This window comes from Vibrio phycocola, from assembly GCF_054404255.1.
Window position 1 is genome coordinate 1 of record NZ_JBTAMQ010000013.1, and the last position, 115,343, is coordinate 115,343.

At 39.9% G+C, this 115,343-nt stretch carries 107 protein-coding genes, 4 tRNA genes, 1 pseudogene and 1 riboswitch (1 of these 113 running past the window's edge); of the genes and pseudogenes, 50 read left to right on the forward strand and 62 right to left on the reverse strand.

Annotated features, from left to right (window positions below):
* Window positions 1–176: 176 nt before the first annotated feature.
* The 4 genes from ACXJY6_RS15825 to ACXJY6_RS15840 all read right to left on the reverse strand — a co-directional run bounded on the left by ACXJY6_RS15825 (window position 177) and on the right by ACXJY6_RS15840 (window position 557).
* A tRNA-Thr gene (locus ACXJY6_RS15825) sits at window positions 177–252 on the reverse strand.
* 11 nt (window positions 253–263) lie between these two features.
* Window positions 264–338, reverse strand: a tRNA-Gly gene (locus tag ACXJY6_RS15830).
* A gap of 33 nt (window positions 339–371) precedes the next feature.
* A tRNA-Tyr gene (locus ACXJY6_RS15835) sits at window positions 372–456 on the reverse strand.
* Between the two features lie 25 nt (window positions 457–481).
* Window positions 482–557: transfer RNA gene (locus tag ACXJY6_RS15840), tRNA-Thr, on the reverse strand.
* 209 nt (window positions 558–766) lie between these two features.
* Here ACXJY6_RS15840 and coaA point away from each other — a divergent pair.
* Window positions 767–1,690 (forward strand): type I pantothenate kinase, encoded by a 924-nt coding sequence (gene coaA, locus ACXJY6_RS15845; RefSeq protein ID WP_456052350.1) that lies wholly within the window; start codon window positions 767–769, stop codon window positions 1,688–1,690.
* A gap of 73 nt (window positions 1,691–1,763) precedes the next feature.
* Here the strand turns inward: coaA and birA are convergent, their stop codons facing one another.
* Both birA and murB read right to left on the reverse strand, forming a co-directional pair.
* A complete protein-coding gene (birA, locus tag ACXJY6_RS15850; protein ID WP_458768921.1) occupies window positions 1,764–2,726 on the reverse strand; it encodes a bifunctional biotin--[acetyl-CoA-carboxylase] ligase/biotin operon repressor BirA in 963 nt (320 codons plus the stop codon).
* Entirely contained in the window at window positions 2,726–3,760 is a 1,035-nt protein-coding gene (gene murB, locus ACXJY6_RS15855) for a UDP-N-acetylmuramate dehydrogenase (protein ID WP_458768922.1), read from the reverse strand. The genes birA and murB overlap by 1 nt, the downstream gene beginning before the upstream one ends.
* 65 nt (window positions 3,761–3,825) lie before the next feature.
* Here murB and ACXJY6_RS15860 point away from each other — a divergent pair, with 65 nt between their 5' ends.
* A complete protein-coding gene (locus ACXJY6_RS15860; RefSeq protein ID WP_456052347.1) occupies window positions 3,826–4,266 on the forward strand; it encodes a GNAT family N-acetyltransferase in 441 nt (146 codons plus the stop codon).
* 85 nt (window positions 4,267–4,351) lie between these two features.
* The gene (gene pssA, locus ACXJY6_RS15865) at window positions 4,352–5,692 is read left to right on the forward strand and encodes a CDP-diacylglycerol--serine O-phosphatidyltransferase (RefSeq protein WP_458768923.1); all 1,341 of its coding nucleotides are present in this window, start codon (window positions 4,352–4,354) and stop codon (window positions 5,690–5,692) included.
* 78 nt (window positions 5,693–5,770) lie between these two features.
* Here the strand turns inward: pssA and fre are convergent, their stop codons facing one another.
* The 6 genes and pseudogenes from fre to trxA all read right to left on the reverse strand — a co-directional run bounded on the left by fre (window position 5,771) and on the right by trxA (window position 11,194).
* Window positions 5,771–6,484, reverse strand: a complete 714-nt coding sequence (gene fre / locus ACXJY6_RS15870; protein WP_458768924.1) for an NAD(P)H-flavin reductase — start codon at window positions 6,482–6,484, stop codon at window positions 5,771–5,773.
* Window positions 6,485–6,499: 15 nt separating this feature from the next.
* Window positions 6,500–6,769: a 2Fe-2S iron-sulfur cluster-binding protein gene (locus tag ACXJY6_RS15875; protein WP_456052344.1), complete on the reverse strand. Its 270-nt coding sequence runs from the start codon at window positions 6,767–6,769 to the stop codon at window positions 6,500–6,502.
* A gap of 11 nt (window positions 6,770–6,780) precedes the next feature.
* Window positions 6,781–8,232: pseudogene (gene ubiD / locus ACXJY6_RS15880) on the reverse strand (4-hydroxy-3-polyprenylbenzoate decarboxylase); the annotation flags it as partial.
* A gap of 84 nt (window positions 8,233–8,316) precedes the next feature.
* Window positions 8,317–9,312, reverse strand: a complete 996-nt coding sequence (locus tag ACXJY6_RS15885; RefSeq protein WP_458768925.1) for a hypothetical protein — start codon at window positions 9,310–9,312, stop codon at window positions 8,317–8,319.
* A 103-nt stretch (window positions 9,313–9,415) separates the two neighbouring features.
* On the reverse strand, window positions 9,416–10,675 hold the full coding sequence (gene rho, locus ACXJY6_RS15890) for a transcription termination factor Rho (RefSeq protein ID WP_456052359.1): 1,260 nt from the start codon (window positions 10,673–10,675) through the stop codon (window positions 9,416–9,418).
* Between the two features lie 192 nt (window positions 10,676–10,867).
* The gene (gene trxA, locus ACXJY6_RS15895) at window positions 10,868–11,194 is read right to left on the reverse strand and encodes a thioredoxin TrxA (RefSeq protein WP_456052336.1); all 327 of its coding nucleotides are present in this window, start codon (window positions 11,192–11,194) and stop codon (window positions 10,868–10,870) included.
* A 111-nt stretch (window positions 11,195–11,305) separates the two neighbouring features.
* Here trxA and rhlB point away from each other — a divergent pair, with 111 nt between their 5' ends.
* Window positions 11,306–12,604 (forward strand): ATP-dependent RNA helicase RhlB, encoded by a 1,299-nt coding sequence (gene rhlB / locus ACXJY6_RS15900; protein WP_456052358.1) that lies wholly within the window; start codon window positions 11,306–11,308, stop codon window positions 12,602–12,604.
* Between the two features lie 36 nt (window positions 12,605–12,640).
* Complete coding sequence (gene gppA, locus ACXJY6_RS15905) at window positions 12,641–14,131, forward strand: guanosine-5'-triphosphate,3'-diphosphate diphosphatase (protein WP_458768926.1); 1,491 nt, start codon at window positions 12,641–12,643, stop codon at window positions 14,129–14,131.
* Between the two features lie 19 nt (window positions 14,132–14,150).
* Here gppA and ACXJY6_RS15910 read toward each other — a convergent pair whose 3' ends face one another.
* Window positions 14,151–17,591, reverse strand: a complete 3,441-nt coding sequence (locus tag ACXJY6_RS15910; RefSeq protein ID WP_458768927.1) for a PAS domain-containing hybrid sensor histidine kinase/response regulator — start codon at window positions 17,589–17,591, stop codon at window positions 14,151–14,153.
* A gap of 151 nt (window positions 17,592–17,742) precedes the next feature.
* Window positions 17,743–18,909 carry a 3-phenylpropionate MFS transporter gene (locus tag ACXJY6_RS15915; protein WP_456052333.1) on the reverse strand — a complete coding sequence of 389 codons (1,167 nt, stop codon included), beginning with the start codon at window positions 18,907–18,909 and terminating at the stop codon, window positions 17,743–17,745.
* A 236-nt stretch (window positions 18,910–19,145) separates the two neighbouring features.
* Here ACXJY6_RS15915 and ACXJY6_RS15920 point away from each other — a divergent pair, with 236 nt between their 5' ends.
* The 10 genes from ACXJY6_RS15920 to trhO all read left to right on the forward strand — a co-directional run bounded on the left by ACXJY6_RS15920 (window position 19,146) and on the right by trhO (window position 30,174).
* Window positions 19,146–20,972 (forward strand): putative nucleotidyltransferase substrate binding domain-containing protein, encoded by a 1,827-nt coding sequence (locus ACXJY6_RS15920; RefSeq protein WP_458768928.1) that lies wholly within the window; start codon window positions 19,146–19,148, stop codon window positions 20,970–20,972.
* A 12-nt stretch (window positions 20,973–20,984) separates the two neighbouring features.
* A complete protein-coding gene (locus tag ACXJY6_RS15925) occupies window positions 20,985–21,608 on the forward strand; it encodes a 3'-5' exonuclease (protein ID WP_458768929.1) in 624 nt (207 codons plus the stop codon).
* Between the two features lie 209 nt (window positions 21,609–21,817).
* Entirely contained in the window at window positions 21,818–23,764 is a 1,947-nt protein-coding gene (acs, locus tag ACXJY6_RS15930; RefSeq protein ID WP_458768930.1) for an acetate--CoA ligase, read from the forward strand.
* Window positions 23,765–24,179: 415 nt separating this feature from the next.
* Window positions 24,180–24,629, forward strand: coding sequence for a type II 3-dehydroquinate dehydratase (gene aroQ, locus ACXJY6_RS15935; RefSeq protein ID WP_456052329.1), 450 nt, complete (start codon window positions 24,180–24,182; stop codon window positions 24,627–24,629).
* A gap of 62 nt (window positions 24,630–24,691) precedes the next feature.
* Entirely contained in the window at window positions 24,692–25,153 is a 462-nt protein-coding gene (gene accB / locus ACXJY6_RS15940; protein WP_458768931.1) for an acetyl-CoA carboxylase biotin carboxyl carrier protein, read from the forward strand.
* A gap of 14 nt (window positions 25,154–25,167) precedes the next feature.
* Window positions 25,168–26,511 (forward strand): acetyl-CoA carboxylase biotin carboxylase subunit, encoded by a 1,344-nt coding sequence (gene accC, locus ACXJY6_RS15945; protein ID WP_456052327.1) that lies wholly within the window; start codon window positions 25,168–25,170, stop codon window positions 26,509–26,511.
* Between the two features lie 140 nt (window positions 26,512–26,651).
* A complete protein-coding gene (gene prmA, locus ACXJY6_RS15950) occupies window positions 26,652–27,536 on the forward strand; it encodes a 50S ribosomal protein L11 methyltransferase (protein WP_458768932.1) in 885 nt (294 codons plus the stop codon).
* Between the two features lie 142 nt (window positions 27,537–27,678).
* Window positions 27,679–28,653 carry a tRNA dihydrouridine synthase DusB gene (dusB, locus tag ACXJY6_RS15955; RefSeq protein WP_456052325.1) on the forward strand — a complete coding sequence of 325 codons (975 nt, stop codon included), beginning with the start codon at window positions 27,679–27,681 and terminating at the stop codon, window positions 28,651–28,653.
* 19 nt (window positions 28,654–28,672) lie between these two features.
* Entirely contained in the window at window positions 28,673–28,969 is a 297-nt protein-coding gene (gene fis, locus ACXJY6_RS15960; protein ID WP_456052324.1) for a DNA-binding transcriptional regulator Fis, read from the forward strand.
* A 209-nt stretch (window positions 28,970–29,178) separates the two neighbouring features.
* Window positions 29,179–30,174: an oxygen-dependent tRNA uridine(34) hydroxylase TrhO gene (trhO, locus tag ACXJY6_RS15965; RefSeq protein ID WP_458768933.1), complete on the forward strand. Its 996-nt coding sequence runs from the start codon at window positions 29,179–29,181 to the stop codon at window positions 30,172–30,174.
* Window positions 30,175–30,313: 139 nt separating this feature from the next.
* Here trhO and ACXJY6_RS15970 read toward each other — a convergent pair whose 3' ends face one another.
* Entirely contained in the window at window positions 30,314–30,793 is a 480-nt protein-coding gene (locus ACXJY6_RS15970) for a porin (RefSeq protein WP_458769020.1), read from the reverse strand.
* A 394-nt stretch (window positions 30,794–31,187) separates the two neighbouring features.
* Here ACXJY6_RS15970 and ACXJY6_RS15975 point away from each other — a divergent pair, with 394 nt between their 5' ends.
* From ACXJY6_RS15975 to purD, 4 genes are all read left to right on the forward strand, one after another.
* A complete protein-coding gene (locus tag ACXJY6_RS15975; protein ID WP_458768934.1) occupies window positions 31,188–32,831 on the forward strand; it encodes a methyl-accepting chemotaxis protein in 1,644 nt (547 codons plus the stop codon).
* Between the two features lie 212 nt (window positions 32,832–33,043).
* Window positions 33,044–34,243, forward strand: coding sequence for a mannose-6-phosphate isomerase, class I (gene manA / locus ACXJY6_RS15980; RefSeq protein ID WP_458768935.1), 1,200 nt, complete (start codon window positions 33,044–33,046; stop codon window positions 34,241–34,243).
* 292 nt (window positions 34,244–34,535) lie between these two features.
* The gene (gene purH / locus ACXJY6_RS15985; protein ID WP_456052295.1) at window positions 34,536–36,125 is read left to right on the forward strand and encodes a bifunctional phosphoribosylaminoimidazolecarboxamide formyltransferase/IMP cyclohydrolase; all 1,590 of its coding nucleotides are present in this window, start codon (window positions 34,536–34,538) and stop codon (window positions 36,123–36,125) included.
* A gap of 128 nt (window positions 36,126–36,253) precedes the next feature.
* On the forward strand, window positions 36,254–37,543 hold the full coding sequence (purD, locus tag ACXJY6_RS15990; RefSeq protein ID WP_458768936.1) for a phosphoribosylamine--glycine ligase: 1,290 nt from the start codon (window positions 36,254–36,256) through the stop codon (window positions 37,541–37,543).
* Between the two features lie 80 nt (window positions 37,544–37,623).
* On the opposite strand, the gene ACXJY6_RS15995 is transcribed toward purD, so the two are convergent.
* The 3 genes from ACXJY6_RS15995 to ACXJY6_RS16005 all read right to left on the reverse strand — a co-directional run bounded on the left by ACXJY6_RS15995 (window position 37,624) and on the right by ACXJY6_RS16005 (window position 39,887).
* Entirely contained in the window at window positions 37,624–38,304 is a 681-nt protein-coding gene (locus tag ACXJY6_RS15995; protein WP_456052293.1) for a DUF1481 domain-containing protein, read from the reverse strand.
* A gap of 48 nt (window positions 38,305–38,352) precedes the next feature.
* Complete coding sequence (locus tag ACXJY6_RS16000) at window positions 38,353–38,625, reverse strand: HU family DNA-binding protein (protein WP_456052292.1); 273 nt, start codon at window positions 38,623–38,625, stop codon at window positions 38,353–38,355.
* Between the two features lie 335 nt (window positions 38,626–38,960).
* Complete coding sequence (locus tag ACXJY6_RS16005) at window positions 38,961–39,887, reverse strand: D-2-hydroxyacid dehydrogenase (protein ID WP_458768937.1); 927 nt, start codon at window positions 39,885–39,887, stop codon at window positions 38,961–38,963.
* Window positions 39,888–40,012: 125 nt separating this feature from the next.
* Here ACXJY6_RS16005 and ACXJY6_RS16010 point away from each other — a divergent pair, with 125 nt between their 5' ends.
* The 6 genes from ACXJY6_RS16010 (at window position 40,013) to cysN (ending at window position 46,717) form a co-directional block, all read left to right on the forward strand.
* Window positions 40,013–40,600, forward strand: coding sequence for a YjaG family protein (locus ACXJY6_RS16010; protein ID WP_456052290.1), 588 nt, complete (start codon window positions 40,013–40,015; stop codon window positions 40,598–40,600).
* Window positions 40,601–40,918: 318 nt separating this feature from the next.
* On the forward strand, window positions 40,919–42,646 hold the full coding sequence (locus ACXJY6_RS16015; RefSeq protein WP_458768938.1) for a sodium:proton antiporter: 1,728 nt from the start codon (window positions 40,919–40,921) through the stop codon (window positions 42,644–42,646).
* 84 nt (window positions 42,647–42,730) lie between these two features.
* Window positions 42,731–43,645, forward strand: coding sequence for a sulfate adenylyltransferase subunit CysD (gene cysD / locus ACXJY6_RS16020; RefSeq protein WP_456052288.1), 915 nt, complete (start codon window positions 42,731–42,733; stop codon window positions 43,643–43,645).
* Window positions 43,645–44,286, forward strand: a complete 642-nt coding sequence (cysC, locus tag ACXJY6_RS16025; RefSeq protein WP_458768939.1) for an adenylyl-sulfate kinase — start codon at window positions 43,645–43,647, stop codon at window positions 44,284–44,286. Before cysD ends, cysC begins: the two co-directional genes overlap by 1 nt.
* Entirely contained in the window at window positions 44,286–45,263 is a 978-nt protein-coding gene (locus tag ACXJY6_RS16030) for a DHH family phosphoesterase (protein ID WP_458768940.1), read from the forward strand. Before cysC ends, ACXJY6_RS16030 begins: the two co-directional genes overlap by 1 nt.
* 44 nt (window positions 45,264–45,307) lie before the next feature.
* Window positions 45,308–46,717 (forward strand): sulfate adenylyltransferase subunit CysN, encoded by a 1,410-nt coding sequence (gene cysN, locus ACXJY6_RS16035; protein WP_458768941.1) that lies wholly within the window; start codon window positions 45,308–45,310, stop codon window positions 46,715–46,717.
* 58 nt (window positions 46,718–46,775) lie between these two features.
* On the opposite strand, the gene ACXJY6_RS16040 is transcribed toward cysN, so the two are convergent.
* The gene (locus ACXJY6_RS16040; protein WP_458768942.1) at window positions 46,776–47,324 is read right to left on the reverse strand and encodes a sugar transferase; all 549 of its coding nucleotides are present in this window, start codon (window positions 47,322–47,324) and stop codon (window positions 46,776–46,778) included.
* A gap of 337 nt (window positions 47,325–47,661) precedes the next feature.
* On the opposite strand from ACXJY6_RS16040, the gene ACXJY6_RS16045 reads away from it, so the two are divergent.
* Window positions 47,662–49,572 (forward strand): polysaccharide biosynthesis protein, encoded by a 1,911-nt coding sequence (locus ACXJY6_RS16045; RefSeq protein WP_458768943.1) that lies wholly within the window; start codon window positions 47,662–47,664, stop codon window positions 49,570–49,572.
* 49 nt (window positions 49,573–49,621) lie between these two features.
* On the opposite strand, the gene ACXJY6_RS16050 is transcribed toward ACXJY6_RS16045, so the two are convergent.
* The 12 genes from ACXJY6_RS16050 to ACXJY6_RS16105 form a co-directional block, all read right to left on the reverse strand.
* On the reverse strand, window positions 49,622–50,536 hold the full coding sequence (locus ACXJY6_RS16050) for an NAD-dependent epimerase/dehydratase family protein (protein ID WP_458768944.1): 915 nt from the start codon (window positions 50,534–50,536) through the stop codon (window positions 49,622–49,624).
* 140 nt (window positions 50,537–50,676) lie between these two features.
* Window positions 50,677–51,420 (reverse strand): glycosyltransferase family 2 protein, encoded by a 744-nt coding sequence (locus tag ACXJY6_RS16055; RefSeq protein WP_458768945.1) that lies wholly within the window; start codon window positions 51,418–51,420, stop codon window positions 50,677–50,679.
* Window positions 51,414–52,151, reverse strand: coding sequence for a glycosyltransferase (locus ACXJY6_RS16060; protein WP_458768946.1), 738 nt, complete (start codon window positions 52,149–52,151; stop codon window positions 51,414–51,416). The genes ACXJY6_RS16055 and ACXJY6_RS16060 overlap by 7 nt, the downstream gene beginning before the upstream one ends.
* 39 nt (window positions 52,152–52,190) lie before the next feature.
* Window positions 52,191–53,402, reverse strand: a complete 1,212-nt coding sequence (locus tag ACXJY6_RS16065) for an O-antigen ligase family protein (protein ID WP_458768947.1) — start codon at window positions 53,400–53,402, stop codon at window positions 52,191–52,193.
* Window positions 53,371–54,147 (reverse strand): glycosyltransferase, encoded by a 777-nt coding sequence (locus ACXJY6_RS16070; protein ID WP_458768948.1) that lies wholly within the window; start codon window positions 54,145–54,147, stop codon window positions 53,371–53,373. The genes ACXJY6_RS16065 and ACXJY6_RS16070 overlap by 32 nt, the downstream gene beginning before the upstream one ends.
* 716 nt (window positions 54,148–54,863) lie before the next feature.
* Window positions 54,864–56,093, reverse strand: a complete 1,230-nt coding sequence (locus ACXJY6_RS16075) for a glycosyltransferase family 4 protein (RefSeq protein WP_458768949.1) — start codon at window positions 56,091–56,093, stop codon at window positions 54,864–54,866.
* Window positions 56,090–57,157 (reverse strand): glycosyltransferase family protein, encoded by a 1,068-nt coding sequence (locus tag ACXJY6_RS16080; protein WP_458768950.1) that lies wholly within the window; start codon window positions 57,155–57,157, stop codon window positions 56,090–56,092. The genes ACXJY6_RS16075 and ACXJY6_RS16080 overlap by 4 nt, the downstream gene beginning before the upstream one ends.
* Window positions 57,157–58,035, reverse strand: coding sequence for an FkbM family methyltransferase (locus ACXJY6_RS16085; protein WP_458768951.1), 879 nt, complete (start codon window positions 58,033–58,035; stop codon window positions 57,157–57,159). Before ACXJY6_RS16085 ends, ACXJY6_RS16080 begins: the two co-directional genes overlap by 1 nt.
* Window positions 58,036–58,046: 11 nt before the next feature.
* Window positions 58,047–59,183 (reverse strand): glycosyltransferase family 4 protein, encoded by a 1,137-nt coding sequence (locus ACXJY6_RS16090; RefSeq protein WP_458768952.1) that lies wholly within the window; start codon window positions 59,181–59,183, stop codon window positions 58,047–58,049.
* 44 nt (window positions 59,184–59,227) lie between these two features.
* On the reverse strand, window positions 59,228–59,869 hold the full coding sequence (locus ACXJY6_RS16095; RefSeq protein ID WP_458768953.1) for a class I SAM-dependent methyltransferase: 642 nt from the start codon (window positions 59,867–59,869) through the stop codon (window positions 59,228–59,230).
* Between the two features lie 47 nt (window positions 59,870–59,916).
* The gene (locus tag ACXJY6_RS16100; protein WP_458768954.1) at window positions 59,917–60,783 is read right to left on the reverse strand and encodes an alpha-1,2-fucosyltransferase; all 867 of its coding nucleotides are present in this window, start codon (window positions 60,781–60,783) and stop codon (window positions 59,917–59,919) included.
* Window positions 60,780–62,108, reverse strand: coding sequence for a flippase (locus ACXJY6_RS16105; RefSeq protein ID WP_458768955.1), 1,329 nt, complete (start codon window positions 62,106–62,108; stop codon window positions 60,780–60,782). Before ACXJY6_RS16105 ends, ACXJY6_RS16100 begins: the two co-directional genes overlap by 4 nt.
* A gap of 400 nt (window positions 62,109–62,508) precedes the next feature.
* Here ACXJY6_RS16105 and rfaD point away from each other — a divergent pair, with 400 nt between their 5' ends.
* The 5 genes from rfaD to ACXJY6_RS16130 all read left to right on the forward strand — a co-directional run bounded on the left by rfaD (window position 62,509) and on the right by ACXJY6_RS16130 (window position 67,922).
* Complete coding sequence (gene rfaD / locus ACXJY6_RS16110; RefSeq protein WP_458768956.1) at window positions 62,509–63,450, forward strand: ADP-glyceromanno-heptose 6-epimerase; 942 nt, start codon at window positions 62,509–62,511, stop codon at window positions 63,448–63,450.
* An 83-nt stretch (window positions 63,451–63,533) separates the two neighbouring features.
* Window positions 63,534–64,700 (forward strand): nucleotide sugar dehydrogenase, encoded by a 1,167-nt coding sequence (locus ACXJY6_RS16115; protein ID WP_458768957.1) that lies wholly within the window; start codon window positions 63,534–63,536, stop codon window positions 64,698–64,700.
* A gap of 81 nt (window positions 64,701–64,781) precedes the next feature.
* Window positions 64,782–65,825, forward strand: coding sequence for a lipopolysaccharide heptosyltransferase II (waaF, locus tag ACXJY6_RS16120; RefSeq protein ID WP_458768958.1), 1,044 nt, complete (start codon window positions 64,782–64,784; stop codon window positions 65,823–65,825).
* 2 nt (window positions 65,826–65,827) lie between these two features.
* Window positions 65,828–66,787, forward strand: a complete 960-nt coding sequence (locus ACXJY6_RS16125) for a stealth family protein (protein WP_458768959.1) — start codon at window positions 65,828–65,830, stop codon at window positions 66,785–66,787.
* 55 nt (window positions 66,788–66,842) lie between these two features.
* On the forward strand, window positions 66,843–67,922 hold the full coding sequence (locus tag ACXJY6_RS16130) for an O-antigen ligase family protein (RefSeq protein ID WP_458768960.1): 1,080 nt from the start codon (window positions 66,843–66,845) through the stop codon (window positions 67,920–67,922).
* Here ACXJY6_RS16130 and waaA read toward each other — a convergent pair.
* From waaA to ACXJY6_RS16145, 3 genes are read right to left on the reverse strand one after another with little or no spacing between them, the layout of a single operon-like run.
* The gene (gene waaA / locus ACXJY6_RS16135; RefSeq protein WP_458769021.1) at window positions 67,905–69,170 is read right to left on the reverse strand and encodes a lipid IV(A) 3-deoxy-D-manno-octulosonic acid transferase; all 1,266 of its coding nucleotides are present in this window, start codon (window positions 69,168–69,170) and stop codon (window positions 67,905–67,907) included. The genes ACXJY6_RS16130 and waaA overlap by 18 nt on opposite strands.
* A 15-nt stretch (window positions 69,171–69,185) precedes the next feature.
* On the reverse strand, window positions 69,186–70,361 hold the full coding sequence (locus ACXJY6_RS16140; RefSeq protein WP_458768961.1) for a glycosyltransferase: 1,176 nt from the start codon (window positions 70,359–70,361) through the stop codon (window positions 69,186–69,188).
* Window positions 70,362–70,382: 21 nt separating this feature from the next.
* On the reverse strand, window positions 70,383–71,105 hold the full coding sequence (locus ACXJY6_RS16145; protein WP_458769022.1) for a 3-deoxy-D-manno-octulosonic acid kinase: 723 nt from the start codon (window positions 71,103–71,105) through the stop codon (window positions 70,383–70,385).
* 126 nt (window positions 71,106–71,231) lie between these two features.
* Between ACXJY6_RS16145 and ACXJY6_RS16150 the strand changes: the two genes are divergently transcribed.
* The 7 genes from ACXJY6_RS16150 (at window position 71,232) to ACXJY6_RS16180 (ending at window position 77,551) form a co-directional block, all read left to right on the forward strand.
* Complete coding sequence (locus ACXJY6_RS16150; protein ID WP_456052267.1) at window positions 71,232–72,284, forward strand: glycosyltransferase family 9 protein; 1,053 nt, start codon at window positions 71,232–71,234, stop codon at window positions 72,282–72,284.
* 73 nt (window positions 72,285–72,357) lie between these two features.
* Window positions 72,358–73,140 (forward strand): glycosyltransferase family 2 protein, encoded by a 783-nt coding sequence (locus tag ACXJY6_RS16155; protein WP_458768962.1) that lies wholly within the window; start codon window positions 72,358–72,360, stop codon window positions 73,138–73,140.
* A gap of 29 nt (window positions 73,141–73,169) precedes the next feature.
* Window positions 73,170–74,198 (forward strand): glycosyltransferase family 4 protein, encoded by a 1,029-nt coding sequence (locus tag ACXJY6_RS16160; RefSeq protein ID WP_458769023.1) that lies wholly within the window; start codon window positions 73,170–73,172, stop codon window positions 74,196–74,198.
* Between the two features lie 4 nt (window positions 74,199–74,202).
* A complete protein-coding gene (gene coaD / locus ACXJY6_RS16165) occupies window positions 74,203–74,682 on the forward strand; it encodes a pantetheine-phosphate adenylyltransferase (RefSeq protein WP_458768963.1) in 480 nt (159 codons plus the stop codon).
* Window positions 74,683–74,716: 34 nt separating this feature from the next.
* Window positions 74,717–75,964: a hypothetical protein gene (locus tag ACXJY6_RS16170; RefSeq protein ID WP_458768964.1), complete on the forward strand. Its 1,248-nt coding sequence runs from the start codon at window positions 74,717–74,719 to the stop codon at window positions 75,962–75,964.
* 7 nt (window positions 75,965–75,971) lie between these two features.
* Window positions 75,972–76,538, forward strand: coding sequence for a YrbL family protein (locus ACXJY6_RS16175; protein ID WP_458768965.1), 567 nt, complete (start codon window positions 75,972–75,974; stop codon window positions 76,536–76,538).
* Window positions 76,539–76,609: 71 nt separating this feature from the next.
* Window positions 76,610–77,551: a glycosyl transferase family 90 gene (locus tag ACXJY6_RS16180; RefSeq protein WP_458768966.1), complete on the forward strand. Its 942-nt coding sequence runs from the start codon at window positions 76,610–76,612 to the stop codon at window positions 77,549–77,551.
* Window positions 77,552–77,554: 3 nt separating this feature from the next.
* Here the strand turns inward: ACXJY6_RS16180 and mutM are convergent, their stop codons facing one another.
* From mutM to radC, 5 genes are all read right to left on the reverse strand, one after another.
* A complete protein-coding gene (gene mutM / locus ACXJY6_RS16185; RefSeq protein WP_458768967.1) occupies window positions 77,555–78,364 on the reverse strand; it encodes a bifunctional DNA-formamidopyrimidine glycosylase/DNA-(apurinic or apyrimidinic site) lyase in 810 nt (269 codons plus the stop codon).
* 39 nt (window positions 78,365–78,403) lie between these two features.
* Window positions 78,404–78,883 (reverse strand): hypothetical protein, encoded by a 480-nt coding sequence (locus ACXJY6_RS16190; protein WP_458768968.1) that lies wholly within the window; start codon window positions 78,881–78,883, stop codon window positions 78,404–78,406.
* Between the two features lie 140 nt (window positions 78,884–79,023).
* Window positions 79,024–79,191, reverse strand: coding sequence for a 50S ribosomal protein L33 (gene rpmG, locus ACXJY6_RS16195; RefSeq protein ID WP_456052259.1), 168 nt, complete (start codon window positions 79,189–79,191; stop codon window positions 79,024–79,026).
* Between the two features lie 14 nt (window positions 79,192–79,205).
* Entirely contained in the window at window positions 79,206–79,442 is a 237-nt protein-coding gene (rpmB, locus tag ACXJY6_RS16200; RefSeq protein ID WP_456052258.1) for a 50S ribosomal protein L28, read from the reverse strand.
* A 289-nt stretch (window positions 79,443–79,731) separates the two neighbouring features.
* On the reverse strand, window positions 79,732–80,412 hold the full coding sequence (gene radC / locus ACXJY6_RS16205; RefSeq protein ID WP_458768969.1) for a RadC family protein: 681 nt from the start codon (window positions 80,410–80,412) through the stop codon (window positions 79,732–79,734).
* Between the two features lie 256 nt (window positions 80,413–80,668).
* On the opposite strand from radC, the gene coaBC reads away from it, so the two are divergent.
* The 4 genes from coaBC to lpxM all read left to right on the forward strand — a co-directional run bounded on the left by coaBC (window position 80,669) and on the right by lpxM (window position 84,544).
* Complete coding sequence (coaBC, locus tag ACXJY6_RS16210) at window positions 80,669–81,877, forward strand: bifunctional phosphopantothenoylcysteine decarboxylase/phosphopantothenate--cysteine ligase CoaBC (RefSeq protein WP_456052256.1); 1,209 nt, start codon at window positions 80,669–80,671, stop codon at window positions 81,875–81,877.
* Window positions 81,878–81,920: 43 nt separating this feature from the next.
* Window positions 81,921–82,511: a nucleoid occlusion factor SlmA gene (gene slmA / locus ACXJY6_RS16215; protein ID WP_456052255.1), complete on the forward strand. Its 591-nt coding sequence runs from the start codon at window positions 81,921–81,923 to the stop codon at window positions 82,509–82,511.
* A gap of 118 nt (window positions 82,512–82,629) precedes the next feature.
* Complete coding sequence (lpxL, locus tag ACXJY6_RS16220; RefSeq protein WP_458768970.1) at window positions 82,630–83,577, forward strand: LpxL/LpxP family Kdo(2)-lipid IV(A) lauroyl/palmitoleoyl acyltransferase; 948 nt, start codon at window positions 82,630–82,632, stop codon at window positions 83,575–83,577.
* A 7-nt stretch (window positions 83,578–83,584) separates the two neighbouring features.
* The gene (gene lpxM, locus ACXJY6_RS16225) at window positions 83,585–84,544 is read left to right on the forward strand and encodes a lauroyl-Kdo(2)-lipid IV(A) myristoyltransferase (RefSeq protein ID WP_458768971.1); all 960 of its coding nucleotides are present in this window, start codon (window positions 83,585–83,587) and stop codon (window positions 84,542–84,544) included.
* Window positions 84,545–84,605: 61 nt separating this feature from the next.
* Here the strand turns inward: lpxM and ACXJY6_RS16230 are convergent, their stop codons facing one another.
* On the reverse strand, window positions 84,606–86,357 hold the full coding sequence (locus ACXJY6_RS16230; protein ID WP_458768972.1) for a TonB-dependent receptor domain-containing protein: 1,752 nt from the start codon (window positions 86,355–86,357) through the stop codon (window positions 84,606–84,608).
* 37 nt (window positions 86,358–86,394) lie between these two features.
* Window positions 86,395–86,613, reverse strand: a riboswitch (cobalamin riboswitch).
* Window positions 86,614–86,792: 179 nt separating this feature from the next.
* Here ACXJY6_RS16230 and trmA point away from each other — a divergent pair.
* A complete protein-coding gene (trmA, locus tag ACXJY6_RS16235) occupies window positions 86,793–87,902 on the forward strand; it encodes a tRNA (uridine(54)-C5)-methyltransferase TrmA (RefSeq protein WP_458768973.1) in 1,110 nt (369 codons plus the stop codon).
* Window positions 87,903–87,972: 70 nt separating this feature from the next.
* Here trmA and ACXJY6_RS16240 read toward each other — a convergent pair whose 3' ends face one another.
* Window positions 87,973–88,338 carry a YijD family membrane protein gene (locus tag ACXJY6_RS16240; protein ID WP_456052250.1) on the reverse strand — a complete coding sequence of 122 codons (366 nt, stop codon included), beginning with the start codon at window positions 88,336–88,338 and terminating at the stop codon, window positions 87,973–87,975.
* A 14-nt stretch (window positions 88,339–88,352) separates the two neighbouring features.
* Window positions 88,353–88,967: an HTH-type transcriptional repressor FabR gene (gene fabR / locus ACXJY6_RS16245; RefSeq protein ID WP_458768974.1), complete on the reverse strand. Its 615-nt coding sequence runs from the start codon at window positions 88,965–88,967 to the stop codon at window positions 88,353–88,355.
* Window positions 88,968–89,225: 258 nt separating this feature from the next.
* Between fabR and sthA the strand changes: the two genes are divergently transcribed.
* Entirely contained in the window at window positions 89,226–90,626 is a 1,401-nt protein-coding gene (gene sthA / locus ACXJY6_RS16250) for a Si-specific NAD(P)(+) transhydrogenase (protein ID WP_456052248.1), read from the forward strand.
* Between the two features lie 67 nt (window positions 90,627–90,693).
* On the opposite strand, the gene ACXJY6_RS16255 is transcribed toward sthA, so the two are convergent.
* The 3 genes from ACXJY6_RS16255 to ACXJY6_RS16265 all read right to left on the reverse strand — a co-directional run bounded on the left by ACXJY6_RS16255 (window position 90,694) and on the right by ACXJY6_RS16265 (window position 92,556).
* The gene (locus ACXJY6_RS16255) at window positions 90,694–91,395 is read right to left on the reverse strand and encodes a glutamine amidotransferase-related protein (protein ID WP_458768975.1); all 702 of its coding nucleotides are present in this window, start codon (window positions 91,393–91,395) and stop codon (window positions 90,694–90,696) included.
* A gap of 91 nt (window positions 91,396–91,486) precedes the next feature.
* On the reverse strand, window positions 91,487–92,116 hold the full coding sequence (lexA, locus tag ACXJY6_RS16260) for a transcriptional repressor LexA (protein WP_456052246.1): 630 nt from the start codon (window positions 92,114–92,116) through the stop codon (window positions 91,487–91,489).
* A gap of 80 nt (window positions 92,117–92,196) precedes the next feature.
* Window positions 92,197–92,556, reverse strand: coding sequence for a diacylglycerol kinase (locus ACXJY6_RS16265; RefSeq protein WP_456052245.1), 360 nt, complete (start codon window positions 92,554–92,556; stop codon window positions 92,197–92,199).
* Between the two features lie 193 nt (window positions 92,557–92,749).
* On the opposite strand from ACXJY6_RS16265, the gene plsB reads away from it, so the two are divergent.
* A complete protein-coding gene (plsB, locus tag ACXJY6_RS16270; RefSeq protein WP_456052244.1) occupies window positions 92,750–95,164 on the forward strand; it encodes a glycerol-3-phosphate 1-O-acyltransferase PlsB in 2,415 nt (804 codons plus the stop codon).
* A 78-nt stretch (window positions 95,165–95,242) separates the two neighbouring features.
* On the opposite strand, the gene ubiA is transcribed toward plsB, so the two are convergent.
* Together ubiA and ACXJY6_RS16280 are read right to left on the reverse strand one after the other, a co-directional pair.
* Window positions 95,243–96,100: a 4-hydroxybenzoate octaprenyltransferase gene (ubiA, locus tag ACXJY6_RS16275; RefSeq protein WP_456052243.1), complete on the reverse strand. Its 858-nt coding sequence runs from the start codon at window positions 96,098–96,100 to the stop codon at window positions 95,243–95,245.
* A gap of 11 nt (window positions 96,101–96,111) precedes the next feature.
* A complete protein-coding gene (locus tag ACXJY6_RS16280; protein WP_456052242.1) occupies window positions 96,112–96,642 on the reverse strand; it encodes a chorismate lyase in 531 nt (176 codons plus the stop codon).
* Window positions 96,643–96,808: 166 nt separating this feature from the next.
* Between ACXJY6_RS16280 and ACXJY6_RS16285 the strand changes: the two genes are divergently transcribed.
* On the forward strand, window positions 96,809–97,231 hold the full coding sequence (locus tag ACXJY6_RS16285; protein ID WP_458768976.1) for a flagellar basal body-associated protein FliL: 423 nt from the start codon (window positions 96,809–96,811) through the stop codon (window positions 97,229–97,231).
* Window positions 97,232–97,250: 19 nt separating this feature from the next.
* Here ACXJY6_RS16285 and glpG read toward each other — a convergent pair whose 3' ends face one another.
* The 6 genes from glpG to ftsY form a co-directional block, all read right to left on the reverse strand.
* Entirely contained in the window at window positions 97,251–98,087 is an 837-nt protein-coding gene (glpG, locus tag ACXJY6_RS16290; RefSeq protein WP_456052240.1) for a rhomboid family intramembrane serine protease GlpG, read from the reverse strand.
* Window positions 98,088–98,108: 21 nt separating this feature from the next.
* Window positions 98,109–98,426: a thiosulfate sulfurtransferase GlpE gene (gene glpE / locus ACXJY6_RS16295; RefSeq protein ID WP_458768977.1), complete on the reverse strand. Its 318-nt coding sequence runs from the start codon at window positions 98,424–98,426 to the stop codon at window positions 98,109–98,111.
* Window positions 98,427–98,806: 380 nt separating this feature from the next.
* Window positions 98,807–99,661 (reverse strand): RNA polymerase sigma factor RpoH, encoded by an 855-nt coding sequence (gene rpoH / locus ACXJY6_RS16300; RefSeq protein ID WP_456052238.1) that lies wholly within the window; start codon window positions 99,659–99,661, stop codon window positions 98,807–98,809.
* Window positions 99,662–99,819: 158 nt separating this feature from the next.
* Window positions 99,820–100,812: a permease-like cell division protein FtsX gene (ftsX, locus tag ACXJY6_RS16305; RefSeq protein ID WP_458768978.1), complete on the reverse strand. Its 993-nt coding sequence runs from the start codon at window positions 100,810–100,812 to the stop codon at window positions 99,820–99,822.
* Window positions 100,802–101,476, reverse strand: a complete 675-nt coding sequence (gene ftsE / locus ACXJY6_RS16310) for a cell division ATP-binding protein FtsE (protein ID WP_456052236.1) — start codon at window positions 101,474–101,476, stop codon at window positions 100,802–100,804. Before ftsE ends, ftsX begins: the two co-directional genes overlap by 11 nt.
* Before the next feature lie 79 nt (window positions 101,477–101,555).
* Window positions 101,556–102,770 (reverse strand): signal recognition particle-docking protein FtsY, encoded by a 1,215-nt coding sequence (ftsY, locus tag ACXJY6_RS16315; RefSeq protein WP_458768979.1) that lies wholly within the window; start codon window positions 102,768–102,770, stop codon window positions 101,556–101,558.
* A 211-nt stretch (window positions 102,771–102,981) separates the two neighbouring features.
* Between ftsY and rsmD the strand changes: the two genes are divergently transcribed.
* Complete coding sequence (gene rsmD, locus ACXJY6_RS16320; protein ID WP_458768980.1) at window positions 102,982–103,575, forward strand: 16S rRNA (guanine(966)-N(2))-methyltransferase RsmD; 594 nt, start codon at window positions 102,982–102,984, stop codon at window positions 103,573–103,575.
* Window positions 103,576–103,642: 67 nt separating this feature from the next.
* On the opposite strand, the gene ACXJY6_RS16325 is transcribed toward rsmD, so the two are convergent.
* The 8 genes from ACXJY6_RS16325 to ACXJY6_RS16360 all read right to left on the reverse strand — a co-directional run bounded on the left by ACXJY6_RS16325 (window position 103,643) and on the right by ACXJY6_RS16360 (window position 111,062).
* On the reverse strand, window positions 103,643–104,500 hold the full coding sequence (locus tag ACXJY6_RS16325) for a polysaccharide lyase family 7 protein (RefSeq protein ID WP_456052233.1): 858 nt from the start codon (window positions 104,498–104,500) through the stop codon (window positions 103,643–103,645).
* A 76-nt stretch (window positions 104,501–104,576) separates the two neighbouring features.
* Window positions 104,577–105,176 carry a lysoplasmalogenase family protein gene (locus tag ACXJY6_RS16330; protein ID WP_456052232.1) on the reverse strand — a complete coding sequence of 200 codons (600 nt, stop codon included), beginning with the start codon at window positions 105,174–105,176 and terminating at the stop codon, window positions 104,577–104,579.
* Window positions 105,177–106,023: 847 nt separating this feature from the next.
* The gene (locus ACXJY6_RS16335) at window positions 106,024–106,395 is read right to left on the reverse strand and encodes a DUF4145 domain-containing protein (protein WP_456052231.1); all 372 of its coding nucleotides are present in this window, start codon (window positions 106,393–106,395) and stop codon (window positions 106,024–106,026) included.
* A 173-nt stretch (window positions 106,396–106,568) separates the two neighbouring features.
* The gene (arsJ, locus tag ACXJY6_RS16340) at window positions 106,569–107,786 is read right to left on the reverse strand and encodes an organoarsenical effux MFS transporter ArsJ (protein WP_458768981.1); all 1,218 of its coding nucleotides are present in this window, start codon (window positions 107,784–107,786) and stop codon (window positions 106,569–106,571) included.
* Between the two features lie 75 nt (window positions 107,787–107,861).
* A complete protein-coding gene (locus ACXJY6_RS16345) occupies window positions 107,862–108,347 on the reverse strand; it encodes a cyclin-dependent kinase inhibitor 3 family protein (protein ID WP_456052229.1) in 486 nt (161 codons plus the stop codon).
* A gap of 12 nt (window positions 108,348–108,359) precedes the next feature.
* The gene (locus ACXJY6_RS16350; RefSeq protein WP_458768982.1) at window positions 108,360–109,361 is read right to left on the reverse strand and encodes an ArsJ-associated glyceraldehyde-3-phosphate dehydrogenase; all 1,002 of its coding nucleotides are present in this window, start codon (window positions 109,359–109,361) and stop codon (window positions 108,360–108,362) included.
* Between the two features lie 32 nt (window positions 109,362–109,393).
* Window positions 109,394–109,729 (reverse strand): metalloregulator ArsR/SmtB family transcription factor, encoded by a 336-nt coding sequence (locus ACXJY6_RS16355; RefSeq protein WP_456052355.1) that lies wholly within the window; start codon window positions 109,727–109,729, stop codon window positions 109,394–109,396.
* Window positions 109,730–109,862: 133 nt separating this feature from the next.
* On the reverse strand, window positions 109,863–111,062 hold the full coding sequence (locus tag ACXJY6_RS16360; protein WP_458768983.1) for an EAL and HDOD domain-containing protein: 1,200 nt from the start codon (window positions 111,060–111,062) through the stop codon (window positions 109,863–109,865).
* Window positions 111,063–111,199: 137 nt separating this feature from the next.
* Here ACXJY6_RS16360 and ACXJY6_RS16365 point away from each other — a divergent pair, with 137 nt between their 5' ends.
* The 3 genes from ACXJY6_RS16365 to ACXJY6_RS16375 all read left to right on the forward strand — a co-directional run bounded on the left by ACXJY6_RS16365 (window position 111,200) and on the right by ACXJY6_RS16375 (window position 113,930).
* On the forward strand, window positions 111,200–112,198 hold the full coding sequence (locus tag ACXJY6_RS16365; RefSeq protein ID WP_456052226.1) for an alpha/beta fold hydrolase: 999 nt from the start codon (window positions 111,200–111,202) through the stop codon (window positions 112,196–112,198).
* 107 nt (window positions 112,199–112,305) lie between these two features.
* Window positions 112,306–113,325, forward strand: coding sequence for a COG3650 family protein (locus tag ACXJY6_RS16370; RefSeq protein ID WP_456052225.1), 1,020 nt, complete (start codon window positions 112,306–112,308; stop codon window positions 113,323–113,325).
* Window positions 113,322–113,930 carry a tRNA-uridine aminocarboxypropyltransferase gene (locus tag ACXJY6_RS16375; protein ID WP_458768984.1) on the forward strand — a complete coding sequence of 203 codons (609 nt, stop codon included), beginning with the start codon at window positions 113,322–113,324 and terminating at the stop codon, window positions 113,928–113,930. Before ACXJY6_RS16370 ends, ACXJY6_RS16375 begins: the two co-directional genes overlap by 4 nt.
* On the opposite strand, the gene ACXJY6_RS16380 is transcribed toward ACXJY6_RS16375, so the two are convergent.
* A protein-coding gene (locus ACXJY6_RS16380) for a bifunctional diguanylate cyclase/phosphodiesterase (RefSeq protein WP_458768985.1) crosses the window boundary here: on the reverse strand, window positions 113,919–115,343 show its 3' portion. The gene runs 1,071 nt beyond the window's last position; only the last 1,425 of its 2,496 coding nucleotides appear in the window; the start codon falls outside the window, past its right edge; the stop codon is at window positions 113,919–113,921. The genes ACXJY6_RS16375 and ACXJY6_RS16380 overlap by 12 nt on opposite strands.

The window sequence follows — 115,343 nt, forward strand, 5'->3', positions numbered from 1 at the left end:
TGTTTTACCGTGGTCAACGTGGCCGATAGTACCAACGTTTACGTGCGGTTTCGTACGTTCAAATTTTTCTTTAGACATAAGTAGTCCCTCAAGGTACGGATTTAAGTGGCTTTGAAGACCACGTAACCAAAGTTATAGTCAATATTAAATTTCTAAAAGGAAATAGAACAGAGATCTGGTGCTGATACCCAGAGTCGAACTGGGGACCTCATCCTTACCAAGGATGCGCTCTACCGCCTGAGCTATATCAGCACTCGAAAGATTGGAGCGGGCAGCGGGAATCGAACCCGCATCATCAGCTTGGAAGGCTGAGGTAATAGCCATTATACGATGCCCGCACTCGTAACTCTGAGAGCTATTTCCTTAAAAAATGGTGGAGGGGGACGGATTCGAACCATCGAAGGCGGAGCCGGCAGATTTACAGTCTGCTCCCTTTGGCCACTCGGGAACCCCTCCAAATTTAGTCACTTTCAAAAGAAAGTGGTGCCGACTACCGGAGTCGAACTGGTGACCTACTGATTACAAGTCAGTTGCTCTACCTACTGAGCTAAGTCGGCACAAGTGGAGCGCATTCTATTGAATGATTTCTTTGCTTGCAAGCCTTTAACTAAAAAAAATTCCTTTTTCCGTCTGTTTTTTTATTCCTATGAATTTTTTGGTTTAATTTTGCCCCTCAAAGCGCAATATATTGCACTAGTCGGTTTGATTTCTTCGCGCCTTAAGGTATTTTGCTACACACTAATATGAGTAGAAACACGAGTCCAACATGAGTCCATACCTATCTTTCAATCGTCAGCAATGGTCAGAGCTAAGAAATTCGGTACCCATGACCTTATCTGAAGCCGATTTACACGAGCTGCAAGGTATTAATGAAAAACTGACAATGCAAGAAGCGGTTGAGATCTACCTTCCGTTAGCTCGACTACTCAATTTATATGTTGCTGCTCGCCAAAATCGTACGACCGTCCTAAATCAGTTTTTAGGTAATAGTGAAACGGCTCCTCCTTATGTTATTGGAATTGCAGGAAGTGTCGCTGTTGGGAAAAGTACAACAGCTCGGCTATTAAGCGCTCTACTTGCTCGCTGGGAAAATCATGCAAAGGTTGAACTGATCACAACTGATGGGTTTCTTTATCCTAATAAAGTACTGATCGAAAAAGACATCATGAGTAAGAAGGGCTTCCCTGAATCTTATGATATCAACCGTTTGGTTCAATTTGTTTCGGATGTAAAAGCTGGCAAGCCAAAAGTAGAAGCACCAATATACTCCCACCTCACCTATGATATTACCGATGAAAAGAAGGTGGTTGATAAACCGGATATCCTAATTATTGAAGGATTGAACGTATTACAAAGTGGTATGGATTATCCACACGATCCTCATCGAGTATTTATTTCTGACTTTCTCGATTTTTCGATCTACGTTGATGCGGAAGATTCACTCATTAAGCAGTGGTATGTCGAACGATTTTTAAAATTTAGAAAAGGCGCTTTCCAACAGCCAGAGTCTTATTTTAATCACTACACAAAAATCGATGAACCTGAAGCTATTTCAATAGCTAAAAACATATGGAATACGATTAATGGAGTAAATCTGGTGCAAAATATTTTACCTACTCGAGAGCGAGCTCGATTAGTTCTGAAGAAAACCGCCAATCATACTGTCGATAACATTATTTTACGCAAGTAAGTCACTTTATAACGCGATCTACAAAGATTATTATCGAGAATGGGAGGGAATGCATTAATTCCCAGCTTTAGCTTCAGTTGTCGCCACGCAACGATATCTCTCCACCAATAAAACTTTCGACACCTTGTTCTGTTTCTAACAACACAGCACCTTGCTCGTTAATGCCGCGACAAATACCAAAGACCTCGTTTGGCCCCATCAACAGCTTAATCGGCCGCTCTAAAAAATTATCAAGCCTATTCCAACGCTCGACAAATTCCTTCATTCCATCGCGTTCGTAATCAGTTAATGCTCGTTGCCACGCTTGGATAAAACAACCAGCAAGCTGGTTCCTATCAACCGACTTACCATCCAATACTGCTGAAAGAGTGGTCCATGGCTGATCGATATCGCTCTCTTCTTGGCGCATCATCAAGTTCATCCCCATTCCAATGACTAAATGAGCCGCTCCACCAGCCTGTCCTGACATCTCCACTAAAATACCGGCTAGTTTTTTATCTTGATAATAGAGATCGTTAGGCCATTTTAGTTTTATGCCTTCAATTCCCAAGGTTTCAAGAGCCTCCACAACCGCTACACCAACGACTAAGCTCAATCCCATCGCCGCAGCCATACCCGCATCAAGACGCCAATACATCGACAGGTATAAGTTAGCGCCAAAAGGAGACAGCCACTGCCGTCCACGACGTCCTCTCCCTTTTGACTGGTATTCAGCAACACAGACTGTGCCACTGTCTAACTCTTCAGATTTATCCAATAGAAATCGATTCGTTGAATCTATGATAGGATGCAACATCACAGGAGAATCACTGTATTCCTGCAATTTCCTTTCCATTAATAAATCGATGGGTTGAGAGAGCTGATAGCCTTTTCCTTGAACACGAAAGACATCAACGCCCCACTCTTGAATGCCTTTAATGTGCTTACTCACGGCAGATCGAGAAATGCCCAACTCAGTTCCTAACGCCTCACCGGAATAAAATGAGCCATCCGATAACATTGCTAACAATGATAACTTTATGTGATGTTCTTTCATCAGGCCAAAACCTCACTCAACTGCGTCTCACCATCTCTGCCAATAAAACGAACTTCATGCTCTAACGTGATGTGATAACGATCGTTAACCTTATCGACGACTTGTTTTGCAAGACTCAAAACATCATCAATAGTTGCACCATCAATATTCGTTAATACCAAGGCTTGTTGCGGATGAACTTGAGCACCACCTATTTTCAGTCCTTTTAGCCCACATTGGTCGATTAGCCAACCTGCTGCGACTTTCATTGATTCCCCTGCTGGATACGCTACTAGATTAGGAAACTGCTGTAGTAAGCTCTGATGGTGTTCATGAGATATTAAAGGGTTCTTAAAGAAACTACCGGCATTACCAATCTCTTTAGGATCGGGTAATTTCTCCATACGAGTCTGGCAGATAATGTCGTACACATCTTGTAATGAACTCTTATTATCAAGAGATTGTAAAGGACCATAACCTAATTTAGGTGACCAAATATGGCTTAGCTTAAGACCAACGGCTGTAATCACCACTTTGGCGTATAACTCATTCTTAAATATTGAATCTCTATAGCCAAACTGACATTCTGCTTGAGTGAGTCGCTGAATGGTCATGGTCTCTAAATCCAGAAACTCTACGTAGTCGCAAATATCATTAAACTCGACGCCATATGCCCCAATATTCTGGATTGGTGCACTACCAGCACAGCCAGGAATCAACGCGAGGTTTTCAAGTCCACACCATTTATTCTCAACGGTCATTTTGACTAAACTAGGCCAGTCTTCTCCTCCCATAACATGAAGAGAAACCGTATTTCCTACTTCTTTAATCTCAATCCCAAGGAGATGATTAATCGCTACGACTCCCGCATAGAATTGAGTAAATAGCACATTGCTGCCCTTTCCCAGAATTAGTTTTGGTAAATGAGACCATTCAGGCTTTGAATACACCTCGATCAACTCTTCGATAGAGGTAATTTCTACAAGCACTTCACAATGTTGCGAAAGGGAAAAGGTATGATACTGTCTTAGGTCGGCGTTAAGTTGTATTTGCATGAGCGTCTTAAAATCTAATAAACTTTAGATATTCTACATCAGATAGTTGGGATTCCTAGTTACTAATGATCAAGTTAGAGTTTGAAACCCTAGACTCGGTAAAATTACCTCTAGTCCAACGCTTTTATAAGCGTCACTACCCAGCAACAAAACCTAAGAAAAACGAACATATTATAATCGCTCGTTCTCTTGGTGAAATTTGCGCTGTGGTGCGTTTTCGCCCAATAGAGCAATATAAGTTGTTAACCGGAATGGTTGTAGATGAGGCATTTCGTGGACAAGGTATTGGTCATCAACTTCTCGAGCATTGCCAACAACAGATCTTGTCTGAGAATGTATACTGTTTTGCATTCACTTGGTTAGAACCCTTTTACCAAGCTCATCACTTTCATTCACTAGACCCTGATCAACTGCCAAATAACCTTAACATTCTGTTTCAACGGTATAAAAGCAGTGGGAAATCGCTTATCCCAATGAGGTATGTTGCGGAATTCTCTCATATTTGACACCCTTTTATAGCCATATCAACGAGAAATTTGCTAGTATCGAGGGCTGCTCCTTTACTAAGATTCTAAGGTTGTACAAAAACAGATGATTGGTCGTAAAAACCCTCTTGAAACCTTGCCAGCGATTGCGTTAGATCCGCAGAATTTTCATGTTCTCCTTTCTGCCAAAGCGTATAAACGTCAGCTTATCGATTTAATTCGCCAAGCAAAATGTCGTATATATCTTGTCGCGTTATATCTCGAAGATGATGAGGCAGGTCGAGAAATCATGACCGAGTTATACGCGGCCAAACAGCGTAACCCTTTGTTAGATATATCTGTCTGCGTAGACTGGCATCGCGCACAACGAGGGCTCATTGGAGCAGAGAAATCGAATGGGAATGCAGAGATGTACCAGCGTTTTGCTGAACAACATGCTGAGAAAATACCCGTTTATGGTATTCCTGTTCGCAACCGAGAAATATTTGGGGTTCTTCACCTTAAAGGCTTTATCATTGATGATTCTGTTATATACAGTGGTGCAAGTCTAAATAATGTGTATCTCCATCATGCTGAACGCTATCGTTTCGATCGCTACCATACTATCGATAATAAAGTTCTCGCTGATTCAATGGTATCGTTGATTCAGCAAAGAATTATTTCCCATAAAGCCGTTTACAATTTGTGCGACCCAACTAGGCCGACGACCAAAGAACTGAAACCGACAATTAAGCGATTTCGAGGTCAATTACGTCGCTCTGAATACTCCTATGAGCCACAAAAAATTTCTGAAGGCCAAGTCGGCATTACACCTCTGGTAGGCGTTGGTAAGCGTCGTAACCGTCTCAATCAACGAATCTATCAATTGATTGGCCAGGCAAAAGAAGAGTTAATCATCTGTACGCCTTACTTCAACTTCCCAGCTCGGATCAGCAATCAGGTGAAACGAGCCCTACGCCGTGGTGTAAAAGTCAGTATTATTGTGGGTGATAAAACAGCGAATGATTTCTATATCCCACCTGATAAACCTTTTAAAACCATTAGTGGTCTTCCTTATTTATATGAGTTAAATCTTCGACGTTTTGCTAAGGCATATGAAGCTCGTATCGCCAGTCGCCAGCTTTCAATTCATCTTTGGAAACATGATAACAATAGTTTTCATTTAAAAGGCATTTGGGTTGATCAACACTATATGCTGCTTACTGGAAATAATTTGAACCCAAGAGCTTGGAAGTTAGACTTAGAAAATGGGCTCTTAATAAATGATAAGCAAGGTCATTTACTCGAAAAGTTCCAACAAGAATTCGACAATATTACTCAACATACTCAATTAATTGGTAGCTATAAGCAGATTGACCCATTTGATAGCTACCCACCTTTAGTATTAAAGCTTTTACGGCGAATAAGGCGAACAAAAACAGACAGTATTTTGAAACAAATTCTTTAATAAGTTGATTTTAAAGATAAAATAATAAAGGAGCCGATGGCTCCTTTATTATTTCTGTAAGCTCAATAATGTGAGACTTTAGATATAAGCAAAAGCATCTGCAAATATTCGTTCGCGCCGTGCTTGCTTCGTTGATGTAAATAAATCACGCGCAGCCCCAGCCATTTCAAATCGACCAGCCAAATAGATATCAAAGCCTTCTAATGAATTGAAATCTTGTACGACTGCTTGTAATACATTCCCAATTTTACCTTGCCACTTTGCATCTGGAGATTCAACAACAGGGATAAAATTAACATTGTCATACTGATTAGCTAAAACGATTAACTCTTCTTTAGCATACAACTGGCAAGAATCTTTCGCACCCCAATAAAGATAAATAGGTCGAACAATATTCTGAGCTAAGCAGTGATCAAGGATAGAACGGACATAACTAAATCCCGTACCACCAGCAATCAGCAATAATGGACTGCCATCATCTTGCTGCAACCATGCATCACCATGAGGAGCATCAATATCAATCGTACTGCCTTGTTCGAGAGCTTGACGCATCGCATCTACAACTTCAATTGCATAAGCGTTATGCTCTGCAGCTCCAATATGTAACTCTAATTCTCCATTAGAGCGACAAGGGCTACTTGCGATTGAAAATGGCCGCTTATCTTTCTCGCCCATTACGACCATTAAATACTGACCGGCCTTAAAATCAATAACGTGCTCGGGTTGCAATAAAATTCTGTACGTATTACATGCCAAAGATTCTATCGATTTTACTTTGGTTTTAATTGTCATATTCTTCCTTCTTACTCACTCATCCAAAGTGAGCACTAAATTACTTTCTGCAAAAGCTTGGCAAGTAAATATCCAGCCTTCTTTCTTTTCTTGTTCAGTCAATAATGGTTCAAGGTGATAACGAACACTTCCTGATACCATTTTACATAGACACATTCCACAAGCGCCTACCCTACATCGATGCGGAAATAGTATATTATTGTTGAGCGCAGCATCGAGTACGGTTTGGTTCGAGTCTACTTCAAATTCTATAGACTCTGGAAGGATCTGAACAGTATAGGTCATAAAATCCCTAATTCGTCCCAGATTTGGTCGATCTTAGCGACAACTTTAGGGTCTTTCTTTATTGGTGTTCCCCAATCTCGTTGAGTTTCACCCTCCCATTTGTTGGTCGCATCCATTCCCATTTTTGACCCTAAACCTACAACAGGGGAAGCAAAATCCAAAGAATCAATTGGAGTATTCTCAATCAATACCGTATCTCTTGCGGGGTCCATCCTGGTTGTCATTGCCCAAATCACATCATTCCAATCTCGAGCATTGACATCATCATCACACACAATAACGAACTTAGTGTACATAAACTGGCGTAAAAACGACCAAACCCCCATCATTACACGCTTAGCATGACCAGGGTATTGCTTTTTCATTGTGACAACAGCCACACGATAAGAGCAGCCTTCTGGTGGTAAATAAAAGTCCACAATTTCAGGAAATTGCTTTTGTAAAATAGGCACAAAAACTTCATTTAAGGCAACGCCTAGTACAGCAGGTTCATCTGGTGGCCGCCCAGTATATGTACTGTGGTAAATAGGATCTTTACGCATCGAAATATGGGTAATGGTAAAGACATGATGACTTTCTACCTCATTAAAGTAGCCGGTATGATCGCCGTAAGGCCCCTCATCGGCGAACTCTGTTGGATCAATATACCCTTCTAATACAATTTCAGCGCTTGCGGGAACTTCTAAGTCATTACTTAATGATTTAACAACTTCAGTTTTACTGCCACGTAAGAGACCAGCAAAAGCATATTCAGATAACGTATCGGGAACGGGAGTTACGGCACCGAGTATTGTCGCGGGATCAGCTCCAAATGCAACCGATACAGGAAAAGGTTCGCCAGGGTTCGTTTCCATCCAATCTCGCAGATCGAGCGCACCACCTCGGTGGGCGAGCCAACGCATAATGATTTTATTTTTCGATAACTTCTGCTGCCGATAGATACCGATATTCTGCCTAGACTTATTCGGTCCTTTTGTGATGGTTAGCCCCCACGTCAATAGTGGCGCGACATCACCAGGCCAACAACTCATCACCGGAATTTTATCTAAATCAACCTCATCCCCTTGCCAAACTACCTCTTGGCATGGGGCTTTACTCAAGCGTTTGGTTGGCATGTTGAGAACTTGTTTAAATACGGGAAGCTTATCAATCGCATCCTTGAAACCCTTTGGTGGTTCCGGCTCTTTCAAATATGCCAACAGTTTTCCAACTTCTCGGAGCTCACTAACCTCTTTTCGCCCCATACCTATCGCAACTCGCTCTGAAGTACCAAACAAGTTCGTAAGTACTGGCATTTCATAGCCAACAGGATTTTCAAACAACAAGGCAGGGCCACCTGCTCGTAAGGTTCTATCACTAATTTCCGTCATCTCGAAAACGGGATCAATAGGATGGGCTATTCGCTTGAGTTGACCAATGCTTTCAAGATGGTTTAAAAACGCTCGTAAATCCTTAAAACTCATAGGGCTTCTAATCGCTGGTAATGGTTAATAAAGTGTATCAAAAAACGACTGAGTACTACGTTATTTTTCTTTTCGATTGTGATTCTAACGGTCAAGTTCTGCTTTCACTTGTTTATATTTAATCTTAGAGCCAACATCGACCAATTCCTGCAACCAAGCTCTATACCCATTAGCGATCAATTGACCCGCAACAAAGTTCGCATCACCCTCTTGGTTTAGTTGTATTAGGAAATAACGACGAACGAAATCTTGCATGGGGAAAGCTTTTGCTAACGCCGATTGGGCCTGTTGCTTAAGTCTCGGATTTCTACTGGCGAGAATAAGTTGCTCGAGTGCAAATACGGTATTCTGTTCACCTAACCGTGCGACTTCTTGCTCAGAGTATAAATCGGCTCGCATCAACCAAAACAATTTATACAAAGATGAGGCGTTACTGGCTTGGGCCAATCCTGCCATTATTTGATTAGAGGGTAACCAGCTGACAACATCAGGTGTGGTGATTTGACTGACTAGGTAATCAATATCTAATGGCTCTAACTGGTCCATGCTTCGAAGTAATAGGTCTTGATGCTTCTCAACAACCTCCAACTCACCAGTTAGCCACAACTCAAGATCCAATTGACGTAGTTGAACACTGGAAACAAATGCTTTGCTATTGCTCTCAAATTGCCACTCTTTTACCAAGCGATGAGCCAAAGAAGGATAGTCAAATGCTGGAGAGAGAAATTCAAATCCATCTCCTTTTTCAATTACATGATATTTTGGCGCAAGTAAACGAAGTGTTGCCACAAGGTTTTCCACATCAATAGAAAGCTGAATTGAGGCATCTTGAAAACGCTGTAATAATAAGAAGCGAATCACTTCTTGTTGAGGATTAGCAAGGCTTTGAATGGAAAAATCGAGAGCTTCAATTTGATTTTGTGTAACGAGCTCCATTAGCTCATCAACTTTTTCACTTAACTCCGGGCGAGCTAACCAACTATCTCGCTCGACAATACTCATTTCTTCTGCATGTGCCAACGACAAGACTGGCAAACGTAAGCAACAAACGAGTATTAACCACAACCATCCATGTCGCATGTTAATCTCCATATAACACCTGATGCTATTGTGTGGCGTGTTGGCACTAGATGCAAATAAAAACGCCACCAAAAATGGTGGCGTTGATTATCAATGTTTCATTTTATTGACGTCGCATCGCATCAAAGAATTCATTATTGGTTTTTGTCATTGCCAATTTATCGATAAGGAACTCCATCGCATCTGTTTCTCCCATAGGGTGAACAATCTTGCGCAGAATCCACATTTTCTGTAGCTCATCACCTTTAGTAAGGAGCTCTTCTCGGCGAGTACCTGAACGATTGAAATCGATAGCAGGGAAAACACGCTTCTCAGCAATCTTACGATTGAGATGAAGCTCCATGTTACCTGTACCTTTAAATTCTTCGTAGATAACTTCGTCCATCTTGGATCCCGTATCAACCAATGCTGTCGCAATGATAGTAAGACTTCCACCTTCTTCAACATTACGAGCTGCACCGAAGAAACGCTTTGGACGATGCAATGCGTTCGCATCAACACCACCGGTTAACACTTTACCAGATGAAGGCACAACGGTGTTATAAGCGCGAGCAAGACGCGTAATTGAATCCAATAAGATCACTACATCTTTTTTGTGCTCAACCAATCGTTTAGCTTTCTCGATGACCATTTCCGCAACCTGAACATGGCGAGATGCTGGTTCATCAAATGTAGAAGCAATCACTTCACCATTAACAAGACGTTGCATTTCGGTCACTTCTTCTGGACGCTCATCAATAAGAAGAACCATAAGAAGACACTCAGGGTGATTGTGAGCAATACTTTGAGCGATGTTTTGTAGCAACATCGTCTTACCTGCTTTTGGTGGAGCAACGATCAAACCACGCTGGCCCTTACCAATTGGCGAAGCTAAATCTAAAACGCGCGCCGTAATATCTTCTGTAGACCCATTCCCACGTTCCATCACCATACGTTCGTTCGCATGAAGAGGCGTTAGGTTTTCAAACAATATCTTATTACGAGCATTGTCTGGGCGGTCATAGTTAACGCTATTCACTTTTAAAAGTGCGAAATAGCGCTCTCCTTCTTTAGGTGGTCGAATTTTACCGCCAATGGAATCACCAGTACGGAGGTTAAAACGACGAATTTGGCTAGGTGAGACATAAATATCATCTGGACCAGCCAAATAGGAACTGTCGGAGCTTCTTAGGAAGCCGAAGCCATCTTGAAGTATTTCTAAAACACCATCGCCAAAGATATCTTCTCCGCTTTTCGCATGAGCCTTAAGGATTGCGAAAATAATATCTTGCTTACGTAAGCGTGCTAGATTATCAAGCCCTAGAGTTTCACTGAGCTGGACAAGCTCAGACACAGGTTTGTTCTTTAATTCTGTTAAATTCATGGTGGTGAGTACTTGTTTAGTCAAAATAGGATCTATTTGCTAGTTAAGGAGATTTGGTCTGATAGGATTGACCAAGAAGTGAAATCTGTTTATTTTACGTGCAATAAATTATCACTAAAAATAAGACTAGTCTAGGTTTTGTTCAATTACAAAATAATAAAACCGCATATTTCTAATATACGGTCTCATTTCTTACAAATTTGCGTCTAAAAACTCTTTTAGTTGCGTTTTTGATAACGCTCCAACCTTAGTTGCCGCAACCGCACCATCTTTGAAAAGAAGTAGCGTTGGAATACCACGAATACCAAATTTAGGTGGGGTTTCCGCATTCTGATCAATATTCAATTTACCGACAGTCAGTTTGCCTTCGTACTCTTCTGCAATTTCATCAAGAATAGGGGCTATCATCTTACAAGGACCGCACCATTCTGCCCAAAAATCGACAAGAACAGGACCTGTAGCTTTGAGCACGTCAGCGTCAAAGCCATCATCAGTTAGCGGCAAAATCTTTTCACTCATCTTCGACTCCAATGTGTTTTCAGACACCAATTTCAAAACAATTGGTATTTACGCCCTCTATTGGAATGTATTTACTTCCTTAATGCAAGTGTAAGCTGATATTCTATGCAAATGAAAAAGACACATATCACAGAGCAAAAGTTCGCCGATTTTGGATTAAACACTAAAATCATTGAAGGATTGAATACTAAAGGGTACGAATTCTGTACTCCAATTCAAGCTTTGGCGTTGCCGGTAGTGCTCTCCGGCCAAGACATAGCAGGCCAGGCCCAAACAGGGACTGGTAAAACTCTCGCGTTTCTTACTGCAACTTTTAATCATTTGCTCTCAACACCTGAAGTTGAAGGTCGCGCAGCAAATCAACCCCGAGCCATTATCATGGCCCCGACTCGTGAACTCGCGATCCAAATCTACAACGATGCGGAACCGTTGATTAAGAGTACGGGAATTAGTGCTGCTCTAGCCTATGGTGGCGAAAGTTACGATAAACAAGTGGCTCGCTTAGAAAATGGTATGGATATTTTGATTGGCACGACCGGTCGAATCATCGATTTCTACAAGCAAGGTGTCTTCAATCTAAACAACATTCAAGCAGTCGTTCTAGATGAAGCAGACCGCATGTTCGATTTAGGCTTTATTAAAGACATTCGCTTTTTATTCCGTCGCATGCCAGCACCGCAAGATCGCCTTAACATGCTTTTCTCTGCAACATTGTCCTATCGAGTACAAGAACTCGCATTTGAACATATGCATAACCCTGAGCATGTTGTTGTAGAAGCGGAACAAAAAACCGGACACCGTATTAAGGAAGAGCTATTTTATCCTTCAAACGAACATAAAATGGCACTACTGCAAACCATTATTGAAGAAGAGTGGCCAGATCGCGCTATCATCTTCGCGAATACCAAACACCGTTGTGAAAAAATCTGGGGTAGTCTTGCCGCTGATGGCCATCGAGTCGGCCTTCTTACTGGAGATGTGCCACAGAAGAAACGTGAACGCATTCTAGACGAATTTACTAAAGGCTTAGTTGATATTCTTGTTGCGACAGATGTGGCAGCACGTGGTCTTCACATTCCACAAGTGACTCACGTCTTCAATTACGATTTACCTGATGATTGTGAAGATTATGTTCACCGTATTGGCCGAACCGGACGTGCTGGTGAAAGTGGAAATTCAATCACATTTGCCTGTGAAGAGTACGCGATCAATTTAACCGGTATCGAAGAGTATATTGAGCATCAAATTCCTGTTTCAGACTATGATCCAACAGCTTTACTTACGGATCTGCCTGCACCGATCAGGTTGTTCTCGAATAAAGGCCCTCGCCGCACCAATACAGGGGGTAATCGTTCGAACAACAATCGCTCTGGAGGTAATAGAAATCGTCGTCCTAACCAAACACGTTAAAATTAAGTATCAGTAATATAGGAATCGTCGTCGTTTATGAGTGATAACGCCTCTACACCGTTTTACGCCGCCATCGATTTAGGATCGAACAGTTTTCATATGCTCGTTGTTCGACATGTCGAAGGAAGCGTACAAACAATGGCTAAAATTAAACGTAAAGTACGACTAGCTGCTGGCTTAGATGCTAAGAATCATCTAAGCCAAGAAGCAATGCAACGTGGATGGGATTGTTTAAGCCTATTTGCGGAACGCCTCCAAGACATTCCAGAGTCACATATTCGGATTGTGGGTACTGCCACACTTCGAGTCGCAAGTAATATTGACGAATTTCTAGAGAAAGCCAATCAAATATTAGGGCATTCGATAGAAGTGATATCAGGCGAAGAAGAAGCAGCAACAATCTATAAAGGTGTCGCTCACACTTCTGGAGGTTTAGGCCAACGCTTGGTTGTCGATATTGGTGGCGCAAGTACAGAACTTGTTATTGGCGAAGGATTTGATGCTAAAGCACTTACCAGTTTAAAAATGGGCTGTGTAACTTGGCTCAATCGCTACTTTCAAGACCATAAACTAAGCCAAAGTAACTTCACTAACGCAATCGATGCGGCCAAAACAGCCCTTGAACCTATTTTGAATCAATATCGTTCTCTTGGGTGGGATATTAGTGTCGGAGCAAGTGGCACCGTACAAGCTTTGCAAGAAATCATGGTGGCGCAAGGAATGGATGAAGTAATCACTCATTCCAAATTACAGCGATTACAAAGTCAGGCAATGTATTTCGATCAACTTGAAGAGTTGGAGATTGAAGGTCTGACATCAGAGCGTGCGTTAGTCTTTCCGAGCGGTTTATCTATTCTAATTGCTATCTTTCAAGTGTTAGACATCGAATCAATGACCCTCGCGGGTGGTGCTCTTCGTGAGGGGTTAGTCTATGAGATGATTGATGATTTAAGGCAAGATGATATCCGCCGACGCACAATAGAAAGCGTACAAACTCGCTATCAAATAGACCGCTTATACGGCAACCAAGTTGCTCAGCTTATATCGACAATGCTGGAGCAATGTGGGGATAACTGGATTAGAGAGTCACAAGCTAAGTTCTTAATTAACACTGTCGCTCAGTTACATGAAATTGGCTTAAGTATCGATTTCAAAACAGCTGGCGAGCACAGTGCTTACTTACTGAAAAACCTCGATTTACCCGGATTTACACAAGCACAGCAATTTCTCATATCCGAGTTATCCAGACGCTATCGAGATACATTAACGCCAATTCCAGATCAACATGCACTTTCAAACAACAGTGCCAAAAGGCTCCTACAACTTTTGCGTCTAGCAATCATATTGAGCCATCGACGCCAAACTCAGGTTGAAGCAGAGTTTACTTTAATCGCAAATGACGACGAACTGACTCTAGTGATTAGCAAAACTTGGTTAATCCAGAATCCTCTCACAAAATCAGAGCTTGAATTGGAAGCCAATCGGCAATCTGATTTGGGGTGGCCACTCATCATACAGATACAGTAAGTTATACGTTTTTTATCAGTTATTTTGTCGCTACTCTATTTAACAAAGCTCGTAACTTAATCGGCTTAACAGGTTTAGCAAGAAAAGAAAAACCGTTTGATTCAATGGCATCTAACATATCATCGGTTCTGTCGGCACTAATAATCACGCCAGAGAAACGACTGCCTAAGCGCAAACGGCATTGCTGCAACACTTCGAGCCCTGTTCGATCATGATCGAGTCGATAGTCAGACAACACCAATGTTGGCTTCCAGTTTTGATCTAAGATTCTGATTGTTTCGACAAGATTCGTTGCACATTTAATCTCGCATCCCCAGCGTGCTAATAGCTCTTCCATTCCACGTAAAATATCCACTTCATTATCAACACAAAGCACTCTAATCTGGCTCAAGTCTGAATTGCTCGGTTTCGTTGCTTCTGCTACTGCTACCAAATCGACTTGTTGGGCTCGCTCTAAGGTAAGAGAAAACACACTGCCGCTATGAAGCCAAGAGCGCATTGCTATTTGGTGCCGTAGAATATGAGCAATCCCCTTCGATATCGCCAACCCTAGCCCCAAGCCTTGATCGGTGGAAATTTGACTACCTTGATTAAATTCTTCAAAAATGTCCTGTTGCTTATCAGGATCAATTCCCATCCCAGTATCCCAAACTTCAATTCTTACCTCATTATTGACTCGCCGGACACCAAGGAGAATCTTGCCTCCATGAGTGTAACGCAACGAGTTGGTTAAGAAGTTCTGAATAATTCGGCGTAATAATTTAGGGTCAGATTTCACTAATAATGACGAACGTACCATTTGAAATGACAAACCTTTTTGTTTAGCCAAAGCACTAAACTCGGCATTCAAGTTTTCTAAGACATCGTTCACCGCAAACGCTCGGATATTTGCCTCAAGCTTACCTGATTCTAAGCGAGAGATATCAAGCAAATCCCCAATCAACTCTTCCCCTGCTCCCAAAGAGCGTTCAATATTCCCAGATAATCGCTTCACTTCGGTATCATCAGCGATTTCAGCCAGTGATGATGAAAACAGTCGTGCAGCATTAAGCGGTTGCATTAGATCATGACTCACAGCAGCAAGAAAACGAGATTTCGACGCCGACTCTCGTTCCGCTCTTTGTGTCTCCGATACAAGTCGACGATTGAGCTTTTCAAGCTGTTGGGTTCGTTTTTGAACACGCTCTTCAAGGGATTCGTTGGCTTCTTTAAGTGCTCGTTCTGCATCACGGAATACGGTGATATCAGTAAAACACATCACAAATCCCCCACCGGGCATTGGGTTTCCTTGCACTTCAATCACTCGTCCATCTGGGCGAATTCGGGACGAAGTATGGCGACTACCCTGTTCGAGATAGTAGATACGTCGCCGAACATGTTCTTCAGGATCGCCCGGCCCGCACAAGCCACCTTGTGCATTATGACGAATGATATCTGCTATGGGCCGACCTACTTGAATTAACCCAGGAGGAAACTCAAACAACTCGAGATAACGCTGGTTCCATGCAACTAAACGTAACTGCTTATCAGTAACCGCAATTCCCTGACCAATATGTTCAATCGCTCCTTGTAATAAACTGCGGCTAAAATCATATAACTCAGACGCTTCATCAACGATAGTAGCAACTTCTTCAAGGTGCATATTTTTCCCTTGAAGAGCGGATGCCAAAACCAATTTTGCTGAAGAAGCGCCAAAAACCCCGGCTAATACACGCTCAGTATGTCGAATTAAGCTTGCTGGGGCTTGTTGATTCGGCATCAACTGAGGTGCTTGCTGAGACCAATACTGACGAAACGCATTTTTCATTCTTGTCCGGCCAACAAAACGCGCCGCCAACATTTCCAATTCTGCAACCGTCACTCGGCTTTGGTAGAGAGAAATATTTTCATTGTCAGGAAAAGGAGTACCAACAAATGCGGCAGCTTGTAGACGCTCCGCTAAACTGGAACGGGTGATACGCGATACAACTAAGTAACAAGCAGTGTTCAGACTGACACTCAGGAGCATTCCCCAATCAGATAGACTTAATCCCCAGTTCTCAATAATATCGGGCGGTGTTAGCACCCATATTAATAAGTTGGTATCCGCCGTTCCTGCTAACATCTGCGCTTGTGTCATTAAGGTAATCAACCAAATAACAAAACCGACCGCCAAACCGACATACACACCTTTTCGGTTTCCTTTTCGCCAGTACATGCCACCAATCAATGCTGGTGAAAACTGCGCAATCGCGGTAAACGACAGAAAGCCGATATCCGATAAAGATTGAATTGAACCCAGTACTTGATAAACACCCCAAGCACCTGCAAGCAGAATGACAATTAAAGCTCGGCGGATAATAAGTAAAGTTTCAGAAAAATGCCGATGACTGCGCTTAAACAGTTTTAAACGCCGCAACAGTAAAGGTACGACTAAGTCATTTGAAACCATAATGGTCAACGCGATAGTTGACACGATAACCATTCCTGTTGCTGCCGACGTACCACCGACAAAAGCAATCAAGGCAACAAGATCGGCACCCACCAAACTCGGAACACTCAATACATAGGTTTCCGCCATATCAGGAGGTAATAAAGCTTGCCCCGCCCACGCAATTGGAAGCACAAATATGCCCATTAAGACGAGATAGAGTGGAAAAATCCAACGTGCCGAATGGAGATCTTGTGCTTTCTCGTTTTCTACAACTAAAGTGTGGAACTGCCGAGGTAAACAGATAATCGCCAGCATTGTAAGAATCAGGTGAATAGTAAGAGTGGCCCACTTTGGCTCTTGATAGGTTGATTTCGCCACTTCAATTAGGTCAATATCTTCCCGACTAAGACTAAGATAAACAATAAACAAACCTACCACTAAAAACGCAACTAATTTGACAATAGATTCAAAGGCCACCGCCATCATCATACCGCGATGATGCTCGGTGTTATCAATGTGCCGGGTACCAAAAAGCATGGTGAAAATGGCAAGAACCACAACGACAACCCAAGAAACATGGTCATTTTGATAACTGAATGCTTCACCAAAATCAGGGGCCATCATATTGATCCCCATTGTCACACCCCGTAATTGAAGTGCGATATACGGCAAAATTCCTAAGACAGCAATTACCGTTGTAACCATGGCTAAGCCTTGAGATTTGCCATAACGCGCAGCGATAAAGTCAGCAATAGAGGTAATATGTTCGCGCTTAGCAATCAGCATTAGCCGAGCTAATAGTCGCCAGCCAAAGACAAAAACGATGATGGGAGCAATATAAATAGGAAGGAAAGACCATGGATTTTTCGCTGCTTGACCTACCGTCCCGTAGAAAGTCCAAGAAGTACAATACACCGCGATCGAAAAACTGTAGATCCATGGACGCCATCGCGCCATCCAATGGGTACGCTTATCACCATACCAAGCGATAAAAAATAACACGCCCAAATAGAAAAGAAGGACGGGAATCACTATCCAAGATTGCATATACCCTTTCCAATTAAAGCTGTGAATAGCAACTCGATTCTTCAATAAACCAAGTTGCCAACAATATTCACAATTATTTAACTAAGAATGAAAATATATAGCAATTTGAACAAGCAAATCTGTGGTTCATGCGATGCTTTGACTAGAATAATCAACTTGTTGCAACTTTAGCTTCATCATTGTCTATTTTGGGTAAACGAATAAAAAGCCCTACAGCACCAAGCGCTGCCATTCCCCAAAATATTTGTCCTCCAAAGTGCGTGTAACCCCAGCCGCTGATGCTTGTCAGTACCGCGACGAAGCCACCTAATGATATTGCATTATAGAGAGACTGAATCGCCACCATCTTGTGGCTTGGCGCCAGTTGAATATATCGTATTGCCGCTAAATGAGCCAAACCAAAGGTAATACTGTGCAGTGCTTGAATCGAAATCATAACCACAAAATTGGTGCTTGCTGCCGTTAACCCCCAGCGAACCACCACCGCCAAACAAGCAATCGTAAACATTGTTTGCAGTGTCCAGCCTTTGAGTAACCGGCGACTTAAAGCAAATACAATGACTTCTGCAATCACTCCAATACTCCACAGGTATCCAATCGTTTCTTCACTGTAACCAGAGGCTTTCCAATAGATTGAGCTAAAACTGTAGTACGCTGCATGACTACCCTGGATCAAAGAGGTCAATAAGATAAACAACAAAATTGGTCGCTCTCGCAAAACTTGATGCAATTTAACGCGAATGGGACGGACATCGAGGCCGCTACTTGGCATCGGGTTTGCCCTACGCAGACTCGCCAACAACAAAACAACGGTACCACCAAGCGCAATCGTGAGAATCATGTCGCTGCCTAAATGAGCAACCGACCACCCAACTAACGTAGAAGACAAAATAAAAGAGACCGACCCCCATAAGCGCGCTTTACCATAATCTAACAAATCGAGTTTGGCGTAATAGTTAGCGACAGCATCAGAAATCGGCGCGATTGGTCCACAACACAAATTAAAAAGAATGGTTCCCGCCGCAATCAAATAAAAGTTATCTCCTCCGACCCATAACGCAAGGAGTGTGGCGACAGCAATCGATGTTATCCACCTCAACGCAGGAATCAGTTGCTCTGCACGACTAAATCGAGGAGTGATCGTCAAATTGGCCAGAAAACGAATGGTAAACCCAAGCCCAAGAATAACTCCGATTTGACTAGAGGAAACTCCTTTGCTTTCCAGCCAAAGTGTCCAAAAAGGCAAATAAGCTCCAAATACAAAGAAAAAGCCAAAAAAATACTGAGATATCCAGCGAAATGGAGAGGTTTGAAACATGATGAAAGCCAACAAGACAGAAAAGACCTCGCTATTATGCCTCGACTGACATAACAACTAAAGCAAAGTCATGGAATTATTATATCTCTGTTTATATTGATATAACTCGCATTATCAACGTCATACATTAAGCCAAATTTTGCTCAAACTCCTCTTTTATTAGACCAAAGTCGTCTGGAGTAAAATATAGAAATTGCCACACTGAAGAGAGTGCAACTTTATCTGGACAATCCGCTATGCCTGATAAATTCAATATGGATTTACCACCGTTCGATCGATTAACAGTCGTCGAGCAAAAGCTCCTACGTTCATCACTCGATGTTGCCTATTACCGCAGTACCGATACTCTATTAAACTGTGGTGAAAACAATCAAATACTGCATATCTTAATTAAAGGTGTGGTGGAGGAACGCAGCGCAGACAACAATGAAATCTTTGCTCACTACGGCAATGAGGACATGTTCGATGTACGTTCCATTTTTAGCGGGCAGGTAAAGCATAAGTATGTCGCCTTAGAAGATACCCTAAGCTATCTACTGCCTAAAGAAACGTTTCTTGAACTCTACAATAAAAACGGAGAATTTGCGGCCTACTTTGATAATAACCTCGCGAAGCGACAAGCACTTATTGAAGCGGCGAAGCAACAACAAAATTTAGCGGAGTTTATCTTAACAAAAGTCGACAATCATATTTTTCATCCGCCGCTGATCATTTCGCCAAATCAGCCTATAAACCTTGTCACCAAAGAACTCAAAGAGAAAAAAATCGATGCCGCTTTGGTGCATCTAGACGAAACAGATCCTCGTTTGCAACAGCACCCTGCTGAACATCCGTATGCTATCGTGACTCGTACCAATTTACTTCATTCCGTTATGCTTGAAGGATATAATCTCGATACCCCCGTCGGTGACGTAGCAACGTTTCCAGTTATGCATGTGAATCATGGTGATTTTCTGTTTAATGCCATGGTGATGATGACCCGACGCCGAGTGAAGCGCTTAATGGTATGTGATGGCAATGAGGCTATTGGCATGCTCGATATGACACAGATTCTCAGTGCATTTTCTACTCATTCTCATGTTCTCAGCTTAAGTATTGCACGAGCAGCCTCGGTAGAAGAACTCGTCATCGCATCGAACCGGCAACGTCAGTTGGTCAACAGTTTAATAACCAATGGCATTCGTACACGCTTTATTATGCAGCTTATTTCCGCTGTAAATGAACAGATTATTGAGAAGGCTTTCTGTCTCGTCATTCCACCTTCTTTGCACGATCAATGTTGCTTAGTTGTATTGGGTTCAGAGGGGCGTGGAGAGCAAATTCTAAAAACCGATCAGGACAATGCTCTCATCCTTCAAGATGGCTTCCAATGGCAGGAAAACCATAGTGAATTAGACGAACTCATTCATACCCTACTCAAACTGGGCTATCCACTCTGTACTGGAAAAGTCATGGTCAATAACCCTCAATGGGTTCGCTCACAAACCGAATGGAAACAGACGCTAAACCGCTGGGCGAATAAAGCCGATGCAGAACGGACGATGAAACTGTCTATTTTCAGTGATGCTCACGCAGTCGCGGGCAATAAGCAACTCCTCAGTCCCGTCAAAGAATATTTGAGTGACATGATGGCTGGAAAAGAATTACTAATTGCAGAATTCACCAAACCAGCTCTTAATTTTTCACTCCCATTAACGCTTTTTGGCAACGTGAAGTCCTCTAAATCTGGTATCGATATAAAACAAGGAGGGATTTTTCCGATTGTTCATGGCGTGCGAGCGCTTAGCCTTGATTACAAAATCTCAGCAACCAACACATTTGAGCGTCTAGAAGCACTAGTTGATGAAAAAGTACTTGAGAAAGAAACCAGTGATAACTTAAGCGAAGCTCTTAAACACTTCTTCAAATTACGGTTGGCCCAACAATTACAACAAAACGATACGGGGAATAATTTAAACCTATCCAAGCTAGATAGAACAGAACGGGACCTATTGCGACATAGCCTACACATCGTTAAGAAATTTAAGCAGTGGCTCGCTTACCATTATCAAATTCGCCAATAAGAGCACACAACAATGAACTGGTTACTTCGCCGCTATTGGCATCACAAACTGAAAGGTTCACCTTATCAATTCTTATTCACTAAGCCGAGTAAGGAAGAGTTTGTCTCACTCGATTGCGAAACGACAAGCCTCGATCCCAAACGAGCCGAATTAGTGTCGATTGCCGCAACGAAAATCATTGGAAATCGAATTATTACCAGTGATCCGTTTGAAGTTCGCCTAAGAGCACCACAGTCTCTAGACTCTCAATCCGTCAGAATTCATAAAATTCGACACAGCGACTTAGCCAATGGTCTAACAGAAAAAGAAGCACTCATAAAACTCATTGATTTTATTGGTAATAGAACGTTAGTTGGATACCACATTCGTTACGATAAAACGATTCTCGATATTGCTTGTCGAAAACAGCTTGGATTTCCCCTACCCAACCGCCTCGTCGAAGTCAGTCAGATCTATCACGATCAGTTAGAGAAGCAGTTGCCAAATGCCTACTTCGACCTTAGCTTAGACGCCATATGCCATCATCTCGACTTACCACAACAGGATAAGCATGATGCACTTCAAGATGCCATTGCTGCCGCACTTATCTATATTCGCCTTACTAATGGTGATCTTCCTCCGTTTATCTCAAAATAACCCATATTTTTTTAATACTGCAGTTCATGGCTTTAACTTCTAAAACAGTCAATTACATCCCATTATTTTGTGTGAATGGAATCACTTATCCGAAAGTCTAATTGAGGAAATGAGGGATTTGGACAAAAGTGATAGCTATTCAATATCCTGATTCGCTCAACACAATAATTAATCTTCAGGAAATTGCCGCTTTCAAAAGGAGAACAGCCATGAGTGACGTTAATATTTATCCGGTAAAAGATAACATTAAAGAGACAACACATGCGGATAACGACACTTACTTATCCATGTACCAGCAGTCGATTACAGATCCTGAAGGTTTTTGGGCAGAGCAAGGTAAAATTGTCAATTGGATTAAACCGTTTACCAAAGTTAAAAGTACCTCATTTGATACGGGGCATGTGGATATTCGTTGGTTTGAAGACGGCACATTGAATGTGTCTGAAAACTGTATTGACCGTCATCTAAAAGAGCGTGGCGATGAAGTTGCTATTATCTGGGAAGGTGACGATCCAAACGACGATAAAACCCTCACTTTTAACCAACTCTATCAAGAAGTTTGTCGTTTCTCTAATGTGCTTAAAGAGCAAGGTGTTCACAAAGGTGATGTCGTCTGTTTGTACATGCCTATGGTTCCAGAAGCAGCTGTTGCAATGTTAGCCTGTACTCGAATTGGTGCAGTACATACGGTGGTATTTGGTGGGTTCTCTCCTGAAGCCTTAGCTGGTCGTATTATTGATTCCAATGCCAAGCTAGTCGTTACCGCAGATGAAGGTGTCCGTGGCGGTCGTCCAGTTCCATTGAAAAAAAATGTCGATGAAGCATTAACTAATCCTGAAACAAGCTCGATTAAAAAAGTGGTGGTTTATCAACGTACAGGTGGTCAAGTTGAGTGGCATTCACACCGCGACGTATGGTGGCACGAAGCTGCAGCGAATGTATCAGACCACTGCCCACCAGAAGAAATGAAAGCAGAAGATCCATTGTTCATTCTTTATACTTCGGGATCAACGGGTAAACCTAAAGGTGTTCTCCACACAACCGGCGGCTATCTCGTCTATGCCGCAATGACCTTTAAATATGTCTTTGATTACCAGCATTCTGATACCTTTTGGTGTACTGCTGACGTTGGTTGGATCACTGGCCACACCTATTTAGTCTACGGTCCACTAGCGAATGGTGCTAAAACCATCTTATTCGAAGGTGTTCCTAATTATCCTTCCACTAGTCGTATGTCTGAAGTGGTCGATAAACATAATGTATCGATCTTATATACCGCCCCAACCGCTATTCGTGCATTGATGGCAAAAGGCGATGAAGCCGTCAAAGGTACGAAACGTACAAGTTTGCGTATTATGGGTTCGGTCGGTGAACCTATCAACCCAGAAGCGTGGGAATGGTATTACCGCACAATTGGTAACGAGAAATCCCCAATCGTTGATACATGGTGGCAGACAGAAACTGGTGGTATCTTGATCACACCACTTCCAGGTGCGACGGATCTTAAACCGGGTTCAGCAAGCCGCCCATTCTTTGGTGTTCAACCGGCTCTTGTCGATAACATGGGGAATATTGTTGAAGGTGCGACCGAAGGCAACTTAGTTATTCTCGATTCATGGCCAGGTCAGATGCGTACCATCTACGGCGATCACGAGCGTTTTGAGCAAACCTACTTCTCTACTTTCCAAGGTATGTACTTTACCAGTGATGGTGCTCGCCGTGACGAAGATGGGTATTACTGGATCACCGGTCGTGTAGATGACGTGCTTAATGTCTCTGGTCACCGAATGGGCACAGCCGAAATTGAATCGGCATTAGTATCATTCGACAAAATTGCCGAAGCCGCTGTCGTTGGTGTTCCACACGACATCAAAGGCCAAGCTATTTATGCTTACATTACGCTCAATGATGGTGTTTATCCAAATGCAGAGTTGCATAAAGAAGTGAAAGATTGGGTAAGAAAAGAAATTGGCCCTATCGCAACACCGGATGTTCTGCACTGGACGGATGCGTTACCTAAAACACGCTCAGGTAAAATTATGCGTCGTATCTTACGTAAAATTGCCACGGGCGATACCAGTAACCTTGGGGACACCTCAACATTGGCAGACCCAAGCGTAGTAGAAAAACTGATTGCAGAAAAAGAAGCGCTCTAATTCGTTTTACCCATGGTTCAACATGTCCTTAGTTCCACATGGTCTTTAGCCACCCTCGCGGTGGCTTTTTTTGTGACATTATGTCAAAAAAGATTGATAGACAGGAACATCGCTGCCACTAATCAGTCATATATTCTAAGATAGATCATAACTAAGCGGCGTTAATCATTTGCTAAGCCTTGTCTGGCTTCATATTGAGTCAAAACACGTAGGCTTACGGTCGCGTAAAATTAGAGTAAAACAACCACTAAACTAGGTGATAAGACCAGTAAATTGCTGCTAAATGTTGCTAATTAGCTATAATCTCCATTAATTCTTTGTTTTGTACATAAAATTTACAAATTTTCCTGTGTGAAACGTTTAAAAATATGGGATTATCTAGAATTCCCTCACGATGATAGAAGATATCGGCAAAATGACTGCAAAATTTCGAATTCTTGTACTTAATGGCCCTAATCTCAACTTGCTCGGCTTACGCGAGCCCGCACATTATGGTTCCAATACCTTAGCTGATATTGTTACCACATTAACAGAGCAAGCAGCTTCGGCTAATGTTGAGTTAGATCATCTTCAATCCAATCGTGAATATGAACTTCTTGAAGCCATCCATAATGCTTACGATAAAGTGGATTTTATCATCATTAACCCAGCGGCTTTTACACACACTAGTGTGGCGCTTCGTGATGCATTGCTCGGGGTCGCGATTCCATTTATTGAAGTTCATCTTTCAAATGTTCATGCCCGTGAAGCCTTCCGTCATCACTCCTACTTGTCTGATAAGGCACAAGGTGTGATTTGTGGGTTAGGCGCACAAGGCTACCAATTCGCACTGTCTGCAGCGATTAATCACTTGCAGAATCAGTAATCAATCACTCTGCAGCTCTTAAATGAGAGTTGTCTTATTCACAAGATAAAAGAGAAAATACAATGGATATTCGTAAAATTAAAAAGCTAATCGAATTAGTTGAAGAATCAGGCATCGCTGAGCTAGAAATTTCCGAAGGCGAAGAGTCAGTAAAAATCAGCCGGTATGGAAATGCTCCTGTCTACTCTCAAGCTCCAGCAATGGCAGCACCATCAGTAGCAGCTCCTGCGGTTAGCGCTCCATCAGCGGCTCCAGTAGCCACAGAAGAAGCAGCTCCAGCGGTTGAGGCCGGACATCAAGTTCTTTCTCCGATGGTCGGAACTTTCTACAGTGCACCAAGCCCTGAATCGAAAGCATTTGTTACTGTTGGCCAAAGCGTCAATGTTGGCGACGCACTATGTATCGTTGAAGCAATGAAAATGATGAACCAAATTGAAGCCGATAAATCAGGTGTTATTAAAGCCATCCTTGTTGAAGATGGCCAACCAGTTGAATTCGACCAACCACTTGTTGTAATCGAATAATCGAGGCGCTCAAAATGCTAGATAAGATAGTTATTGCCAACCGAGGTGAAATTGCCCTTAGGGTACTTCGCGCGTGTAAAGAACTCGGAATTAAAACCGTTGCAGTACACTCAACTGCCGATCGTGATTTAAAACACGTTCTTTTAGCTGATGAAGCCATGTGTATCGGTCCAGCATCAAGTATGGAAAGTTACCTAAATATCCCACGGATTATTTCTGCGGCTGAAATCACCGGTGCGGTCGCGATTCACCCTGGATATGGCTTCCTTTCAGAAAATGCCGATTTTGCTGAAATGGTAGAGAAGTCTGGGTTTATTTTTGTTGGACCGAAAGCAGAAACAATTCGCTTAATGGGCGACAAAGTTTCCGCGATCAACTCAATGAAGAAAGCTGGCGTTCCATGCGTTCCAGGTTCAGATGGTCCACTAGAAACCAATGACGCAAAAAATAAAGCTATTGCTAAACGTATTGGCTATCCAGTTATCATCAAAGCTTCTGGCGGCGGTGGTGGTCGTGGTATGCGAGTGGTACGTGGTGAAGCTGAGCTCATTCAATCTATTCAGATGACAAAAACAGAAGCAAAAGCTGCGTTTAACAACGACATTGTTTACATGGAAAAATACCTTGAAAACCCTCGTCACGTTGAAGTTCAAGTTATTGCTGATGGTCAGGGTGGTGCAATCCATCTAGGTGAGCGTGATTGCTCAATGCAACGTCGTCACCAAAAGGTAGTCGAAGAGGCTCCAGCTCCGGGAATTACTGCTGAAATGCGCAGATTTATCGGTGAGCGTTGTACTCGTGCGTGTATCGAAATTGGTTACCGTGGTGCTGGTACATTTGAATTCCTCTATGAAAATGGCGAATTCTATTTCATCGAAATGAATACTCGTATTCAAGTTGAGCACCCAGTCACTGAAATGGTCACTGGTGTCGATCTGATCAAAGAGCAACTTCGCATTGCCGCTGGTCAACCGTTATCATTTACTCAAGATGACATTAAAATCAGTGGGCATGCAATCGAATGTCGAATCAACGCAGAAGACCCGGTTAGCTTCCTACCTTCTCCAGGTAAAGTTGAACGCTTCCATACTCCTGGTGGCTTAGGGGTTCGTTGGGATTCTCATATCTACACCGATTACACTGTACCACCTTATTATGACTCAATGGTTGGTAAGCTAATCTGTTACGGTGAAAACCGCGATGTGGCGATAGCTCGAATGAAAAATGCACTCAACGAACTTATTATTGAAGGCATTAAAACCAATATTCCACTTCAACAAGTCATCATGGCTGATGAAAACTTCCAACATGGTGGAGCGAATATCCACTATCTAGAGAAGAAACTCGGTCTCCAATAAGTAGAAAGTTGTTAATAAAAGCTCACTTCGGTGAGCTTTTTTGTTTGTTTTTCATCCAAAATCAAAAAGGGATAATCACAAAAGCACATCAATATCTGATACACTTTCGCCCATTCAACCCCAGAACAAGATTAACAGCTATGCCTTGGATTCAAATCAAACTCAACGCCACAAATGACAACTCCGAACAAATAGGCGACATGCTAATGGAAGAGACTGGAGCATTGTCCATTACCTTTCTAGATGCCAAGGATACGCCTGTCTTTGAGCCACTTCCCGGTGAAACTCGCTTATGGGGCGACACGGACATACTTGCGCTTTACGATGCAGATAGCGATACCAATTCGATTATCAACCAGATAAAAACCAGTAAGATGCTTACGGCAGACTTTGCTTATAAAGTAGAGCAAATAGAAGATAAGGATTGGGAACGTGAGTGGATGGATAACTTCCATCCGATGCAATTTGGTGAACGCCTCTGGGTGTGCCCAAGCTGGCGTGAAATCCCTCACCCTGAAGCAGTGAATGTTATGCTTGATCCCGGCTTAGCATTCGGAACAGGAACACACCCAACAACAGCACTCTGTCTTGAGTGGCTCGATGGCTTAGATCTAAATGGAAAAACCGTCATCGATTTCGGTTGTGGCTCCGGTATTCTCGCAATTGCGGCAATCAAACTTGGTGCAGCGAAAGTCATTGGCATCGACATCGATCCTCAAGCACTAATAGCATCACGAGATAATGCTCAGCGAAACGGTGTCGAAGACCAACTTGAGCTTTATCTTCCACAAGATCAGCCAGAAGGCTTACTTGCCGATGTTGTAGTGGCAAATATCCTTGCAGGCCCTCTACGTGAACTTTCCGGTGTTATTAAAGGGTTAATGAAACCACAAGGTTATCTTGCGATGTCTGGTGTTCTCGATACCCAAGCGAATGACGTTGCGACCTACTATCAAGACCAATTGAAATTGGATCCGATCATAGAGAAGCAAGAATGGTGTCGAATTTCAGGTCATAAACAATAGAAGAAGACTATTTTTAACTTAATTGATTGAAATATAGACAATTTACAAAAACAATTGTTAAATGGTTAAATATTAGGCTTTTCAGCTCCTAAAAAAATGCGTAAAATGCGCGCCCTTACCATTAATGATCTGTGTAGGTATTTTGAAGATAGGAAACTACCAACTTAAGAATAATCTTATCGTTGCCCCAATGGCGGGCGTAACAGATAGACCATTTCGCGAGTTATGTCTTCAATATGGTGCAGGGATGGCCGTCAGTGAAATGATGTCTTCCAACCCTGCAACGTGGAAAACCTCGAAATCAAAACAGCGAATGGTGCATCAAGGCGAATCCGGTATTCGTTCGGTGCAAATCGCAGGTTCTGACCCACAATTAATGGCTGAAGCGGCACAATTCAGTGTTGAGAACGGTGCGCAAATCATCGACATCAATATGGGTTGTCCTGCTAAGAAAGTGAATAAGAAGCTTGCGGGCTCCGCCTTACTCCAGCATCCAGAATTGATTCGGTCAATTCTAACGTCGGTAGTAAATGCGGTTGATGTTCCAGTAACATTAAAGACTCGTACCGGCTGGGATACTAACAATAAGAACTGTGTTCATATTGCTCATATCGCCGAAGATTGTGGCATACAAGCTCTTGCTCTTCATGGAAGAACAAAAGCATGCATGTACAAAGGTAAAGCAGAATACGACTACATTAAAGCGGTTAAACAAGCCGTCTCGATACCGATTATTGCCAATGGTGATATTGATAGTCCCGAGAAGGCAAAATATGTACTGGAATACACTGGTGCAGACGCATTGATGATTGGCCGCCCTGCTCAAGGACGACCGTGGATTTTTCAGGAAATCCAATACTATTTGGAAAACGGTACAAAAATGCCGCAACTTCCAAATGAAAAAGTAAAAGATATACTACTTGGTCATGTTCAGGCACTCCACCATTTCTATGGCGAGTACCTAGGCCCCCGTATAGCGCGTAAGCACGTTGGGTGGTATCTAAAAGAACATGAAGAAGCAAGTGAATTTCGCAGAACCTTCAATGCTATAGAAGCAGCCCCGCTGCAACTTGACGCCTTGAATGGGTATTTTGATAACATTGCATCATACAATTAAGAGAAGAGCTAGCCCGAATATGTTCGAACAAAATCTGACTTCAGAAGCTTTAACCGTAACTACCGTAACTTCACAAGACCAAGTCACTCAAAAACCATTGCGTGACTCCGTTAAAGCATCTCTTAAAAACTACCTTGCGCAATTAAATGGCCAAGAAGTAACTGAGCTATACGAATTAGTTCTCGCAGAAGTAGAACAACCATTACTCGATATGATCATGCAGTACACTCGTGGTAACCAAACCAAAGCGGCAAACATGATGGGTATTAACCGTGGTACGCTACGTAAGAAATTAAAAAAATACGGCATGAACTAGAAAGCCGTTTTTTAACTATTGAATTAAAAAAGCCAAGTAAACAATTACTTGGCTTTTTTCTTTAATCACGAATACCTCCGCACTTCATGTAGCACGTAATACCCCTGTACATTCTGGACACATTTGCCATAATGATCCGTCGCACTATTCCCATTACTTATCAATCTACAGCACTGGATTTACGTTCCAGCTCGCTCAATGGAGACAACATGAATTCTTCCCAAAACAGCAATACCATTACGGTTTGTGCACTATACAAATTTGTTCACTTAGAAACATTTGAGGCGTTACGTGCCCCCCTTATTGAGAAAATGATCAGTGTCGAAGTTAAAGGAACCCTGCTCCTGGCCTCTGAAGGGATTAACGGAACAATCGCAGGCCCTCAAAGTGGCATTGATGCTGTGCTTAAGTTTCTAAACGCACAGCCAGGACTAGACAATATTTCCCATAAAGAATCCTATAATAATGAGAATCCATTTCACCGAACTAAAGTGAAACTGAAAAAAGAAATTGTCACAATGGGTGTGGAAGGAATCGATCCTAATCAAGTCGTAGGAACATACGTGAAACCAAAAGATTGGAATGACCTTATTTCCGATCCGGACGTCCTAGTCATCGATACTCGTAATGATTATGAGATTGAAATAGGAACGTTCAAAAATGCCATCAACCCAAATACTGAGACATTCCAAGAGTTTCCGAAATACGTCGAAGAAAACCTAAATAAAGACGAACACAAGAAGGTTGCGATGTTTTGTACCGGTGGTATTCGCTGTGAAAAGTCGACAGCCTACCTAAAAGAGCAAGGCTTTGATGAGGTATACCATCTTGAGGGTGGCATATTGAAATACCTAGAAGACGTTCCGAGTACCGAGACAATGTGGGAAGGTGAATGCTTCGTATTTGATGGACGAGTCGCGGTCAACCATGAACTAGAACAAGGCCAATACGACCAATGCTATGCTTGCCGATTTCCAATTACGGAAGAAGAGAAAAAGAGCGAACATTATATTAAAGGTGTAAGTTGTCACCGATGTCACGACAAAGTGACCGATGAACAGCGAAATCGATATATCGAGCGTCAGCGTCAGATAGCGCTAGCAGAACAACGAGGGGAATCTCATATTGGTGGCGAGATAAAAGAGTTAATTGAAGAACGGCGCCAGGCTAAAGCGGATAAGAAAGCACAGCAAGCCAATAAATAAGTAGTCGAAGAAACACAGACTAAATACACTACTATCTTAATTTGGACAATAAAAAAGCACCATCCCAGCATACTGAGATGGTGCTCTAGCTTCAATTTAACGTTTTAACTCAAGGCAGTGAGTTGTTTAAAACGTTTAATTAAAAGTCGTAGTATGCAACTAGGAAGACATCAGTTCTGTCACCGTCGTCTTTAATGTCACCTTGAACAGTAACAACATCAGATACGTCATAGCTTGCTGCAACGTTGATTGCATCGTAATCGGTTTCAGCACCAGTGTTAGCTTCAGTTGTTTTGGTTACGTAACCAGCAGAAAGAGTTAGAGCATCGCTCACTGCAAAGCCAGCACTTGCATAGATACCAGTTGTTTCATCACCGCCGTCTTGGTCATTGATCCAAGCGTTAGCACCAACAGTAACAGCACCGAAACTTGCGTTACCAGACAGTGATACAACTGAGTAATCAGTACTACGCTCTTCTAAACCTGCGTATACCGCAAACGTATCAGCTTTATACCCTACGTAACCATTTACAGCAGTAGGAGAAGTACTCGTATTGTCGCCCACTTTAAAGTAAGAAATACCGTACTGAGCTCCTGCTGAAGAACCTTGGAATTTAATTACGTCAAATAGTGCACAAAAAAATCAACTTGCTTCCTTTAAGAGCAAAAAAGGCAAATTAGTGGGTAAAAAATGAACAAAACAACCGAAAAAGTGCAACTCAGCTTTATTTTAGGAGAGTAAAGATTCATTCCATTTCCTCACCTAACTCACAGCTTCAAAACTGTAAACAAAATTGCTCATCGCTAATATTTTTTTAATGAGTACGGTCTTTTCGTGCATTCACATCGCTAATCTGGGCAAAAAACATACAAAACAAGATCTAATTCAAACTTTTCCAATTTATAAATGTAACAGCATTGTTAACTGAGCATTTATTCATCGACCTCACCGGGAATCTGCTATTACTTATCTTATTCACTAAACAAAAAAGTCATCGTGTTGAGGATCGATCATGAAGATGCCTAGCTTACGTCACACCAAAATTCGTACTCGCCTATATCTATTATTGATTGCGACCATAATCATGGTATCGCTCCCTTTTGCGAAAGTAATCCAGGACTACAGACATGATCTGATGGTCGATAAGGAAGTCAAAACTCGTCACATCATTGAAGTTTCTCATGGAGTTCTCGACTATTTTCACCGACAACATGATGAAGGAAAGTTGAGTTTAGAGCAGGCTCAAACCGAAGCTAAGAATGCGATTAACAAGCTTCGCTACGAAGAAAACGACTACTTTTGGATCAATGATCTCACTCCAACTATGGTCATGCACCCAATAAAACCTGCTCTAAACGGTAAAAATGTTGGTGGTGTAGAAGATCCAACTGGAAAAGCACTCTTTATAGAAATGGTAGACCTTGCGAAGTCTCAAGGAGGTGGCTTTGTTAATTACATGTGGCCAAAGCCGGGTTCAGAAGTTGATGTCGAAAAGATTTCCTATATTAAATTATTTAAGCCTTGGGGATGGGTTATAGGGACCGGAGTCTATGTTGATGATGTAAACGCCCTTGTCGCGAAAGAAATAAAATCAATGGCAATATTATTGGGAGGTATTGTCGTTGTGTTGATTCTGCTTTCAACCATTATTGGCCGCAGTATTACCTCTCCTTGTGGATCAACACAGAGAGCATTAGAAGATATTGCTGAAGGAGAAGGTGATTTATCGCAGAAGCTTCTTGTAGAAGGAAACGATGAATTTACCCATATTGCAAATTCATTTAATCTGTTCACAGATAAAATTCAGCATTCTATCCAACACATATCTCCAATTTCTCAAAGCATTTCAAGTTCAGTGCAAACTCTCAACTCAATCGCAGAGCAAACCGGAAAGCAAGCAACCGATCAACAAAGCTCTGTAAGTTCAGTAGCAGCCGCTATGACAGAGTTACAATCCAATAACCAAGAAGTTGCTCATTCGGCCCAACAAGCGGCAAGTGCAGCTCAATCAGCAAGAGTAAATAGTGAACAAGGCCAGCTATCAATATCGAATGCGTCTGATTACATGTCCTCTCTCTCTCAAGCCCTTTCGGAAACCGAAGAAAATAGCCATAAACTTGCCGCAGAGGCAGACAATGTTGGCTCAGTACTTGAAGTCATTAGAGGTGTCGCAGAGCAAACAAACCTCCTCGCACTCAATGCGGCTATCGAAGCAGCACGTGCCGGTGAGCAAGGTAGAGGCTTTGCCGTTGTCGCAGATGAAGTTCGAACGTTAGCGACTCGCACCCAAAAGAGTACAGATGAAATCGAAGAGATCGTCACCAGCTTGCAAGCCAGAGCGAAAAACCTATCGAATTCGATGAATCAAACCAAACAACAATCGAACTTAACCCTCGAGCAAGCGGAAAGTGCACGCCAGGTATTAGAGGACATTAATCAACAAATTAATGAAATCCTGAGTATGAATGAACATATAGCGGCAGCTTCAAATCAACAGACAGAAGCATCAGATGAAATTAGCCGAAACGTCAATCAATTCGCAACTCATTCCGAACAAACCGCCCAAGATGTCCAGGCTCTGACTAAAACTAGCCAACAATTATTGAAAGACAGTACAACATTAAATGACAGTTTTAGTGTGTTTAAAGCTTCCTAAATTTTTGTCTATCCATACGTGATATTAAAAGAGACAAGACTAATAGTCTTGTCTCTTTTAATATCAACCAGTTAGTAATGTCGAAATTGAGAATATACGCCACAATCGTTACCCTTCATTGAAAAACTAGTCGTAATATCATTAACCTAATGTCCAAATTAAGCTAACCTTATACGTAGATTAAAAATTTTATAAATTTCTTAGAGACGTATATGAATACTAAGGTCACTCCCTGTTTTTATTTGATGGATAATGTTATCCAGAACTACGCATGGGGAAGCGTAGATTCTATCGCTCGTTTGTTCGATCAACCAAACCCAAAGAATGAGCCTCAAGCGGAAATCTGGATGGGTGCGCACCCCGGAGGATGCTCCAAAGTATTTGTTGATGAAGGCAAGCAATTGTTAAGCGCACTAATCGCTGAAAATCGGTCTCACTTTCTTTCCTCTGCAAGTGCTGAACGCTTCGATGAGCTCCCTTTTCTATTTAAAGTACTCGCCGCAAATAGTGCGCTATCTATTCAAGTTCACCCAAGTAAAACAGAAGCTGAAATCGGCTATGCTCGCGAGAATGAGCTTGGTATTGAATTTGGAGCAGCAAATCGTAACTATAAAGATCCCAACCATAAACCTGAATTAGTTTATGCATTGACTCAGTATGACGCGCTAAATGGCTTCCGTGAATACGCAGACATTATTGCTAATTTTGATGCAGCCGATCTTACTAGCATTAAACCGTTGTTCGAAGCATTCAAAAATAACCAAGCCGAAACAGGCCTCAAAGATTTCTTTGTTTCACTATTGTCCCTAAATGGTGAAGACAAAACTCAAGCTATCAGTGAGTTATTAACGTACGCGACAAACAATCGTAACGAACGTTTACCCGCACTTCTGCTTGATTTATCTCAGCAATACCCTGGAGATATTGGCTTATTTGCCCCGATGATGCTGCATTACATTACCCTTCAACCTGGGGAAGCAATGTATTTGGATGCGCGTACTCCTCATGCGTATTTAAGAGGCACTGGATTAGAAGTAATGGCAAGTTCTGATAATGTCTTACGTGCTGGTTTAACGCCAAAACACATTGATATTGAAGAGCTGTCAAAATGCACCTCGTTTGCCGCTAAACCTGCGTCTACCTTGCTGGTTGATGCCATCGAAGATCAAGGCGAATTCAACTACCCTATTCCTGTTGATGACTTCCGGTTTTCTATTTATCCGACCGCAAGCCAAACACACATCAAAGTAACGAGCGCTGAAATTATTTTTGCCATCGATGATAGCGCAACACTAGAGCACACTAACGGTGAAACGATTACCATTGAGAAAGGTCAATCGGTCTTTATTCCTGCGGCTACTGAAGGTTATACATTAACCTCAAAAGCACGAGTGGCAAGAGTATATAACTAAGCTTTCCTTACTTTCGCCGGAGTCTTGAATTGTACTGAACTTATAAGCCAACCAAGCTACTCCGGCAGTACTCGTTTCTCAGTTCTTTTTATTACCTTGCATACCTATTCGAAGAGAGCCCGCTCTCAATATTTCCACCATAAAATTTCTGTATTTCAGTCCATTTTGTATTTTTTTACCAATGCCAAACGATTGCGCGAGCTTTTTAAAGATAAATTCGTTAAAATACGCGCCACAAAATTTTCGAAAAACCCAGTTACTTTAACTCCGTGAATTTGAGGAAAATGGAAGCATGAATGCACGTCCAATTCGTCGCGCTCTTATCAGCGTATCAGACAAAACAGGAATCGTTGAGTTTGCAAAATCACTTGCTGACCGTGGTGTAGATATCCTATCAACTGGCGGTACCGCTAGTTTACTCGCGCAGCAAGGCATCGCTGTTACTGAAGTATCTGACTACACTGGCTTTCCAGAAATGATGGATGGTCGAGTTAAGACTCTTCATCCAAAAGTTCACGGTGGTGTATTAGGTCGTCGCGGCCAAGATGATGCAGTAATGGCTGAACACGACATTAGCCCAATTGATATTGTGGTGGTTAACCTTTATCCATTCGCAGAAACAGTCGCAAAAGAAGGCTGCACGTTAGCGGATGCGGTTGAAAACATCGATATTGGTGGCCCAACCATGGTTCGCTCTGCGGCGAAAAACCATAAAGATGTTGCGATTGTGGTTAATGCAAGTGATTACGACCGTGTTATTGCTGAAATGGACAGTAACGAAAAATCGTTAACACTTGAAACTCGTTTTGATTTAGCGATTGCAGCATTCGAACACACTGCTGCTTACGATGGCATGATTGCAAACTACTTCGGCACTAAAGTTCCTTCTTACGGGGACAACAAAGAAGGTGACGAAGAGAGTAAATTCCCACGCACATTCAATATGCAGTTCGAGAAAAAGCAAGATATGCGCTACGGCGAAAACAGCCACCAAGCGGCTGCTTTTTATGTTGAAGGCAACCCAGAAGAAGCGTCAGTTTCTACGGCAACTCAAATTCAAGGCAAAGCGCTTTCTTACAACAACATCGCAGATACCGATGCCGCGCTAGAGTGTGTTAAAGAGTTTGCTGAGCCGGCATGTGTGATTGTTAAGCACGCAAACCCATGTGGTGTTGCACTTGGGAAAGATATTCTAGAAGCCTACAACCGCGCCTATCAAACCGACCCAACTTCTGCATTTGGTGGCATTATTGCTTTCAACCAAGAGTTAGATGCCGCGACAGCGCAAGCTATTGTTGATCGTCAATTCGTTGAAGTGATTATCGCGCCTAAGATTTCAGCTGAAGCAATTGCTGTTGTTGCTGCGAAGAAAAATGTGCGCCTACTAGAATGTGGTGAATGGTCAGCGAAAACGACTGGTTTTGAAGTTAAACGTGTTAACGGTGGCTTACTGGTTCAAGATCGCGATCAAGGCATGGTTTCACTTGATGACCTTAAAGTGGTTTCAAAACGTCAGCCAACTGAAGAAGAATTAAAAGATGCGCTATTCTGCTGGAAAGTAGCAAAATACGTGAAATCAAATGCGATTGTTTACGCGAAAGGCGATATGACAATCGGTGTTGGTGCAGGCCAAATGAGCCGTGTTTATTCTGCAAAAATTGCGGGCATTAAAGCTGCAGACGAAAACCTAGAAGTTGCAGGTAGCGTCATGGCATCTGATGCCTTCTTCCCATTCCGTGACGGTATTGATGCCGCTGCTGAAGCAGGAATTAAGTGTGTGATTCAACCGGGTGGTTCGATGCGTGATGATGAAGTTGTTGCTGCTGCTGATGAACACGGTATGGCAATGATCTTTACGGGAATGCGCCACTTCCGTCACTAATTTATTCATTATCGAATTCTAGTAAATCGATGAATATTATTTGATAGTCTCTATTCCTACGAATAGAGACTTTTTAGAATCTAATGCAAGACTGTTTTAATAATGGCGATGCGGAAAGGAATTAAAAAATGAATGTATTAATTATTGGTTCAGGTGGGCGTGAGCACGCTCTTGCGTGGAAAGTAGCTCAAAACCCATCTGTCGAGACTATCTTTGTTGCTCCTGGTAACGCAGGTACTGCTCTTGAAGCAAAAGTGAAAAACGTTAATATCGCTGTTGAAGACATTGATGCCCTTAGTGCTTTTGCCAAAGAGAATGTTGAACTGACGATTGTCGGCCCTGAAGCCCCTCTTGTTATTGGCGTGGTTGATGCGTTCCAAACTCAAGGGTTAGCGATTTTTGGCCCAACTCAAGGTGCTGCGCAACTGGAAGGTTCAAAAGCGTTCACTAAAGATTTCTTGGCTCGACATAACATACCAACTGGCTCATATGCGAATTTCACCGAAATTGAGCCAGCACTTGCTTATGTTCGTCAACAAGGCGCGCCAATTGTCGTAAAAGCCGATGGGCTTGCGGCAGGTAAAGGCGTTATCGTTGCGATGACGCTAGAAGAAGCCGAAGACGCCATTAAAGATATGCTTGCAGGCAATGCGTTTGGTTCAGCAGGAAGCCGAGTTGTTATCGAGGAGTTCCTTGATGGTGAAGAGGCGAGCTTTATTGTCATGGTCGATGGCAAAAATGTACTGCCGATGGCCACCAGCCAAGATCATAAACGAGTGGGTGATAAAGACACTGGACCAAATACTGGTGGTATGGGTGCGTATTCGCCAGCCCCAGTCGTGACTCCAGAAATTCACGACCGCATAATGAAAGAAGTTATCTACCCAACAGTGGAAGGTATGGCGTCAGAAGGCAATCCATATACAGGCTTCCTATATGCTGGACTAATGATCGATGCTCAAGGTACGCCGAAAGTGATTGAATACAACTGCCGATTTGGTGATCCTGAAACTCAACCTATTATGATGCGTATGCAATCGGATATGGTTGAACTATGCCAAGCAGCATTAGAAGGCAAGCTCGATCAAGTTGAATCTAAATGGGATCCTCGTGCATCAATCGGCATCGTACTTGCTGCTGGCGGCTACCCTGCTGACTACGCGAAAGGCGATATCATTTCAGGTCTCCCAACTCAGGAGATTGAAGGGAAGAAAGTTTTCCACGCTGGAACCGCTGAGAAAGATGGCAATGTTGTAACTAATGGCGGACGTGTTCTATGCGCTACAGCTCTTGGTAACTCGGTTTCAGAAGCTCAACAACAAGCCTATGAACTCGCCAAACAAATTGATTGGAATGGCGTTTTCTACCGCTCTGACATTGGCTACCGTGCAATCGCTCGAGAAAATTCTGAGAAATAGAAGTTTAATTCAGATAAGAAAAAACCGAGATAATCAATTATCTCGGTTTTTATGAATATTCTCTGCCTAGAATAACAAATCTATGGTTTGAAAGCCTTCACACAATCATGACCATCATCAGCAAGCATTAATAATTCTTCAATGTATGCTTCACCAATTTTAACCGACCCCATAAATGCAAGATAATTATCTACGTTGGCTAAACGATCGATCACAAAACTCGGTAAGGTTTTATTAAATTCGAGCTTGTCGTATTCCTCGCCAGAGCAGGTTTCAAATTGTTTTCCGTCCCAATACCCCTGAATTAACGCCAACCCTCTTTGAGCTTTTGTTGTTTCAGCAATGGCTTCCGCTTGTTTCAAATACGCCTTTAGTGCATTCGCCTGTAGCGGTTTCACTTTTCTATCGACACGATATTGCTGATAAACGGCTTCGCCCTTCGAGTTAAAACGTAGATTCAAAGAAAACGGTACCAATTTATCATCTACAATCACACTGCCTTCACGTACGATTTCACTCACATTACTCTCGAGCCAACGATAATGAGTTTGATACCATTGGTCATTGGTTGAAGTAACGTAATCAGAACCTTCATAGGGCAATGAAAAGTTTTCGGTATACCAAAAGAAACTCGTCGCATCACCCATACGGCTGCCGCCAGTATACGTACGCAATTGTTTTTCAAGGCCATCGCTTGAAGAACAACCAATTAAGACAGTAGAGATGAGTAGTGTAGGCAGAAAATAGATGTGTTTGTTCATAAACAGGAATACGCCAAAATTAAGACAAACTTTGGCGTAGAAACTGGATTAGTTTACTGATTCTTTCAGCGCTTTACCGGCTACAAAAGCAGGTACATTAGCCGCTGAAATTTGAATTTCTTCACCTGTTTTAGGATTGCGGCCAGTACGAGCTGCACGGTGATTTACTTTAAAAGTACCGAAACCGATAAGTTGAACTTGGTCACCTTCTTTAAGAGCGCCTTCGACAGCACCTAGCGTTGCTTCTAACGCTGCTTTGGCTTGTACTTTTGAAAGATCTGCTTTTTCTGCGATAAAATCGATTAACTGAGTCTTGTTCATTAGGTTTCCCTTTAGATATGTTAGTTTTAGAACTTGAACTACTCTAAATCATAAAGCCCCTGAGTTGCAAAGGTTTGTCTCTTTTTATCTGCTTTAATATTTAAAACTTCACCACATTATGAGGCAGATATCACATTTTTATACCACTAACACCAAATAGAACTTAATCAATGAAAAGATCTTACGTGTCAATGAGTTTGGCGAAACCTGAGCCTAAAATAAATCATTAATGAAATAGTCTGTTTTTTTCATAACATTTAGAGCAATTTCTTCCAAAATACACCGTGTGATAATCAATAAAGCTGAGAGTTTCTCTATAATCTCTCAGTCTCATTTTAATATCCTTTGGAAAAATCGACGACAAATTGTGGCATTTGTCCCATTGACCAGCGTTGATAGCTCGTCGCAAATATTTTGATAACATGACGAGGAAAACTCAACGCTGCAATATGTGGTGTAATGGTAATGTTTGGGTGATGCCAAAATGGATGATGGGAATTCAATGGTTCTTGCTCAAATACATCAAGGTACGCGTGTCCCGCTTGACCAGAATCTATAGCGGAAATTAATGAATCTTCAGCCAAGTTGGCACCTCTCCCAACATTAAACAGGACAACATTGTCGCACCAACTAAAGAATTCACGATTAAGCATGTGTTTCGTCTCCGGAGTATTAGGCAACGTACTCACCACAATATCTGCACTTTTCAATGCCATTTCTAACTCTGAAAAATGATAAATAGCCGAAAATGTATTGTCCTTAGGCGGAATTCCAGAACGGTTAATACCAATTGCATCAATACCAAACGGAGCAACAACTTTCGCTAAGTGCTTAGCTATCACTCCTGTACCTAAAATCACCATACGCTTACCTTGTAAACTTTGATATGGCATTGGTGACCATTGCTGTTGCGATTGGTGCTCACGATACTGCTGAAAATGACGATAGTGCTGAATCAAATATCCAATAACATACTCTGCAATTAATGGCCCAAAGACTCCTTTAACATTTGTTAACGTATAATCTTGCCTTAATTCAGGCAGCATCAATTTATCAACACCAGCATAAGTGGACTGTAACCATTCTAGTTTATCAAATTTATCTAGGTGCAATGCAGCCAACGGGGGATCTGCAATCACAACCGTTGCTTCATTCATAATGTCGGTTTGCTCCAACCCCGGTAAATCATATTGCTTAAGTTCAGTTTGATACTCTTCATTGGCATCTGTCAGTAAGTAGAACTTATCTTTGATTCCTTTCATGCTCTTCTCCTTTTCCATTAAATCACTCAACACATTCTCTTGATGAGAGTGGCAAACTCACCTTGAGGTAGTCAGGGGTAATAAAGTACACTGCGCAAGTCCTTAGACTTCATGATAATGAGCCCATGTTAAGAAACCCAATCCAAATTCGCCTTGAGAAATTAGAACCTTGGCAACAGATTACCTTTATGGCGTGTCTATGTGAACGCATGTATCCTAATTACGTTCTGTTTTGTCAACAAACTCACTATGCCGAAGCTAGAATTTATCGAAATATCCTTGATGCCGTTTGGGAGATTCTGACTGTAAAAACCGCAAAGATTAACTTTGAGAAACAGTTAGAGAAACTTGAAACTTTAATCCCTAGCCCTGAGGAAACTGATATTTTCCTTGTCTACCCAGCTATTGATTCTTGCGAAGCTTTATCAACATTGCTTCACTCCCTACTCGACAGAGACTTACTCATAGAATCGGTCCAAAAGGTTAGCCAAATTTCTGCTCGTACCGTTGCCCAAGTCGAAGAAGCGCGCGAAGGAATCGAAATCTCTGATAACAATCAAAAAGATAATGAAGCGGTGTGTGAAGAGTGGGACATTCAATGGGCCATTTACCGTCCATTGAAAGACGCTGAAGTTCGCGATGTCGACCTAATGAAAGACCTTCGCGATGAACTGAAAGATACCGCAGCAAGCAACATCGGTATTGAACTCTAATTGAATCTGTAAACTACCGAGCAGTTGAAGCTATCAATGGATTTTAGTGTCATAACGAATCCATTGATATACAAAAGTATAACGGTAACCTTTAGAAAAGGTCATCATAATTAGACTTTAAACCATATAATTATCAAACACTTCCTGACAATTTACGATCTCCCCCAAACAAATTAGCTTTTGTCGATAAAGAATACCTTAGTAAGTTAAAGTATAAGTTGTAATCATTGATACTTAAGAGTTACGTTATTGATGCGCTATGATTCTTATTTAGGCACATCCTTAAATCAATTTGGTCGCACAGTTTATGAATGAGATATGCAGTTGAATCACTCTTACTTAGTCCTTGTCCTTTTTCTCGCCACTATCGTGGGACTTGTTCGCTTTCAAGCATACCCTGAACGTGTGTTTGGTGGATTGCTTCTCGTATTATTGCTCCTTGGCATCACCACAAGCGATCAACTCATCTCTGCCTTTTCAAACCAAGGATTGCTCACTCTTATTCTATTAATGGTGTGCTCGCTTGCACTTGAGAAAACCAAACTTCTTCGTATCCTCGCCAGAGCTATAATTCGACCTAGCTATCTATCCACGTGGTTGCGCCTATTTAGTTTCACCGCCCTTGCCTCTTCAGTACTCAATAATACCGCTGTCGTTTCCACCATGCTCGCACCACTAAGAAACAACAGTCATCACCCAGCAAGCAAACTGCTATTGCCGTTGTCCTATGCGGCTATTTTTGGCGGTACATTAACGTTAGTAGGAACCTCCACCAATTTAATCGTAAATAGTATGGTAATAGATGCTGGGTTACCTGCATTTGGGTTTTTCGACTTTACGTTAGTGGGTTCTGTCGTTGTCATTGTATGTGGATTCACACTATTTCTACTGTCACATTTGCTACCAGATCATCAACTAGAGCAAATAACGGCTTCTGATTATTTCGTCGACTTTAAAGTTCAACCCAACTCATCTTTAATTGATAAAACCATCGAAGCAAACGGGTTAAGAAATTTGGAATCTCTGTTTCTCGTCGAAATTCTTCGAGATGGCCGCTTAATTACTCCTGTCGCACCTCACGAAATTATTGAATCAAATGATCGGCTGATTTTTAGTGGCGATATAAAAAAAGTCACTCTCCTCAATCAATTTGATGGTTTAGTCTCCTTTGCGAGTAAAAATGGGTTACCGCTTTCAAACTTAAGCGAAGTTATTATCCGTCCCAACAGCATTCTTATTGGCAGAACCCTAAAACGGGCTGGATTTCGAGCACTATTTGATGCCGCGGTCGTAGGAATTCGTCGCGATGGAGAAACGTTATCAGGTAAATTAGGTGATGTTACGCTACGAGTAGGTGACTATCTAACACTCGCTGTGGGTGATGACTTTAAAAGTCGCCGTAATATACACAAGAACTTTTACTTAGTGTCCGATATAGAAACAGAGCAATTACTCAGTGGATACAAAGAAAAGCTCTCAGTATTTGGGTTTATCGGAGCCATAGTCTTAGCAGCTATCGGCATCGTTCCTCTATTTAAAAGCTTAGTTATTTTTCTTGGTCTACTGTTAATAAGTGGGAGCCTTTCAGCCAATGAGATAATGCAGCGCTTACCGAGATCCATTTGGTTAATCATCGGATCGGCACTATTGCTATCAAAAGCACTGCAAAGCTCGGGGGCATTATTGCCTCTAACAGACTGGATAATATTGCATCAAAGCCATTTCTCTCCACTGATGGCTTTAATTATCGTCTACATTATTACTTGGTTGTTAACTGAACTCATCACCAATAATGCAGCAGCGGCACTCGTGTTCCCTATTGCTCTTGAACTAGCACATAGCCTGCAACTTGAACCTCAAATTTTACTATTAGTTGTCGCATTTGGAGCAAGTGCCAGCTTTATTAGCCCTTATGGTTATCAGACTAATTTAATGGTTTACAGTGCGGGTCACTACCGCCTACAAGATTTTATACGGATAGGGCTTCCAATCAGCCTTATTTATGGCACGGTCGTGCTTACTATGCTTAATTATATGTACTTATAATTTTAAGTTCTTATTGGTCTATTTACTTATAACGCAACAATATTAAAATAACCCTATAGCCGAACATCAACTAGGAAGCTAAGAATGACACTTTCTCCTGCGCGTATGACGCACTTAAAACAACTAGAAGCCGAATCAATCCACATTATGCGTGAAGTGGCGGCTGAATTTGATAACCCAGTGATGCTTTATTCGGTGGGTAAAGACTCCTCGGTAATGCTTCATCTTGCAAAAAAGGCGTTCGCACCCGGCATCCCTCCATTTCCATTAATGCATGTTGATACGACATGGAAATTTAAAGAAATGATTCAATTCCGCGACTATATGGCGGAAAAATTAGGGATGAAATTAATCGTTCACCAAAACCCAGAAGGGTTAGCGATGAACATTAGCCCTTTTGTTCATGGCAGCTCACAGCACACAGACATCATGAAAACCCAAGGCCTAAAGCAAGCGTTGGATAAGCATGGTTTTGATGCTGCATTTGGTGGTGCTCGTCGTGATGAAGAAAAATCTCGTGCCAAAGAGCGAGTCTACTCTTTCCGTGATGAACATCATCGCTGGGACCCGAAAAGCCAGCGTCCAGAGCTTTGGAATGTCTATAACGGCAAGGTCAACAAAGGCGAGAGTATTCGTGTCTTCCCACTGTCCAACTGGACGGAGCTTGATATTTGGCAATACATCTACCTAGAGCAAATCGAAATTCCAGGCTTATACCTTTCTGCCCCTCGCCCAGTTGTTGAGCGTGATGGCATGTTGATCATGGTGGATGATGAGCGCATGGAGTTAAAAGAAGGCGAAGTGGTTGAAGAGAAAATGGTTCGTTTCCGCACCTTGGGCTGCTACCCATTAACTGGCGCGGTAGAATCAGAAGCAACAACACTGCCTGAAATCATTCAAGAAATGCTACTAACGACGACCTCTGAGCGTCAGGGCCGCGCCATTGACCATGATAGCTCTGGCTCAATGGAGAAGAAAAAGCGTGAAGGGTACTTCTAATGAGCTCCCCTTATGAACTAAAACAAAACGACAGCGTGAGTGATGATGTCGTGTGGCACAACACCACTGTGACCCATCAAGATCGCGCCACACAGAAACACCAAACGCCTGTTATTTTGTGGTTTACGGGATTAAGTGGCTCTGGAAAATCCACGGTTGCCAATGCGGTTGAAAGCAAGCTAATGAGCTTGGGTAAGCATAGCTACCTACTTGATGGCGATAATGTCCGCCATGGCCTTAACAAAGACCTAGGTTTTAGTGATGACGACCGTATCGAAAACATTCGCCGTATCGGTGAGGTGGCCAAACTGTTTGTTGACGCAGGAAACATCGTACTCACCGCGTTTATTTCACCTTTTATCGCTGACCGTGAGCAAGTTCGAGCATTGGTTGATGCCGGGCAATTCTTAGAAGTGTTTATTGATACGCCTATCGACGTATGTGAAGCCAGAGACCCTAAGGGCTTATACAAAAAAGCTCGCGCTGGTGAAATTAAACATTTCACCGGTATTGATTCGGAATATCAAGCTCCCGTTACGCCAGAAATCCACATAAAAACGGCTGAGCTTTCAATAGAAGCCTGTGCAGAGCAGGTGGTTGCGAAGCTTGATGAGTTGGGTTATCTGAAGGGGCAGGACTAATGCATTACGATGTGTTCAATGGCGATGCCGATGGCATTATTGCACTACTGCAATTGCGCCTTGCCGAGCCCAAAAAGAGCCAGCTGATTACTGGGGTGAAACGCGATATAAAACTCCTCAATCAAGTTGTTGATACTGGCGATGCAACATCGGTGACCACCCTCGATATTTCGATGGAGAAGAACCTGACGCCGCTTCAAACACTGCTTGATGCCAATGTCCCTGTGTTTTATTGCGACCACCACCGAACCGGTGATGTTCCAGAGTCAGACAGTTTGGAAACCTTGATTAATCTTGATGCGGAAGTTTGTACATCCTTGTTAATCAATCAGAAGTTGCAAGGCCAATATGTCAACTGGGCGATAGCGGCTGCATTTGGCGATAACCTCAATGCGCGTGCTCAAGCCATCGCAGAAACTCAGGGGCTCGGTCAATCTGATATCGATTTTCTTTGCGAGCTAGGAACACTCATTAACTACAACGGTTACGGTGCCAGCGAAGATGACTTGCATATCGCACCGGCGGATTTGTTTACTCACCTGCTGAGCTATCCAGATCCATTTATGCTGCGTGACGACAACCAGTCTCCGTTTTACACCTTACAAAAAGGGTATGCGCAAGATTATCAAAACGTAGCATCCTTAACACCGGTAAGTGAAGACAGCAGTTGTAAAGTGTTTGAGTTGCCTTGTGAAGCATGGGCAAGACGAATTAGTGGTGTGTTTGGTAATGAACTGGCCAATCAGTCACCCGATTTAGCTCACGCTGTATTGACCCTAAACCAAAACCAAGCCGATTACACCGTGAGCGTACGAGCGCCACTCAACAATCGTATTGGTGCTGATGAGGTCTGTACTCAATTTGACACCGGTGGCGGACGTAAAGCCGCAGCTGGAATTAATGCATTACCACTTAATGATAAAGCTCGCTTTATCGCGGTATTAAGCCAATATTATCGACTGTCAGAGTCAGTTTAATATTACGACTCTGACTTCAATCGAATAAAAAGAAAGGAACTAAGATGTCACACTCATCAGAATTGATTGCTCAAGATATCGAAGCCTATTTAAAGGTTCATGAAAATAAAGATTTACTTCGTTTTCTTACCTGCGGAAACGTAGATGATGGAAAGTCGACCCTAATTGGGCGCTTGCTCTTTGACAGTAAGTTAATTTACGAAGACCAAATGGCTGCGATTGAAAAAGATTCGCAAAAATTCAATACCACTGACCAGGATTTCGATTTAGCCCTGCTGGTTGATGGTCTTCAATCTGAGCGTGAGCAAGGCATCACCATTGATGTAGCGTATCGTTATTTCTCCACTGATAAGCGTAAGTTTATCATTGCCGATACCCCGGGGCATGAGCAGTACACTCGCAACATGGCAACGGGCGCTTCAACGTGCTCTCTAGCAATTGTTATGGTTGATGCGCGCTATGGAATTCAAACCCAAACTCGCCGACACAGCTATATCTGTAGCTTACTGGGCATTAAGCACGTTATCGTTGCCATTAATAAAATGGACTTGATGGACTTCAGCCAAGAGGTGTATCAAAAGATAAAAGCCGATTACCGTGAAATGGCGAAAATGCTCAATATTGACGACATTCGCTTTGTACCGATTTCCGCACTTCTGGGTGACAATGTCGTCACACCAAGTGAGAACATGGATTGGTACCCTGGTGCGACATTGATGAAGCTCTTGGAGACGGTAAAAGTCGACCAAGACAAAGACTTGGAAAAAATGCGTTTCCCTGTTCAGTACGTTAACCGTCCAAACCTCAATTTCAGAGGGTTTTGCGGCACCTTAGCCTCTGGCATTGTTGAAGTCGGCGATGACATCACAGTACTGCCATCAGGAAAGCAATCGCGAGTTAAATCAATTTATACCTACGATGGTGAATTGCCTCAAGCTCAACCAGGGCAAGCGATTACATTAACGTTAGAAGATGAGATTGATGTCTCTCGTGGTGATATGTTGGTTCATACTGGCCATGAGTCAGTGGTAACGAAGAAGTTTGATGCTCATGTTGTTTGGATGAGTGAAAACCCACTACGCACGCATAAAGAATATCTGTTCAAGTTTGCGACTAAGTCCTGCACCGGTAAAGTCTCAGCACTCCCTTATAAAGTGGACGTGAATACGCTTGAGCAGCATGCTGAGAACAGTGAGCAGTTAGAGCTCAATGAAATCGGTCTGTCGAGCGTTAGTCTTACTGACTCCGTCGCCCTCGACCAATATCAAGCACTGCCGCAAACTGGCGCGTTTATTATCATCGACCGTCACACCAACGTTACCGTTGGCGCAGGTATGATTGAGCATATTGGTCAATCTGGTGAAGAGCCTGCTCGTATCTACTCGCAGTCTGAAAAAGACCTCAATGCTTATGTTCGCAAACACTTCCCTGAATGGGGCTGTAGCGAAATATAAGCCTCCCAGCTAAATAGTAGAGCAATATCAAAAGCCGAGTTAAGTTGTTAACTCGGCTTTATTTTACCCTATCACCAGCGCCTTTTCCGGTCGCCGTCTGAATAACATATGTAAAATAGTGTCTTAACGAATAACTCTGAATCATTTTCTGGTCCCACTCAGCAAGCAATTCCGGTGTCGACATATCAATTTCATTGACTTGAGCCAGCCCAGTAATCCCCGGAAGGACATTAAATACGCCTCGTTTTTCACGCTCTTCAATCAACTCTTCTTGATTAAACAAACATGGACGAGGACCGACAATACTCATTTCGCCCTTCAAAACATTTATCAACTGAGGTAACTCATCTAACTTGGTTTTTCTCATAAACTGGCCGAGTTTAGTCACTGAGTTGGCACCGACTAAATGCGTGGCAACCGATTGAGTCGCAATTGGCATGGTTCGAAATTTAATTAACGTGAAAGGCTGTTGTTTTCGACCTACCCTTACTTGAGTAAAAACAGGCGCTCTGGTATCAAACCAGCCCATAATCAGTATCACTAGCATTACAGGCCAAAGCAGCAACAATCCACACAGTGCGAACAAAAAATCTAATACTCTAATCACCTTTTTCTCCTGCCAAATGCGCTGCTACTGTTTTCTTTATGCCGTCCTCAAATGAAATGGGGGCATTCCACTTAATTATGTTCATTACTCAGTCTTGTCACCTCTTAACCATCGATATTTCACTATACAACTAAACCGGTTTCCTGAAAAACGTTACTAATAATTGCAAGAAATCCTCTAATCTGTGCTAAGTGTATAAAAAAGAGGAGATTTGTTCGTGATTTAACATTTTACATTTGATTATATAACAGGTTAACGCGTAGACTGATATAAAGTATCAGTTAAATATATTATATAACGATACTTAATTAACCAACATAATAAGAATGATGTAGCGATGCGTTCACCAATAAAATTATTACTGTCAGCTAAACGAAAAAACAAACGGCTAGTTTCCATTTTATACGACATTGTGGCAATCATGACTGCATTGATTGTATCTTATGCACTACGTATCGATGGGTTTGATTTTACTTTCGCCTTTCCCGAGTACTTAACTTTAGTTACTACAATCACAGTCACAATATTAACATTTGTAAAAATGGGCATGTATCGCGCAGTTTTGCGCTATATGATGCTTCCGGCCATAGGTAACATATTCACTTCGGTATTTATTTCGACGGCAGTCCTCGCCATTAGCGGGTTTATTTTCCAAGCTTTTCTACCTAGAAGCGTCCCTTTTATCTACGCCGGACTAGCTATCTTGGCACTTGGTGGACCACGTATTTTTATTCGAACAATCTATTACCACACTTATAAGCGAAATAAACCCAATGTTTTCATTTATGGTGCTGGTGCAACAGGGAGAGATCTCACCTATTCTCTAGTCCAAGGTGGTGAGTATCACCCAGTAATTCTATTAGATGATGACCACGCTAAGGTTGGACAAATCATGTTTGGTTCTCGCGTTCATCATTCAAGTGAATTCGAAGAACTCAGCAGTTTGTACCGCCCTGTGAAACTATTACTCGCGATTAACAACATTAGTAAAGGTAAACGTCTGAGATTATTAGACGAACTGGCCAACTGGCCGATTGAAATTCAATCCGTCCCTTGTGTAGAAGATATCGCAGCGGGTAAAGCAAGCGCCACTGAGATAAAAGATCTAGATGTATCGGATTTACTTGGCCGAGAAGCAGTTGATCCCGACCCTGAACTGCTTAGTAAATGTGTATTTAATAAAGGAGTATTAGTCACAGGCGCAGGTGGTTCCATTGGCTCGGAATTATGCCGCCAAGTTTTATCCCAACAACCGAAAACTCTGCTTTTATTCGAGCTCAATGAATATAACTTATATAAAATCGACCAAGAGCTTCAAGGTATTAAAAAACGCCAAGGATTAAAAACAAATATTGTCGCGGCGTTAGGGTCAGTACAACGAGAAAACCGCGTATACCGCCTAATGAAAGCGCATAATATTGAAACTGTCTACCACGCCGCCGCATATAAGCACGTACCATTAGTCGAAGATAATATTGTAGAAGGTATCCGAAATAATGTCTTTGGTACTCTAGCATGTGCCAATGCCGCCATTGAAGCAGGAGTAAAAGACTTTACCTTAATTTCAACTGACAAAGCGGTGAGACCAACTAATGTGATGGGGGCTAGTAAACGTTTAGCTGAATTAGTCCTTCAAGCTTTATCTGACAAGCAAACCGATACGTTATTTAGTATGGTACGCTTCGGGAATGTTTTAGGTTCATCTGGCTCTGTTGTTCCTCTATTTAAAACTCAAATTCGTCAAGGTGGCCCTGTTACCGTAACTCATCCTGATATTATTCGTTATTTTATGCTTATACCTGAAGCCTCCCAACTTGTTATACAAGCAGGTGCTATGAGAAAAAGCGGTCAAGTGTTCGTACTTGATATGGGTGAACCAGTAAAAATATTGGATCTTGCCAAGCGGACCATCAACCTCATGGGGATGAAAGAATATTTTCATGGTCTCAGCGATAGCGGTGATATCGAAATTCAATTTAGTGGTTTGAGACCTGGCGAAAAGCTATATGAAGAGCTTTTAATTGGTGACAATGTTGAAGGGACGAGTCATCAAAAAATTATGACCGCTAGTGAAGCAAAGCTTAGTTGGCAAGAAATGGAAAATCTACTTGGTAAACTTGATATATGTTGTCATGAATTTGACGTCGACTGTATTAAGCAAATTTTACTTGATACACCAACGGGATACCGAAAAGTCGAGGTAGAACGACATGATAGACGGCGAGTTTCAAGAGATGAACACGAATAAATACAGCACTATGCGACCTCAAAGTTACCACTGGTGTATATGGTGATATTTATTTACTTTGTCTAAGCCTCATCATAGATTCTTCGATTGAATAAGGAGGAGCCCAACCCAACAGATTTTCAAGATTATCGGTTTCAACCTCAAGGTTTCCATATAATTGGTCGTACACGTTTGTTTTGCCGATGAGTTTAAAACAAAATTTCATTATATTTGATGGCAATGGAACTAAGAAAGTACGAACTCCCAAGCCCTCTGATATCCTAGATATTAACTCTGAAGTTGAGATCGTTTCATTTTCAGCAGCCAAAAATACCTTACCATTCGCATTAGGGTGATGAGCACACCTTAAAAGTAAATCTGCCAAGTTATAAACCGATATAAAGCTTCTTCTATTGTTAATTGCTCCAAAAGGTAAAATGGGAACGCTACCAATTAGTTTTGTTAACAGGCCAAAATTTCCTGGAGCTTCTTTACCATAAACAAGGGTTGGCCTAACAATGACGAGTTCCATACCAGTTTTCTCAGATATCTCACGCAATCCTATTTCCGCGTTTAATTTAGAACGAGCGTATGGACTGTTAGGGTTCAAATTGCCACATCTAGGAGTAAAAGGAGCGTCACTTGTATTCACCCCATGAACGACTATAGAACTAACAAATACAAATCTTTTTACTCTATACTTAGCAGCTTCGGAAGCCAGTTTCAAAGTGCCTTTGCAATTCACTTCCTCGTAATCTTCATCGGTAAAGGTCGTGTTATGTGCTAACCCAGCTAAATGGACAACCTGCTCAATCCCTCTATTTTTGATACAAGACCAATCCGTTTCTGAGTGGATACCATCGACGGAAATAACCTCTTCAGCATCTATAGCTTGTCCACGTCTTACTAAACAAATAATTTTACCTTCGTTTGCTTTTTTCACCTCTGATCCAATAAAACCAGTTGCCCCTGTTAGTAATAACATCAAATCACTTCCTTAGAATAAAAGTTCTGGTAATAAATATGTTTTAACTTTTGAAAAAAGTGATGAATTTCGAACATAATTGGTTAGAGCCAATTTACTTAACAACCCCTAGTCAAATGTAATTACGATCACCTCTCTAGCTAAACCTTTCGAGTTAAACCATTATAAACATGACTAGCAAAATAATATGATGATCTAAGGAAGGATAATTTCTCTATATCCCTATATATCTGCCATTGGTACTTTAGTACCGAAAACTTATTTGATGATATCGAAGTACCTCCAGTACGATATTGAGCCAATGGTTCATCAACTATCCCTTTAGCGACAAAACCTGATTTTAGAATTTTTAACCAAAGCCCCATATCTTGTCGTTTTGCGATATTAGGCATATATACCTTACCTAACTTTTCGGAGTCATAGATAGCAGTTAAACAGCCAATACGGTTAGACTTTAAAATATCATGATATGACAATACTGTTGGCGGAATTCGCTGACCTAAAATAGCATTATTTTGATCAATCACATCATATGCCGTATAAGATAGAGCGACATCGTTTTCTAGCATGAATGCTATTTGTTTTTCCAGTTTCTCTGGATACCAAAGGTCATCAGAATCCAAGAAAACGATAAAACGTCCCTTTGCTTCTTCTATACCTCGATTTCGAGTAACAGCCGCGCCAGCATTCCAAGCTCTTCTAATAAATCTAATTTTAGGATCGCTTTTCACAATAAGTAGTAATTCACTTGAAAAGCCTTTAGTAGAATGATCGTCGATAATAATGTGTTCATAATTACAGTAAGTTTGAGCCTGAACACTGCGAATAGTTTGAATTAAATTATTATCAGGGTTAAAACAAGGAGTAATAATAGAGACTAACATACTGATTTACCGTTAAACCTACTATAAAATGAAGTAAATAGCTTAATAAGGAGGGTCTTTAAGGAAAAAATTACACACATAAAAGTAAAGGAGATACCAAATTGAGAATGAATTGTAGAAACTCTTAGCGCCATCTGTTTTATAAACTGATGAATCGTTGGTTTAAAATATTGAGATGATAAACCAGGATTAGCGTACTTAACTACTGAAGAGTTTAAGCCTAGAGGTTCGGCTCTAAGTTTCAAAATACGGACTAATTGTTCAAAATCAGCAGCTAACCCAACCTTAAGGTCAAAAGGAACAAAATCACGACGCTTGTAAAAAACGGATTGGTGACAAGGTGTATTCCTGCACAAGAATGTTTTAGTTGTTTTATCTCGCTTAATAACATCACGGGCCTCATCCCAATAAAAGCAAGTAGAGGTATCTTCTAATGTGGTGATATCTAATTTTATCAACTCATCACCAGAATTTATGAAGAGAAGATATTCACCATTCGCGAGTTCTGCGGACTTATTCATAGCATCGTAGACACCATTATCAGACTCCGATACCAAGTGTTTTATATATTTTTTATACTTAGTTAGTATATCTACAGTATTATCGGTTGAATTACCATCCATACATATTAATTCTATATTTTCATTCAAATATGGAATAATGGATTGTATCGTATTATAAATCGAAAATTCGGCATTGTAAGTGACAACTATTATACTTAATTTACACATATACGGATTACCATTAAAACTGACATATAAAATAAAATATCACAGAGCTCTATCTGTATTTGTAAAAATATTATATGTAACCACAGCCCCTAGAAAGTAATAATTAATTAAAATATCAGAAAAAATAGAACAGATTAAAACTGAGCCAATGAAAAATAAAAATGTTCTTCTTTTATTATTTGAATCAATTTTTATAAAAATATTATAAAAAATAAGATACAAGCAATAAAATATCATTGAACCCATAACTAATCCATATTTCGTTAATATGTATATATATGAATTATCTACGTAGCGATAGCTTTCTAAGCTTGGCAACCCTGTAATCCATGCTACTGGACCACTTTCACACCATGCATAAAAAATATTACTCCATAATTCAAATCGACCAGTTAATGATGAAACTTGGTCAAAAGATGAAAACCCTTTCCCACTCAAGACATCTAACGCAACTTTTACTATTTGATTAAAATAGTAAAATTCATCTTCAAAAATATAAAGAAAGAAACCAAATACAACTAAAATAATTGGTACTAAAGTTAAATACACTAATAATTTTTTCAAAGAATAACCACAAGAAAATTCGTAAATAACGAACGCTAATGAAATTGCGATGAAGCTAGAGCGTGATCCAGAAACAAAAACAAAGAAGAGAGCTGTAACATAAATTATAAATCGATTTTTTTTTGTTAAAAATAATGAGGAGATAAAAATCATGAAAAACCCAAGTAAATTAGGATTATATAAACTTCCAACAAACCGAAATTGATCATAACTTCCTGAACTATCACCTAACTTATCTTGATTATAGAATATTCCGACAAGTTCGGGGGAAAAAATTTGACCAATGACTATTCCAGTCTCTAATATAGTAAAAATAACAATAAAGTTTATTTTAGTTTTATCTATAATATTATAAGAAAGAACTATAAACAAACATGATAATAAAAAACAAATTCTAATGTAATCTGAAACCCTTATATTTTCATAAAAATAAAAATCAGAAAGCTTAACAATAGATAATATTAAAAATAACACAACAAAATATAAATAAGGCTTAACCTTGTCAATTTTTATTCGATAAAAAGAGATAACCATATAGCAAATAATTAACATAGCTACGTTAAAGCTAGGACCAAATAAGGATGTAGGAAAAAATATCAGTATGAAAAAAGATGCAATCACTAGAACACTTATTTCTAGTCTAAAACTATATCTTTTATTTAAAGCATTTATATATCCAAGAGACATCTTTTATTCTACCTATATTTTTGATGGAAAAAATTACAAACAAAAAAGTGCCTAAATAACGACCAAACATTAGGCCAAATGCAATTTTTCTTGACATGATCTTATTATAGCTATCAATATCACGGCCGCTAGAATCGAATTCATGAGAAACAAAGCTCGTCGGAGAATATCCAATTTTCATACTACCATCTATTAATCTAGATAAAAACACAGGTTCATCGCACGCTGGATAAAGGGCCCCTGCTCCCAAGTTTTCAGGAAACCTAGAACCACTCTTTAGAATTGCGCTCCTCTTAACTGTGATTTCAATCGTACCGACTTTCAAAATAGAAAATTTATTATGAATAAAAGAATAATTTTCGAAGCTCTTCGTCCATTTTCTAGAATTTTTTATTGAAATAGGGAAAGTAATTGCATCTAAAGATGGATTACTAGAGTATGCATTTTTTACTATTTCAACAAAATCATCACGAATATCTACATCATCATCTAAGAATAGTAAAGTATCACCAATGGATTTTTCAATAGCCAGATTTCTACTTTTGGTGACACCATAAAAATTTTGATGTAAATATCTAACATTTGGATAATGAATAACCTGGTTTTGAACATCTTCTATCAATTTTTCATTTTGTGTTTGATGAACGATAAGAACATCCACTGTGTCGAAAACATGACTTTCGATAAGTGACAAAACATTTAATACCTTGTCATCACAGGTTGAAAATAAGGCTTCAATTTTCACATAATCTCCAATATAAAATTTTCCATATAGTATCTATATTTATCAACATATAATTTAAAACTCAAATTCAAAAATTCTATATATTTAGCATACGTTTCTCACATAATTTATAGTCTTTTCAATATAAAAATTCCTATATAGTATTTTATTAGATACATTTATTTTTTGGGAAGAGAGGTATTATTTCAATTTTTGAGAATTTTTTCAAAAAATCACTCTAATTTTTTTTAAAAGCTAATAAAATCAACGTTCAATTTACCTCTAGAAGAACAAATAAATCTTTCTGGAAAACTACGCCGGAATTGTATCCACATTCAATATATTGTTAAAAGCTTCCAATTTTTTACAAAGTAATGTTGATGATGCTATTCATTTTCCATCATATATTTATATAAAGATACTTACCAATCTCAGGGTTTCTTGCGGTTAAGAATGTAAAATAAAAATAAAATTTATCTTTAGAATGATAACTTGATATCTCCGGTGCTTTCACATGACTACGAATAGGTTGGGGGATGTGCGAAAGTAAGAACTCCAGGTTATTGATACTTTCTCATTTCATTATAGAATATGATTTTTCATGAGCTTAATGAGAAAGGAAGCAATGCTCGTAAGATACTATTTCTTGCATTTTTATAGATATAAATAAAAATAAAAAAACTTACGTTTATAGGATATTAGTATTTCAACTCAAAATATATTTTAGAATATAGTCATTAGTTTATTATGCTACGATAAAGTTTAATATATTTTTCAGAAACAATATTACTATCAAACTCACGAATCACTTTATTTCTAGCATTACAACAAAGTTCTTCGTAATTTTTATTATCAAGAATCCAATTAATACCATGAGCAAGGTCTTTGCTATTAAACGGAATGGCTTTATAGCCAGTAATTTTATGCTCGACAATATCTTTAGGCCCTGTAGCATCAAAACAAACGACTGGAGTGCCAGAGCATTGAGCCTCAGCTAATGTTTTACCGAATGCTTCTTGTATACTCGGTGCTACAAACACATCTGAAGATGAATACAGTAGATTTAAAGAATAGTTATCATCTAAGTAACCAAAACTTCTGTATTCAAATCCATACTCCTCAATTAGGCTCTCATTAAATTTCCCAAAGAAAAATAACATTATATTTTCTTTGTTTAGGTAGTTAAGTGACTCCAAAAATTTAGCAAATCCCTTGTAAAAATCTTTTATATTAGTTGATCCTACCAAAACTATTTTTTTATTAGTTTTTATATCTAATGTATTCCTAGCAATCAATTTATTTATTGCTGAAAAAGATTCGGTATCAATTCCGTTAAATATAGAAATACATTTACTATTTTTAAGTAGAAGACTGTTTCTAGCTTCAGAAGTTATCCAGTTTGAAATACCAACAACCGTCATGTTCTTAGGGAAAAACTTTGACTTTCTTCCAAATATAAAATAACTTAAATCATTAACTTTCGTACTACTCAATTGAGGACACAATCCACAACCGATTTTATACCGGTCACAATCGATGGAGTAATGACAGCCACCGGTAAATGGCCACATATCGCGTAATGTCCAAACAATAGGTTTATTTATTTTCTTCAAAACTTTAACATCAAGCATACCTAAATTAACCCAATGTAAATGAATTATATCAGCTTGCTTATATTCTTCTGATTTTGTGAAATCTACACCAACAAGACCGCAACTAAAAATCGTACTAGCTCTGTCTTTATATAGTTTAAGAATGAGCGAATCAAGTTTATATCTAACAAGTCTTTGTATATTTCCTAGTTTTGTATCTGACAATCCAATTACACGATGATCATTATCAGGAGAACAGCCAGTTATCATTAACTTTGAATTTATATTTTTGTTTAGCAAGCCTTTATGCAACCAGTAAGCCCCCCTGGCCGCTCCACCAGTCAGTTCTCCAGACGCCAAATGTAATATATTCACAGGTACTTCCTAAAAATATTCTCTAAATTATGAGAACCGATTTTAGTCGTATAATGCCTAGATATTTTGTTATATCCATTTAAAGCAATTTCTTCTCGTTCTTTATCATTTTTAAGATAGTAATCAATCTTTTCGACCATATCCTTAGTATTTTTATATGTTACAAAATCAGTTCCCACTTCAAGATGTCTAGGATAAATACCATCATCACTTAACATAAAAGAGCCACTTCCAAGTGCTTCATAAACTCTCATGTTACCTTTATATTTACCCGTGATATTACTATGTGTATTTAATACTATCTTAGAACGATTGAATACCTTAAACAAATTCTCTAAAAATACTGGTGAATTATATGCTTTCCAAAGCCGACAAGGAATCATAGGAATAAGTCCTCTTACCCGTTTCTCTACAAGTAGATAATATTGAATGTTGTAGATATTATTAAATTCATTATAAACATCATGTATAATTTTATTTCTATCTTTAAACATTGGTGAATATCTTCCAGCAAAAACTATATCAATATCTTGTGGTAAATACATTTTTTCTAGGTTATTTTTAATATTTGGATTAATATAAAAAGAATTAAACTCTAAATTTTTAACACCTAGATTTCGTAGATAATTATGATAAGTTGAATTGAACGACAAACCTAGATCAAAATGACTTAAATCTATATTCTTTGTTATAGGAGATGCATTCCAAAGAGCATATAATTTTGATCTTGGTAAGAATTTTTTCATATTATTATTGAGAAAAAAATAGTTGCCAGTATAAATAACATCAGGTTGATAGTATTCTAACTGAGCTGCTATAATTTCCTTCTGCCAATTTTTATAATCATATTTTAATCCTTGTTCACTTGCCCATTTTAATTGAAGAATTTTTGAATTTGCAACTGATATAAATACCGAATTTTGATCAATTCCAAACAAACTTGCGAAACCATATTCTGTCAATTTAGACATCAAATCGCTGTATGGACGATCAATATTTATAAATTCAAATTTCTCTAAATACCAATCAATTATTGAAGCTTGCTGTATATAGAAGATTTTCATTATTCAACCAGAATTTTATGTGAATGGCTTACATGACAATAGAGGACAAGGTTTCGATCACCACCTAAATATGGCATTATAGTACCACTACTAATGTCAAATGCTTCATATTCGAAAGATTTCATATAGTCAACTATGTCTGTGATACTATCCCCATTAGATTTCAAAGTAGAACTATTATGCTCGATAAATAAAATAGGCTTTTGATTTTTTAAAGTCGAAGGCATACCTTTCAGTACATTTAACTCAAAACCTTCTACATCTATTTTGAGGAAATCAACTGTACACCCAACTTCGGTAATAAATAGATCTAATGTAGTAGAATCAACACTTTCAAATTCTTTACTTGAGTCAAATACGACACAACTAGAAGCTCCTGGATTTTGTTCTCCTGCATAATATATTTTTTGCTTCGTACAGGTATCACTTATTATTTTTCTTATAACAATTATTTTTTCAGAAAATAAATTATTTCTAATATTTTCTTTGAGAATTTTTATATTTTTTGAAAATGGTTCGAAAGCATATATTAAACCATTTTCTGATAACAATGATGCTATTTTTAGACTATAATAACCATGATTTGAACCTACATCCATAAAAGTAGATACTCCTAATTTTCTCAAGAGTGACATCATATGAAATTCTTCATTTTCTTCAATGTCATATGCTCCAGAAACAAAACACCTAAATCCTATCCAGTGCCTTGTATAGATTTTAAATATTTCCCCCGATTTTAGGCGGATATCTTCCTCTATATTCAAGTTTTTTACTCTGCTAGTTGGAACTAACAACATGAATATTTTTTGGAAAAATAACTGCTTTCTAGCTATTGAAGCTAATTTTTGGTATAGCTTAATTTCTATTCGTCTTAACATTAATATTAACCTTAGTTATAAATATTTAAGAAATTTGTTACTTGTTGATCTCTTGAATACCTAAACATTACTTTTTCCCTGTAAGCACTATTATCACATTTCAAATTTAGCATTTCTTTAATAGTTGAAGCCATTATTTCGGGTGAATTTGGTTTCACGATTTTAGCAAACTTAGGATCGCCTCCAAGAACAGTCTCTGGAAGTCCCCCGACATCAGTGACAATAACTGGTAGGCCCACAACGATTGCTTCTAATGTTGCTATTCCAAAAGATTCTGTTTGATTTGTTTTTCTATCAACAATTGAAGGTTGAATGTATATATCACTATTATGTAGTATGCTTTTCACCTCATTATGGGTGAGCATTCCTGTCAAAGTAATTTTTCTTTGTAATCCGTGTTCATTTATCAAGTTTAACAAAGTATCTTGCTGAGGGCCATCTCCTACAATTGTCAAATGAATATTGGATACTTCAAATTCTAAAATAATAAAAGCTTTTATTAAGCTTTCAAAACCTTTACAAGAAATCAAGCGTCCTACTGAAACCAAATTAATTAATTTTTTATTATTGATTAAAAAGTTTCTATCAATTAATGGCTCTTCAAAGCTGCGATTAAAACTATTTGGTACCACTATTTGATTATTACAATCACTCACGCCAATTCGTTCTTGAAACTCTCGCCTTAAAAATTGAGATGGAAAGGTACATATAATACCTCGGTTATTTATTTCCTTAACGATTTTTTTATAATTTTTAAATTTAATTGGATACATTGTAATATCTGTACCGTGAAAAGAAATAACTAACTTAATATCAATTTTATGTTTTTTTACAAAATTATAAATTTTGGCACCATTTGGACCAAAATGTGCATGAATAACATCAGGTTTCAACTCTAATATAAAATCAAGAACTTCTTTTTCATTAACAATAAACCATTGACTATATATTTTATTAATTACTCTGTTTATAAAGTTAGTATTTTCAATAATAACTTTAGTTTTTTCAAATGGCCTGATATCTTCCAAATGTCTTCTATGAGTTAATATATAATTATCTGTTTGATTGTTATCTAAATTATTTATCATATCATAAATAAAAGTTTCTGAAGGTAAAGAAAAATCGGAAATATAATGTAAAACTTTCATTTTCTCATGGTTTCCTTGTGGGAATTAACTGACATTTAGCGAATTCAAATCCCCAAGCAATTTCCAGACTTGTAAAAAATAGTAGTATTTTTCTTATAGAAATAGCCAGGGCTAATCCCCCAAAAATCAATTCTATTAAACCCAGAGTTCAACAAATAATCAATTCCGTCTTTATATCTTTCTCTCTCTGAGTCATCTAGAATAATAACTCCTGTTTTCAAAATTGAATCTGTTGCACATTTTAACGAGTTAACTCGATCCCTACCATCTACTATGATAATATCAAATTTTCTATCAGTAATTTTTGAATATTCAGCATAAAGCCCGCCATAAATCAAACTCTCATAGTTTAATGTAACATTTTCAGGCATATTATTTCTTACTATATCAAACCATTTTTTGTCATGCTCTATCGAACTAACTGAGTTAACTTTTTTTGCATACCATAATGTAGAGTTACCAGAGCCATATTCAAAAACATCCATCGATTTAGTCAAACGCTCAGAAATAAAATCGATAAACGGATAAGTAACCCAAGGCAAAGCATCTCCCTTTTTATTAACAGGAATTGATTTATTGAACGAATTAATCCAGCCTATGTCTTCTAGATAGCCACCATATGCCATTGAATTTAATTTTTTTAAAAGCTTTGGTTGAGTGCATAATTTTAGAATCTTAATGAACATTTTAACCTCTATTTTTCTAATTATATTTACGACGTTGGAAAATCTATCTACATTTCAACTTCATAAGCCCCCTTAGGAATAATTCCAAAGGGGTATTCGATTTTTGAGTTAAATCCTAGCCAATATTTAGGTACAAAAATCGTGTTTTGTTGTTCCATTAAATATGCCCCCCACCAGCCAAAGGTACTTGGGCACAAAATCGCACTATCACACAAAGTCATCAAAGCGAGATCTGTTCCCATATAAGCATTTTCAGATATCAATTTATTTTCTATGAAAGAAAATTCTTTTTCTATAAAACCTGGTTCATCACTCAAAAAAATAAAAAATACATTTGGTTTATTTTTTTGAAACCATTGAATTCGGCTCTTAAAGTAACTGAAAGGAAGAAGTGCACTTTTTCCAAGTACACGATAGGTTTTGTAATCACCTTGCCTTATATGAACAAATACCTTATGACTTTCTTCAGGTACTTTATTTAAAAATTCTTTACTTTCTCTTATATAATTATTTCTTATTTTTAAATTTTTAGCATCTTTTTTATAAAAAAAAGACTCACCTTGAAAATAACCAGGATAGATATAAGTAATTTGGTTAATAAATCCTACGGTTTCGCTATAGTCGTTAACTTCTCTTAAGTAACAGCCTGATACACTGTCTTTATTAATTTTAATAGAAGAAATAATTTTCATTTCACTCAAAAAGTAAAGAATGTTAACTACTAATTTATTGACTACAAACCTTACCCATCGATTATTTTTATTAAAGTTAACAATATCGCCAACGTCAAAAACAGTTGTAAGTTCTTCGAAGCCGAAAACAAATAGCTTTTCATTTTTTTTTTGAATTTTTTTCAAAAATACATATTGAAATATTTGATTTCCTAGACCTCCTTTTCCTATAAAAAATATCATTTTATATCCTTTATCTTAATAGTAAAGAAGGTGAATAATGATTTTAACATTAAAATTCCATTTAATCTTGTTTCCTTAAAAAGGAGATTTATAATAAAAACCGTAAGAGTGTAAGTAATAACTGTTGCTATTAATGCTCCGAAAGACTTATATTCAGGAATCAAAACGTAATTTAGTAAAATATTAATAAACGCTCCCAACAAAACAAAGATTAAAGTATATTTAAATAAGTTATTATTTGTAATAAATAATCCTCTAGCCATTGCATAGTTGGTAAATAAAGTCCTTATAGAAAAAATAGGAAATAGTGTTGCTGCAATTGAATAACTATTTCCATATAATATCAGTATAATATTTTCTCCAAATGTAATATTGAAAGTAAAAATTAGTAAGAAGCTAATCATCATTACTTTGTATATTGCATAAAGACGATGCTGATATAGTTTTTCGCTCTTCTGTTTCGCATTCACTATTGCTGGCATTATAGACCGGGTAAACATGACCGAAAAAAAATCAAACATCTCAACCAACCGCAATGCCACACTATATTGCCCGACTTCTTCATCACCAATCATCTGCTTTAACATTACTTGATCAATACGTGCTTGCAACATCACAGCCAAGCCAGAAACAATTAAAGGCCAACTATCAAAAAGCAATGATTTCGCTAATTTCTTATCAAATGTCCAATTCGAAATTGTCATATTTCTCTTGAAATAAAAATAAGTATATCCACTAGCCAATACAATTGAATCAAAAGCAATCACACAAGAAAAAGCAACGAGTGGAGCTTCATTACATAATAATATTACTTTAATTATAGATGATACTAATAATGAAAAAACATTGCTGAATACGACAAAACGACTCATGACTATACTGCGAAAGTAAAAATCAATAACATTAAAGCTCTGAAAAATAGTAGAGGATGCAATAATAAAAATTAAAAAGCTAACCTCAGAGTTATTAACTTGAAGAAAATATGAAAAAGCTAATAATGAAAGCACAACTGCTGCACCTATCAACTTTAATACAAAAGCTGTTCCTAATAACTTATCTCTCTGATTTTCATCCTTAACTAACTCACGAATAACTATACTATCTAAACCCAACGTAGCTATAGCAGAAAATAATCCAACAAAACTCTGAGCGTAACTGAACAGTCCAAACTTTTCAGGGCCTAAATATCTAGCCACCCAAATACCTATAAAAAGTCCAACTACTATTCGTAATGTTTTTTCGACAAAGAGCCAAGAAGTATTCTTAAAATACTTCTCGAAACCTTTGTGTTCTTTTAAATCTTTTAATTGTTCGAGGATCGTCATTAACAGTACATTACTTATTTAAGTTTAAGTTTAAGTTTAAGTTTAAGCTATATTATAAATAGAGTATTAATCACTTAAAGTGATTAAGTAGACCATATTTTTCATGAAATAAAAATAAGCTTGAAATCATTCCTAACCAAGTACATATTCCTAACTTCAGCTCTTTCGACAAGTTATCAATATCCTATGTCCCAGAATGCTACCGCCCTCAGGTAATGCCCCTACAATGCAAATAACTAGTAAAACATCCATATCAACTAGCTTCGGTGTCAAAATATCAACACCTAACCCTATAGCGTTATGACACCTACAAGTTTCGTGCCGACTATTTATGATTTCATCCTCAAGCAGATGAGTCTATAATGATATTCATAAATTTCAAACAATTGCGAGAAAACCTATGATCATAGTAACTGGCGGCGCTGGCATGATTGGCAGCAACATCGTTAAAGCACTTAATGACAAAGGTATCAATGACATATTGGTTGTCGATAATCTTAAAAATGGCCACAAATTCAAAAATCTTGTCGATTTAAACATAGCAGATTATATGGATCGTGACGATTTTTTGACGCAAATAATGGCGGGTGACGATTTCGGCCCGATTGACGCTATCTTTCATGAAGGAGCGTGTTCGGCAACGACCGAATGGGATGGCAAATATATGATGCTCAACAATTATGAGTATTCGAAAGAGCTCCTTCATTACTGCCTTGACCGTGAAATCCCATTTCTTTATGCATCATCGGCAGCGACCTATGGAGAGACCGACACTTTCATTGAAGAGCCTCAATATGAAGGTGCGCTCAATGTTTACGGTTATTCCAAACAGCAATTTGACAATTATGTTCGCCGCTTATGGCTTGATTCCGAACAGCATGGAGAAACATTATCGCAAATAACAGGGTTTCGTTACTTTAATGTTTATGGACCGCGAGAGAACCACAAGGGCTCTATGGCATCCGTTGCATTCCATTTAAATAATCAAATGAATGCAGGCGAAAACCCAAAACTGTTTGCTGGCAGTGAGCACTTTATACGGGACTTTGTTTACGTCGGTGATGTTGCCGCGGTAAATCTATGGTTTATGCAAAATCAGGTTTCAGGCATATTTAACTTGGGCACAGGCAACGCAGAATCATTTAATGAAGTTGCGAAGGCCGTCATTAAGCATCATGGACATGGTCAAATTGAGACAATTCCGTTTCCCGAGCACTTAAAAGGTGCGTATCAAGAATTTACTCAAGCCGACTTAACTAAACTACGCGCATCTGGATGTGACATTAAATTTAAGTCTGTCTCTGAGGGGGTCTCAGAATACTTACAATGTATTAACTCTTAATATTTAACTACATTCTTAGTTTTTTAATTCTTATACTATGCTTAACTTTACGCATTCGATTTTATAGTTTTTTAGAGGTTGTTATGAAAATAGCTGTCGCCGGTACTGGATACGTTGGATTATCCAACTCAGTATTACTTGCACAAAATCACACCGTCTTCGCTCTAGATGTTATCGAAGAAAAAGTGGCTTTACTGAACCAACGTAAGTCACCAATCGTTGACAAGGAAATAGAGGAGTTTCTAAGTACGAAGGAGCTCGACTTTACCGCGACACTTGACAAAGAATTAGCGTACAAAGATGCACAGTACGTCATCATCGCGACACCGACTGATTATGATCCGCAAACCAACTATTTCAATACCTCTTCCGTTGAAGCGGTGATCAAGGATGTGATTGAAATCAATCCAAGTGCAACGATGATCATCAAATCTACCGTCCCTGTTGGTTACACAGAACGAATTCGTCAAGAACTGGGCAGCGATAACATTCTATTCTCACCAGAGTTTTTACGCGAAGGTCGTGCACTTTACGATAACCTTCATCCTTCTCGTATTATTGTTGGAGAACAAAGTAAGCGTGCAGAAATATTTGCAGGCTTACTAGTTGAAGGGGCGATTAAAGAAGATATTGATGTTCTGTTCACGAATTCAACTGAAGCAGAAGCCGTTAAGTTATTTTCAAACACCTACTTGGCGATGCGCGTTGCTTACTTTAATGAACTTGACTCTTATGCTGAGGCTCATGGTTTAGACGCTCGTCAGATTATTGGCGGGGTATGTTTAGATCCTCGTATTGGTAACCATTACAATAACCCTTCATTCGGCTATGGTGGTTACTGTTTACCGAAAGATACTAAGCAGTTACTTGCTAACTACAACAATGTGCCAAACAACATTATCGGCTCTATTGTTGATGCAAACCGAACTCGTAAAGATTTCATTGCAGACAGTATTATTTCGCGTAAGCCGAGTATTGTTGGTATCTACCGCCTAATTATGAAAGCTGGTTCTGACAACTTCCGAGCTTCTTCTATTCAAGGAATAATGAAACGCCTTAAAGCAAAAGGTATTGAAGTCGTTGTTTATGAACCAGTAATGAAAGAAGATGAATTCTTTCACTCAAAAGTGATTAAGGATTTTGAAGAGTTTAAACAATGCTCAGATGTTATCGTGTCAAACCGAATGGTCGAAGAATTGGCAGATGTTGCTGATAAAGTCTACACTCGTGACTTATTTGGCTCTGATTAAGTTTATGCCCTTCACTTCCCACTGAGCTAAATGAATCAGTGGGAAGATTTAAGACCACAATATCGAGTACAAAGGTTGTAAATGAAAATCCTAATAATTGGTCCCTCGTGGGTGGGTGATATGGTGATGTCTCAATCACTCTATATTACCTTAAAGCAACAATACCCTAATAGCACCATTGATGTATTAGCCCCGCAATGGTGTAAGCCAATATTAGAAAGAATGCCTGAAATAAATCAAGCTCTCACCATGCCAATTGGTCATGGTGAGTTAAATTTACTTAAGCGGCGTGAAATCGGTAAGTCCTTAAGTGAACATAACTATACGCATGCTTATGTCCTCCCTAATTCTGCCAAATCAGCACTGATTCCTTGGTTTGCCAATATTCCAACTCGTATAGGTTGGAAGGGTGAAATGCGCTATGGGCTTTTGAATGACATCCGTAACAATAAAAAGTCATTCCAATATATGGTCGAACGTTATGTAGCATTAGCGCTTCCAAAAGCCGATATGATTGATTCAACCTCCCTAGGCGGCCTCGCATTACTCCCAAAACCAAAATTATCAATCGATTATGATATTCAACAAGCTACGTTAACAAAATTTGGATTGCATACAAATCGACCCGTGCTTGGCTTATGCCCAGGCGCTGAGTTTGGTCCAGCTAAAAAATGGCCTGAAGAACATTATGCAGCGGTAGCCCAAGAGATGATAAATCGTGGCTATCAGGTCTGGCTATATGGATCACAGAAAGACGTTGCTGCATGTGAAAATATCGTTTCTCAACTAACTTCAGAGAATCAAACTCAGGCTATCGTATTAGCTGGGAAAACCTCGTTAATTGAAGCCGTCGATCTATTGGCCGCCTGTGAAACGGTGATCAGTAATGACTCAGGCTTAATGCATGTAGCCGCCGCTGTAGGCTGCCGTGTTATTGTCGTATATGGTTCAACATCACCTCAATACACTCCACCACTTTCAGAGCACGCAAGCACTGTCCATACCGATATAGAATGTCGACCGTGTTTCAAGCGTGAATGTCCGCTAGGGCATTTGAAATGCTTGAAAGAGTTATTGCCCGACAGAATATTAAAGCATATACAACTTTCAGAGAGTGAAATGTAAGCATGTCAGAGGAAAAAATAGATATTGTCTATACATGGGTCAATGGCCAGGATCCAGAGTGGGAAAAAGAAAAGTCGATCCACTTAAAAGATAGTATTAAAAAAAACGCCTATAAAAAGGATGAAATTGGTTCACATCGATATACCGATAATAATGAGCTACTATATTCAATCCGTTCGCTCTATTTATATGCCAATTGGTTTAATAAAATATATATAATAACAGATAAACAAGTACCAACCTGGTTAAAATCTTTTGATAGAATATGTATTATCGACCATTTAGATATAATGCCAAAAAATATATTACCTACTTATAATTCCAGTGTAATTGAAGCTCATATTCATAATATAAAGAATTTAAATGAAAAGTTCATTTACTTTAATGATGATATGCTGATAGGAAGGTCGTGCTCTCCCAGCGATTTTTTTAAGGGCGATAAACCAAGAATTTTCACATCTTCATTATTTCCTTCTTTTAAAAAGAAAAATACTTCATTATCAAAGTTAACATATAATGTTATGGCAATTAAAAATAGCCGAGATATAGTGAATAAGAAAATAGGCAAAAGAATAAACTATGGGTTTAGACATGGTGTCAAGCCAATGATCAAGTCTAGATTAAATGAAATCAGTCATATTTATGCACCTGAATTAGATACTTTATATAGTCAAAAATTTAGATTATCTCCATTTTCACTTATTTATTGCTATAGTTTTCATGAATTAGCCAATAAGCTTGCATACCCCACTTATCAAAAATCAATAAAGAAGCCTTCGTCAATTTTTATTAAATCTGGTTTTTATTATGTAAAAGAGAATAACTTGAAATATTTTTCAGATAATTTTAGTAAATTGTCTCCTCTAATATTTTGTATAAATGAACTATCTCAACCTTTAAACAAATTTTCACTATTTAACTCTGGAAAGTTATCACAACCTATGGATTTTGAATATGAATAGGCTAATCATATCTAAGGCTTTCTTACTTCTATCTATAATATGGATATTTAGTGGAATGTGGTTCGCATCTAATGGATTAAAAACATTATCAGGATTATCTTTTTTATCGTTTATATTTTCATTTAGTAATAAAGAAAGCTACAAAAGTATATTATCATCGAAAATAATTATTTATCTAACATTTTTTACCATTACATTAATATTTATTGATAAACTACATGGTGGTATATTTTCAAGCTTAAATAGAAGCCTTGTTTGCTTTATATTTTTATATTCAGCCTATAAAAACACAAATATTAGCAACGAAAATATAATAAGATCATTAATGTTAGGTATTTTAATACAAGTTATATATTTATTATATTTATTATTATTTTTTGATTTTTATAATGACATACCCAAAAACCCAAATATATACTCTGCTTTATTGGGTAGTATTATTATATATCTATCTTATAATTTATATCATCAGTTTTCATATAAAATATTATTCATAACGATTATAATTACTTTTCTAATATTTTCATTGGAATCTCGAACAGTCATTTTTTCGTGCTTTACATCAATCCCTATATTATATTCTTTAAAGATTTTAAATTTTAAAAAAAGGACCATTTTTTTAACTCTGTTTATATTTTCCGCTAGTTATTCTATTTTATCTGAACCTGTAAGTAGGATTTATAATGTAACAACTTATGAGCTAAGAAATCTATCAACTAATGACTACTCTTCCTCTTTAGGTCAAAGATATAGCATGGCTTTATTGGGCTGGGATATGTTTAAAGAAAAGCCTTTAACTGGTTATGGCAGTGACTTCTTTATAAATAAAAACATTTTAGTGGAAGAAAGGGAATTAAGCCAAAATATAAAAAAATATGCAACCTTACACAATATTTATATTGATAGCCTTGCTAAACTTGGTATTTTTAGTCTTCCTGTTACAATATTTGTTACACTAATTCCATTATTATATTGTTATAAAGGTACTAACCGTAAATTTGGAATATCTCTTAGTACTTATATGTTCTTAATTTCTATTTTTGATACTGCGCTACTTGGTGGTCCATTACTTCTAGTCATAATCTGTTTATGCTTAGCAACTACTTTAAATAGTTACTCAACTAAAAATGAATAAAATCGTATTATTTATAGCACCATAATTTTTTTGTAATGCGGTGCGGGCTTGCTCTGCGCTCTCTATACGCTCAAAATCTCGAGTAAACATATTCAAAACATAATTTTTTATATCGCCAGGAGAGAGCCCAACTTTACAACCATTAACTTCGACTAATAGCTCTGTTATCTCTTTAAAATTATAATAACTCGGCCCAATGATCGACGGTATACCAACTGCAGCAGGTTCAAGTAAGTTATGCCCACCAACTTTATCTCCGAGTAAACTTCCCCCCATAAAACAAACATCACTCGCACACAGTAAAGTAAACATTTCCCCCATGGTATCAGCTAGGTAAACCTCCGTATCGGCCAAGTCTTGTTTTGACTGCGTACGACGAGCCAACCGCCATCCTGCATCAACAATAAGCTTTGCAACACTATCAAAACGCTCCGGATGACGAGGAACAATGATAAGGAGCGCTTCTGGGCACTGTTTCACGACATGACGATGAATTTCAAGCAGCTGTTCATCTTCGCCTTTGTGCGTGCTAGCCGCGATCCAAACAGGCCTATCTTCACCAAGCAATTTACGTAACTTTTTTCCTTCCACATGAGCAGAATCGGGAACTGTGATATCAAATTTCATCGATCCTGTAACCGTTAGTGCATCACGAGGTATACCGAGCAAGTTAAACCGGTCAGCATCAGCTTGAGTTTGACAATAAATATGAGAAATACACCGCCCTAAGAGCGAACTAAACAACGAACCAAATTTTGCGTAACGCGAATATGAACGTTGAGATAAGCGAGCATTGACAACCGATACTGGAACTTTATGTTTAGTTGTCATTGCTAACGTATTGGGCCAAAGTTCCGTTTCCATAATAATCAACTGAGAAGGTTGGACTGTCTTAATAAAACGAGACACGCACCAAGCGAAATCAAGTGGCATATAACGGTGCTCGACCATGCCCTCAAGTTTAAGAGCTTGCTCAGCCCCCGTTGATGTGGTGGTAGTTAACACAATCGCCAATTCGGGATGCTGCTTTTTTAGTTCTCGAATAAACGGGTTTATTGCCAACACCTCTCCGACAGAAACAGCATGAATCCATATGGGACTATCTGAATCAACAGAAGGTGTGAATCCAAAGTGCTCAGGCCAGCGTTGACCTATGCTTGGTTTTCCTGGCTTCGTTTTATATAAACTCCATAGAAACACAGGGGAAATTAAAATAAGAAGTAAAGTGTAAATAAAACGGACGACTATCATTAAAGCCTACTCTTAGTTCGCAAATGTAGAGAGGTACTGTTGCACGATATAACCTTGCTCAAAGTTTTGTAATACTGGAGCCACGTCTTTCTGGAAGTTCAACACTTCAGGATTCTCCAATGTTGTTGCTATTTTATCGGCAAGAGATCTTGGCGTTTCATCGGTTAAATACGGCTCCAAGCCCCCTTGCATGATATCCCTTACTCCACCTTTGCAGTCCGTTGCGACTACAGGTGTGCCACATACTAAAGCTTCAATTAGCACCATACCCAATCCTTCCCAGCGTGAACTCAACACAAATAAGTCAGCCTGTTTAAACCAAGGATAAGGGTTACTCTGTTGTCCCTTTAGTATCACATCGTCTTGAAGACCTAGTCGTTCTATCGTGCGTTCTATCGTCTCTTTATCTTTCCCTGCCCCAACAATAATCAATTGGTGTGGTAAGTTTTGCTCTTGTTTTAATAATGCATAAGCCTCAATAAGAAGAGGGAAGTTTTTCACTTCAGTTAAACGCCCAAGCCCAAGTATATAAGGTCGTTCTGGAGCAACGTCAGTGGGAATAGGGATATCAGATTCCTGACGAATTAATTCAAAGTCATTTGGGTTACTGATTTTTGTCACGCTCTTTGCGGCTATATTATGCGTAACTAACAGATCATCCAAACTCTCTTTGGCGCCATCAGAAACACACACCATATGACGTTCATTAAACAGATCTGCGAAAATCTGAGTCGATTTGTGTTGATACATGGTTTTGTGCTGAACGTTTTCACAAACAAAAACAAAACGATCATCTTGAATTGGCCAAATATGATCGAATGTGCCCTGACCTCGGAAGATAATTAGGTCAAACTTTCCGTACTGTTTCTCAGATTGTTTTAATAGATAGGCAAATGCTTTTGCTTCGGCATAAGCAAAATAATGAGGAAATGTTTTGCGATATTTAGCGTTAATCAGTTTACATATTAAAAACCAGATAGCTCCAATGCCTGAGCCTAATACCCACTTTTTTAAGTTAAATAATTGAACAATGACGTTCTGATTGCGAGGACGCAATTCTATTTTTCGATCTTTAAGATAAATAAGATGGGAATCATGGTTATCTTTGGCAAACGCATCAGCTAAATTAACCGCAACACGCTCCATGCCACCCATTTTTAGGCAATTGACGACAACTGCAACTCGCATTCAATGTTCCCTATTAAGCTTCTATTTTAATGTTTTGTAACCTGAGATCAACGCAGACCAATCTCGCGTTTTATCCCAGTGAATACATTCTCTCACTGACTCTTTCTCGAATGATCTTAATAACCTAGCGATGTTATTTTGTTTCCATTCTTCACTCTTGTTCTTTGAAACCTGACAACACTTATCGAAGTCGATAATCCACACCTTATTACTATCATCTAATAGAATATTATGAATGTTAAGATCGGTGTGATTAACGCCAATTTGATGCATTTTCGCTATCTCAATCCCAATCTTTTCATAAATATCATCAGAGAGCTTTCTTTCTCGCAAAACACTCACCAAATCTCTGGCATTTGGGATCCGTTCACTTAAAAGATCTGCCTGGTAGCAGAAGTGCTTCTTTATAACTCGAGCCGCGATAGGCCTAGGTACCGCGACTCCACCGAGATGTAATTGCTGTAGCAAAGAGAATTCTTGATAGCTTCTTGTCTTTTCAAGTGTCGAATAGATATAGTGATCTTTCACCAACTTACCAAAAAGACCACCTCTACGATAATGTCGTAGTGCTGCCTGCATTAACGCTAACTGAATAAACCATGTAGTGCCTCGACCTTGAGCTGACCCCACCACTGCATTTACTTGATGCCAATAATCGACATCACAACAACGATCAATCTCTGAGACATCCAATAGTTCATCGTCAAACCAAATAGTTTGTCGGCCTTGCTCACTCTTTTTAATCACACGCTTTCACTCAGGAGATTGAATTCAATTTCTTGCTATTATTTTACATTTTATATGGGGCTATGCATAATCAAAGCCTCCATAATTGCTGTTAGATGCATGGCTTATCATAGAGAACGCTAAATGCCCTTGTTTACCACTCCACCACGCTCCATTTGTGTCCTCCGATTATCTGCAATTGGAGATGTTTGCAATGCGGTAGCCGCCGTTCAAGCCATTCAAGCACAATGGCCAGAAACAAAAATTACGTGGATATCAGGAACATTGGAAGCTCAACTACTTGAAGGTTTGGATAACGTCCACGTAATTGTGTTCGACAAGAAACAAGGATGGAAAGCGTACCAATCATTATGGCGCACTTTAAAAGATGAGCGATTTGATGCGTTACTTCATATGCAATATGCCTTACGATCCAGTATTGCGACATTTGGCATCAAAGCAAAATACAAGTTAGGGTTTGACCGAACTCGCAGCCAAGATGGACAGACGTGGTTTACCAATGTGAAAGTGCCCTCTCCTAGTTCTCCTCATGTACTCGACGGACTTCTAGCCTTTGCGACAGAATTGGGCATTGAAGATGTCACACCAAAGTGGAAGCTGCATTATAGTAATGATGACCTTCACTGGGCGACACAACATATCACGTCATCACAACGCCAATTAGTTGTCGTCCCAGCGGCAAGTAAAGCCTATAAAAACTGGACTGTTCAAGGTTATGTCGATGTTATTAATTATGCTCAGCAACAAGGTTGGAAGGTTATTCTCGCAGGCTCACCAGCTAACATCGAAATTGAACTTGCACAAGAAATTGAGAAACAGCTTACTCAACCCGTCTTAAACTTAGTCGGAAAAAGTCGCTTAAAAGAGATGCTCGCACTTATCGATTTAGCACAACTAGTGATTGCACCAGATACAGGCCCTGCACATATGGCCAATGCTCTCGACACTCCTGTCGTTGGTTTATATGCCCATCATAACCCAGAGAGAACCGGACCTTACAATTATCGAGATTTCGTGGTCTCTTGCTATGCGGAAGCACTACTTGCCGAAACTGGAAAATCTCCTCAAGACGTTGATTGGCGGACTCGTGTCAAAGATGAATACGCTATGGAACGTATCTCATCGCAAGAAGTCATCACTATGTTCGATAAAGCAGTACAACACTTCAACTTATAAGCCAAGTTTAATCAGATCAGGTATGATAATGGTCATGCCGTATCCAGAGCCCTAAATTCGGAGAACTTCGCCCATGATTACTGGCGTTATCATCACTTTAAATGAATCACAGAATATTGTTGAATGCATTCAATCACTTCAACAAGTTTGCTCTGAAGTTATCGTTGTCGATTCACACAGTCACGACAATACACAGCAATTGGCTAAAGAAGCCGGTGCGATCGTAATTGAACAAGCTTACTTAGGCGATGGGTTTCAGAAAAATGTTGGATTAGAACACTGTAGTAACCAATGGGTCTTAAGTATCGATGCGGATGAGCGTTTGACGGAAGAAGCGGTCAATGCCATCAAACAGTTAGATTTAACGCAAACCCTTCATGACGCCTTTGCCTTTAAACGCCGCAATTATATTGGAAGTCGTTGGATCAAACAGTGCGGTTGGTACCCAGACTACTGTATTCGTTTATACGATAAATCAAAAACTCGCTTTTCCGAAGTGAAACAGCACGCTTCTGTTCAAGCATCAAATCCAGCAAAGTTAGAAGCGGATTTGATCCATTATTCATTTGAAAACCTAGGTCAATTATTTGCTAAACCAGGCCGTAACTTTAGTGGCCGAGCAGCGAAAATCATGTACCAAAAAGGAAAACGGGCGAACGCACTCTCCCCCTTTAGTCATGGTCTTAATGCTTTTATTCGTAAATATATTTTTCAACGAGGCTTCCTTGGCGGTGTCGATGGTATGACCGTCGCACTGAGTTCAGCGGTAAATAGCTATCTCAAATATGCCAAGCTATTAGAGTACCAACGCGATCCCAAGGTCTTAGAAAAAGAAGACTTTGATAAAATTTGGTAACCAAAGAGCAATACAAAATGGAAAAAGTCATCAACATCTGCCATGTAAATCTCGCTTCTGGCTATAGCGGTGGAGAAAACCAAACACTGCAATTGATTAAGCAGCAGTTATCTGAAGGTTATAAGCTAAAAGTCGTGGTCAACCCTAAAAGTCCGTTTGCAAAAGCCGTTCAAGCGTTAGGTTGTGACGTAATATTTGCATCGCACTTCACTCGCTCCCATCAAAAATGGGTAACTGACGATTGTGAATTAGTCCATGTCCATGAAGGACGTGCAATTTATTGGGCTTTAATACAACACCTACTCTATCGTAAACCTTATATTGTTACTCGACGCATCGATAACCCACTCAAGGACAGATGGTTAGCTAATCTTGCGTACTCCAAAGCTCATACTTTAGTGGGGCTCAGTCAAGAAATAGTTAATAAGCTCGCGGCAAAACATTCGCGTGAAAAAATAAAAAAAATCCCTAGCTCACCGGTTAGCTACCCGATAGATGATGATGCTGTTAAACAGATTCGCCAACGTTTCCAAGATAAATTTTTAATTGTCCAAGCAGCAAAAATGCTCAAACACAAAGGGCATAATGTCACCATAGAAGCCGCTAAAATATTGGAAGAGAAAAACGTCGATGTTCATATTGCTTTGCTTGGTGACGGCAAGGACATGCAAGAAATTGCAGCTTTAGCCGTTGGCGTAAATAATATCTCTTTTGAAGGAAAGCAATCTAACATGGGCGATTGGTTTAGTGCGGCCAACTTGATGGTTCACCCCTCTTATACCGAGGGGTTAGGGTCAGTAATTTTAGAAGCACTACAAGCCAAACTTCCAGTTGTAGCCACCAATGCAGGTGGAATACCTGATATTATCGAACATAAGAAAAATGGTTTACTCATCGAACCGGGGAATGCTCAACAACTGGCCGAGGCAATCTTAGACTTGTATCAAAATCAAGCTTCCCGAAATTCATATATTGCGGCAAGTGAAGAAACCCTAAAGCGCTTTGACATCAGCTACACCTCAGAGCAATATCAACTTATTTATCAAGCGGTTCAATAAAAATATGACTGTCATATATCCTGGAACTTTCGATCCATTGACGAATGGGCACCTCGATATTATAGAGCGTGCATCTAAAATGTTTGACCATATTATAATTGGTGTGGCAGCAAGCCCTTCAAAAAAGACAATGTTTACTCTAAGTGAACGAGTAGACCTGGCTCAGCAAGCTACCTCTCACGTCGATAATGTCGAAGTAAAAGGATTTTCTGGCTTATTAGTTGATTTTGCTGAACAAGAGGGTGCCGATGTTTTAATTCGAGGACTGCGTACAACGGTAGATTTTGAATATGAATTTGGTCTAACTACCATGTACCGTCGTTTAAAGCCCAATTTAGAAAGTATTTTTTTAACGCCCTCAGAAGAGTATGCATTTCTTTCATCGACGATTATTCGAGAAGTCGCGATTCATTGTGGAGATGTGAAATCTTTTGTCCCAAATGTGGTTTTTGACGCCATAATGAATAAAGTCAGTCGTACATAACTCATAAGATATTCGAAAAATAGGTCCTATAATAATGGTCGAGCTAATACAACGCATTTTCTCTCAATTTCAAACGCAACATCGACCATTAGTATTTATTCGCCCCAAGGCCATTCAAGAGCCAGACATATACATTGGTGACTTTGATCTTCTTATTCATCCCAAAGACACTTTTTCTTTTTTTTCCACCGTTCAACAATGCTGTGCAGCAATGCGCTATTCGTTTTCACTTAAGCGGCATCGACTCAATAAGATGGAGTTGACACTGTTTTCCCATGATAGCAATAGAAGTGTTCTTATGGATATCTGGACTGAACTTGATATCAAATCCCCGACAATACCAAAAGGGTCGGCGATCTTAACGCAAACACTCATTGATAAAGGTTATATTCATTTCAACGAAAACAATGAATCAGTTCTTTCCCCAAACATCGCTGCTCTTTTCTATTTATCTCATCTTTATTCAAAGAAAAAATCTCTAGAATCCTCAGAGGTTCAGAAGAGGCTACACTACTTCCTTTCACTAACAGGTGTTGATGAGAAGGTAAAGGAATGGTTAGCAAACCCAAGCCACAAATCAATGCAGCTTGCGAATGACTATCTTAAGAGCCTTGGACTCGTATATTCTAATAGACAGCACCGTATCTCAAAAAATTGGTTCCGTCTAAAACAAGACGTTAGGAAAAAAAGAAAATTTATAGCGATAGTTGGACCTGATGGAGTCGGAAAAACAACCGTTATTGATTCATTGACCCACTCTATGGGAGGTCAATATTATCGATTTAAAAAGATGTTCCGAAAAGGACTCCTTTATCATGTGCTTTATCGCACCACAAAGAAAAAGCTAGATAAAAAGTCTGGTATTAAATTGGCCAAGAATCAATTTGACGACGAACAACATAAGAAACTTTTCTGGATTGCGTTGCTTGGGGGATACTTACGAGGCTTGGCTTTTAATATTGGTAAATTCAAATTTATCGACCGCTATTATCCCGACTTACTAATTCAAGGAACTCGTTTTCTTGATAAAAATGTCACCCGAGATCAAAAAGCCAAGGAAAAGATAGTGCTTTGTCCAACACCTTTAGCTTATATTCAGCTTGATGCTCCGGCTGAGGTGATACATTCACGAAAGCAAGAGTTATCGGTGATTGCTATTAATCATTTACGTTCTGACTACTTTGAAATTGGGTACATGTTAAATAGTCCGCTATTTATTTATATTAATAATAGCCATTCAATTGAAGCGACACAGAAACTAATTAGAGAAATAAAATTATAGCGATACTATGACAACGATATTCATTGATCCTAAAAAGATACTAGGTTTCGGTAATGAGCGAGCTTGTTTTATTCATCCAACCGACCCTTCAAAATGTATAAAAGTTAACCAGCCGGGTATCATTCATCGAAACCAAAATAAAATTGAAGATTATTATTTAACAAACTTAAAAAACCGTAATGTCCCGTTTACCTATCTCTCTGAATACTATGGTGAGGTCGATACAGATTGGGGAAAAGGTCTAATGTTTGAACGGATAATGGATGATGGTCATTCGCCTTCTATACGCCTTGATGAAGCAATTAAGCAAGGAATTGTTTCCCGAGGCGTCGTTAAAGACCTTCTCAATGACCTAAATAAATACCTAGTGAGCAATGCCATTTATATCGGCGACTGCAATAAAGATCAGTTGCTTTTGCAGCGCGATCAAAATGGAATGCGTCTAAAGGTTATTGATGGACTAGGGACTCGTAACTATGGTGTAAAACTAAAGCTCCTAAGTCTTCTCCCTTGGTATGCTCGCATAAAAATGAAGATAAAATGGCCATGTATCAAAAAAAACTATCAACTTTAATCCAATGCTAACATGCCGTATTATTGCTATAATTCGCGTAATAATATCTCAAATCTGCGGCTAGGCTATAAATGAGAAAATTCAACTATTACCTAAGTCATGGGTTATTGACCCTAATCCCTACTGCGCTCCATCGCTATATTGCGAAAAAAAAGGTCAAATCAATCACTGAAGAGCCATCCACCTACCTTCAATCTAGACTCGACTATTACAATCAAATTAGCGATACTTTCATACTTAATGATAAGCCAAGCACTCAGATTGACGCATTCAAAAAGACAGGTGGTACAACTTATTACTTTGATCTTTTTAAAGTCATTAAAGGGTTCCCTAAAGCCAATCGTTTTCATTATATAAATGGGGATGTACGAGAGGTTCCTAGCGCTCCCGCATTCGTCAAAAGTCGCCCAATTAATAACAACAATCACAATTCTATTATATTGAAGTTAAATGCCATTCGTCATTTTCAATTCCTAGAAGATCCACTTACCTTTGCGGAAAAAAAAGACTTAGCCGTCTGGAGAGGGTTGGGGTTTTTAGCGCATCGAAAAGTAGTTATTGAGAAATATTATGATCACCCACGCTGCAATATAGGGCGTCATAGACCACAAGAAGGTCAGCCTTGGGATAAACCAAGAATGACAATTGAAGAGCAATTAAAATATAAGTTTATTCTTTGTATTGAAGGCAGAGATGTCGCGACCAACTTGAAATGGGTGATGTCTTCAAATTCACTCGCCGTTATGTCTGAGCCTAAATTTGAAACTTGGTTTATGGAAGGGCGTTTAGAAGGTGGCGTTCATTATGTTGAAGTGAAAGATGATTATTCAGATCTTATCGAAAAAATGGATTATTACATTGCCCACCCTGAAGAAGCAGAAACGATTATTGCAAATGCTCATGCATGGATTGAACAATTTAAAAACCCAGAACAAGAACGTTTGATCTCCTTGTTAGTTGCAAACAAGTACTTCAAACATTCAGGACAGGAACATTACAGCAATAATACTTAAATTTTATTGCTGGCAACTCCGGCAATAAAACGTATTTCTTTGCCCAATTTTCTTCTCTTGAATTAAACTACCACATTCAAAGCAAGCGTCTCCTGCGCGCCCATATACCATCAGTTCTTGGGCGAAATAGCCAGGCTTCCCATCGGCTTGAGCAAAGTCCTTAAGCGTTGTACCACCTTGCTCTATTGCTTTTGCTAGCACCTTCTTTATGGTAGCAACTAAGACTTTCCACTCTTTAGATGTCAACGAACCAGCAAGTCGAGTCGGTAAAATATGAGAAAGGTATAACGATTCATTGGCATAAATATTACCAACCCCTACCACCTGCTTGTTGTCCATAATAAATTGTTTAATCGTAGTTTTTCTATTTTTAGCTCGTGATTCAATAACCTCAGCATTGAATTCATCACTAAGTGGTTCTGGGCCCATTTTCTCTAATACTGGGTGCTCAGTTCCCTTTTCACACCAAAGCCAAGCACCGAAACGTCGTGGATCGTTGTACCGTAAGACTTTGCCATTGGTAAGAAAAAGATCAACATGATCATGCTTGCCATGCGTTATCGGGGCATCTAAAACACGTAGAGAACCCGACATACCTAAATGGATAATTGCAGTTCCGGTATCGACTTCCAGTAAAAGATATTTTGCACGTCGCGTGATTGAACGAATAACCTCCCCTTCGAGTTGTTTAAGCTGATGGGGAATTGGCCAGCGCAATTTTGGCGTGCGCACATCAATCGACTTCACTTCAACACCCACTAAATAAGGTGATATTCCTAATCGACTAACTTCGACTTCGGGTAATTCAGGCATTCGATTTTCTCTTAGTAAATATTAGGTAATCTAGATAGCTTAAGGTTTTATCGCAGGAAATAAATAAGCATCTTCTACCGATACTGCTATCCATTGCTGCTGCCAATTTTTAAACAACCAAAAATTTGGAGTGCGGTAATAAGTAACTCTCTGTGGCTCCTCAACTCCGTCGTACCAGACTTCCAGCGTATTGGCAGCCGAAAGGTTATCTTTCATCGTATTGAATGCTTCATCAGACACAGGTGTACCTAAGAGCTCTTTCCAGCGTTGTACTAGCTCAAGCGTGTCGGTTGTTAGTACTGGCGTACTTTGCCATTGGTTTCCATGATATATCAACGACCAATCAGAGCTGTACAACGCAACAACCTGATGAGAAGCATCAAAGAGAGTTGGATAGGAGGTTGCTTCAGAATCATCGATTAAATACGTTTTAATGATCGTTGGTAGGTTAAGTACTGCGATAAACAAAATGATGCCTAACATCAAAATGTTATTCCAACGGCGACCACGATAAGCCATAGTATTACTTCCACATATGAAGAATATAAAAATATATAGTTTTCTTTGTATTACCGTTAGCTTATGTGTTTTTATAAAAAAAAGACAATAAAAAACCCAGCCTAAGCTGGGTTTTCACAAAACATTAAAGCAGAAATTAATTACTTAATTTTAGCTTCTTTGTACATAACGTGTTGGCGAATTACTGGATCAAACTTTTTGATCTCAAATTTACCAGGCATGTTACGTTTGTTCTTCTCAGTAGTGTAGAAGTGACCTGTACCTGCAGAAGATACTAGGCGGATTTTCTCACGAATACCTTTAGCCATTTTACTAATTCCTCTTAAACGTTTTCGCCACGCGCACGGATATCAGTAAGAACAGCATCAATGCCCTTCTTATCGATAATACGCATGCCTTTAGCAGTAAGGCGCAGTTTAACAAAACGTTTTTCGCTTTCTACCCAGAAACGATGAGTTTGTAGGTTCGGCAGAAAACGACGCTTAGTAGCATTTTTTGCGTGTGAACGGTTGTTACCCGTTACAGGACGCTTACCAGTTACTTGGCATACTCGGGACATGAATGTCTTCTCCAAATCGTTTCAGCTCGATATCAACCTTGGTGTCGAAGTCTTAAAATCGTAAAAATTTAAGACTAAAACCTATTATGGAAGATCCATCAAGGCTATCAAAGGTCGCGCATTATACTAACTTGACGAGCATTGCTCAAGACCCCAATAGATCCTTTTTTAAGGATCTTGAGATCTTTTTGTCGCCGAGCTGATTAAGGTTGATAATTTTAGTGGGCGCATAATAGCAGAATCTCACTATCTCACAACTAAAATATGAGCTCGATCGAAAGGTATTTCGTCAGTTTATCCAACCTCGTTCGGCAAAAGAGGTAATTTCACCGTCACCAACGACAAAGTGGTCTAAAACTCGAATATCCACCAACTGCATGGCAGCGCAAATTTTATCGGTAATTCGACGATCCGACGGGCTCGGTTCAGAAATACCACTCGGATGGTTATGCGCTAAAATAATAGCGGCCGCATTATGGTCTAATGCTCGCTTCACCACTTCACGTGGATAGACCGATGCAGAATCAATCGTGCCTTCAAATAATATCTCTGCTTCAATCACACGGTGTTGGTTGTCTAGAAACAAAACCAGAAACGCCTCTCGAGGCCTATCTCGTAAAAATGCTGTTAGATATAACCGGGTTTCATTTGGATTTGTTAATGCACTGCCACGTTCTAGTGTTTCCGCTAAGTAGCGTTGTCCCAATTCCAGTACTGCTTGAATTTGAGCGTATTTAGTCTGCCCTATGCCTTTAAATCCACAAAACTCCTCAATTGATGCGAGAAATAGTTGCCGCAAAGAACCAAAGTGCATCAATAGATGACTCGAAAGCTCCAATACATTTTGATCCTTGGTCCCGGTGCGAAGAAAAATAGCAAGTAATTCTTCATCACTTAATGAACTTGCCCCATATCGAACTAACTTCTCACGAGGTAACAAATGTTTTTCAGATACAAATTCATTAATCATATTCAGTACTTCGTTTATTCGTGGTTAGACAGATATAGTCGAATGATTGATCTCATCGCAACTTACAATAATAAGAGTACGGTCTATCATAATATGAGGATGAAATAACATGTTAGTAAGGGCTTACATCCTGCGAACTCTTTCACTATTATATGGTCTACTTGATTGAATTTAGGATGAATGAACATCATCACTGTATAACTGAAATGACATTTAGGCATGTAACTTGCCTTCTGCAATAAAATAAGGACGAAGTATGCAAACGTTAGCTGGTAAAAAGATATTGCTCGGAATGAGTGGTGGTATTGCTGCGTATAAATGCGCCGATCTCACTCGCCGATTGATAGAACGAGGAGCCGAAGTAAGAGTGGTAATGACGGAAGCTGCGACTGCCTTTATTACTCCGCTAACCATGCAAGCTGTGTCTGGCCATCAAGTTGCAACGAGTCTATTGGATCCTGAAGCTGAACGTTCGATGAACCATATTGAACTAGCTAAGTGGCCCGATTTAGTTTTACTCGCTCCAGCCACCTCCGATCTCATTGGTCGTGTCGCCGCAGGATTGGGCAATGATCTCTTATCAACCTTAGTTCTAGCAACAGACTCTCCGATTGCAGTTGCTCCCGCTATGAATCAGCAAATGTATAAAAACATGGCGACTCAAGAAAATATTGCAACATTGAGCCGACGTGGAGCCGAAATTTGGGGTCCTGCATCGGGCGAACAAGCTTGTGGTGATGTCGGTCCGGGAAGAATGCTTGAACCAATGCAAATAGTCGAACTCTGTGAACAGTTCTTTCAACCAAAGCTGCTTCAAGGAAAACGCATTTTAATCTCTGCAGGCCCAACTCGTGAGGCACTTGATCCTGTACGTTACTTGAGTAATCACAGTTCAGGAAAAATGGGATTCGAGCTCGCCAATGCTGCAAAGCAACTCGGTGCTGATGTCACCTTAATTGCAGGTCCAGTATCACTTTCAACTCCTGCTGGCGTTAATCGTATTAATGTAGAAAGCGCTCAAGAGATGCACCGAAGCGCAATGGAACAAGCCGTGAACCATGATGTTTTTATTAGTTGTGCAGCTGTGGCTGATTATCGCCCCGCTTCTGTTGCCGAGCAAAAAATCAAGAAAACCGCCGACAGTGATGAAATGACCATTGAATTGGTGAAAAACCCAGATATCGTCGCATCTGTTGCTGCAATGAAAGACAACCGACCGTTTACTGTTGGCTTTGCTGCGGAAACTCAAGATGTGGCTCAATACGCACGTGGAAAACTCGTGAATAAGAATCTCGACATGATTTGTGCCAACGATGTCTCGATAGAAGGTCAAGGCTTCAATAGCCAGAATAATGCTTTGACGCTTTACTGGCGCGATGGCGAACAAACACTAACACTCGCATCTAAGGCGAAACTTGCCTACGATGTGGTAAAAACTATCCAGCAACAATTGGAGCAACAATAGCTCTATACGCTACCTGTAATTTGAAGTCATTAAGGGAACAAACATGGTTGCCAATAAACGTTCAAATCGTCGTGAAGAAATACTGCAAGCACTCGCTGAAATGCTTCAATCTCACGACGGTGCATCTCGCATCACTACAGCCAAACTAGCAAAACAAGTTGGGGTGTCTGAAGCAGCGTTGTATCGCCATTTTCCGAGTAAGGCTCGGATGTTTGAAGGCTTGATAGAGTTTATTGAAGAGACCTTAATGTCTCGAATCAATTACATACTTGCAGAAGAGAAAGACACGTTAAATCGAATTGAAATGGTATTACAGCTCATTTTGACATTTGCTGAACGCAACCCAGGTTTAACTCGAATTCTATCTGGTCACGCTCTCATGTTTGAAAATGAACGATTAAGAGAACGAATTAATCAACTGTATGAACGGATTGAAACCTCTCTTCGACAAATTTTACGTGAGAGAAAACTGCGTGAGGGTAAGTCATTCCCTATAGATGAGACCGTATTAGCCGCTCAACTACTTGGTCAAGTAGAAGGTAGTCTAAATCGGTATGTGCGTTCTGATTTTAAATACTTCCCAACGGCTCACTTTGAACAATACTGGGAAATGTTAAAACAGCAAATCTCTTAAATGTAATGATATGAACATTTACGGTATGATGCGGCAATTGGCAAACGAAGCAAGCCAATCAAAAGAAAACCAAAATGGCTCTCTTAGCTCAAGTTCAACGAAGTAGGCGATTGATTTTATGTCCAACAAGCAAGCCCCACAATTTTCTCGTTCATTACTCCACCCTAAATATTGGGGAGTATGGCTAGGATTTGGATTTCTCGCTTTGATTGTCAATCTCTTGCCTTACTCTCTATCGTTCTCTCTAGGCCGCTCTCTTGGAACGCTCATCGCACGCTTTGGTGAGAAACGCGTTCGAACCGCAAAAACCAACGTCAAACTCGTTTTTCCAGACAAACCTCAACAAGAGGTTGAAGAATTCGTCGATGAGAACATTAAGAACTCGGGGCTCGCTTTAATCGAAACTGGAATTGCTTGGTTTTGGCCATCATGGCGCTTTAAACGACTATTGGTTAAACAAGATCTTAGTGCTCTCGAAAAGCACGAAGCCAATGGTAAAGGCGTATTATTGTGCTGTGTTCATGCACTTAATTTAGAAATGACTGGTCGCGCTTTTGCTGAATTAGGCATGCACGGGTATGGCGTTTTTCGCCCACACGATAACCCTGCGTACAATTTCATTCAGTATTGGGGCCGTACTAGCTACGGTAATAGTGCTATCGATCGCAAAGATTTAAAAGCAATGATTCGCGTATTGAGAAAAGGTTCTCGACTATTCTATTTACCCGATCACGATTATGGTCGTAGAAAATCAGTTTTCGTACCTTTCTTTACGATTGAAGATGCGTGTACGACTACGGGAACCAGCATTCTTGCTTATACTAGCCGCTGCGCCATTGTTATCGGATCAGGCTTTCGTAATAATGAAGGCAAATACAACATTATCGCCGATCAATCAATTGAAGATAACTTCCCGCAGAAAGATGAAGTAGCTGCGGCAGCGTACATGAATACCTTTGTGGAAAAGGTTATTCTCCGCGCGCCAGAGCAGTGGATGTGGATGCATCGTCGCTTCAAAAACCACCCAGATCGATCAATAAAAAATTCACGCTATAAGAATCAGTAGGATTGTTATGTCGAACGACAAACAGCAACAGCATCTATACAACCCAACCTTTAAACTCTGCTTCCTACATCCAAAATATTGGTTAACTTGGATAGGAATATCGATGGCTGCTCTATTGGCTTTTATCCCCGCAACGATTCGAGATCGACTTGCTAACAAACTCTCGTCATTCGTTATTAGCCGAAAAGACAGCACTGTTATTCGACGTGCCAAAATTAACTTAAGCTTTTGTTTTCCAAATAAATCAGAGGAAGATCGAGAAACGATTCTTCGCAAAACGTTTGAAAAAGCCGCACAGTATATGCTTGGCTATTCCGAGCTTCAGGTACGTTCGACTCAGTTCAACCAAGATAAAGGCATTCTTATTGGCGAAGAAAACTTGTTCCCGTTATTAGAGTCGGATCAGCGAGTTATTATTCTTGCGCTGCACACTTGGGCGATAGACTACCCAGCAGTTATGCTTGCCTCACGCGGCTATAAAGTCACTAATATCATGAAAACCCAAGAAAATTTAGTGATAGATTGGTTGATGCACAAACAACGGATGCAATATGGCGGGCGCATTTATCATCGCGATGTCGGCATCAAGCCATTTCTACGATCGATCAAAGAAGGATATATTGGCTATTGGGCTGCCGATGAAGATCATGGCCACAAAAATTCAGTTTTCGCTCCTTTCTTTGGCACCGAAAAAGCAACGTTAAAAGGCTTCGGTAAACTAGCTAAACTCACCAATGCGAAAATAGTTCCGATTCTTCCCGCTTATAACGAAAAGCTACACAAATACGAAGTTTTTATTCTCCCTGCGTTAGAGAACTTCCCAACGGGAGATGAAGAACAAGATGCACGAAAGATGAATCAGGCGATAGAGGAATTGCTGACAGGACGAGAAGAGCACTATATGTGGAATTTACCGCTACTAAAGACTCGACCGGATGGCAGTAAGCCTTATCGGAAAGCAAAATAGAGGTTTATTGCTGAATCAAAAAAGGCTGCAACAGCAGCCTTTTGACTCTGAAAAGTAAAACTTAGAAGCTATAGTTTACAGTCGCATAAACATTTCGTTCTTCGGTATTGTAACCATAAGCGGTTTCATAATCTTCATTGAAGATATTTCCAACTTTAGTACTTAGCTGAATACCACTATCAAATGTATAGGCACCGGTTAAATTAACCAATGAGTACGGGTCTAGTGTGTTTGAACCATCATTTCGAACGCTTTGATATAAGTAACTCATGCCAAACTGCCAATTTGCAACTTGATAAGTGCTGTTCCATTTCACATTGTGTTTAGCGCGGCGATCTAACTGCTCGTTTGTTTCTGTATCTTTCGCATTGGTATAATCATAAGACAGCGTATTGCTCAATTGACCGATATCAAACCCAGCAGCAAACTCAATGCCTTCAATCTCTACTTTTCCATAGTTAAATGGTATGTAATTAGAGTCAAGTGCGATCAAATTCTTTATATCGTTATGATATGCGGTAATATGGAAGTCAGCTACGCTGTACGTCGCTTCAATAGCAACCTCATAGTTTATAGATTCTTCTGATTTCGTATCAGGGTTTGAGTATCCCGGATAATATAAATCATTAAATGTCGGAGCTTTAAAAGCCGTACCTGCATTCGCTAATACACGATACGTAGGACTGAATTGATACCCAGCACCGAGTTGCCAAGTATTATGTGAGCCATATCGTTCATTTTCATCAGTCCGTACGGCTGCTTCTAGAGCATAGGGCCCGGTATTGAATTGAGAATGAAGATATAGTGCTAAGTTACTTCTCGATGATTCATCGTATTCTACGGTTGAGACTACTTCATCGTCATTCCAATCTATTCCGCCGGAAAGAACCCAATCTTGACTCAATGAATACTGATTTTGCCAAGCAATCTGTGTTCTATTCGTCTCATAGAGTGAATCGTAAGAATAATCTTTAGAGCTATCTTGAGAAGCGCTCAAAACCAATTTTGTTTCATAGCTATTATTTTTATAATTAACGTAACCGGAAAGATTGTAGACTTTTTTGGAATTAGTCCCTTCATCGTATTCCCCCTCCGACTTTTGAGCTAACGCCAAGCCACCGAGCTCTATCTGAGAAGACAATTTATAGTTTGTATTTAAAGATACTGCACGAGAAGCATAACCATCATCGTCACTTGGGGTTGATTTAGCTGAGAAACCATCTGTTTTTAAAGCTGATACCGCTATTGATGCATGTAATTTATCACTAAGATTTCCAGCGACTAACCCATTGGTAGCACGATAATTATCAGTACCCATCGATGCAGAAACTCGACCACCTTCACGATCACTGTCAGTGATAATATTGATCACACCACCAATAGCATCGGCACCGTATACCGCAGCTCCTGCTCCACGGAGGAATTCGATACGCTCGATTGCCACTAATGGAATCGAACTAAAATTAACAGAGCCTGTTGTTGCCGAACCAGTACGCACCCCATCAATCAAAACCAAAGTATGATCAGAACTTGTACCACGAACAAAAATCCGTTGAGTTGAGCCCATTCCACCATTTGCTGCTATTTGTAAACTGGGTAAGGTGTTTAATACACTAATGAGATCAGTTGCTTGAGAAGCTTCTATTTCTTCACGGGTTATAACTGAAACAGCAGCCGTCGTTGAATCAATAGTTTGCTCAAATCGACTAGCTGTCACCACTACGGTGTCTTGTGCTGAAACATCTTCGGCTTGAACGGAATAAATAGGGGAAAGTAGCGATGCTACAGCAGCCGCTAGAATAGATTTTTTCATTTTGGATAATCCTATATCGCGTAACGTGACTGAGCACCACTAAGCTCAGTTGTTGGCAGGTCTTCGGACTTGAGAGCATCACTCTATTGCTACCTCGAATTCGACTTCCCATAATTATCCTAATTACAGTGTCTTTATGAATTCTCGTTCTCTTTTACCGCTGCGCGTCAGTTCTGGATTTACACCAGATTCCCTTTTAAGCCACTCACTATTGGTTCAAAAACCAGCAAGTCACACCAACTGGAAGAGGATAATATTGACCAAAATCACATTTGTCTAGATGAGAATTGACTCAGTCGATTGTTATCTCACTTAAGAGCTGTATTTATCTTTATTTGATAGGCGTTTGAATCATGGAAACACTGGACATAGCGTATAGATTGTCTAAAATCTGCGCTCCTCAGTTTTGTAGCAGTTCAACCAATAGGCAAACGTATGGCGAATCTTGATATCAACCCAGTCAACTACCCAATTCAACTCGATGAAAAAGTGGCTCGCCTTACGCAAATGTTCGCGCCTTACTCAGCACCCGATCTCGAAGTTTACCCTTCCGAGCCACAACACTACCGCATGCGCGCAGAGTTTCGAGTGTGGCACCAAGGTGATGATCTGTACTACATCATGTTCAACCAACAGACACGTGAAAAATATCGCGTTGATCAGTTTCCCGCAGCGAGTACATTGATTAACCAAGCGATGACTGAGTTAATTGAGCAAATCAAGGACAATCCATTACTGCGCCATAAATTATTTCAAGTGGATTTTCTTTCGACGTTAAGTGGCGAGATGTTAATTTCGATGCTTTATCACCGCCAGATTGATGAAACTTGGGCCGAAGAAGCGAAGAAACTTAAAGCACGCTTTATTGAGAAGGGATTCAAACTCGATCTAATTGGCCGTGCTCGTAAAATAAAGTTCATTGTCGACCGCGATTATGTCGTCGAAAAACTGTCTGTATTTGGTGATGAATACATTTATCAGCAAGTCGAAAATAGCTTTACTCAACCAAATGGGAAAGTCGCTGAGAAGATGCTGGAATGGGCGGTAGATTGTACTCGCAATAGCCAAGGTGACTTACTTGAGCTTTATTGTGGCAATGGCAATTTTTCATTAGCGCTTGCTCAGAACTTCACTCGTGTTCTCGCTACTGAATTAGCAAAACCTTCCGTAGAGTCGGCTCAATACAATATCGCTGCAAACAAGATCGACAACGTAAAAATCGTTCGAATGTCAGCAGAAGAGTTTACTCAGGCAATGGAAGGACAACGAGAATTCAATCGCTTAAAACAAGCCAATGTTGACTTAAATGATTATCAGTGTGAAACCGTGTTCGTTGATCCACCACGTTCAGGAATGGATATCGATACCTGTAAAATGGTGCAAAAGTACCGTCGTATTCTTTATATTTCATGTAACCCTGAAACTCTGCAAGAAAACTTAGATATCTTGTGTGAAACTCACCACGTAACTCGTTTTGCTCTTTTTGACCAATTCCCATACACCCACCATATGGAAGCGGGCGTATTGCTAGAAAAGAAAGCTTAAAAAATGATAAAAAAAGGCCAGCTTCAAACCATGAAAATGGTCGAAGCTGGCCTATTTGATTTACTGACTCTTATGCTGTTTTATTACTCATACAGCCAATTTTTTTCCCAACCCACACCAATAGCGCAAGCGTAATAAATATTGAAAATATATTCGTCCCTTCATGTGGATAATCCATTTTCAAGAAGGCTGAATGACCAAACGCCCCAATAAAGAAACATGCCAAACCAATCATTGGGAAGTCTTCTGCCATTGGGCGACGAATGTAGTTTGAATATAATGCTTCAAGCGCAACAATTAACGCAATCCACGGAAAAATAGAAAAAGTAACTTCACTCATTGTCATTGCCGACAGAATTTGATCACCACATATCCCTGCTACAAATGCTAATAGTAAATTTTTACGGTCTGAACCTTGATATTTCTCATTGGACATGAATAATCCCCACCCTATTTTTGTATTTGATGTTCTTTGCTATAACTATGCGCACCTTTCGCGAGTAATCGTAGTTGTGAAACCAACCTTTCCGCTAAGGCATCGCGTTCTTTTTTTTCCAAGTCGAGCGCTTCCGCTCCCCAACTAAAGACCAGTGTTACAGATGCAAGCGCTTGAATAGAAGCAATTTCTCGATCAACACCAACCGAAATAAGATACTCAGTCAACTCTGCTGAAAAATGTTCTATCTCTCTTGCAACAGCAGCACGAAAGTCATAAGACGTTCCAGAACGTTCGTGTAAAAGAAGCCGAAAAACATTAGGGCTACTTTCAATAAACTCCATAAACGTTTCAACCGAAGAACGAATCATACTCCGATCTTCTGTAATTCTCTGCCGCGCCTGACGCATAAGTTGACGTAAGAGTAATCCACCTTCATCAACCATAGTTAATCCAAGTTCATCCATCCCCGTGAAATGGCGATAAAATGAAGTGGGAGCAACCCCCGCCTCTCGAGATACTTCTCGTAAACTCAAGTTAGAAAAACTACGTTCCGCGCTAAGTTGACTAAATGCAGCGTCTATTAATGAACGACGCGTTTTCTCTTTTTGTTGAGCTCGAATGCCCATTCATTTACCTAACAACTGCTTGAAATCAGACTCTACTATAACGCGAATTCGCTGTATGTCGAAAATTGGGAACGGTGAATTTGAACAAACCAACCAATTAACATCATAAATCTGTGACATTCTTCTATTTGATGACATAAACCGTCATCTATCAATACCCTATTGTAACTCTATGTATTTTGTCACAGACAGCTTTCGACACAATGCGTTACAATATAGCTATAATTACGTTACGCAAATATAACAAAAGGAAACTCTATGGCTCAGTCTCATCATTTTGATGTAATTGTTATTGGCAGCGGCCCGGGCGGAGAAGGCGCTGCAATGGGACTCACCAAGGCCGGATTCAATGTTGCCATTATTGAAAAAGAAAAAAGCGTTGGCGGGGGATGTACCCATTGGGGAACGATTCCATCAAAAGCATTAAGACATGCGGTAAGTCGTATTATTGAATTTAATAGCAATCCACTCTTCAGTCAGAATAGTTCAACTTTCCACGCCACATTTTCCGATATTTTAGGCCATGCAAAAACCGTTATAAACAAACAAACGCGTTTGCGCCAAGGTTTTTACGATCGAAATGATTGCACCCTTCTATTTGGTAAAGCTCGTTTTGTTGATGCTAATACTGTTGATGTCGAACAATACGATGGAACCCATGAACGCTACAGTGCCGATAAATTTGTTATTGCCACAGGTTCTCGCCCTTATAGGCCTGACAATATTGATTTTAACCACGAACGAATTTATGACAGTGATTCTATTTTAAATTTAAAGCATGACCCTAAGCACATTATTATTTATGGCGCCGGGGTTATTGGCTGCGAATACGCATCAGTGTTTAGAGGGCTCGGCGTCAAAACCGATCTAATAAATACTCGAGATCGATTGCTATCATTTCTTGACAATGAAGTATCCGAAGCACTGTCTTATCACTTCTGGAACAATGGTGTCGTGATCCGTAACGACGAAACATATGACAAAATAGAAGGCGTTGACGACGGAGTCATACTTCATCTTGAATCTGGCAAAAAAATGAAGGCCGATTGCATCCTATTCGCAAATGGACGCACGGGCAATACTGACAAATTAGAACTGCAACATACCGGACTAAAAGCCGATTCACGCGGAACTCTTTCAGTGAATACCAACTACAGAACTGAAGTAGAGCATATCTATGCCGTAGGTGATGTGATTGGCTATCCAAGCCTTGCATCCGCAGCTTACGATCAAGGACGATTCGTTGCTCAAGCGATTGTACAAGGGGAAGCTCAAGGTTACCTTATTGAAGATATCCCAACCGGTATTTACACCATTCCAGAAATTAGTTCTGTTGGCAAAACCGAACAAGAACTGACTGCGGCTAAAGTACCTTATGAAGTTGGACGTTCGTCATTCAAACACTTAGCAAGAGCTCAAATCGGTAGTGCCGAAGTTGGTAGTTTAAAAATACTCTTCCATCGAGATACTAAAGAAGTGCTAGGTATTCACTGTTTTGGAGAACGGGCTTCTGAGATCATCCACATCGGCCAAGCCATCATGGAACAAAAAGGTGAAGCTAATACTATAGAGTACTTTGTAAATACGACCTTCAACTATCCCACCATGGCGGAAGCATACCGTGTTGCAGCGTTAAATGGTCTTAATCGACTATTTTAGGATAAAGAGGCAAATATTGCCCATGCATATCAGCTTGGGCAATATCGATAACGGAAAGGATTCTAAATTACTTCTCACTCAAGAAATTAGCGAACCATCGCATGACAATTGTGGAATCAGGTGTTTGATTAAGGCTCGTTAATGCACTCAGGTAACACTCTTCGCTTACCTGAGTTTTTTTCTTTTCGACAATACAACGCTCAAACTCAAGAGAAAACTCTGGATGACCTTGTACTGTCAAAATATGTTGATCTTTACTCAGCATATAGTTTGGGCAGAAGTCACTGCGTGCAAGGAGTTTCATCGAAGGTGGTATATCAATAACTTGATCTTGATGACTTATTAACATTTTCAACGAGGTGAGCTTTGGTTCCATCCAAGATGTATCAGCCAGCAACTCGGTAGTACTTATGCCAATGCCCCACCCTTTACTGGACTTTTCAACCTTACCACCTAATGCTAAAGCAATAATCTGATGACCAAAGCAGATACCAAGCAGGGGTTTTCGCTGCTTATCACAGCGGCGGATCCAGTCAGCGAGCTGGTGAATCCATGGTTCATCAGCATAAGCATCGTGTACACTACCCGTCACAATGTAGCCATCACAAGCATGGATATCCTCAGGTAAAGAAGAGGTCAGTGCATTGAAGGTCTGGAACTCAAACTCACCGTAAGGAGAAAGAGTCATCTGAATCATATCGGCATATTCACCAAAATCAGATGCCCACAAAGGGTCAACTAGACCACAAACAATAATTCCTATCTTCATCGTCAAATTCTCAATACGTACTATTACATCGTTCTGAATATACTAAAGCCATGTATAAAGAAAGGCACGAAAAAGTGACGTCAAGCAAAGGTTACATCCAATCAGTATTACGAATAATACCAACCGCTAAACCTTCAATCGCTAAGCTCTGAGAAGTTAGGTCAACTTCTATCGGGGAAAACTCTTCATTTTCTGCATGCAACAGTACTTTGGGTCCTTTTCGCTCGATGCGCTTAACAGTGACATCATCTTCAACGCGGGCGACAACCACTTGACCATCACGCACATCTTGAGTTTTATGCACCGCTAAAAGGTCACCATCCATAATGCCAATGTCTTTCATACTTTCGCCATGAACACGAAGTAGAAAATCCGCTCGCGGTTTGAACATTGCAGGGTCGACCTGAAAGTGAGACTCAACATGCTCCTGAGCTAAGATAGGCTCTCCAGCCGCGACTTGGCCAATTAACGGCAGACCAGCCTCAGGAGCTTCATCGTTAGCTGCTTCATTAACTAAGACACGTATACCTCGGGAGGCACCAGGTACAATCTCAATAACTTGCTTACGAGCAAGCGCTTTTAGGTGTTCTTCTGCAGCATTAGCTGAGCGAAAACCAAGTTCCTTGGCAATTTCTGCTCGTGTTGGCGGCATTCCTGAATATTCAATTTTTGCTTTAATTAAATCAAAAACTTGTTGCTGTCGGGGCGTTAATGGCTTCATGAGATTACCTGTTTTTTTATACAGTCAACTGTGAGTATATCCAGTATAAAATAAAAAGCAACGCTGATTATTCAACAAGGTTACATAAGTGCTGTTAGCCATACTGCAATCACAATTAAAATAGCGATTGAAACTGCGGCTGAGCCCATATCTTTCGCTTGTCCTGATAGAGGGTGATGCTCAGGTCCAACACGATCAACCACCGCCTCTATAGCACTATTCAATAACTCTACAATCAAAACGAGCAACAGTGACGTAATCATTAATAAGCGTTCAATAGACGATACATCAAGCCATAAAGCAAGCGGAATCAGAATAGCACAGGCGATGATTTCTTCACGAAATGCTGCCTCTCCTTTAAATGCCGATGTGACGCCTTGATAAGAGTACTTTGCAGCTTTAATAAGGCGAGCGATACCTTGAGGGTTTTTCGTTTGCACTATGTTACCTACTTACTTGTTTTAAATGGCATTAGTATAAAATTTACGATTCACAGTCTAAGAAAAGTAAAAGGTTAGACCAGTTTCTGTTATTCTAACGTTCCAAACGCGAACGCCTTATTTTATTCGCTTCAATGAATAAAGTAAGACGATATGAAATATCACTAAATTACATCTTGAGGCTTAAAGCTCTATGTCGTTGAGACACATGCTACTTAGGTTACCAATGTCACTTTTAGTAAAAGAGACCATAGTTCCTAAAAATCCCATAGAAGACCATGCAATTGATTCAACACAGCCGATTGTATATGCATTGCCTTTTCAATCCAACGTCGATTTATTAGCTCTAAAAGCTCAAACTGATAAGTTGGGCTTACCCGACCCCTTTTCTTCGATCCAATGGGGAGAGCGTTCAATTGCTCGAACAGTCTTTATCGGTACCGCTCCAAGAATTTTAAGTAATGACCAATCGGTTCCACGCGATTCTATAGCGCGTTTTACAGAACTACTCGCACTACACCAAGATAACTCCGATCTCGATATTCAATTAATTCCTTGTTCCATTCTATGGGGACGAAAACCAGGGAAAGAGCAAGCATCCAACGCCTACCTTGAACCAATGAATGGCATAAGAAAAGCAGCAGCCGTTTTATTTTCTGGTCGAGATTGCTTGGTTCGAATGAGCCCCGTAGTATCGTTTCGTTATATGGCAGAAAATCATGGGACTGATATTGCCATTGCTCATAAACTGGCTCGCGTCGCTCGGATTCACTTTTCAAGACAGAAATTAGCTGCCTCTGGGCCGAACTTACCTCAAAGAGACGCATTAATTCGCCGGTTATTAGAATCCCCAATTATTCAAAACGCGATAAATGAAGAAGCAAAAAGTAAACAAATTTCACATGAGAAAGCCCAAAAAAACGCTTATGCCATTCTCGATGAAATTGCTGCGGATTTCTCTTATCCACTGGTGAAGCGAGGCAAAGAAGTATTAGGCTGGTTGTGGAATCGAATTTACCAAGGCCTAAATATTAACAATGCAACCACAGTGCGACAACTTGCTCAATCAGGCCATGAGATTGTTTATGTGCCGTGTCATCGAAGTCATATGGATTACCTTCTTCTATCTTATGTTCTCTATAATGAAGGTATGGTGCCACCGCATATCGCAGCAGGAGTGAATCTAAATTTCTTCCCAGCAGGACCTATTTTTCGACGTGGTGGTGCGTTCTTTATTCGTCGTACATTTAAGGGAGACAAATTGTACGCCACGGTATTTCGGGAGTATTTAGCCGATCTATTTAGTCGCGGCTACTCGGTCGAATATTTCAGTGAAGGTGGTCGCTCAAGAACTGGGAGGCTGCTTACTGCAAAAACCGGTATGCTCGCCATGACCCTACAAGCCATGTTACGTGGGCTCAATCGCCCTGTCACTTTAGTTCCGGTCTATATTGGTTATGAACATGTCATGGAAGTAGGTACGTATACAAAAGAGCTCAGTGGCAAAAAGAAAGAGAAAGAAAGCGCAGGATTGGTTCTAAAAACCATCCGTAAATTGCGTAATTTCGGCCAAGGTTACGTTAATTTTGGCGAGCCAATCCAAATTAACCAATTTCTTAACGATCAAGTCCCTGAATGGGCCAATGATATCGATGCATCAGGCATAAGTAAGCCGACTTGGCTTAACCCGGTCGTCAATCAGCTAGCCAATAAAATGATGACTCATATTAACGATGCTGCTGCCGTGAATGCACTGTCGTTATGTGCAACCGCATTGCTTGCATCAAGGCAGCGCTCACTTTCGAAAGAAAGGCTTATATCTCAAGTAGAAAACTATCTCGCCTTACTTAAAAATGTGCCGTATTCAGAGACCTTTACTCTTCCTGATACTTCGGCACTTGAGCTTGTTGATCATGCCAACAAGCTCGATAAGTTCACTATCGATACTGATGCAATCGGGGATGTGATCTCTTTAGATCGTCATCAGTCTATTTTGATGACCTATTATCGAAACAACATCATGCATTTATTGGCGCTTCCGTCCCTCATTGCGCAAACCTTGGTAAGCCATCAATCGCTTACCTTTAAGCAACTCGTGATTCAAATTGAGCATATCTATCCATTGCTTAAGAAAGAGTTGTTTTTAAGCTTAGAATTGGATGAGCTAGAGAGCAAAATACACGATTATGTTATCGAATTAGAGCGTCAACAACTGGTAGAACTTACAACTGACAGTGTGGCGATCAATCCAAGTAATACACAAATGCTGATCCTCTTAGGGCGTACCATATCCGAGACTCTACAACGTTATGCGATTACGCTTAACCTCCTTGAAAGCAATCCAATGCTGACAAAAGAGCAACTCGAAAGTCAAAGCCAAGATCTTGCTCAAAGATTAGGGCAAATACACGGCATCAATGCGCCAGAGTTCTTTGATAAAGCGGTATTTGCTACGCTACTCGAAACCCTCAAAGAACTGCATTATTTCAATCAAGAAGACAGCTACCAAGTCTCTGGAAATAATACGTTAGCTCACGATCTCTATCAGTTACTTCATCCAGAAGTTCGGATGACCATTCGTGAAGGTATTTGTCAGCTAGAGAGCTAATTATTTAAAATAACAAACCGAAAAAACACAAAAAAGGGCTCAATTGAGCCCTTTGTTTATTAATACATAACAATAACTCTACTGCCAAGTCGCCGTAGCAATTCCAAGAGTGATGACCATTCCGACATAGTTATTATTTTTAAAAGCGGAAAAACAAGACAATCGATCTCGATGACGAATCAATTGGTGTTGATAAACAAACAGCCCTGTCGCCGCTAATAAGCTTACATAGTAAAGCGATCCGAGCTGAAAACTGGCTCCAAGCACTACCAACAACCCTAATGTCATTATCTGAAGTAGTGCAATGATTCGCTTGTCATTCTGACCAAAAAGAATTGCAGTCGATTTAATCCCTATTTTTAGATCATCATCGCGATCGATCATGGCATATTGTGTATCGTAGGCAATAGTCCAAAGAGCATTGATGATAAAGAGAAGCCACACAAATGCGGGGAGTCCATTCGCTTGAGCAGCCCATGCCATTGGAATCGACCAACTAAATGCAAGCCCAAGAAAAAGTTGTGGCAAATGCGTATAGCGTTTCATAAATGGGTAGATAAACGCTAAGACAATACCAACAAACGATAACTGAATAGTTAAACTATTCATGGTGAGTACTAAGAGAAAAGCTAAGGAGGTCAAAAAAAAGAACAGGCCGAGAGCTTCTTTTCCTGATACCAATCCTGCAGGAATTGGGCGATTCTTCGTTCTTTTTACCTGTCCATCCACTTTGCGATCGGCATAATCATTAATCACGCAACCCGCGGAACGCATTAATAACACGCCTAAGCAAAATACCAATAACACGTCCCAATCAGGAAGGCCTTGAGCAGCAAGCAATAATGCCCATAACGTAGGCCAAAGTAGCAGCAAAGATCCAACAGGACGATCCATTCTCATTAGCTGCCAATACGCTTTGGCTTTTGCCATTAACATTTATTTTTCTCCTAACGATAAATTGGTGCAGAAGGTAAAAATAACTCAGTCACCAACATAGGTTTGTGATTCATCCATAATCTTGAACGACGCGCATACAATAATTCACCCGCAACTTCGATAGATGACAACTGCATGCAATCTCGATCAACCGCTTCAGCTTTAAATACCGCCTCACCTAAAGGAACTTCCCCTAAACCTAAAAGATCATAGTCTTGATCTTCTGTTGTTGATTTCGGTATCAATGTACTTCCAATCACCCACGGAAGCTCATCACCATTCAATACAACTCGGCGCAAAAGGCAATGAGAAGGTGACGATAATAGAGTTTGTTCATCATGAGTAAGCTCTTCATTCAAAAGCCATTGATGTAATACCAAGTCAACATCAAGCTCATTACAACACGTTCGTAAACGCAGAGATAATGAGCCCTGATCGAGCAACCATTCACGTATATTTTGTGATGGGAATGCAAAATCATCAATATTTTGCCAAGTTATCTTATTTAAAGCTGATAGATAATGGGAATTTGGTTGATTCATACTAATATTTAATTAACTGCTTTATCGTCGAACAATAAAGCTTCAATGCCATACAACAATCAGCATCGAACCTCTAAGTCACATTGTGGTTATGATTGTCGAGTTACTATTGTAACAAGAGTATGGTGATTCGAATATCGCCGAATAAATAAGAAATCAAATCGTTATGAAATATAAAACTATTTTAGCCCTAGCACTAATTGGACTCAACCTCATCATAGCACCACTCTCGTATGCTGCCGATGAAGAAGAGAACGCAGCTGCGCCACAATTGGCCTATTTTACCCTAGAGCCTGACTTAACGACTAACTTCTTTACCAAAGGGAAAGATCTTGGTTATATTCAGGTCCGCATCGATATCATGGTCTCTAATGCGGAAGACGTCGAACAGATTGAGCAGCATCAACCTTTAATTCGAGATACCGTAGTAGAACTGCTTGGGCGACAAACTGAGGATACCGTAAAATCCCTGGCTGGCCGCGAAGACATACGAAAAAACCTAGTGTCAAAATTAAATGAGCTCCTAATTATTGAAACTGGGCGCCCAATTATTGCTGACCTGTTATTCACTAAATATATGTATCAGTAATTAGTATCTGCTCACCGATTTAGTGTTTTGGTTGCAGTAGGTGAGTTTCTATTAGTGCTAATAATATGCCGCAAATTAACCCAACTAAGTGGGCGGTATTTGCTATCGCCATAATGGGTTGAACATAGCCAATCACCAACCAAACTAACATGAAACCGATGACTGGCCTTGAAAGTGACACTCCAAGATCCGGTCGTTGCCAACCCACAATCCAGATATACCCAACTAATGCATAAACCACGCCGGATAAACCACCAAAACTAGGACCATCTACCCAATACTGTCCAACATTGGATAATGCAGCTGATGCAAGAAAAATTAACATTAGCTTAGAAGGACCTAATTGCTTTTCAATGTTCCCACCTAATTGCCACCACCAGAGGAGGTTGAATACAATGTGTATGGCTGAGAAGTGGAATAATGCAGGCGTAATCCAGCGCCATATCTGCCACTTCTGTTCAACTACAGCCGGAGCATGGACCCAGTTAAAGACTTCTTGACCAAAACCAATGATATTCAAACCATATATCACAAGGCTACTTAGCATAATGGCTAAGGTTACAAAACCTGCTTGATCTCGAATTAAGTGCCAAAAGTTTGTTGAGCGATATTGAAAAGGCACATTACGGGTATCTGAGCGTTGCCATGAAGCTTGAGCATAACGAGAGTGGGTCGGTTCTTCTAAAAAACGTTCTAATTCAGGTCTAACTCGTTCATATTGCGAATCATCCACTAACCACAACTCTATTCTACCGTCACTTGAAGGCATCATTTTTACATCGACTTTTTGACATGCCATGTAATCTATAAAAGCTTGTGACAAGCGAGGGTTATCCAGAATAATTAATGAACGCATCAGCTTACCGACTCCAGAACTCTATACTTCAATAGGGTAATTTGCTCGCTCCCAAGCAGCAAAACCACCTTCCACACTATAAACATCATCATACCCTTGGTTTACAAGGTATTCAGCGGCACCTTGGCTACTTACACCGTGATAGCATATCACCAATACTGCTTGGTCAAATCCAACATTACTCATAAAGTCGCCAATGGTCTCATTAGTCAGGTGGATAGCATCTGGTGTATGACCTTTTAAATACGTCTGACTATCTCGAATATCGACCATTGTCGCAGTACCTTGCTCTAGTTTATTCAAAGCATCGGCGATGCTAATCAGCTTAAATTGACTCATTTTTGCTCCTGATTGTTTTTAACATATTGTACCCCATCCATGAGAAGACAAGTATATGACGGTTACAACATTACTTTCGACAATTTATTGACGAAAATCTGTGGATAAACCTGTGAATAGTGTTGATAAAGTGTTTTAGCGTCAATTGATCCACAATATGTTGTGATGATCGTATTTATGCTGTGTGTAGATCAAAAGCTATCCCCAAATTAGATATACGCTTAAACCCCGATAGAACCGTGCTTCATTCACTTAATCAAAATTTTAATCACAGAGTTATCCACAGAAAGCTATTCCTTATAATCTTCGGCAAGATCAAATAAAAAAGCCGAAATCTCTCGATTTCGGCTTTTCGTATTTATATTTTATATCGTAGTATTCTAAAACTCACCAACAGCGTCTTTTAATTTACGCATTGCATTCTTTTCTAACTGTCGAATACGCTCAGCAGAGACACCATATTCATCAGCTAAGTCTTGCAGTGTCGATTTAGCGTCCTCTAACCAACGAGAACGGACAATATGCTGACTACGTTCGTCCAAACTCGACAATGCTAATGAAAGACGATGATTAGTATGAGCTTCCCAATTATCCGATTCAAATTGATCCGCAACATCGGAGCCTTTGTCTTCCAAATACAATACAGGTGCCGAAGAGGTTCCTGTTTCATCATCATCTGTCGTTAATTCAAAGGTAGGATCTTGTGCGGCTAACCGAGATTCCATTTCACGAACTTCCGCAGGTGCAACACCAAGCTCCTTCGCGACAGTTTCTACTTCACCGTTGTTAAACCATCCCAAACGTTTCTTCGATTTTCTCAAATTGAAGAACAATTTACGCTGAGCTTTAGTTGTAGCAATTTTCACGATACGCCAGTTACGCAGAACATATTCATGAATTTCCGCTTTAATCCAATGTACAGCAAAAGAGACAAGACGTACGCCGACTTCTGGATTAAAACGTTTTACCGCTTTCATTAAGCCAATATTACCCTCTTGGACAAGATCAGCCATTGGTAATCCGTAACCCGAATAACCACGAGCTACATGGACAACGAAACGTAGATGCGACAGGATCAATCCTTTTGCAGCTTCAATATCACCTTTGTAATGTAATCGCTCTGCCAATTCACGCTCTTCTTCCTGTGTCAGCATTGGATAACTGTTCACTGAACGAATGTAGCTATCTAAGCTATCTTGTGTGACGAGAGCCATTTTATACGCTTGGTTTGACATTCATTTCCTCATCGTACTAATTCTAAATTTGTTTTAACTCAGCAATATTGCCGCGATTTACTTCACCTTTCAAGGTGTCATATCGATAAAATAGCGATTCTAGGCGTAAAATTCTGTAAAGACGAATAGCCTGATGCTAAATAATAGACAACAACTGCCTAAACAGGTTCAATTTCTTTAAGATGCCTCTGTGCCGATAGCCGAGCAGCGACACAGCCAATAATAGTACCGAGCATAAGCAATAACAAAGTTTCATCCCAATTCAACCCGAGTAAACGAAAGCGACTATCGTATAGCTTCGCTAAGTCGGTTACGGCTTCATTCAGCAATAATGTTAACAATGCCGTTAAAAACCACGCAACTACAGATCCAATTAACCCTAACCACATTCCTGAATAAAGGTATGGACGAAGAATATAAGCATCGGTCGCCCCTATTAGCTTCATGGTTTGAATTTCTTCTTTATGCTCGAGCACACTAAAGCGCAAGCTATTGCCAATAATTAAAAATACGGCAGACAGCATTAAGGTAGATAAACTAATCACGACCAGTTCGACTAAGTCTTTTAACGCTTTTAGTCGACTTAACCAGTCTTCATCCAAACGTACATCAGTAACATCGTTTTCTTTTCGAATTAAATCGACTAATACTTTTATCTCTTGCTCCCCCTCAACTCCCGGTTTTATCACCAAGACCCCTGGCAACGAGAGCTGATCAAGTAATGTTAAAGCCTCATCAAACCCAGCATCTTTGCTCAAGTCTTCGAGTCCTTGCTGGGAAGAAATATAACGAATGGTTTTAACGGCTTCTAAGCTCTCTAAACTGTCTTTGAGAACCATAATCCGAGCTTCTGGCGTCTCTGGTTCGATGAATACGCTTATTTGAGATGGTGTTGCCACATGTGTAGCGACAAATGCGACATTCTTACTGAGTAAATATAAGCACGCAGGCATCGCCAAAGACATAGAAATCACTGCCAGCGTTAATAAGTTACCAATTGGCCTATTCCATAAATCAATTAAAGATTGTTTTGCTTGGTTATAATGCCTCGCAAAATAATTCACTTTTGATGTTCTAGAACTCTTATCTCTTTTTCGTTTAACAGACTTGTTCTTCGAGGAATTCATCGTATTTGGCTTATTAGTTGCCATAATTTTCTACCTCGCTAAAGAAGCCTTGGTTAAGCTCTAAATGGCGATATTGAGGCCGAGAATTGACTAAACTCCGGTCGTGTGTCGCTAATAGAATCGAGACCCCAGCACGGTTAAACTCTTCAAACAAACGTAAAATTCGATTAGAAAGGTCAGGGTCTAAATTTCCGGTAGGTTCATCGGCCAATACTAGCGTTGGTCGGTTTACGACGGCACGAGCGATACCAACCCGTTGCTGCTCACCACCCGATAACTGACTTGGAAAACACCGCGCCTTTTCTAATAAGCCTGTTTTATCAAGTGCTGCCGATACTCTGCGCTTAATTTCATTTTCAGAAATAGATTCAATACGCATCGGTAATGCAACGTTATCGAATATTGTTCGATCCATAAGCAAACGATGATCTTGGAAAACAATGCCGATGTTTCGACGTAATAAAGGGATATCTGGATTGGGAATACGCGTAATATCGTGGCCGTTAAATAGGATCTTTCCATCGGTTGGACGTTCCAAAGCACAAATTAATTTAAGTAACGTACTTTTACCGGCCCCCGAGTGACCACCTATAAAGGCCATTTCTCCACGCTTTAAGTGGAAATCCACTTTCTGTAAGGCTTGTCGTCCTCCCCGATAAGCCTTACTCACCTGTTGAAATCTAATCACTCGCAGATCCTTGTCTTTAACTATTTGAGGAGCATTAAGCCGGTGCTCCTATCACGTACTACACATTCTCTCTTATCAGTTATTCGTCTCGGCTAAACAGAGCATCGATAAATTGTTGAGTCTCAAATGGACGTAAATCATCAATCCCTTCACCGACACCGATATAACGAATTGGAATAGAGAATTGATCTGCTATTGCAAAAATAACGCCACCTTTTGCTGTACCATCAAGTTTTGTTAATGTGATACCCGTTACTGGAGCAATATCACTAAATAACTTAGCTTGGCTTATCGCATTTTGTCCGGTTGCGGCATCCAAAGTCAGCATGATTTCATGAGGAGCGGAATCGTCTACTTTCTTCATTACACGGACAATTTTACGTAACTCTTCCATCAAGTTAGCTTTATTTTGAAGACGCCCTGCGGTATCCGCTATCACCACATCAACACCTCGTGCTTTCGCAGCTTCAATTGCATCGTAAATAACCGAGGCGCTATCTGCACCAGTGTGTTGAGCAATAACAGGAACGTTGTTGCGCTGTCCCCACACTTGCAATTGCTCTACAGCAGCAGCACGGAAAGTATCGCCAGCTGCCAGCATGACTTTCTTACCTTCGTTCTGAAATTGTTTCGCTAATTTTCCAATTGTCGTCGTTTTACCAACCCCATTCACTCCTACCATCAGAATGACATAAGGAGTCTTAGCTGTGTCGACTTCAAGAGGCTTTTCAACTTGAACCAAAATATCGGCCATTTCTTCTTTAAGCAAAGCATAGAGTGCTTCACCATCTTTTAATTCCTGGCGCGATGCTTTTTCCGTCAAATTTTTGATGATTTTCATCGTGGTGTCCATACCGACATCCGCGATAAGCAGTTGTTCTTCTAGTTCCTCAAACAACTCATCGTCAATTTTTTTACCTTTGAACAAGCCAAAAAAGCCAGCACCAATATTCGCCTTAGTTCGACTTAAGCTACGTTTTAGACGAGTAAAAAAGCTTTCTGTTGGCTTCTCTTGTTCTAGAGATTCGATTGGCTGAGTAAACTCTTCGACTTCACTCTCATTAACGTCAAGTGCTTCGACAACTTCCGCTTGAGCTACGATCTCTTCAGGCTCGTTCTCGTCAACAACTTTGTCATCATGTTCAACGTCAGCAATAGACTCTGAAGCCGGTATCTCTGAACCGCTATCTTCTTCATCTATCTGCTGTTCAATCGCTTCATTTTCATTTTTGGTTGACTCTTCATCACCAAAGCCAAGCCAAGAAAGGAGGCCACGTTTCTTTTTGTCTGTCATCTGAAGGATGTCCTAGATAGTTCCAGTAATTTAATAACGCCCTTTACCTTGAGTACATTATTCCTCATAAAAAGAGAAATAATGACAAAGCAGTAATAACTTTCCACTTACACTGGTAAACTTTGGCATCTTATCCATTGTACTTGCCTTCTTGTTGATACCATTCAACAAGGCGACATAATAGTAACACTTTATTTTCGGTCAAAAAATCATGGTAAAACGTCGTCACCCTATTAAACCCAACAAAAAGCCTTCAACAGGCGTTGTTCGCATCATTAGTGGACTGTGGCGAGGAAGAAAGCTCCCCGTTCAAGATGTAGAAGGGTTACGCCCAACCACTGATAGAGTTAGAGAAACATTGTTTAATTGGTTAGCCGGCGATATCGCACAAGCTAACTGTCTCGATTTATTTTCGGGAGCAGGAGCACTGGGATTTGAAGCGGCTTCACGCCACGCCCAACAGGTCACCATGATAGAATTAAACACTTTGGTATTTAAACAGTTACAACAAAACTGTACAACGTTAAATGCTGAAAACATCACACTAAAACAGTGTGATGCGCTTACTTTTCTCTCTCAACCTAGTACACCAATGAATGTGGTTTTCATCGATCCTCCTTTTCGCCAAGGATTATTAGAAGAAACCTGTGAAAAATTAGAAGAAAACGGCTGGTTGTCAGAAAATGCGATGATTTATCTGGAAGCCGAAAAAGAGTGGCCTTTAAATAGCATCCCACAAAATTGGGAGTTACACCGAGAAAAAACTGCAGGACAAGTTTGCTATCGCTTATTTATTCGCAAATAACGTCTAGTAAAAAGCCAGCGATTTAGCAATCACTGGCCTTTTTACACACCAAAACTACGATTAACGACTATTTTTTCTCTTCAACTTTATATTCTAAGCTGTTGAAGTGGACTTCACTCGTTCCATTTTTAAACTGATTGTAAACACCCGCTTTAAAGTAACTATTTAGGTGACTCCAGTAGCTGATATCATGATCAACCTTAGTCTCTCCATTCACGTCAATCATAAGCGTTGAGTTGCCAACCTTAATATCAAACTGAGTGAGCTTAGTCATATCAACGGGGCCAAGGTCCAACTTTATGTATGCATTTTTACATTCCGGTTTACCTTTGTTCCCACTTTTAGAACCACAGTTCACTGCATTATTCTTAATGACTGCCCAGTAGTGATCGACTTTTCCATCACGCTCACCTTCGTACACAACACGTAATAGAGGGTGAGGAATATAGCCAGAGCCCGTTGTACCACGCTCTGTTTTTCCTGAACCCGCATTGTGAACTTGCAAGAATGTCATCGCATCATTTTTAGAATCACTATCTTTAATCGAGTCTTTTGGATCAATCGGCATTAACGCAGCACTTAAGTGATAATAAGTATTTGGAAGTGATGTATCAAAATTATTCAATACTCTCACTTCACTACGGTTTTTATAACCTGACATCTTAAATATAAGCGCTTCAGAATCACTATCAACATAAAAGTGCTCACTGACGACACCATTAAAATTTCCCCCGGCTCCAAGCTCGGATTTATTACCAGCTTTACCTCCCGGATCAGAAACCTGTAATTTTGACTCAGAAAGTACCTCTTGGAATTGACTGTATTTAACAGGTTCCACGTGCTCACCAGCTGAACTTGTATAGGAAACACATACCCCAACTAATGCCATTGCAATTGTGGAAACTTTAAATTGTTTAGTTTTCATTCTCTTTTTACCTACCCTTGTCTACAAAGCTTAATCTAATTAAAAGTGGGCGTTCGTTATGATGGAAAGTATGACTCTAAAGTAATACAGATAACGAAAATAAAGTTTGCGACATTAAATAGCCTAATAGAACAAAAGGAGTACGAGAGAAAAACACAGCTCTTTCTTTTCGGACCGCAAGAGTGAGGGCCGTAACAAATAGAATCGCAGAGCCAGAAAGTGCAAACAATGCATTCACACTATGATGTTGTAACCACCATTCGGCTGTCGACCAAACTAATCCGAGTAGTAACACTCCGACTAGAGAAGTAGAAAACACATATGACTCAACTTGAGGAAGAATCAGCAATAATATAACAATACCAGAAGCGAATAAGAGCACGGGCAACCACCAATGCATCACTCCTTCGGTAAAGCTCCAAAACGCTACACTATAAAGTAACGAAGCGATAGAAAACATGATAAATCGAACTTTACTATAACCACGCTGAATAAGAAGAAAATCACCTAAAATAGTTACACCAATTCCGGTAGCAACAGCAAGAAGAGCAATTGAATATTGATGCAAAGGGGCAACGAGAAGTACAAATAACCCTAACATGCCACTTAATACCAGTGAGGTATATTTTGCGACACTACCTTGATATGAAGACAATCCAGAAAATCGAATAACCATGACTCTTCCCAGCTAAATAACTGCTCCAGTGTAGAGCGCGAGCCTTAGAAATCCAACAGTGAATGCAAAAATTTCGATCTTGATATTAATAATTACTAGCAACCTCACTTAAACCAAAGTTAAGTACTCATCTGATTCGATACCGCTAAAACTAATCACAAATAACTCAGTTAGACACTATAGTCATCATAAATACTTACTAAAACCACAATAATTAAACTTTAAAATCAATACATTAAGGTTGTTAAGTTTGTATTTTATGTATCAAACTCAATGAAGATCATCTAGTAATTTAATCCACAAAAAACCTAACTCTTCATCGATGTTTTTCTTGGAAATAAAATATCGATATGAGTAGCAATCATTTCGAACACTGTTTAATGCATAATACTCTAACAAACTAAAATCTTCTTACTCAAACCAATAAAACCAACAATAAAATTTTGACACATATTGATAACATAGATAATTACCTTAAAATCAATGAATTAAATTAATTTTCACTCGTTCAATGACAATAACATCAACCATAAATGTCTATACCCTCACAAAAACCATGCTATTTACACGTCAATTTAATGACTAAACATGGTTTTTTACCGATTTGAACAAATAATTTGATCAAATCGGTAAAACAGTGCTATTCTGTATATTAATGAAGCAACACAGATTAAGGAGCAGTGTTATGATGACTTCATCACAAAAGCAGGGGCTTGTAATGATAGCGGTTGTCCTCGGTATCATGACACTCCCAATGCTTTACTAATTATTTGAAATAATTAAAAAAGAAAAAAGGACGCAAATGCGTCCTTTTTTCTTTTTATACTCAGCAAACACCATATTAATATTATTCAAACAAGTACCGAGATAGCTCTTCCCAATTTAAGTAATAAAAAATTAAACTCCCTAGAGTCATTACAATAAACACTCCCCATGCTGCTCGCCATACAAAACGCACTGAACGAGGTGTTAATGACTGAATACACGCATCAAACTGGTCGAAAAACCGCTTTTGATTATCAAACTTAAATCCATTTCCATTAATTATCTTATTACTAACCGTTGCGATATAACGAAGCTGTGGCACGATGTCATGAGGTAAGCGGCCTTCACAACTTGAAATTAATTGATGCAGTTCTTTACCTTGAGCATGATATTGCTCTCTAAGAAGGCTCTCGAGCTTTTCTGTTTTTACCACTACTTTTTCGATATCTGACATCAGATCCTCGCTTGCTCCAGCGATAGTCGGTTCAACTTAAAACAAAGTCTCGTAATTTAAAGCGTGGTGACACAGTTATTATAAACGATCGCGAGAAAACTCTCTTAATCTCACCCAACTTTCCTAAGTTAAATTTAAATCCATATCAAAATTAACCAATTCTCACGAATATGTTATGCATGACGAGGAAGTTTTAAAGAGATAACAGAAGTGATAATCAGAAAGACAAACGAAAACCACAAGCAGGCAGCTAAACCAGAGACCACAAATAAATAACCCGATAACATCGTTCCAATTAAACGTCCCATTGCATTAGCCATATAATAAAAGCCGACATCCAATGAGACACCATCTTCCTTAGCGTAACTAACGATAAGATAAGAATGTAACGAAGAGTTAATCGCAAAAACAGCCCCAAACGCCAATAATCCAACCACAATAACGCCTTGAGGGTACCACTGCATTTCGACTGCATAGGCAATGAGCCCAGTGATACATGCTAATAGTATCGCCCAGTAAAATACGGCTTTACCATCGGGGATCGTTCCCTTTGCTTTACCCGTTAGCTTAGGTGCAATACCTTGCACCACTCCGTAACCAATAATCCAAAGTGCGAGAAAACCACCAACCCAATAATGATCCCAACCAAATACCTTACCTAAATAAATGGGTAGTGCGACCACAAACCATATGTCTCGAGCGCCAAATAAAAATAGGCGAGCTGCGGATAAAATGTTAATCGCAGGAGATTTAGAAAATAACTCACTAAACTTGGGCTTACTTTTCGCTTTCCCTAGATCAGATTCAAGCCAAAACAAACTGCCAATCAATACAAACACTAATACTGTTGCCATTGCGACCACAGCATATTGGAACCCGATCGTTGTTAACAGTACTCCGCCTAAAAAGAAGCCAGCCCCCTTCAATGCATTCTTCGATCCCGTTAACACCGCAACCCACTGGAAAAGACGACCTTGTTGATTCCCTGAGACCAAACCTTTAATCGAGCTTTTTGCGCTCATTTTATTGAGGTCTTTTGCTATCCCTGATAAAGCTTGAGCAGACATCACCCATGGAATAGTTAACCAAGCAGTTGGAGCCGCCAGCATTAGCAACGCCACTATCTGCATCGCTAAGCCCATATTCATTGTCCGATTTAAACCTAACCTAGCACCTAGCCAGCCACCGACTAGGTTAGTTACAACACCAAAGAATTCATAAAACAGAAAGAGCGAGGCAATGGTTAAGGCATCGTAGCCAAGCTGATGGAAATAGAGCACCACTAACATCCGGAGTGCACCATCGGTTAAGGTGAAATTCCAGTAATTAAATGTCACCAACATATATTGGCGTATTGAATTTTTCGCGTCAGCGGGTGAAGCTGAGTTCATCGAAAATACTCCATGTTAGGTGGTGATAGAGCATTTGGAACATGATGATCCAAATGCTCTATCAGCTGTACGCTATTAAGCAAATTGCTCAATGTATTCTATTTGAATACTTTTTTGGAAAGCCCCAGGACGCAAGGCTTGAACTTGAGTAATGATATCTGGCAGCTCCCAGCCTTTATCAAGCAATAGACGTGCTGCCAACAAACCAGTTCGACCAGAGCCTCCCATACAATGCAGAGCAACTTTGCCACTTTGAGTCATAATCGATTCAAGCTGAGGAGAAACATCCTGCCATTTTGCTTCAAACTCTGCATCAGGCGCACAATCATCTTCAATCGGTAAATGGAACCAAGTGATACCAAGCTTCTCACTAAGGTCACCTAGTTGTTCTACATTTTTGACTTTCATTTCATCACAGCTAATCGCGGTCACAATAGCCATAACACCTTGAGCCTTTAACTGCTCGAGCGAGCTTTGTAAGTCGGCTTCCTTCGTTCCAGGGCAAGGCATTAATACCAAAGCGCTATCATCAACCAATAATTCCCAAGTTGGATGTGTCATTCTCATTAATTCCTATGCTAAGCCGACTTTTTTCACTAATTCAGCGGTTCGTGTTGCATATCCCATTTCATTATCATACCAAGCATAGATCTTAACCATGCGAGTACCAACCACCATGGTCGACAACGCATCGACAATGGTTGAACGCTGATCACCACGATAATCAATCGATACTAATGGACGGTCTTCAAATCCTAAAATGCCGGCCATTTCGCCTTGTGACGCTTCTTTAAGTAGCGTATTTACTTCTTCTGCAGTGGTATCACGCTTTACATCAAAAATAATGTCCGTTAGAGAGGCGTTGGCTAATGGGACTCGCACTGCATGGCCGTTAATCTTTCCAGCAAGCTCAGGAAAGATTTCAACGATTGCAGTCGCGCTGCCCGTTGTAGTAGGAATCAAACTCATACCACATGCTCGGGCACGACGAAGATCTTTATGCGGTGCATCGAGAATTGTTTGAGTATTGGTTAAATCGTGAATTGTCGTAAATGAGGACTGCTCAATACCTAATTTCTCATGGATAACTTTAACGATCGGTGCGATGCAATTCGTGGTACAAGAAGCAGCGGTGACAATTTGATGGGTATCAGGGTCAAAGATCGAATCATTAACACCCACAACAATATTCGCGATCCCTTCTTCCTTTACTGGCGCAGAAACCACAACACGTTTCACCCCTTGAGCAAGGTATTTTTCGAGTAATGACTTGTCGCGATGAACACCCGTAGACTCAATTACAACATCGCAATCGGACCAATCTACCGCATCGATCTCACGGCATTGAGTTGTTTTAATTTCTTGGTCAGCGACAATTATTTTATCGCCATCGATGCTTACTTCGTGATGCCAGCGTCCTTGAATAGAATCAAACTCTAGTAAATGCGCTAATGTTTTAGCATCTCCAGCAACATCATTAATACGAACAAACTCTATTTCAGCCCAGTCGAATGATGCTCTAAGTGCTAAACGCCCAATACGGCCAAATCCGTTGATACCGACTTTAATTGTCATCTCATTATCTCTCTAAAACTATCTTTCTTAAACTAAGTACAAGGACGAGCGCCCATCTTCTTTAGCCGCTCACTATCATTCAAATATTGTTGTTGTAAGCAATTAGACTGCTGTAACCCTTCAATCACTTTTCGCATCCAACCCGGTAGCGTTGACGATACTCGGTAATAGACCCACTGACCACGTCGCTCATCCAATAGCACTTCACATTGACGTAACTGTGCTAAATGACGAGATATCTTCGGCTGACTCTCTTCGAGTGCAGCAGTGAGCTCACAGACACACAGAGATTCTTCTCGTGAGATCAAAAGCAAGCAACGTAAACGTGTTTCATCTGACAGTAATTTAAAAAACTGGTGAGGATCTATCATGATTGAATTCTTTAATATATGGATATGCATATATTAATACATAAAAAGATGAGATCAATAGCGCCATAACGAAGTCATCAAAAGTTCACAAACATAAACGCAAATAAACAGGGGGAAGGAAAGAATAAAATTAAAGATGCTTTAAGTCTTGGCTCCAACACTGAGCAATGTGGAAAAGCTTCGTCACTTCATGCATGGTCAAAGAATAATCATCACAATAAGTTTGCAAGAGATTCCAATCTGCACTTTCAAGGCTCATATAAAAATCTAAAAGGTTGCCTAACTCCCCTTCCCTGTGCGTCAACGCTTGTTTTACAGGTTTGGGAAGTTCTAATTCTTCTAAAGGAACGCCCATTAATGCATCCAAAAGAGAGAATAACCCGGTGAAAAATAGTTGGTCAGAGGAGTACTTGCAGGGAGATTTATCGGCCATAAGCTGACAAAAGCGAGCCCGTTGTAAAGATAGGTTATAGAGTTCTCTAGGTTTGGTCTCCGAAAGATAAGAAACAATGGCCAGCGCAATGGGAATTTTAATATTATCTTCTCTGAGGGGAGCAAGAGGGGAATCCAATGATACACGTTGTGTGCTAGAGAGTTTCAAAAAATCATAAATTATATTGAGTAAGTCATGCTGATTACCAACCAAACTCTCTAATCGATTTATATTTATATCGTTTCGGAAAATTTCGTTAATGAGTTCAAATATAGCCTGACGTTGTAAATTTACCTCTTGATCTTGTATCAAGATGGGTTGATGAAGAAAATCCCCCTGAAACAACTCAAACCCTGCTTCACGACTAGCAATAAACTCTTGCTCTGTTGCAACGCATTCAGCTAAGAACTTAGCCTTACATCCAGCAATGATCTTCGATGTCACAAAATGACAAGCGTAGTCGATTCCGGTAATAGCAATATCGATCTTAATAATATCAAGATAAGGGAGAAATCGTTCCCATTGAGGAGAGAAGACAAAGTCATCTGCGGCCAATTTATAACCACTACGATACAATTCTCGAACAGCCTCATATAAATCATCATCCGGATCGCATGTTTCCAAGATTTCGATAAAGAAAAAGCTTTTGGGCAATGTTAGTGGCAGGCGATTAATAAAGCCATGATGACAAAAATTCACAAAACACCGTGAACTGTTGTAGTTAGGATTGCACCCGTAGCGAGTAAAGTATTCGACAATTAAGCGATAGGTCGCTCGATCGAAAGCAATATGAGTTGGAAATGCATGACATTCACCATCACGAAACAATAGCTCGTATCCCGTCGTGACACGATCTACGTTCAATATTGGTTGTCGTGCCACATAGGTGTAATACATTTCGCTCCTTAACGAAAATAAACGTCACTCTCTTAGCTTAGGATCATCAGAAAATAGCATAATCGTTGCAATTAAGTTTAGCTAGTTTACTCTAATTAAGCCCGATTCATCCACTAACTAGACCAACATGTAACATTATGACTAGAAAAACCGTCTCTACATCACGATATACTCAAGAAACTGGCTATGAACAAGCGATGAGCTCATCGATTAGTGACTTTTGGCAGCAACGAGAGTCGGGTTACCATTCTTCATTCGACGGTTCATTACTTCACTGGTGCAAGTTCTCCGCTGCACATCACACCAAAGCCATTTTTATTGTCAACGGGCGAATCGAGACTGTTTTCAAATACCAAGAGCTCTTCTACGATCTCTTTCAGCTCGGTTATGATATCTATTCATACGATCATCGCGGGCAAGGTTTATCCAAATACCCGCACATTGAAGACAGTATTGGTCATGTGGAGCAATTTCAAGATTACGTTTCCGATCTGGAAAGTATGGTCGAGTTTTTTGAATTGGACCACTATGAAAAAAAATTCCTCCTCGCGCATTCTATGGGAGGTGCGATAACACTCCGCTATCTACAACAAACACCTCAACCGGTGTTTTCTGCTTGTGTCGCTGTTGCCCCGATGGTCGGTTTACCTGTTCCTTGGTATATGCGCCCTTTCGCAATCCAGTATACCCGTTGGTTAAGCCAGAAATCTTCAGTGCCGACCTTTGCTCCAGGGTACGGCCCCTATGAAACTAAACCATTTCTTAATAACCCGCTAAGTCAAAGCAAACAACGTTATAAATGGTTTCGCCAATTGTATAAACAGTTTCCTGAACTCCAAGTCGGTGGGCCAAGCATCACTTGGGTATGGCAAAGCTTGGTGACGGTAAAACAATTGCTAAATGATGCGAAAAAATTAAAAACTCCGCTGCTTATTCTTCAAGCAGGTAACGATCAAATTGTTGAAAACCAAGCACAAGTTAAATTAATGGACAAAGTTCAGACAGTTAACCAAGACGCACATTTGATGGCCATTAAAGGCGCAAACCACGAGCTGTTATTTGAGAAAGACGAATATCGAAATCGTTGCCTAAAGGAATTAACAAGGTTTATTGAACGCTACACAATTTCGTCTTAATTTAACATGAGAAAAAGAAACGCTGACATCGCCGAATCCCAGTTATTTTATAATTAATTTAATACGTGGTTATTACTACGATTCTACCCTATCTGAGACTTTTTAAGATGATACGATTTTTTCGCACATTGCTTCCATTAATCTGCACGATGTTTTTAGTTGCCTGCTCTAGCTCTAATCAGTCATCTTCAAAAGCGAATGACCCAAAACTCGCCAACCTGGCGATCCCTGATTCTATCGACTATCGCAATATCGTATTCCGTGGAAAAATGATTATTGGAGGAGAGACCAATTCCTTTATTCCGTGTGGCACAAATGATCAATACACACTAACACTTTCACCACAGTTAAAAGAGACGCTTGCCGATCAAACTCATTATCCTTATCAAGAATTGTATGGAGAACTCATTGGTTACCTAGATGTTCCAAGTCGATCTGGATTTAATGCCGACTATCGTGCTCAACTCGTGGTCAAACAGATTAACTTTGTTGCAGACGATGCTGTTTTGAGCTGTAGTCAACCTCCACACCCAACTCAAGCACTAGGTCATTCACCAAAATGGCTAGTATCGATCGAAAATCAAGAAATGGTATTTGTTCCTGGGCAATACAATGTCGCTATAACACGTAAAGAACAGTTCAAGCAGCAAGTACGTTACTATGGTTTAGAGAGCTCTGTCATCCTCAGTCCTTCACTCTGTCAATTGCAAGAAGATGGTCACTTATATGGTTGGGTAGCTTCAGCAAAAAGCAATTCAATTCGCTATAAAGGATGTGCTCGTGTCAGTAGCTTTGATGCTTTGGACGGATGGGAAGGTGAATACCAGGCACAGAGCCTGAATAATCAAGCATTAAACATAAAACTGACTCTAGGCAACACTCACGAAGCCATTACTCGATACTTTGACAATCGAACCCAAAGTGAAATCGTCGAGCGTGGTTATTGGCAAATACTGAATGCTACTCAAATCGAAGTCGTTATGACTCAAAACCAAGGACAGTATTTAGTTTCTCGACGAATATTTGATCGAATTGACGGTGGTATAAAAACCGATCAGGAGAAAATTGGTCAGCAGCTCTATCCCATTGGAAACGGTGGGATGCAATTATTTAAAGTCGAACCATGATTCCTTGCTCGAAATGCGGACTAAAATTTCAATGTATTTGTGACAAAATACCACGACTAAAAAGTAGCTTAACACTGTCACTGATAACTCATGAGAAAGAGTTTGAACGAGAAACCAATACCGGTAAATGGCTTGTTAATTCACTGCCAGATTGTCAGCGCTATCAATGGAAGCGCACTGAAAAAATCCCAGATTTGATAGATCGTCTTGAACAACCTCATCAAGTACCGCTTTTGCTATTTCCCAACCAAATGAGTCAACCATTGGGTTTGGCTTTAAAAAGAGCTCAAGAATGCCAACTGACTCCGCACTTTTTATTGCTTGATGGAACATGGCAAGAGGCAAAGAAGATGGAACGAAAAAGTCCATGGCTTGATAATATTCAGCGGGTTTCATTCTGCCCTAGTCAATCCTCTCACTACCAACTGAGGAAAAACCAACAAAGCGATAGCCTATGCACATTAGAAGTTGCGATAGAACTGCTCTCAGCGTTAAAGGAAACAGAAAATAGTAAACAGCTGGAGAGTTTTTTTCATTTTATGATGAACAGTTATTTAGCAGATAAAAGTGGTCACGCGCTTAAAAATAAACCTCTATTTAAGTAAGCTGGGTTTTCCAAGGTGATACCCTTGAATATAGTCAACGCCCATATTTTCAACAATACGGCAGATTTCTCCATTGTGAACAAACTCCGCCACGGTTTTAGCGTTTAATACATGACACAATGTTATTAACTGTTGAGTAATATGACGCTGCTTCAAATTGGAGTCGATATCTTTAATCAAGCTGCCATCAATTTTTATCACTTGAGGCTCTAGTTTAATAATCTCATCAATATTCGAATAACCACTCCCGAAGTCATCAATGATAATTCTAGCACCTAAGGCTCGCAGCTGATTACATACATCGATCATACGAGAATAGTCTTTAATTTGCTCCGTTTCCAACACTTCGATGCCTACGCGAGTTGGGTCATCAATCTGCTTGATCGCTTGCTCTAAATGTTCCAAAGTATATTCACTCATGAAATCCTGAGGCGCGAGGTTAATCGAAAATGACTCAGAGCGATTTTTCATAATTTCAAAGGTTTTGGTTACCATCTGTCGACTCAAGCGAGTATACAAATGAGTACCTTCGATAATGGGCAAAAACTGACCAGGTTCGATAATACTGCTTCCATCTTGAATTCTCACTAAGCATTCATATGACGCAATTGAATGGTCGGAAGCATCGAATATAGGTTGTGCAAAAGGAACAATATTGTCGTCAAGAATGGCTCGACTCACGAATGACAGCCAACTTAATTGCTCAAGGCGTTTCTCATCTCGCTCAATTAATTCATTTGCGTTGTAAAATCGTTTATTGTTCTGGTCAGCATAGCGTCGTGCCTCTACTGATCTCAGTAATAAATCCTCAACAGGTTGTGCAGGGAAGTCACGTCGACTCACTAACCCACCATTTACCGAAACCGACAGATAATCCACATCAGGTAAACCAAATGGTTCAAAATTCACATTCTCTAGTGCATCGGTGAACTCAGAAAAATTTAACTGTACATATGCGTCATCTAAATCTGTGGTAAAGATAAATGCCCACTCACCTACACCAATCGAAAAGACTTCAAAAGTCGAATACTCTTTTTGCTTAATATAACTTTTGAAATATTCGCTGATATCAAGGAGCAGTTTATCGCCAACTTTATAGCCATACTTTTCATTAATACGGCTAAAGCCTGTCACTTTTAACGTCAATAGGTGTTGGTTGTCTTCGATACTCTCTAATCGTTGATGCAATGCTACTCGATTAGGTAAACCAGTATGATGATCAATACGATAGCTTTGTGTCAGCATATCGGTTTGCTGCTGAATCTGCTCTGCCATCGATTGATTTCGTATATCCAAATCTAAAAAGGAATTTTTAATCAAGCTAAACAGTGGGGATACTGATTTCGCGTAACTTATCGGGAGTTTACTATGGTGATGATTAGTTAAAGTTGAACTCTCTTTTTCTCTCATCGC

Coding starts and splice junctions, on each gene's coding strand:
- coaA (WP_456052350.1), top strand. CDS start 767: ATGAGTCCATACCTATCTTTCAATCGTCAGCAATGGTCAGAGCTAAGA.
- birA (WP_458768921.1), bottom strand. CDS start 2,726: ATGAAAGAACATCACATAAAGTTATCATTGTTAGCAATGTTATCGGAT.
- murB (WP_458768922.1), bottom strand. CDS start 3,760: ATGCAAATACAACTTAACGCCGACCTAAGACAGTATCATACCTTTTCC.
- ACXJY6_RS15860 (WP_456052347.1), top strand. CDS start 3,826: ATGATCAAGTTAGAGTTTGAAACCCTAGACTCGGTAAAATTACCTCTA.
- pssA (WP_458768923.1), top strand. CDS start 4,352: ATGATTGGTCGTAAAAACCCTCTTGAAACCTTGCCAGCGATTGCGTTA.
- fre (WP_458768924.1), bottom strand. CDS start 6,484: ATGACAATTAAAACCAAAGTAAAATCGATAGAATCTTTGGCATGTAAT.
- ACXJY6_RS15875 (WP_456052344.1), bottom strand. CDS start 6,769: ATGACCTATACTGTTCAGATCCTTCCAGAGTCTATAGAATTTGAAGTA.
- ACXJY6_RS15885 (WP_458768925.1), bottom strand. CDS start 9,312: ATGCGACATGGATGGTTGTGGTTAATACTCGTTTGTTGCTTACGTTTG.
- rho (WP_456052359.1), bottom strand. CDS start 10,675: ATGAATTTAACAGAATTAAAGAACAAACCTGTGTCTGAGCTTGTCCAG.
- trxA (WP_456052336.1), bottom strand. CDS start 11,194: ATGAGTGAAAAGATTTTGCCGCTAACTGATGATGGCTTTGACGCTGAC.
- rhlB (WP_456052358.1), top strand. CDS start 11,306: ATGAAAAAGACACATATCACAGAGCAAAAGTTCGCCGATTTTGGATTA.
- gppA (WP_458768926.1), top strand. CDS start 12,641: ATGAGTGATAACGCCTCTACACCGTTTTACGCCGCCATCGATTTAGGA.
- ACXJY6_RS15910 (WP_458768927.1), bottom strand. CDS start 17,591: ATGCAATCTTGGATAGTGATTCCCGTCCTTCTTTTCTATTTGGGCGTG.
- ACXJY6_RS15915 (WP_456052333.1), bottom strand. CDS start 18,909: ATGTTTCAAACCTCTCCATTTCGCTGGATATCTCAGTATTTTTTTGGC.
- ACXJY6_RS15920 (WP_458768928.1), top strand. CDS start 19,146: ATGCCTGATAAATTCAATATGGATTTACCACCGTTCGATCGATTAACA.
- ACXJY6_RS15925 (WP_458768929.1), top strand. CDS start 20,985: ATGAACTGGTTACTTCGCCGCTATTGGCATCACAAACTGAAAGGTTCA.
- acs (WP_458768930.1), top strand. CDS start 21,818: ATGAGTGACGTTAATATTTATCCGGTAAAAGATAACATTAAAGAGACA.
- aroQ (WP_456052329.1), top strand. CDS start 24,180: ATGACTGCAAAATTTCGAATTCTTGTACTTAATGGCCCTAATCTCAAC.
- accB (WP_458768931.1), top strand. CDS start 24,692: ATGGATATTCGTAAAATTAAAAAGCTAATCGAATTAGTTGAAGAATCA.
- accC (WP_456052327.1), top strand. CDS start 25,168: ATGCTAGATAAGATAGTTATTGCCAACCGAGGTGAAATTGCCCTTAGG.
- prmA (WP_458768932.1), top strand. CDS start 26,652: ATGCCTTGGATTCAAATCAAACTCAACGCCACAAATGACAACTCCGAA.
- fis (WP_456052324.1), top strand. CDS start 28,673: ATGTTCGAACAAAATCTGACTTCAGAAGCTTTAACCGTAACTACCGTA.
- trhO (WP_458768933.1), top strand. CDS start 29,179: ATGAATTCTTCCCAAAACAGCAATACCATTACGGTTTGTGCACTATAC.
- ACXJY6_RS15975 (WP_458768934.1), top strand. CDS start 31,188: ATGAAGATGCCTAGCTTACGTCACACCAAAATTCGTACTCGCCTATAT.
- manA (WP_458768935.1), top strand. CDS start 33,044: ATGAATACTAAGGTCACTCCCTGTTTTTATTTGATGGATAATGTTATC.
- purH (WP_456052295.1), top strand. CDS start 34,536: ATGAATGCACGTCCAATTCGTCGCGCTCTTATCAGCGTATCAGACAAA.
- purD (WP_458768936.1), top strand. CDS start 36,254: ATGAATGTATTAATTATTGGTTCAGGTGGGCGTGAGCACGCTCTTGCG.
- ACXJY6_RS15995 (WP_456052293.1), bottom strand. CDS start 38,304: ATGAACAAACACATCTATTTTCTGCCTACACTACTCATCTCTACTGTC.
- ACXJY6_RS16000 (WP_456052292.1), bottom strand. CDS start 38,625: ATGAACAAGACTCAGTTAATCGATTTTATCGCAGAAAAAGCAGATCTT.
- ACXJY6_RS16005 (WP_458768937.1), bottom strand. CDS start 39,887: ATGAAAGGAATCAAAGATAAGTTCTACTTACTGACAGATGCCAATGAA.
- ACXJY6_RS16010 (WP_456052290.1), top strand. CDS start 40,013: ATGTTAAGAAACCCAATCCAAATTCGCCTTGAGAAATTAGAACCTTGG.
- ACXJY6_RS16015 (WP_458768938.1), top strand. CDS start 40,919: ATGCAGTTGAATCACTCTTACTTAGTCCTTGTCCTTTTTCTCGCCACT.
- cysD (WP_456052288.1), top strand. CDS start 42,731: ATGACACTTTCTCCTGCGCGTATGACGCACTTAAAACAACTAGAAGCC.
- cysC (WP_458768939.1), top strand. CDS start 43,645: ATGAGCTCCCCTTATGAACTAAAACAAAACGACAGCGTGAGTGATGAT.
- ACXJY6_RS16030 (WP_458768940.1), top strand. CDS start 44,286: ATGCATTACGATGTGTTCAATGGCGATGCCGATGGCATTATTGCACTA.
- cysN (WP_458768941.1), top strand. CDS start 45,308: ATGTCACACTCATCAGAATTGATTGCTCAAGATATCGAAGCCTATTTA.
- ACXJY6_RS16045 (WP_458768943.1), top strand. CDS start 47,662: ATGCGTTCACCAATAAAATTATTACTGTCAGCTAAACGAAAAAACAAA.
- ACXJY6_RS16050 (WP_458768944.1), bottom strand. CDS start 50,536: ATGTTATTACTAACAGGGGCAACTGGTTTTATTGGATCAGAGGTGAAA.
- ACXJY6_RS16055 (WP_458768945.1), bottom strand. CDS start 51,420: ATGTTAGTCTCTATTATTACTCCTTGTTTTAACCCTGATAATAATTTA.
- ACXJY6_RS16060 (WP_458768946.1), bottom strand. CDS start 52,151: ATGTGTAAATTAAGTATAATAGTTGTCACTTACAATGCCGAATTTTCG.
- ACXJY6_RS16065 (WP_458768947.1), bottom strand. CDS start 53,402: ATGTCTCTTGGATATATAAATGCTTTAAATAAAAGATATAGTTTTAGA.
- ACXJY6_RS16080 (WP_458768950.1), bottom strand. CDS start 57,157: ATGAAAATCTTCTATATACAGCAAGCTTCAATAATTGATTGGTATTTA.
- ACXJY6_RS16085 (WP_458768951.1), bottom strand. CDS start 58,035: ATGTTAAGACGAATAGAAATTAAGCTATACCAAAAATTAGCTTCAATA.
- ACXJY6_RS16090 (WP_458768952.1), bottom strand. CDS start 59,183: ATGAAAGTTTTACATTATATTTCCGATTTTTCTTTACCTTCAGAAACT.
- ACXJY6_RS16095 (WP_458768953.1), bottom strand. CDS start 59,869: ATGTTCATTAAGATTCTAAAATTATGCACTCAACCAAAGCTTTTAAAA.
- ACXJY6_RS16100 (WP_458768954.1), bottom strand. CDS start 60,783: ATGATATTTTTTATAGGAAAAGGAGGTCTAGGAAATCAAATATTTCAA.
- ACXJY6_RS16105 (WP_458768955.1), bottom strand. CDS start 62,108: ATGACGATCCTCGAACAATTAAAAGATTTAAAAGAACACAAAGGTTTC.
- rfaD (WP_458768956.1), top strand. CDS start 62,509: ATGATCATAGTAACTGGCGGCGCTGGCATGATTGGCAGCAACATCGTT.
- ACXJY6_RS16115 (WP_458768957.1), top strand. CDS start 63,534: ATGAAAATAGCTGTCGCCGGTACTGGATACGTTGGATTATCCAACTCA.
- waaF (WP_458768958.1), top strand. CDS start 64,782: ATGAAAATCCTAATAATTGGTCCCTCGTGGGTGGGTGATATGGTGATG.
- ACXJY6_RS16125 (WP_458768959.1), top strand. CDS start 65,828: ATGTCAGAGGAAAAAATAGATATTGTCTATACATGGGTCAATGGCCAG.
- ACXJY6_RS16130 (WP_458768960.1), top strand. CDS start 66,843: ATGTGGTTCGCATCTAATGGATTAAAAACATTATCAGGATTATCTTTT.
- ACXJY6_RS16140 (WP_458768961.1), bottom strand. CDS start 70,361: ATGCGAGTTGCAGTTGTCGTCAATTGCCTAAAAATGGGTGGCATGGAG.
- ACXJY6_RS16150 (WP_456052267.1), top strand. CDS start 71,232: ATGCCCTTGTTTACCACTCCACCACGCTCCATTTGTGTCCTCCGATTA.
- ACXJY6_RS16155 (WP_458768962.1), top strand. CDS start 72,358: ATGATTACTGGCGTTATCATCACTTTAAATGAATCACAGAATATTGTT.
- coaD (WP_458768963.1), top strand. CDS start 74,203: ATGACTGTCATATATCCTGGAACTTTCGATCCATTGACGAATGGGCAC.
- ACXJY6_RS16170 (WP_458768964.1), top strand. CDS start 74,717: ATGGTCGAGCTAATACAACGCATTTTCTCTCAATTTCAAACGCAACAT.
- ACXJY6_RS16175 (WP_458768965.1), top strand. CDS start 75,972: ATGACAACGATATTCATTGATCCTAAAAAGATACTAGGTTTCGGTAAT.
- ACXJY6_RS16180 (WP_458768966.1), top strand. CDS start 76,610: ATGAGAAAATTCAACTATTACCTAAGTCATGGGTTATTGACCCTAATC.
- mutM (WP_458768967.1), bottom strand. CDS start 78,364: ATGCCTGAATTACCCGAAGTCGAAGTTAGTCGATTAGGAATATCACCT.
- ACXJY6_RS16190 (WP_458768968.1), bottom strand. CDS start 78,883: ATGGCTTATCGTGGTCGCCGTTGGAATAACATTTTGATGTTAGGCATC.
- rpmG (WP_456052259.1), bottom strand. CDS start 79,191: ATGGCTAAAGGTATTCGTGAGAAAATCCGCCTAGTATCTTCTGCAGGT.
- rpmB (WP_456052258.1), bottom strand. CDS start 79,442: ATGTCCCGAGTATGCCAAGTAACTGGTAAGCGTCCTGTAACGGGTAAC.
- radC (WP_458768969.1), bottom strand. CDS start 80,412: ATGATTAATGAATTTGTATCTGAAAAACATTTGTTACCTCGTGAGAAG.
- coaBC (WP_456052256.1), top strand. CDS start 80,669: ATGCAAACGTTAGCTGGTAAAAAGATATTGCTCGGAATGAGTGGTGGT.
- slmA (WP_456052255.1), top strand. CDS start 81,921: ATGGTTGCCAATAAACGTTCAAATCGTCGTGAAGAAATACTGCAAGCA.
- lpxL (WP_458768970.1), top strand. CDS start 82,630: ATGTCCAACAAGCAAGCCCCACAATTTTCTCGTTCATTACTCCACCCT.
- lpxM (WP_458768971.1), top strand. CDS start 83,585: ATGTCGAACGACAAACAGCAACAGCATCTATACAACCCAACCTTTAAA.
- ACXJY6_RS16230 (WP_458768972.1), bottom strand. CDS start 86,357: ATGAAAAAATCTATTCTAGCGGCTGCTGTAGCATCGCTACTTTCCCCT.
- trmA (WP_458768973.1), top strand. CDS start 86,793: ATGGCGAATCTTGATATCAACCCAGTCAACTACCCAATTCAACTCGAT.
- ACXJY6_RS16240 (WP_456052250.1), bottom strand. CDS start 88,338: ATGTCCAATGAGAAATATCAAGGTTCAGACCGTAAAAATTTACTATTA.
- fabR (WP_458768974.1), bottom strand. CDS start 88,967: ATGGGCATTCGAGCTCAACAAAAAGAGAAAACGCGTCGTTCATTAATA.
- sthA (WP_456052248.1), top strand. CDS start 89,226: ATGGCTCAGTCTCATCATTTTGATGTAATTGTTATTGGCAGCGGCCCG.
- ACXJY6_RS16255 (WP_458768975.1), bottom strand. CDS start 91,395: ATGAAGATAGGAATTATTGTTTGTGGTCTAGTTGACCCTTTGTGGGCA.
- lexA (WP_456052246.1), bottom strand. CDS start 92,116: ATGAAGCCATTAACGCCCCGACAGCAACAAGTTTTTGATTTAATTAAA.
- plsB (WP_456052244.1), top strand. CDS start 92,750: ATGTCGTTGAGACACATGCTACTTAGGTTACCAATGTCACTTTTAGTA.
- ubiA (WP_456052243.1), bottom strand. CDS start 96,100: ATGTTAATGGCAAAAGCCAAAGCGTATTGGCAGCTAATGAGAATGGAT.
- ACXJY6_RS16280 (WP_456052242.1), bottom strand. CDS start 96,642: ATGAATCAACCAAATTCCCATTATCTATCAGCTTTAAATAAGATAACT.
- ACXJY6_RS16285 (WP_458768976.1), top strand. CDS start 96,809: ATGAAATATAAAACTATTTTAGCCCTAGCACTAATTGGACTCAACCTC.
- glpG (WP_456052240.1), bottom strand. CDS start 98,087: ATGCGTTCATTAATTATTCTGGATAACCCTCGCTTGTCACAAGCTTTT.
- glpE (WP_458768977.1), bottom strand. CDS start 98,426: ATGAGTCAATTTAAGCTGATTAGCATCGCCGATGCTTTGAATAAACTA.
- rpoH (WP_456052238.1), bottom strand. CDS start 99,661: ATGTCAAACCAAGCGTATAAAATGGCTCTCGTCACACAAGATAGCTTA.
- ftsX (WP_458768978.1), bottom strand. CDS start 100,812: ATGGCAACTAATAAGCCAAATACGATGAATTCCTCGAAGAACAAGTCT.
- ftsY (WP_458768979.1), bottom strand. CDS start 102,770: ATGACAGACAAAAAGAAACGTGGCCTCCTTTCTTGGCTTGGCTTTGGT.
- rsmD (WP_458768980.1), top strand. CDS start 102,982: ATGGTAAAACGTCGTCACCCTATTAAACCCAACAAAAAGCCTTCAACA.
- ACXJY6_RS16325 (WP_456052233.1), bottom strand. CDS start 104,500: ATGAAAACTAAACAATTTAAAGTTTCCACAATTGCAATGGCATTAGTT.
- ACXJY6_RS16330 (WP_456052232.1), bottom strand. CDS start 105,176: ATGGTTATTCGATTTTCTGGATTGTCTTCATATCAAGGTAGTGTCGCA.
- ACXJY6_RS16335 (WP_456052231.1), bottom strand. CDS start 106,395: ATGTCAGATATCGAAAAAGTAGTGGTAAAAACAGAAAAGCTCGAGAGC.
- arsJ (WP_458768981.1), bottom strand. CDS start 107,786: ATGAACTCAGCTTCACCCGCTGACGCGAAAAATTCAATACGCCAATAT.
- ACXJY6_RS16345 (WP_456052229.1), bottom strand. CDS start 108,347: ATGACACATCCAACTTGGGAATTATTGGTTGATGATAGCGCTTTGGTA.
- ACXJY6_RS16350 (WP_458768982.1), bottom strand. CDS start 109,361: ATGACAATTAAAGTCGGTATCAACGGATTTGGCCGTATTGGGCGTTTA.
- ACXJY6_RS16360 (WP_458768983.1), bottom strand. CDS start 111,062: ATGTATTACACCTATGTGGCACGACAACCAATATTGAACGTAGATCGT.
- ACXJY6_RS16365 (WP_456052226.1), top strand. CDS start 111,200: ATGACTAGAAAAACCGTCTCTACATCACGATATACTCAAGAAACTGGC.
- ACXJY6_RS16370 (WP_456052225.1), top strand. CDS start 112,306: ATGATACGATTTTTTCGCACATTGCTTCCATTAATCTGCACGATGTTT.
- ACXJY6_RS16375 (WP_458768984.1), top strand. CDS start 113,322: ATGATTCCTTGCTCGAAATGCGGACTAAAATTTCAATGTATTTGTGAC.